Source organism: Brevundimonas nasdae, from assembly GCF_016654005.1.
GTDB lineage: Bacteria > Pseudomonadota > Alphaproteobacteria > Caulobacterales > Caulobacteraceae > Brevundimonas > Brevundimonas nasdae.
In genome coordinates this window covers 505,269-619,000 of record NZ_JAEPWN010000001.1, presented here as the reverse complement: position 1 = coordinate 619,000, position 113,732 = coordinate 505,269, and the positions used below count along the sequence as shown (strand labels likewise).

The 113,732-nt window shown below is 66.2% G+C and carries 105 protein-coding genes (2 of these 105 cut by a window edge); 40 read left to right on the top strand and 65 right to left on the bottom strand.

All coding sequences use genetic code 11. From position 1 onward, the window contains the following. From JKF87_RS02975 to JKF87_RS02965, 3 genes are all read right to left on the bottom strand, one after another. On the bottom strand, positions 1–813 hold the start of the coding sequence (locus JKF87_RS02975) for an autotransporter domain-containing protein (protein WP_201097065.1). The gene continues 993 nt to the left of window position 1, outside the view; the window shows 813 of its 1,806 coding nt (coding positions 1–813); the start codon lies at positions 811–813; the stop codon falls past the left edge of the window. 141 nt (positions 814–954) lie between these two features. Beyond that, positions 955–2,847 carry a phosphoglycerate dehydrogenase gene (gene serA / locus JKF87_RS18450; protein WP_201097064.1) on the bottom strand — a complete coding sequence of 631 codons (1,893 nt, stop codon included), beginning with the start codon at positions 2,845–2,847 and terminating at the stop codon, positions 955–957. 118 nt (positions 2,848–2,965) lie between these two features. After that, on the bottom strand, positions 2,966–4,411 hold the full coding sequence (locus tag JKF87_RS02965) for an SDR family oxidoreductase (protein ID WP_201097063.1): 1,446 nt from the start codon (positions 4,409–4,411) through the stop codon (positions 2,966–2,968). A 185-nt stretch (positions 4,412–4,596) separates the two neighbouring features. On the opposite strand from JKF87_RS02965, the gene JKF87_RS02960 reads away from it, so the two are divergent. Continuing rightward, positions 4,597–5,520 carry an Hsp33 family molecular chaperone gene (locus tag JKF87_RS02960; RefSeq protein ID WP_307417333.1) on the top strand — a complete coding sequence of 308 codons (924 nt, stop codon included), beginning with the start codon at positions 4,597–4,599 and terminating at the stop codon, positions 5,518–5,520. A gap of 33 nt (positions 5,521–5,553) precedes the next feature. Here the strand turns inward: JKF87_RS02960 and JKF87_RS02955 are convergent, their stop codons facing one another. From JKF87_RS02955 to JKF87_RS02925, 7 genes are all read right to left on the bottom strand, one after another. Further along, positions 5,554–6,273: a CPBP family intramembrane glutamic endopeptidase, BDIM_20840 family gene (locus tag JKF87_RS02955; RefSeq protein ID WP_201097061.1), complete on the bottom strand. Its 720-nt coding sequence runs from the start codon at positions 6,271–6,273 to the stop codon at positions 5,554–5,556. Between the two features lie 100 nt (positions 6,274–6,373). Then, positions 6,374–7,066 carry a phosphate regulon transcriptional regulator PhoB gene (gene phoB, locus JKF87_RS02950; protein WP_201097060.1) on the bottom strand — a complete coding sequence of 231 codons (693 nt, stop codon included), beginning with the start codon at positions 7,064–7,066 and terminating at the stop codon, positions 6,374–6,376. A gap of 20 nt (positions 7,067–7,086) precedes the next feature. Beyond that, positions 7,087–7,818 (bottom strand): phosphate signaling complex protein PhoU, encoded by a 732-nt coding sequence (gene phoU / locus JKF87_RS02945; RefSeq protein WP_201097058.1) that lies wholly within the window; start codon positions 7,816–7,818, stop codon positions 7,087–7,089. Continuing rightward, entirely contained in the window at positions 7,818–8,753 is a 936-nt protein-coding gene (pstB, locus tag JKF87_RS02940) for a phosphate ABC transporter ATP-binding protein PstB (protein ID WP_201097057.1), read from the bottom strand. Before pstB ends, phoU begins: the two co-directional genes overlap by 1 nt. A gap of 4 nt (positions 8,754–8,757) precedes the next feature. Next, positions 8,758–10,059 (bottom strand): phosphate ABC transporter permease PstA, encoded by a 1,302-nt coding sequence (gene pstA / locus JKF87_RS02935; protein ID WP_201097056.1) that lies wholly within the window; start codon positions 10,057–10,059, stop codon positions 8,758–8,760. Next, positions 10,052–11,482, bottom strand: a complete 1,431-nt coding sequence (gene pstC, locus JKF87_RS02930; RefSeq protein WP_201097055.1) for a phosphate ABC transporter permease subunit PstC — start codon at positions 11,480–11,482, stop codon at positions 10,052–10,054. Before pstC ends, pstA begins: the two co-directional genes overlap by 8 nt. 149 nt (positions 11,483–11,631) lie before the next feature. Further along, positions 11,632–13,047, bottom strand: a complete 1,416-nt coding sequence (locus JKF87_RS02925; RefSeq protein ID WP_201097054.1) for a sensor histidine kinase — start codon at positions 13,045–13,047, stop codon at positions 11,632–11,634. Between the two features lie 164 nt (positions 13,048–13,211). Between JKF87_RS02925 and JKF87_RS02920 the strand changes: the two genes are divergently transcribed. The 10 genes from JKF87_RS02920 to JKF87_RS02875 all read left to right on the top strand — a co-directional run bounded on the left by JKF87_RS02920 (position 13,212) and on the right by JKF87_RS02875 (position 24,547). Beyond that, entirely contained in the window at positions 13,212–15,500 is a 2,289-nt protein-coding gene (locus tag JKF87_RS02920; RefSeq protein WP_307417294.1) for an ATP-binding protein, read from the top strand. A gap of 137 nt (positions 15,501–15,637) precedes the next feature. Further along, positions 15,638–16,255, top strand: a complete 618-nt coding sequence (locus JKF87_RS02915; protein WP_201097053.1) for a 50S ribosomal protein L25/general stress protein Ctc — start codon at positions 15,638–15,640, stop codon at positions 16,253–16,255. Positions 16,256–16,341: 86 nt separating this feature from the next. Beyond that, on the top strand, positions 16,342–16,950 hold the full coding sequence (pth, locus tag JKF87_RS02910; RefSeq protein WP_201097051.1) for an aminoacyl-tRNA hydrolase: 609 nt from the start codon (positions 16,342–16,344) through the stop codon (positions 16,948–16,950). A 51-nt stretch (positions 16,951–17,001) separates the two neighbouring features. Next, entirely contained in the window at positions 17,002–17,388 is a 387-nt protein-coding gene (locus tag JKF87_RS02905; protein ID WP_201097049.1) for a hypothetical protein, read from the top strand. A gap of 81 nt (positions 17,389–17,469) precedes the next feature. Then, the gene (locus tag JKF87_RS02900; protein WP_201097048.1) at positions 17,470–19,533 is read left to right on the top strand and encodes a TonB-dependent receptor family protein; all 2,064 of its coding nucleotides are present in this window, start codon (positions 17,470–17,472) and stop codon (positions 19,531–19,533) included. Then, positions 19,533–20,882, top strand: coding sequence for a PepSY-associated TM helix domain-containing protein (locus JKF87_RS02895; protein ID WP_201097047.1), 1,350 nt, complete (start codon positions 19,533–19,535; stop codon positions 20,880–20,882). Before JKF87_RS02900 ends, JKF87_RS02895 begins: the two co-directional genes overlap by 1 nt. 14 nt (positions 20,883–20,896) lie before the next feature. After that, positions 20,897–21,388 (top strand): copper chaperone PCu(A)C, encoded by a 492-nt coding sequence (locus JKF87_RS02890; RefSeq protein ID WP_201097046.1) that lies wholly within the window; start codon positions 20,897–20,899, stop codon positions 21,386–21,388. A gap of 70 nt (positions 21,389–21,458) precedes the next feature. Then, positions 21,459–22,553, top strand: coding sequence for a redox-regulated ATPase YchF (ychF, locus tag JKF87_RS02885; RefSeq protein WP_201097045.1), 1,095 nt, complete (start codon positions 21,459–21,461; stop codon positions 22,551–22,553). Positions 22,554–22,838: 285 nt separating this feature from the next. After that, positions 22,839–23,513 (top strand): hypothetical protein, encoded by a 675-nt coding sequence (locus tag JKF87_RS02880; RefSeq protein WP_201097044.1) that lies wholly within the window; start codon positions 22,839–22,841, stop codon positions 23,511–23,513. An 11-nt stretch (positions 23,514–23,524) separates the two neighbouring features. Next, on the top strand, positions 23,525–24,547 hold the full coding sequence (locus tag JKF87_RS02875) for an immunoglobulin domain-containing family protein (protein WP_201097042.1): 1,023 nt from the start codon (positions 23,525–23,527) through the stop codon (positions 24,545–24,547). Here the strand turns inward: JKF87_RS02875 and JKF87_RS02870 are convergent. After that, positions 24,480–25,091 (bottom strand): hypothetical protein, encoded by a 612-nt coding sequence (locus JKF87_RS02870; protein ID WP_201097041.1) that lies wholly within the window; start codon positions 25,089–25,091, stop codon positions 24,480–24,482. The two genes, JKF87_RS02875 and JKF87_RS02870, sit on opposite strands and share 68 nt — an antisense overlap. A 109-nt stretch (positions 25,092–25,200) precedes the next feature. On the opposite strand from JKF87_RS02870, the gene JKF87_RS02865 reads away from it, so the two are divergent. Continuing rightward, entirely contained in the window at positions 25,201–27,408 is a 2,208-nt protein-coding gene (locus JKF87_RS02865; RefSeq protein ID WP_201097040.1) for a TonB-dependent hemoglobin/transferrin/lactoferrin family receptor, read from the top strand. A gap of 5 nt (positions 27,409–27,413) precedes the next feature. Further along, positions 27,414–28,427, top strand: coding sequence for a DUF6607 family protein (locus JKF87_RS02860; RefSeq protein ID WP_236261041.1), 1,014 nt, complete (start codon positions 27,414–27,416; stop codon positions 28,425–28,427). A gap of 185 nt (positions 28,428–28,612) precedes the next feature. Here the strand turns inward: JKF87_RS02860 and JKF87_RS02855 are convergent, their stop codons facing one another. From JKF87_RS02855 to petA, 5 genes are all read right to left on the bottom strand, one after another. Next, complete coding sequence (locus JKF87_RS02855) at positions 28,613–30,262, bottom strand: M28 family peptidase (RefSeq protein WP_201097039.1); 1,650 nt, start codon at positions 30,260–30,262, stop codon at positions 28,613–28,615. Positions 30,263–30,332: 70 nt separating this feature from the next. After that, the gene (locus JKF87_RS02850) at positions 30,333–32,000 is read right to left on the bottom strand and encodes a M28 family metallopeptidase (protein ID WP_201097038.1); all 1,668 of its coding nucleotides are present in this window, start codon (positions 31,998–32,000) and stop codon (positions 30,333–30,335) included. Positions 32,001–32,146: 146 nt separating this feature from the next. Continuing rightward, positions 32,147–33,019: a cytochrome c1 gene (locus tag JKF87_RS02845; protein ID WP_201097037.1), complete on the bottom strand. Its 873-nt coding sequence runs from the start codon at positions 33,017–33,019 to the stop codon at positions 32,147–32,149. A 5-nt stretch (positions 33,020–33,024) separates the two neighbouring features. Continuing rightward, positions 33,025–34,329, bottom strand: a complete 1,305-nt coding sequence (locus tag JKF87_RS02840) for a cytochrome b (RefSeq protein ID WP_201097036.1) — start codon at positions 34,327–34,329, stop codon at positions 33,025–33,027. A 16-nt stretch (positions 34,330–34,345) separates the two neighbouring features. Continuing rightward, a complete protein-coding gene (gene petA / locus JKF87_RS02835) occupies positions 34,346–34,894 on the bottom strand; it encodes a ubiquinol-cytochrome c reductase iron-sulfur subunit (protein WP_201097035.1) in 549 nt (182 codons plus the stop codon). 194 nt (positions 34,895–35,088) lie between these two features. Here petA and JKF87_RS02830 point away from each other — a divergent pair, with 194 nt between their 5' ends. Together JKF87_RS02830 and hemF are read left to right on the top strand one after the other, a co-directional pair. Then, positions 35,089–35,538 carry a tRNA (cytidine(34)-2'-O)-methyltransferase gene (locus tag JKF87_RS02830; protein ID WP_201097033.1) on the top strand — a complete coding sequence of 150 codons (450 nt, stop codon included), beginning with the start codon at positions 35,089–35,091 and terminating at the stop codon, positions 35,536–35,538. Positions 35,539–35,565: 27 nt separating this feature from the next. Next, positions 35,566–36,447, top strand: a complete 882-nt coding sequence (gene hemF / locus JKF87_RS02825) for an oxygen-dependent coproporphyrinogen oxidase (protein ID WP_201097032.1) — start codon at positions 35,566–35,568, stop codon at positions 36,445–36,447. A 234-nt stretch (positions 36,448–36,681) separates the two neighbouring features. Here the strand turns inward: hemF and JKF87_RS02820 are convergent, their stop codons facing one another. Further along, positions 36,682–37,557 (bottom strand): LysR family transcriptional regulator, encoded by an 876-nt coding sequence (locus JKF87_RS02820; protein ID WP_307417287.1) that lies wholly within the window; start codon positions 37,555–37,557, stop codon positions 36,682–36,684. Positions 37,558–37,581: 24 nt separating this feature from the next. Between JKF87_RS02820 and JKF87_RS02815 the strand changes: the two genes are divergently transcribed. Further along, a complete protein-coding gene (locus JKF87_RS02815; protein ID WP_236261040.1) occupies positions 37,582–38,694 on the top strand; it encodes a YeiH family protein in 1,113 nt (370 codons plus the stop codon). On the opposite strand, the gene JKF87_RS02810 is transcribed toward JKF87_RS02815, so the two are convergent. From JKF87_RS02810 to rlmJ, 3 genes are read right to left on the bottom strand one after another with little or no spacing between them, the layout of a single operon-like run. Then, positions 38,660–39,748 carry an FUSC family protein gene (locus JKF87_RS02810; protein ID WP_201097030.1) on the bottom strand — a complete coding sequence of 363 codons (1,089 nt, stop codon included), beginning with the start codon at positions 39,746–39,748 and terminating at the stop codon, positions 38,660–38,662. The genes JKF87_RS02815 and JKF87_RS02810 overlap by 35 nt on opposite strands. Position 39,749: 1 nt before the next feature. Beyond that, entirely contained in the window at positions 39,750–40,481 is a 732-nt protein-coding gene (locus tag JKF87_RS02805) for a type 1 glutamine amidotransferase (RefSeq protein ID WP_201097029.1), read from the bottom strand. A 22-nt stretch (positions 40,482–40,503) separates the two neighbouring features. Further along, positions 40,504–41,319 carry a 23S rRNA (adenine(2030)-N(6))-methyltransferase RlmJ gene (gene rlmJ, locus JKF87_RS02800; protein WP_201097028.1) on the bottom strand — a complete coding sequence of 272 codons (816 nt, stop codon included), beginning with the start codon at positions 41,317–41,319 and terminating at the stop codon, positions 40,504–40,506. A 93-nt stretch (positions 41,320–41,412) separates the two neighbouring features. Between rlmJ and JKF87_RS02795 the strand changes: the two genes are divergently transcribed. Both JKF87_RS02795 and JKF87_RS02790 read left to right on the top strand, forming a co-directional pair. After that, positions 41,413–42,435, top strand: coding sequence for a DNA topoisomerase IB (locus JKF87_RS02795; protein ID WP_201097027.1), 1,023 nt, complete (start codon positions 41,413–41,415; stop codon positions 42,433–42,435). 131 nt (positions 42,436–42,566) lie between these two features. Then, complete coding sequence (locus tag JKF87_RS02790; protein ID WP_236261086.1) at positions 42,567–44,948, top strand: TonB-dependent receptor; 2,382 nt, start codon at positions 42,567–42,569, stop codon at positions 44,946–44,948. Positions 44,949–45,008: 60 nt separating this feature from the next. Here JKF87_RS02790 and tdh read toward each other — a convergent pair whose 3' ends face one another. From tdh to JKF87_RS02745, 9 genes are all read right to left on the bottom strand, one after another. Next, a complete protein-coding gene (gene tdh, locus JKF87_RS02785) occupies positions 45,009–46,061 on the bottom strand; it encodes an L-threonine 3-dehydrogenase (protein WP_219353544.1) in 1,053 nt (350 codons plus the stop codon). Positions 46,062–46,187: 126 nt separating this feature from the next. Then, positions 46,188–47,378: a glycine C-acetyltransferase gene (locus tag JKF87_RS02780; protein ID WP_201097024.1), complete on the bottom strand. Its 1,191-nt coding sequence runs from the start codon at positions 47,376–47,378 to the stop codon at positions 46,188–46,190. Between the two features lie 43 nt (positions 47,379–47,421). Then, positions 47,422–48,345 carry a DUF4232 domain-containing protein gene (locus tag JKF87_RS02775; protein ID WP_201097023.1) on the bottom strand — a complete coding sequence of 308 codons (924 nt, stop codon included), beginning with the start codon at positions 48,343–48,345 and terminating at the stop codon, positions 47,422–47,424. Positions 48,346–48,398: 53 nt separating this feature from the next. Continuing rightward, entirely contained in the window at positions 48,399–48,821 is a 423-nt protein-coding gene (gene mce, locus JKF87_RS02770; RefSeq protein WP_201097022.1) for a methylmalonyl-CoA epimerase, read from the bottom strand. Then, positions 48,818–50,977: a methylmalonyl-CoA mutase gene (gene scpA / locus JKF87_RS02765; protein WP_201097021.1), complete on the bottom strand. Its 2,160-nt coding sequence runs from the start codon at positions 50,975–50,977 to the stop codon at positions 48,818–48,820. The genes mce and scpA overlap by 4 nt, the downstream gene beginning before the upstream one ends. Next, positions 50,974–52,431, bottom strand: coding sequence for a methylmalonyl-CoA mutase family protein (locus tag JKF87_RS02760; protein ID WP_201097020.1), 1,458 nt, complete (start codon positions 52,429–52,431; stop codon positions 50,974–50,976). The genes scpA and JKF87_RS02760 overlap by 4 nt, the downstream gene beginning before the upstream one ends. Further along, on the bottom strand, positions 52,431–54,422 hold the full coding sequence (locus tag JKF87_RS02755) for an acetyl-CoA carboxylase biotin carboxylase subunit (protein ID WP_201097018.1): 1,992 nt from the start codon (positions 54,420–54,422) through the stop codon (positions 52,431–52,433). Before JKF87_RS02755 ends, JKF87_RS02760 begins: the two co-directional genes overlap by 1 nt. Positions 54,423–54,494: 72 nt before the next feature. After that, on the bottom strand, positions 54,495–54,815 hold the full coding sequence (locus tag JKF87_RS02750) for a low molecular weight protein tyrosine phosphatase family protein (RefSeq protein WP_201097017.1): 321 nt from the start codon (positions 54,813–54,815) through the stop codon (positions 54,495–54,497). Between the two features lie 3 nt (positions 54,816–54,818). Next, positions 54,819–56,354 (bottom strand): acyl-CoA carboxylase subunit beta, encoded by a 1,536-nt coding sequence (locus tag JKF87_RS02745; RefSeq protein ID WP_201097016.1) that lies wholly within the window; start codon positions 56,352–56,354, stop codon positions 54,819–54,821. Positions 56,355–56,485: 131 nt separating this feature from the next. Between JKF87_RS02745 and JKF87_RS02740 the strand changes: the two genes are divergently transcribed. The 3 genes from JKF87_RS02740 to JKF87_RS18470 all read left to right on the top strand — a co-directional run bounded on the left by JKF87_RS02740 (position 56,486) and on the right by JKF87_RS18470 (position 60,852). After that, positions 56,486–57,910 carry a helix-turn-helix domain-containing protein gene (locus tag JKF87_RS02740; RefSeq protein WP_201097015.1) on the top strand — a complete coding sequence of 475 codons (1,425 nt, stop codon included), beginning with the start codon at positions 56,486–56,488 and terminating at the stop codon, positions 57,908–57,910. A 49-nt stretch (positions 57,911–57,959) separates the two neighbouring features. Next, entirely contained in the window at positions 57,960–59,003 is a 1,044-nt protein-coding gene (locus JKF87_RS02735; protein WP_201097014.1) for an oxidoreductase, read from the top strand. A 214-nt stretch (positions 59,004–59,217) separates the two neighbouring features. Further along, complete coding sequence (locus tag JKF87_RS18470; RefSeq protein ID WP_307417280.1) at positions 59,218–60,852, top strand: M56 family metallopeptidase; 1,635 nt, start codon at positions 59,218–59,220, stop codon at positions 60,850–60,852. A 30-nt stretch (positions 60,853–60,882) separates the two neighbouring features. Here JKF87_RS18470 and JKF87_RS02725 read toward each other — a convergent pair whose 3' ends face one another. Beyond that, entirely contained in the window at positions 60,883–62,085 is a 1,203-nt protein-coding gene (locus JKF87_RS02725) for a winged helix-turn-helix domain-containing protein (RefSeq protein ID WP_201097013.1), read from the bottom strand. Between the two features lie 199 nt (positions 62,086–62,284). Here JKF87_RS02725 and JKF87_RS02720 point away from each other — a divergent pair, with 199 nt between their 5' ends. Next, positions 62,285–63,718 (top strand): sugar porter family MFS transporter, encoded by a 1,434-nt coding sequence (locus JKF87_RS02720; RefSeq protein WP_201097012.1) that lies wholly within the window; start codon positions 62,285–62,287, stop codon positions 63,716–63,718. A gap of 79 nt (positions 63,719–63,797) precedes the next feature. After that, positions 63,798–64,856: a LacI family DNA-binding transcriptional regulator gene (locus tag JKF87_RS02715; protein WP_236261039.1), complete on the top strand. Its 1,059-nt coding sequence runs from the start codon at positions 63,798–63,800 to the stop codon at positions 64,854–64,856. 84 nt (positions 64,857–64,940) lie between these two features. On the opposite strand, the gene JKF87_RS02710 is transcribed toward JKF87_RS02715, so the two are convergent. The 7 genes from JKF87_RS02710 to JKF87_RS02680 all read right to left on the bottom strand — a co-directional run bounded on the left by JKF87_RS02710 (position 64,941) and on the right by JKF87_RS02680 (position 71,836). After that, on the bottom strand, positions 64,941–66,224 hold the full coding sequence (locus tag JKF87_RS02710; protein ID WP_201097010.1) for a sugar MFS transporter: 1,284 nt from the start codon (positions 66,222–66,224) through the stop codon (positions 64,941–64,943). A gap of 605 nt (positions 66,225–66,829) precedes the next feature. Beyond that, positions 66,830–68,269, bottom strand: a complete 1,440-nt coding sequence (locus tag JKF87_RS02705) for a M28 family peptidase (RefSeq protein ID WP_201097007.1) — start codon at positions 68,267–68,269, stop codon at positions 66,830–66,832. A gap of 90 nt (positions 68,270–68,359) precedes the next feature. Continuing rightward, on the bottom strand, positions 68,360–68,599 hold the full coding sequence (locus JKF87_RS02700; protein ID WP_201097005.1) for a DUF3297 family protein: 240 nt from the start codon (positions 68,597–68,599) through the stop codon (positions 68,360–68,362). A gap of 90 nt (positions 68,600–68,689) precedes the next feature. Then, on the bottom strand, positions 68,690–69,571 hold the full coding sequence (locus JKF87_RS02695) for a MotE family protein (protein ID WP_201097003.1): 882 nt from the start codon (positions 69,569–69,571) through the stop codon (positions 68,690–68,692). A gap of 17 nt (positions 69,572–69,588) precedes the next feature. Continuing rightward, positions 69,589–70,167: a DUF6468 domain-containing protein gene (locus tag JKF87_RS02690; RefSeq protein ID WP_201097001.1), complete on the bottom strand. Its 579-nt coding sequence runs from the start codon at positions 70,165–70,167 to the stop codon at positions 69,589–69,591. Further along, positions 70,167–71,213: a flagellar motor switch protein FliM gene (fliM, locus tag JKF87_RS02685; protein WP_201097000.1), complete on the bottom strand. Its 1,047-nt coding sequence runs from the start codon at positions 71,211–71,213 to the stop codon at positions 70,167–70,169. Before fliM ends, JKF87_RS02690 begins: the two co-directional genes overlap by 1 nt. Positions 71,214–71,215: 2 nt before the next feature. Beyond that, a complete protein-coding gene (locus JKF87_RS02680) occupies positions 71,216–71,836 on the bottom strand; it encodes a flagellar basal body-associated FliL family protein (protein ID WP_201096999.1) in 621 nt (206 codons plus the stop codon). A 182-nt stretch (positions 71,837–72,018) separates the two neighbouring features. Here JKF87_RS02680 and flgF point away from each other — a divergent pair, with 182 nt between their 5' ends. The 8 genes from flgF (at position 72,019) to JKF87_RS02640 (ending at position 78,361) form a co-directional block, all read left to right on the top strand. Next, positions 72,019–72,756, top strand: a complete 738-nt coding sequence (gene flgF, locus JKF87_RS02675; RefSeq protein WP_201096998.1) for a flagellar basal-body rod protein FlgF — start codon at positions 72,019–72,021, stop codon at positions 72,754–72,756. Between the two features lie 14 nt (positions 72,757–72,770). Next, positions 72,771–73,559 carry a flagellar basal-body rod protein FlgG gene (gene flgG, locus JKF87_RS02670; RefSeq protein ID WP_201096996.1) on the top strand — a complete coding sequence of 263 codons (789 nt, stop codon included), beginning with the start codon at positions 72,771–72,773 and terminating at the stop codon, positions 73,557–73,559. A 12-nt stretch (positions 73,560–73,571) separates the two neighbouring features. Continuing rightward, positions 73,572–74,192, top strand: coding sequence for a flagella basal body P-ring formation protein FlgA (locus tag JKF87_RS02665; RefSeq protein ID WP_307417330.1), 621 nt, complete (start codon positions 73,572–73,574; stop codon positions 74,190–74,192). A gap of 23 nt (positions 74,193–74,215) precedes the next feature. Further along, positions 74,216–74,947 carry a flagellar basal body L-ring protein FlgH gene (flgH, locus tag JKF87_RS02660; RefSeq protein WP_201096993.1) on the top strand — a complete coding sequence of 244 codons (732 nt, stop codon included), beginning with the start codon at positions 74,216–74,218 and terminating at the stop codon, positions 74,945–74,947. Between the two features lie 97 nt (positions 74,948–75,044). Further along, complete coding sequence (locus tag JKF87_RS02655; RefSeq protein ID WP_201096992.1) at positions 75,045–75,512, top strand: hypothetical protein; 468 nt, start codon at positions 75,045–75,047, stop codon at positions 75,510–75,512. 51 nt (positions 75,513–75,563) lie between these two features. After that, on the top strand, positions 75,564–75,989 hold the full coding sequence (locus JKF87_RS02650; protein ID WP_201096990.1) for a hypothetical protein: 426 nt from the start codon (positions 75,564–75,566) through the stop codon (positions 75,987–75,989). Positions 75,990–76,072: 83 nt separating this feature from the next. Continuing rightward, positions 76,073–76,504 carry a hypothetical protein gene (locus tag JKF87_RS02645; protein ID WP_236261038.1) on the top strand — a complete coding sequence of 144 codons (432 nt, stop codon included), beginning with the start codon at positions 76,073–76,075 and terminating at the stop codon, positions 76,502–76,504. Between the two features lie 63 nt (positions 76,505–76,567). Then, on the top strand, positions 76,568–78,361 hold the full coding sequence (locus JKF87_RS02640) for a DUF885 domain-containing protein (RefSeq protein ID WP_201096989.1): 1,794 nt from the start codon (positions 76,568–76,570) through the stop codon (positions 78,359–78,361). Between the two features lie 149 nt (positions 78,362–78,510). On the opposite strand, the gene JKF87_RS02635 is transcribed toward JKF87_RS02640, so the two are convergent. Genes JKF87_RS02635 through cysG form a run of 5 tightly spaced genes read right to left on the bottom strand, consistent with a single transcriptional unit; the run spans position 78,511 to position 83,948 of the window. Next, the gene (locus tag JKF87_RS02635; RefSeq protein ID WP_201096988.1) at positions 78,511–79,521 is read right to left on the bottom strand and encodes a cysteine synthase A; all 1,011 of its coding nucleotides are present in this window, start codon (positions 79,519–79,521) and stop codon (positions 78,511–78,513) included. Between the two features lie 39 nt (positions 79,522–79,560). Then, positions 79,561–80,640 (bottom strand): phosphoadenylyl-sulfate reductase, encoded by a 1,080-nt coding sequence (locus JKF87_RS02630; protein WP_201096987.1) that lies wholly within the window; start codon positions 80,638–80,640, stop codon positions 79,561–79,563. Continuing rightward, the gene (locus JKF87_RS02625; protein ID WP_201096986.1) at positions 80,624–82,294 is read right to left on the bottom strand and encodes a nitrite/sulfite reductase; all 1,671 of its coding nucleotides are present in this window, start codon (positions 82,292–82,294) and stop codon (positions 80,624–80,626) included. The genes JKF87_RS02630 and JKF87_RS02625 overlap by 17 nt, the downstream gene beginning before the upstream one ends. Then, positions 82,294–82,569 carry a DUF2849 domain-containing protein gene (locus tag JKF87_RS02620; protein ID WP_201096984.1) on the bottom strand — a complete coding sequence of 92 codons (276 nt, stop codon included), beginning with the start codon at positions 82,567–82,569 and terminating at the stop codon, positions 82,294–82,296. The genes JKF87_RS02625 and JKF87_RS02620 overlap by 1 nt, the downstream gene beginning before the upstream one ends. Continuing rightward, entirely contained in the window at positions 82,566–83,948 is a 1,383-nt protein-coding gene (cysG, locus tag JKF87_RS02615) for a siroheme synthase CysG (RefSeq protein ID WP_201096982.1), read from the bottom strand. Before cysG ends, JKF87_RS02620 begins: the two co-directional genes overlap by 4 nt. Before the next feature lie 135 nt (positions 83,949–84,083). On the opposite strand from cysG, the gene gcvA reads away from it, so the two are divergent. Together gcvA and JKF87_RS02605 are read left to right on the top strand one after the other, a co-directional pair. Next, complete coding sequence (gcvA, locus tag JKF87_RS02610) at positions 84,084–85,013, top strand: transcriptional regulator GcvA (RefSeq protein ID WP_201096981.1); 930 nt, start codon at positions 84,084–84,086, stop codon at positions 85,011–85,013. Between the two features lie 84 nt (positions 85,014–85,097). After that, on the top strand, positions 85,098–85,835 hold the full coding sequence (locus tag JKF87_RS02605) for an NYN domain-containing protein (protein ID WP_201096980.1): 738 nt from the start codon (positions 85,098–85,100) through the stop codon (positions 85,833–85,835). Between the two features lie 55 nt (positions 85,836–85,890). Here the strand turns inward: JKF87_RS02605 and JKF87_RS02600 are convergent, their stop codons facing one another. The 7 genes from JKF87_RS02600 to JKF87_RS02570 form a co-directional block, all read right to left on the bottom strand. Then, positions 85,891–87,699, bottom strand: a complete 1,809-nt coding sequence (locus JKF87_RS02600; RefSeq protein WP_236261037.1) for a flotillin family protein — start codon at positions 87,697–87,699, stop codon at positions 85,891–85,893. Positions 87,700–87,726: 27 nt separating this feature from the next. Then, positions 87,727–88,362, bottom strand: a complete 636-nt coding sequence (locus tag JKF87_RS02595) for a YqiJ family protein (protein WP_201096979.1) — start codon at positions 88,360–88,362, stop codon at positions 87,727–87,729. A gap of 8 nt (positions 88,363–88,370) precedes the next feature. Further along, positions 88,371–89,054, bottom strand: a complete 684-nt coding sequence (locus JKF87_RS02590) for a PspA/IM30 family protein (protein WP_201096978.1) — start codon at positions 89,052–89,054, stop codon at positions 88,371–88,373. Between the two features lie 15 nt (positions 89,055–89,069). Continuing rightward, positions 89,070–89,573, bottom strand: a complete 504-nt coding sequence (locus tag JKF87_RS02585) for a hypothetical protein (RefSeq protein WP_201096977.1) — start codon at positions 89,571–89,573, stop codon at positions 89,070–89,072. A gap of 97 nt (positions 89,574–89,670) precedes the next feature. Continuing rightward, positions 89,671–90,906, bottom strand: a complete 1,236-nt coding sequence (locus JKF87_RS02580; RefSeq protein WP_201096975.1) for an MFS transporter — start codon at positions 90,904–90,906, stop codon at positions 89,671–89,673. Positions 90,907–91,084: 178 nt separating this feature from the next. After that, positions 91,085–92,374, bottom strand: a complete 1,290-nt coding sequence (locus tag JKF87_RS02575; protein WP_201096973.1) for an MFS transporter — start codon at positions 92,372–92,374, stop codon at positions 91,085–91,087. Positions 92,375–92,462: 88 nt separating this feature from the next. Continuing rightward, positions 92,463–93,290, bottom strand: coding sequence for a 2-keto-4-pentenoate hydratase (locus JKF87_RS02570; protein ID WP_201096972.1), 828 nt, complete (start codon positions 93,288–93,290; stop codon positions 92,463–92,465). 154 nt (positions 93,291–93,444) lie between these two features. Here JKF87_RS02570 and JKF87_RS02565 point away from each other — a divergent pair, with 154 nt between their 5' ends. From JKF87_RS02565 to JKF87_RS02550, 4 genes are all read left to right on the top strand, one after another. Then, positions 93,445–94,509 (top strand): LacI family DNA-binding transcriptional regulator, encoded by a 1,065-nt coding sequence (locus JKF87_RS02565; protein ID WP_201097249.1) that lies wholly within the window; start codon positions 93,445–93,447, stop codon positions 94,507–94,509. A gap of 132 nt (positions 94,510–94,641) precedes the next feature. Continuing rightward, entirely contained in the window at positions 94,642–95,487 is an 846-nt protein-coding gene (gene kduI / locus JKF87_RS02560) for a 5-dehydro-4-deoxy-D-glucuronate isomerase (RefSeq protein WP_201096970.1), read from the top strand. Positions 95,488–95,511: 24 nt separating this feature from the next. Continuing rightward, entirely contained in the window at positions 95,512–96,270 is a 759-nt protein-coding gene (kduD, locus tag JKF87_RS02555; RefSeq protein ID WP_201096968.1) for a 2-dehydro-3-deoxy-D-gluconate 5-dehydrogenase KduD, read from the top strand. 20 nt (positions 96,271–96,290) lie between these two features. Next, on the top strand, positions 96,291–97,349 hold the full coding sequence (locus JKF87_RS02550; protein WP_201096966.1) for a sugar kinase: 1,059 nt from the start codon (positions 96,291–96,293) through the stop codon (positions 97,347–97,349). Positions 97,350–97,352: 3 nt separating this feature from the next. Here JKF87_RS02550 and dxs read toward each other — a convergent pair whose 3' ends face one another. The 5 genes from dxs to JKF87_RS02525 are packed head-to-tail and all read right to left on the bottom strand — an operon-like array spanning position 97,353 to position 101,541. Further along, a complete protein-coding gene (gene dxs / locus JKF87_RS02545) occupies positions 97,353–99,266 on the bottom strand; it encodes a 1-deoxy-D-xylulose-5-phosphate synthase (RefSeq protein WP_201097246.1) in 1,914 nt (637 codons plus the stop codon). A gap of 54 nt (positions 99,267–99,320) precedes the next feature. After that, positions 99,321–100,226 (bottom strand): polyprenyl synthetase family protein, encoded by a 906-nt coding sequence (locus JKF87_RS02540; RefSeq protein WP_201097244.1) that lies wholly within the window; start codon positions 100,224–100,226, stop codon positions 99,321–99,323. Positions 100,227–100,231: 5 nt separating this feature from the next. Beyond that, the gene (locus JKF87_RS02535) at positions 100,232–100,582 is read right to left on the bottom strand and encodes a tRNA-binding protein (protein ID WP_201096964.1); all 351 of its coding nucleotides are present in this window, start codon (positions 100,580–100,582) and stop codon (positions 100,232–100,234) included. Next, a complete protein-coding gene (locus JKF87_RS02530) occupies positions 100,579–100,830 on the bottom strand; it encodes an exodeoxyribonuclease VII small subunit (RefSeq protein WP_201096962.1) in 252 nt (83 codons plus the stop codon). The genes JKF87_RS02535 and JKF87_RS02530 overlap by 4 nt, the downstream gene beginning before the upstream one ends. 48 nt (positions 100,831–100,878) lie before the next feature. Continuing rightward, positions 100,879–101,541, bottom strand: coding sequence for a histidine phosphatase family protein (locus tag JKF87_RS02525; protein WP_201096960.1), 663 nt, complete (start codon positions 101,539–101,541; stop codon positions 100,879–100,881). A gap of 215 nt (positions 101,542–101,756) precedes the next feature. On the opposite strand from JKF87_RS02525, the gene JKF87_RS02520 reads away from it, so the two are divergent. Genes JKF87_RS02520 through JKF87_RS02510 form a run of 3 tightly spaced genes read left to right on the top strand, consistent with a single transcriptional unit; the run spans position 101,757 to position 104,028 of the window. After that, positions 101,757–102,284: a GNAT family N-acetyltransferase gene (locus JKF87_RS02520; RefSeq protein WP_201096958.1), complete on the top strand. Its 528-nt coding sequence runs from the start codon at positions 101,757–101,759 to the stop codon at positions 102,282–102,284. Between the two features lie 20 nt (positions 102,285–102,304). Further along, entirely contained in the window at positions 102,305–103,483 is a 1,179-nt protein-coding gene (locus JKF87_RS02515) for a vWA domain-containing protein (protein ID WP_201096956.1), read from the top strand. Between the two features lie 44 nt (positions 103,484–103,527). Then, positions 103,528–104,028 carry a hypothetical protein gene (locus JKF87_RS02510; RefSeq protein WP_201096954.1) on the top strand — a complete coding sequence of 167 codons (501 nt, stop codon included), beginning with the start codon at positions 103,528–103,530 and terminating at the stop codon, positions 104,026–104,028. Positions 104,029–104,088: 60 nt separating this feature from the next. Here the strand turns inward: JKF87_RS02510 and JKF87_RS02505 are convergent, their stop codons facing one another. From JKF87_RS02505 to fliG, 11 genes are all read right to left on the bottom strand, one after another. Continuing rightward, the gene (locus JKF87_RS02505; RefSeq protein WP_201096952.1) at positions 104,089–104,265 is read right to left on the bottom strand and encodes a CsbD family protein; all 177 of its coding nucleotides are present in this window, start codon (positions 104,263–104,265) and stop codon (positions 104,089–104,091) included. A gap of 84 nt (positions 104,266–104,349) precedes the next feature. After that, positions 104,350–104,793: an NUDIX domain-containing protein gene (locus tag JKF87_RS02500; RefSeq protein ID WP_201096950.1), complete on the bottom strand. Its 444-nt coding sequence runs from the start codon at positions 104,791–104,793 to the stop codon at positions 104,350–104,352. Between the two features lie 14 nt (positions 104,794–104,807). After that, positions 104,808–105,848: a histidine kinase dimerization/phosphoacceptor domain -containing protein gene (locus tag JKF87_RS02495; RefSeq protein WP_201096948.1), complete on the bottom strand. Its 1,041-nt coding sequence runs from the start codon at positions 105,846–105,848 to the stop codon at positions 104,808–104,810. After that, the gene (locus tag JKF87_RS02490; RefSeq protein ID WP_244999601.1) at positions 105,845–106,270 is read right to left on the bottom strand and encodes a response regulator; all 426 of its coding nucleotides are present in this window, start codon (positions 106,268–106,270) and stop codon (positions 105,845–105,847) included. The genes JKF87_RS02495 and JKF87_RS02490 overlap by 4 nt, the downstream gene beginning before the upstream one ends. Further along, positions 106,267–107,775, bottom strand: coding sequence for a sensor histidine kinase (locus tag JKF87_RS02485; RefSeq protein WP_236261034.1), 1,509 nt, complete (start codon positions 107,773–107,775; stop codon positions 106,267–106,269). The genes JKF87_RS02490 and JKF87_RS02485 overlap by 4 nt, the downstream gene beginning before the upstream one ends. Before the next feature lie 149 nt (positions 107,776–107,924). Continuing rightward, the gene (flhA, locus tag JKF87_RS02480; RefSeq protein ID WP_370874275.1) at positions 107,925–110,030 is read right to left on the bottom strand and encodes a flagellar biosynthesis protein FlhA; all 2,106 of its coding nucleotides are present in this window, start codon (positions 110,028–110,030) and stop codon (positions 107,925–107,927) included. Continuing rightward, a complete protein-coding gene (gene bla, locus JKF87_RS02475; protein ID WP_201096944.1) occupies positions 110,023–110,919 on the bottom strand; it encodes a class A beta-lactamase in 897 nt (298 codons plus the stop codon). The genes flhA and bla overlap by 8 nt, the downstream gene beginning before the upstream one ends. A gap of 1 nt (position 110,920) precedes the next feature. After that, entirely contained in the window at positions 110,921–112,345 is a 1,425-nt protein-coding gene (gene flbD, locus JKF87_RS02470; RefSeq protein WP_201096942.1) for a sigma-54-dependent transcriptional regulator FlbD, read from the bottom strand. Positions 112,346–112,390: 45 nt separating this feature from the next. Continuing rightward, a complete protein-coding gene (gene fliN / locus JKF87_RS02465) occupies positions 112,391–112,723 on the bottom strand; it encodes a flagellar motor switch protein FliN (RefSeq protein ID WP_201096940.1) in 333 nt (110 codons plus the stop codon). Continuing rightward, positions 112,723–113,379 (bottom strand): FliH/SctL family protein, encoded by a 657-nt coding sequence (locus tag JKF87_RS02460; protein WP_201096938.1) that lies wholly within the window; start codon positions 113,377–113,379, stop codon positions 112,723–112,725. Before JKF87_RS02460 ends, fliN begins: the two co-directional genes overlap by 1 nt. A gap of 1 nt (position 113,380) precedes the next feature. Beyond that, positions 113,381–113,732, bottom strand: partial view of a flagellar motor switch protein FliG gene (fliG, locus tag JKF87_RS02455; protein WP_201096936.1) — the 3' end only. 683 nt of this gene lie beyond the right edge of the window; only the last 352 of its 1,035 coding nucleotides appear in the window; its start codon lies beyond the right edge, outside the window — the gene reads right to left on this strand; its stop codon occupies positions 113,381–113,383.

Sequence of the window (113,732 nt, the reverse complement as noted above, 5' to 3'; positions counted from 1 at the left end):
GTAGCTGGACGGGTCGGCGCAGACGCTGACGCCGTTGAAACAGGCCGCTGTGACATTGCTGACGCCGAACTGGCCTGGATTGGCGGTGATGGTGTCCCCGATCTTGAACAGGTCCATCATGATGATGTTCGACCCCGGCCGCGCGGCGGCGACCGCATTCAGGCCGGTCTGCAGCGCGGTGTTGAAGGTCGTCGCCGAATAGTCTGCCAGGGGCGCGGCGGGCGTGCCCCGGAATTGCGGCGTGATGCTCAGCTTGGGCAGGTTAGACACCAGGATCGTGCCCGCGCCCGCACCCGCCACGCTGTTGACCAGGCTGTTGACGTTGGCCGCAGCCCCGGTCGCCACCGGCGTCATGGCCGCCACCGGGCTGGCCGAAGCGCCCGCCGCCGGCAGGGCCTGGAAGATGTCATTGGCCCCGCCCAACACGGTCACCAGATCGGTCGCGCCGAACTTTCCGCCCGCCGCCGTATAGCGCGCCAACTGGTTCAGCATGCCGAACGGCACGCCAGCCGAGGCGTCGGTGCGCGACCCACCGAACGCATAGTTGATGCTGCCGGTCACCGAGCCGTTGAAGTTGGCGGCGTTGAAGCCCAGCCGTTCCGTCCAGACCTGACCGCTGGAGAACCGGCCTTGATAATATGGCGGCGACGGCGGCTGCGTGCCGCTCGAAATCAGATACAGATTGCCGTTGTCGCTCAGACTGTCGCCGAACACGACCAGGCGGCTGTAGGTCTGGGCTGAGGCGGAACCGGCGAATGCGCAGGCGGCCAGGGCAAGGGCGGCGACGGCGCCGCCTGTGAGAAAGCGCGACATAGATTCCTCCCGCGGCCGTCGTGATTGCGACCGTTCAACAGGAGGATGCGCCAGCCAGCGCCAAGCGCAAGATGCCGTTACGTCAGTATTCGGAAGATATCGACGACTGTGACACCACAACCGCAGCCGTCGTTTCCTCGTTTAATGCAGCGTGCGGAACTTCAGCGTTCCCGGCACCGACTTCAGCTCCCGCAAGGCTTCGGGGTCATAGTCGTGATCCACGTCGGTGATGACATAGCCCGTGCGTTCGTCCGTTTTCAGATGCTGGCCCAGGATGTTAAGGCCCGCCGACGCCAGCGCGCGGTTCAGTTCGGCCAGAACCCCCGGCTGGTTCCTGTGGATGTGCAGGATGCGGTGCGAGGCCGACACCTCGGCCAACTGAACATTGGGCAGGTTGACGCTGAAGGTCGTGTCGCCCCGGTTCAGGTAACCCAGCAGCCGCTCGGCCGCGAACTCGGCGATGGCTTCCTGCGCCTCTTCGGTCGAGCCGCCGATGTGGGGCGTCAGGATCATGTTCTTCAGCCCCTGCAGCGGGCTTTCGAACGGGTCGGCGTTGGTGCGCGGTTCTTCGGGGAAGACGTCCACGGCGGCACCCGCGACCCGACCAGAGCCGATGGCCTGCGACAGGGCGCCGACATCGACGACATGGCCGCGCGACAGGTTTAGGAACAGCGCCCCTTCCTTCATCTTCGAGAACTGGGCGGCGCCGAAGATGGCGCTGTTCTCCTTGCGGCCATCGACGTGCAGGGTCACAACGTCGCTTTCGGCCAGCAGAGCGTCCAGCGAACGCATCCGCCGCGCATTGCCCAGCGCCAGCCGTTCCGACAGGTCATAGAACAGGACCCGCATCCCCAGGTTCTCGGCCAGCACCGACAACTGGCTGCCGATGGCGCCGTATCCGACGATACCCAGCGTCTTGCCGCGCAGTTCCTTGGAGCCCGTCGCAGACTTGTTCCACTGGCCCACATGCATGGCCGCCGACTTGTCCGTCACGTCGCGCATCAGCACGATCATCAGGCCGATGGCCAATTCGACCACCGAACGGGTGTTCGAATAGGGGGCGTTGAACACCGCAACCCCGTGGTCCGAGGCGGCCTCCAGATCGATCTGGTTGGTGCCGATGCAGAAGGCGGCGACGGCCATCAGCCTGTCCGCCTCTTCCAGAACCCGCCGTGACACCGTGGTCTTGGATCGGATGCCCAGCACATGGACGCCCTTGATCGCGGCGATCAGATCATCCTCGTCCAGCGCGCCCTTCTGGGTCTCGACAGAATAGCCCGCCTCCTCCAGCCGCTCGACGGCGGCGGGGTGGATGTTTTCGAGCAGCAGCATCTTCATCCGGCTGCGCGGGAAGGACCAGCGCCCGACCAGTCCCTCGGCGTGAAGCACCTCGTCCAGAGACGCCGCTTCCGCGTCGGCGACCTCGACCACCGGCGCGCGACGCACAACCTCTGTGAAGGCGTAGAAGGCGTCGGCGGCCCCGGCCAGCTTGACCTCAGCATCGTTCCAGCCGTCGCCGATCATGACCACGCGGCCCGACAGGTTCAGATCATGGATGGCCTTGGGCTTTCCGCCCGCCTCGGCCAGAGGATTGGCCTGATCGACGCCGATCACCCGCCCGGTTTCGTCATAGATCAGATCGTTGCACAGCACCCGGTCCGGCGACACGCCCAGATCCTCGGCCACCGGCGCGATCACCTCGCGGAAGCCGCCGGACAGGATGAACACCTTGCCCTTGTTCTGCTGGAAGAAGTTCAGGTTGCGCCGCACCGACGCGGTCAGGTGGTCCGGCGCCTGCTGCGCCAGGGTTGCGACGTGTTCGCGCGTCAGCGGCAGCAGGGCCAGACGCTGGCGCAGCGCCTCGCCAAAACCGATCTGACCGCCCATCGCCTGATCAGTCAGGGCGGCGATCTCGGCCCGCGTCTTGGCCGCATCGGGCGAGTTCGCCAGGGCGATATCGGCCAGGGCTTCAAGGGTCTCGAAATCAACCAGGGTCGAATCGAAGTCGAAGATCAGTGTGGGGCGCGCGCTCATGCGCGGCGTCTTAGCCCCCTTCGCTGGCGCAGCAAAGACAAGTCGTGCTGATGATCGGCGCCAGTTGCGCTTAAACCTTGCCGCCCGCCCCGGTTTTCACAGGACGGGCGGCAAGAATTTAGCGGAAGCGGGCGATGCGGCGCACGTGACTGTCCGGACGGCGGCTTTCCAGAACCGCAGCCCCGATCACCGCCGCCAGGGTTGCGACGGCCAGAAGCGCGCCGCCTTCACGCGGGTGGTCGCGTGCATAATCAACGGCCTCATCGGCATAGTGGCGCGCGGTCTTGCCGTGTTTCTTGGCCGCCTTCCTGGCGTCCTTGCGCGCCGAACGGAACCAGCCGTCGGCCCGGTCGCGCACATCGTCCACGGCGTCATAGGCGCGATCGCGTGCGTCGCGAGAAAACTCGCTGGCCCGGCCGCCGAAATCCTCAGCGCCGTGGCGGAAGGCGTCGACGGCGTCCTCGAACCGATGACGCAGGGCGTCCGTATCAACCCAACCGCGCGGATCGATGCGGGTTTTGATGCGCTGATAACGGGTCGGGCCGCTGCGCTGCGACAGATAGACGGCGGCTGCGGCGCCGATCACGATCAGGGCCAGACTGCCGGCGGTGACGCCGGGATGTTTGCGGACTTCGGCCAGGGCGCTGAAATTACGAACCATAGGATAGTGAACCTCTTCATCGAGGCCGTCGTCCGTCGGGTCATAGAGCCCATCGTCGAACGGCTGATAGGCGGAACGGCGGTCCCGCATCAGCGAAGGAGCGAACCGCGCAAGAAGTGGTTCCGCAATCTCCGGCAAAGCTGCATAAAATGATGCAATCGCGCGCCCTGTCCCGCCAACCGTGATCTCGCGGATCGGGTGGGTGGCGCAGTACAGAATGGTGTCGGCGACCACGTGGGTCGCATAGACCGGCTGCGGATTGTGGACCGCCTGCCCCGTCAGGTTTCGGGCATGGCGGCTGTAGGGGGTGTCGATCGCGCCCGGCTTCACCAGACTGACCGTCACAGGCGCCTTTTCACGCAGCAGTTCGATGCGCAGCGCATTGGTAAACCCCTTCACCGCATGTTTGGACGCCGCATATACGCCCTGAACCGGCAGGGGCAGGTCCGACAGGATCGAACCGACATTGACGATGGCGCCGCCGCTTGGGCGCTCGCGCAGATGTTCCGCCGCCACGACCGATCCGTTGACCACGCCCCAGTAGTTGGTCTCGAACAGCCGTCTCTGGTCCTCCAACGACGTCTCGCGGATGGCGCCGAACAGGCCCACGCCCGCATTGTTGACCCAGGTGTCAAAGCCGCCGAACAGGCGCTGGCACTTTTCAGCCGCCGCTTTCAGCGAGGCGTGGTCGGCGACATCCGCCACGGCCCAGGCGACGCGCGCGCCTTGCGCCTGAAGCTCTTCGCACAGGGCCCGCAGATCCTTTTCGCCACGCGCGATCAGGAAGACCTTGGCACCGGCCCGCGCCGCCCGCCGCGCCGTCGCCAGACCCACGCCGGATGTGGCGCCCGTGACCACGATGGATTGCTGGGCCAGCGGCTTCAGGGTCGGTTTCGCGCTCATGCGGGCCTCATTTAAATCCCTGGAGAATCCAGGGGGCCGATTGTCGATGTTTCTGCAGCCAAGCTTACAGGTTTGTGAAGCCGAGGCGACGCCCCATTTGCGGCCCGTTCATACCCCCTTACCAACCGACGCTCGGGCGCCTACATAGCCCCGATCCCGAAATGACGAACCCCAAGGACACCGCCGTGACCGATCACGCGCCTCACAACGCCGTTTCAGACGACCTGGCCGCCGCCTTCCAGATCGAAGGCTGGCCCGTGCGCGGCCGCCTGGTCCGCCTGGGCGCCGCCATCGACAAGATTCTGGCGGCCCACGCCTATCCCGAGCCGGTCGCCGCCCTGCTGGGCGAAGCCTGCGCGCTGGCGGCCCTGATCGGCTCCAGCCTGAAGTTCGACGGTCGCCTGATGGTTCAGGCCCAGGGCGACGGGCCCGTGCGCTATGTCGTCGCCGACTACGGCACCGACGGGACGCTGCGCGGCTATTGCCGTTATGACGCCGATGAAGTCGCCGAGGTCTCCAAGGGCTTTGCGCGTCCCGGCGCCCAGACCCTGCTGGGCAAGGGCGTCTTCGTCATGACGCTGGACCGCGGCGCCGACTTCGAACGCACCCAGGGCATCACCCCTATCGAGGGCGAATGCCTGTCGCTATGCGCCGAACACTATTTTGAACAGTCCGAACAGGTGCCGACCAAGGTGCGTCTGGCGGTCGGTTCGGTCCAGACCGCTTCGGGCGCCCAATGGCGTGCGGGCGGGGCCATGATCCAGATCATCGCCGGCGACACCACCCGCGGCTCGACCGAAGAGGTCTGGGACCGCACCCGCGCCCTGTTCGGCACCCTGGCTGACGACGAGTTGATCGACCCGACCATCTCGCCGGAAACCCTGCTGTTCCGCCTGTTCCACGAGGATGGCGTGCGGCTGGAAGGCGCCAAGGCCCTGACCGCCGTCTGCCGCTGCTCCAAGGACCGTATCGCCGCCGTCCTGGCCTCGTTCGACCCGGCCGAGCGCGCCGACATGGTCGAGGACGACGGCCAGATCCGCGTCACCTGCGAATACTGCGCCACCGTCTATGAACTGACGCCTGACGAAGTCGTGGCGGAACAGATCTGAGCCGTTCCTGTGCTGGTCTGGCGTGGCGACACGTCAGACCAGCATGAAGATCACATTGCCGAAGTTGTGCATCACGATCGGCAGCAGCAGGCTTCCGGTCTTTTCCTTCAGCCAGACCAGCAGCAGGGCCGACACGCCGGTCGTCGCCATCAGCACCGGCTCGAAGCTGAAGCCCCCGTCCGAATAGCCCAGCGCATGCATCAGGCCGAAGGCCACGGACGACACCACCGCGCCCCAGCCCATCTGCGCCCCCAACACCTGCACCGGCTTGCCGAACGCCTCGTTCAACATCAGCAGCAGCACGCCGCGATAGAACAACTCCTCGTCAAATCCCGGCATGGTCATCTCGAAGGCCAGGCTGTCGATGTCGAAGCCCTCGCCGGGGAAATACAGCGCCAGTCCCAGAAACAGCGCCGCCAACAGCCCCGACAGGATCAACGCGCCCGGCAGTCCTTTGCGGTCCTGTCTCAGCGTCAGGCCCACGCGCTTCCAGCCCAGAACCGGCAGGCTGGCGACGGCCAACGACAGGACGACGGCCAGCGTCTTGCCTTCCCAGTTCCACTTGGACGGCCAGAAGCTCAACGAGATGTGGCCGTATCCGCGCGTCAGCACGGCGTCATAGACGACCATCAGCACCAGGGCGGCGACGAACCAGCCCCAGCCGACCCGCCCTTTTGCCAGAAGCACGCCCGCCAGAGCGACCGCCCCAACAGCGCCGACCCAGGCCAGCGTCGCAATTATCGCATCAGGCATACGCCCTCTCCTCCATGTTCTTCGTCATGGAGGCCCGGACCGCGTCGAGCAGATGCACATTGCTGAAATTTAACGAAAACTCGCGCTGTTCAGCGCCGGATCAGCCTTCCAGATCCAGTGAATAGCCGGCCGAACGCACGGTGCGGATCGGGTTGGCGCTTTCGTCGGCGATGGCCAGAGCCTTGCGAAGACGGCCGACGTGGACGTCCACGGTGCGGGCTTCGACATAGACGTCCGAACCCCAAACGGCGTCCAGCAGTTGCTCACGGCTGAACACCCGGCCCGGATGCTGCATGAAGTGATCCAGCAGGCGGAACTCAGTCGGGCCCAGGTGGACCTCCTTGCCGTCGCGCTTCACCCGGTGCGAGACGCGGTCGATGATGATGTCGCCGTGATTCAGGCGGTCGTCAGCCAGACCCGGACGGATACGGCGCAGCACCGCGCGGATGCGGGCGATCAGTTCAACCATCGAGAAAGGCTTGGTCAGATAGTCGTCGGCGCCGGTGTCCAGGCCACGCACCCGGTCGCTTTCCTCGCCGCGCGCCGTCAGCATGATGATCGGCAGGTTGCGTGTCTCGGCCTTGCCCCGGATGCGGCGGCAGACCTCGATCCCCGACAGCTTGGGCAGCATCCAGTCCAGCAACACCAGATCAGGCTGGCGCTCGTCGATCTGGAGCATCCCCTCTTCGCCATCGGCGGCGACGGTGACGTCGTAGCCTTCCTTCTCGAGATTGTACTGAAGAAGGGTCGCCAGGGCGTCCTCGTCTTCCATCACAAGGATATAGGGCTGCACGTCGTGTCTCCGGTCTCGGCTCAGTGCGTGTGGGTCGAAATATTCGGCGTCGGATCAGAGTCCTCGGCCGTCGGCTGGGCGCGCGGGCGTTCGCCCACAATGTCCTCGCCTGTGATCTCGTAGTGGACGGTCTCGGCGATATTGGTCGCGTGGTCGCCGATCCGCTCCAGGTTCTTGGCCATGAACAGCAGATGGGTGCAGGCGCCGATCGTGCGCGGGTCGCCCATCATGTAGGTCAGCAGTTCGCGGAACAGGGCGTTGTAATGCTCGTCGACCTCATCGTCCGTCTGCCAGACAGCGACCGCGCGATCCAGTTCGGAGGCCGTATAGGCGTCCAGCACGTCACGCAGGCGGGTCGAGACCAGCCGTCCCATCCGTTCGATGGAACGGGTCAGAGGCTGCATCGGCTCGCTGTCGGCCAGGATCAGGGCGCGCTTGGCGATATTCTTGGCCAGGTCGCCGGTGCGTTCCAGATCGGTGGCGATCTTCATGGCCCCCAGGGTGCGGCGCAGGTCGCTGGCGACCGGCTGGCGCAGGGCGATCAGGCGGATGGCCTTCTTCTCGACGTCGCGATGAAGCGCGTCCAGCTTCAGGTCACGCTCAACCACCGCGCGGGCCAGTGCCACATCGCGGCGGGCGACGGAATCGATGGCGTCCGCGACCTGGGCCTCGGCCAGGCCGCCCATGCGGGCGATCTCCGCCGTGATCTGGTTCAGTTCGTCGCCATAAGCCTTGACCGTATGCTGGTTCATTAGCCGAAGCGTCCCGTGATGTAGTCCAGGGTGCGGCGTTCGCGCGGATTCTGGAAGATGTCTTCCGTATCCCCGGTCTCGACCAGTCGGCCCATGTGGAAGAAGGCGGTGCGTTGCGACACCCGTGCGGCCTGGGCCATCGAGTGGGTGACGATGACGATGCAGAACCGCTCGCGCAGTTCGTCGATCAGCTCCTCGATCCGCGCGGTGGCGATGGGGTCCAGCGCCGAGCAGGGTTCGTCCATCAGGATGACTTCCGGGTTCACCGCGATGGCGCGGGCGATGACCAGACGCTGCTGCTGACCGCCCGACAGGCCCATGGCCGACGACTGCAGGCGGTCGGCGACCTCGTCCCACAGGCCGGCGCGCTTCAGGGCGCTTTCGACAACGCCGTCCATCTCGGACTTGGCGCTGACCAGGCCGTGGATTTTCGGGCCGTAGGCGACGTTCTCGTAGATCGACTTCGGGAAGGGGTTTGGACGCTGGAACACCATGCCGACGCGCGCGCGCAGCAGCACCGGGTCGATGGACCGGTCGTTGATGTCCTCGTCGTCCATCGCGATCCGGCCGGTGACCCGGCATCCGGCGATGGTGTCGTTCATGCGGTTCATGGTCCGCAGGAAGGTCGACTTGCCGCAACCCGACGGGCCGATCAGGGCCGTGACGGTCTTGTCCGGGATGTCCAGCGACACGTCGAACAGCGCCTGTTTGTCGCCGTAGAAGACGCCCACATCGCGTGCGGCGATCTTGATCGGCCCGACCGGCGGGCTGTCGACAACGGCCGGACCTGTGACCGGCTCGGCGTCTTCCAGACGGCCTTCGGACACGTCGGCCTTGCCCATTTTGATCTGGGGCAGGATGCGCGGCGTCTCGGCGGCTTCAGCCGGGCCTGCGCCAGTCTGATCTTCGGCGGAGCGGAAAATACGGAATTTCATTCTCTTACCACCGACGCTCGAAGCGCCGCCTCAGGATGATGGCCGCCGCATTCATCACGATCATGAAGGCCAGAAGCACCATGATCGCGGCGGCGGTACGTTCGTGGAACGCCCGCTCCGAGGCGTTCTCCCAGATGTAGATCAGCGACGGCAGCGCCCCGACAGGCTCGTCGATCGCGTGCGGCACGCCCGGCACGAAGCTGACCATGCCGATCAGCAGCAGGGGCGCGGTCTCGCCCAGGGCGTGGGCCATCGAGATGATGGCGCCGGTCATGACGCCGGGCATAGCCAGCGGCAGGACGTGGCTGAACACGGTCTGGGTCCGTGACGCCCCCATGGCCAGCGCGGCCTCGCGGATCGACGGCGGCACCGCTTTCAGCGACGAGCGCGTGGCGATGATCAGGGTCGGCAAAGCCATCAGGGCCAGCACCAGACCGCCGACAATCGGACTGGCCCGCGGCAGGTGCATCCAGTTGATGAACAGAGCCAGACCCAGCAGGCCGTAAACAATCGACGGCACGGCGGCCAGATTGTTGATGTTGACCTCGATGATGTCGGTCCAGCGGTTCTTGGGCGCGAACTCTTCCAGCCAGACGGCGGCCCCGACGCCCAGCGGAATGGCGATCAGGGCGGTGACCAGCAGCATCAGGGCCGAACCGACCACGGCGCCCAGCACGCCCGCCAGCTCGGGCTGGGTCGAGTCGCCATTGGTGAACAGGGCCGTGTTGAAGTGCGAACCGACGACGCCTTCACGCTGCATCCGCTCCAGCCAGTCGATCTGCTGGTTCGACAGGCGGCGTTGATCCTCGGGCGTCTCCTTGGAGATTTCCCCCTTCAGATAAAGGTCGGCGTCATCCGACAGGGGGGCGGCGATGGGCACCGTCTCGCCGATCACGTCAGAGCGTTTGGCCACCAGATCGGCGGCGACGAACTTGAGCTCCGACGAGAACAGACGGCGCATCTGCGCAGCCTTGCTGCCCACCTCGTCGTCCTGAATTCCCCAGCGCGCCAACTGCTGCTCGGCGGCCAGTTGCTCGAAATTCGTTCCCTGCGGATAGGCGCGGTCAACGCGCGCCGGGTCCAGATAGACCGGCACGGTGACGGTGTGGGTGTAGAAGGCCGTGTGCCCCTGCTCGACGATGCGCGCCAGCAGGATCACCAGGAAGACCACGGCCGCGCCGATCGCCAGACGACCGTACAGCTTGAACCGGGTCTCACGGGCGTGGCGGCGCTTCAGGCCTGCGCGCAAGCGTTCCAGCCGGGCGTCAGCGGCCGCGCCGATCTGTTCGGGGGTCGCGTCAGTCATACTGCTCTCGGTAGGTCTGGACGATGCGCTGGGCGATGATGTTCAGCAGCAGGGTGACCAGGAACAGGGTCAGGCCCAGACCAAAGGCCGACAGGGTCTTGGCGCTGTTGAACTCCTGGTCGCCGGTCAGCAGGGTCACGATCTGCACGGTCACCGTCGTCACCGTGTCCAGCGGGTTCAGCGTCAGGTTGGCGGCCAGGCCCGCCGCCATGGTCACGATCATGGTCTCGCCAATGGCGCGCGATACGGCCAGCAGCAGGGCGCCCGCGATGCCAGGCAGGGCGGCGGGCAACAGAACCCGCTTCACGGTTTCCGACTTGGTGGCGCCCATGGCGAATGACCCGTCACGCAGGCTTTGCGGCACGGCGTTCAGGATGTCGTCGGACAGGGAGGAAACGAACGGGATCAGCATGATCCCCATGACGGCGCCGGCGGTCAGAGCCATCTGGTTCTGCACCAGCGCCAGGTATTGGCCCAGGCCGTCCAGAGGCCCGCCCATCAGGAACAGGCCGATCTCGTTGAAGAAGACGCGCAAAGCTGGCCCGACGGTCAGGGCGGCGAAGAAGCCGTAAACCACGGTCGGCACCCCGGCCAGAATCTCCAGCACCGGCTTGATGACCGAACGGGTGTTCCGGCCCGCATACTCCGACAGATAGATGGCCGACATCAGGCCGATGGGCGCCGCCACGCACATGGCGATGATCATGATCAGGAAGGTGCCTGCGAACAGAGGCACAGCCCCGAAGGCGCCCGACGATCCGACCTGATCGGCGCGAATGGCGATCTGCGGGCTCCACTTGGTCCCGAACAGGAAGTCAAAGACCGGCACCTTTTCAAAGAACCGGAAGCTGTCGAAGGCCAGGGAGGCGATGATCCCCACCGTCGTCAGGATGGCGACCACCGAACAGACGAACAGCGCGCCCCAGATCCAGCCCTCGACGCGGTTTCTGGCGCGGGTCTTGGGGCGTATCTGCGTAGAGACGAACAGGCCGCCCAGAATGGCCGCCAGCAGGGCCGCAAGACCCGAGCCCCATTGCAGGGTGCGCTCGATGCTGACCATGCGGCGCGCCTCGATCGGCAGCTGCTCGGCCAGCGGACGCTCCCAGATCTGCAGGGCGGGCTGGCCGTGGCCGACGCGCTGGGCGTCTGCGAAGAAGGCCTGGCGGCGGAAGGGCTCCAGCGCGGTGACGGAATCGGGCGTGTCCACCGCGATCAGCTGACGCTCCAACGGCCCTGAGAAGACACCGGACAGGATGACCACCACCAGAGCCGGAACCGCCACCCAGATCAGGGCGTAGGCGCCATGCTGGCCGGGGCGCGAATGCGGACGGGCGCCGACTGCGCGACGGCGCGCAAGTTCACGGCCGCCCACATAGGCGCCCGCGCCAAGCGCGAAGATGACGAGCAGATAGATCCAGATCATTCGGTGTCCGAAAGGAGCGAAGGCGAATCGGCACAGCGGCCCGCAACAGCAGGAGCGATGCGGCGCGAGTTCTGCCCGTTAATGGTCAGCGGATTACGACGGGTCCGTGACAGTTCCATTACAGCGACGGCCCGCCGCGAAATGAAGTCTCAGTCGGCGAGCGGCGTCGTGCGAACGTCCCGACGTTCCACCACCATCGGGAACCAAGCCGTGAAGGCCGCCCCCATGCCGGGCGCGCTTTCGACCAGCAGGCCGCCCTGGTGACGATTGACGATGTGTTTGACGATAGCCAGGCCCAGCCCCGTGCCCAGGCGTTCGCCGCTCTTCTGGCCCTCGACGCGATAGAAACGCTCGGTCAGACGCGGCAGATGCTCTCGCGCCATGCCCGGCCCATGATCGCGCACAGTGACCGCCGCATAGAAGACGCCTGACGCCCGATCTGGCGACACCAGCGGCAGGCGCGTGGCCCCCGCCATCCGGGCCGCGCCCGCCTCGTCGAACCCCAGGTCCGAAACGACGGTGATCTCGACCACGCCACCCGGCGACGAATATTTGACGGCGTTGTCGAGCAAGTTCTGAACCACCTGGACGATTTCGTCGCGGTCGCCGTTGATGGAGGCCCTCGCCTCCCCCTGATCCAGAACGACCGAGATGGCCTTTTCCTTGACCAGAACACTGACCGCATCGACGACGTCGGCGGCGGCCCGGTCCAGATCGACCCGCCCCGACGGCGGGATGTGCTCGTTCAGTTCGATGCGGCTAAGCGACAGCAGGTCCGCCACCAGCCGCGTCATCCGGTCCGCCTGGGCGGCCATGATGTCCAGGAACCGGTCGCGCGCCACGGCGTCATCGCGCGCATGGCCTTTCAGCGTCTCGATGAAGCCGCTCAGCGACGCCAGCGGGGTGCGCAGTTCGTGGCTGGCGTTGGCCAGAAAATCGACGCGCATCATCTCGGTGCGCCGCGCATCCGTCTCGTCACGCAGGATCACCAGCGCCAGCGGATCGGCTCCCGGCGCCTGCTCCAGCGGACGTGTCCAGGCCCGCCAGCGCCGGTCGCGCTGACCGCCGGTCGTATAGTCCGTGGTGCGCGACACCCCGCCGAACAGGGCCTCATCCACCGCCTCCAGCACGCCGGGTTCGCGGATCACCTGAACCAGAAGCGCCCCCTGACGCTGAATCCGCATCAGTTCGCGCGCGGCGTGATTGGCCATGATGATGCGCCGCCCGGCGATGTCATCCGGCTCGCCGCCGCTGACGATCAGAACCGGATCATCCAGCGCTTCGAACACCCGGTCCAGCAGATCGCCGCCGATCAGGCTGGGTTGAAGATCGACCTGCCCGCCTTCCAGCACCGGCTCGGTCGGTTCGGGCGCCGACGGCATGTTCAGCAACCAGGCCGATACAGCAATCAGCACCGCTCCGCCGATCAGCCAGACCGCCAGTTCGGGATGAACAAAGGCCAGTCCGATCATCACCACCAGCGAAATCGCCACACTGGTTCCCACCGTCCACAGGCGGGACGTGAAGGTCGGCGCGACCGGAGACGGAGAGATTTCGTAGGGCATGTCGAGGCAATCTGCGGCGGAAGCCGTGCGAATCCTATCCTTGCACGGATTCTGTGACGGCGTGCCGACAGTGGGCCGATGCAAATGACACTCTGACGCGAAATACGCTTCACCCACGGTTTCTTTAGAAGTTGCCGTCAAGCTGCGCTTCAAAGGGGAGTGTCGTGGACCGGTTATTCAACTGCATCGTTCATGCCCATGACTGGCGGATCACCATCCTGGCCGCCGTCATCTGCGTGGTCGGCATCAGCGGCGCCATTCGCCTGATCGAAAGGGCGCGCATCGCCGATGGCCCCCGCCGGATGCGTCTGGCCATAGCTTCGGGCCTGACCGCCGCCCTGTCCGCCTGGGCCACTCATTTCGTCGCCATGCAGGGGTTCATTGCAGGCGTCCCCCTGACCTACGACACCATGTTGACGGTCGTGTCGCTTGGCGTCGCCGTGGTCACGGTCACTTTTGCAGCCTGTATCCTGATTGCCGGGTTCAGCCGCCTGTGGCGCACCATGGGTGTGCTGATCGCCATCTCCGGCATCGGGGCCATGCATTACACCGGCATGGCCGCCCTGAAGGTTGCGGCCCATATCAGCTGGGAGCCCTGGCTGGTCGCCGCCTCCATCGGATGCAGCCTGCTGATCGCCGGACTGTCCGGTTTCTTCTACAAGCGCGCAGGGCTAGTCCGGCTGATCATCGCCGGCGTCGGCGGGGCGCTGGCGATCATCGTGCTGCATTTCTTCGGCATGGCGGCGCTCAACATCACGCCCGACCCGACCTACACCGTGCATGGAGGCCTGTCGCCCGTCACCATGCAGGCCGTGGCCACCGCCATCGCCGCCACCGTCGGCGGCATCGCCGCCAGCCTGGCCTATATGGCCTATTCGTCGCGCGCCGGAGCCCTGCGCCGCATCCGCGAGGCGGTGGACGCCATGCCGGATGGGCTGAGCTTCTTCGACCTCAACGACCGGCTGGTGCTTTGGAACGCCCGCTATGCCGAGGTGAACCCGGAAATGGGGCCCTATCTTCAGGTCGGAACGCCCTATCGCGACCTGTTGATGGTCGGCATCAACGAGGGGCGCTACCTCGACGCGGTGGGCCGTGAGGAGGCCTGGATCACTGAACGCCTGACCGCGCGCCGCCAGCTGTCCAGCAGCAGCGAGGAGCAGACCTCGAACGGCCGCTGGCTGCGGATTCAGGACCGCCGCACCTCAGAGGGCGGCATCGTCACCGTCTGCAACGACATCACTATTCTGAAACGCGACGCCCAGGCCCTGGCCGAGGCCCGCGACGCCGCCGAAGAGGCCAATGTCGCCAAGAGCCATTTCCTGGCCAACATGAGCCACGAGATTCGCACCCCCCTGAACGGTGTGATCGGCCTGGCCCAGGCCCTGGCCAAGACTGAACTGACGCCGACCCAGCGCGAGATGCTGGATCTGATGCAGTCGTCGGGCCAGACGCTGCAGACCCTGCTGGGCGACATCCTGGATCTGGCGCGGGTCGAATCAGGCAAGCTGGAGCTGACTGAAGACGCCTTCCACCTGGCCGCCGCCGCGCGTGAAGCCGCCCAACTCTATGCCGAGATCGCCCGTGAAAAGGCCCTGAGCTTCCACGTCGACATCGACATCGAAGAGGGGCTTTGGGTGCGTGGCGACGCCGTGCGCCTGAAGCAGGTGCTGACCAACCTGATCTCCAACGCCGTCAAGTTCACGACCGAGGGCTTCGTCAGCCTGACGGTGCAGTACGGGCCGGACCATAATAACCTGCCGTCCATCCGCTTCACGGTGGAGGACACGGGCATCGGCTTCGACGCGGCGACCCGCACACGCCTGTTCCAGCGATTCGAACAGGCGGACGGCGCCATCACGCGGCGCTTCGGCGGATCGGGCCTGGGCCTGTCCATCTGCCGCCATCTGGCCGAAATGATGGGCGGCGCGCTGGATTGCGAAAGCGAACCCGGCGGCGGATCGGCCTTCATCCTGACCATGCCCCTGATCCAATGCGACGCGCCCGCTCACAAAGAGCCCAAGCCTGTCCCGTCGTCCAAGGACGCAGACGGGCTTCGCCGACGGGTGCTGGTGGCGGACGACCACCCGGTCAACCGCCGCGTCATCGAACTGATTCTGACCCAGGCCGATGTCGAGACCATCATGGCCGAAAACGGGGTTGAGGCGCTGGACGCCTTCCGCGCCGGACATTTCGACCTTGTGCTGATGGACATGCAGATGCCCGTCATGGACGGCCTGACCGCCACACAGGAGATTCGCCTGCTGGAGCTGACCGAGGGCCGCGCCCGCACGCCGATCATCATGTTGACGGCCAACGCCATGCCGGAGCATGTCGCGGCAGGACGCGCGGCTGGCGTGGATCACCATCTGGCCAAGCCTTTCAACGCGGCGGAACTGCTGGCCTTGACGGCTGATCCCTCCGTCCTGCTCAAGGATCAGGTCGCCGCAGCCTGAAAGTCGAGCCTTAATGCGGTTGCGCCCCGTGCCTGATGCGTGTAATAGCCCGCGCTCTTGAATTCGAGGGTTCATGACCCCCGCCGCGCGGGCCCTTTCGTCAGCGCGGCGTTTCCGTTGTTTGTTGAGGCAGCCAGATGGCCGAGATCATTCTGAACGTTGACGTTCGTCAAGGCACCGGCACCGGCGGCGCGCGCGCCGTTCGTCGTGCAGGCGCCGTGCCGGGCATCCTGTACGGCGGCGAGCAAGCCCCCGTCGCTATTTCGGTGAACGAGAAGGACTTCAAGAAGTCGCTCTACACCGGCAAGCTGCTGGGCCACCTGGTCACGCTGAAGTACGGCGAAGAGACCCAGCCGGTCATCGCCAAGGACATCCAGTTCGACCCCGTGTCGGACCGTCCCGTCCACTTCGACCTGATGCGCGTCGACGCCAAGGGCGAGATCAAGATCTCGGTTCCGGTTCACTTCAAGAACGCTGACGAAGCGCCGTTCTCGCGTCAGGGCGGTTCGCTTGAAGTCGTTCGCCACGAAGTTGAAATCGCCGTTCGCGCCGACAAGATCCCGGAAGAACTGGTTGTCGACCTGACCGCTTCGCAAATCGGCGACACCATCCGCATGTCGGACATCAAGCTGCCCAAGGGCGCTTCGGCTACGATCACCGACCGCGATTTCGTGATCGCCACGATCAAGGTCTCGTCGGCCGCCCAATCGGAAGCCGCTGATGAAGCAGCCGCCGCCGCTGAGGCTGAAGGCTAAGCCTTCGCGTCATCGACAGGATTTGGCCCCGCCCGGTTCGCCTGGCGGGGCTTTTCTTTGCTCGCCGCAACCGGCATGAGGACGCCATGATCATCATCGCGGGGCTCGGCAATCCGGGCGGAAAATACGAAAAGAACCGTCACAACATCGGCTTCATGGCCGCAGACGAGATCGCGCGCCGCTGGCGCTTCGGCCCCCAGCGCGCCAAGTTCCAGTCGATCATCTCCGAGGGCGAGGTCGACGGGACCAAGGTCCTGCTGATGAAGCCCCAGACCTATATGAACGAAAGCGGTCGCGCCGTCGGCGAGGCGGCGCGCTTCTACAAGATCAAGCCCAGCGAAATCATCATCTTCCATGACGAGATCGATCTGGCGCCGGGCCGTTTCCGCATGAAGACCGGCGGCGGGGCGGCGGGCCAGAACGGCATCCGTTCGCTGATCAGCCACCTGGGCGCCGACTTCCGTCGCGGGCGCATGGGCATCGGCCATCCGGGCGAAAAGGAACTGGTCATGCCGCACGTCCTGGGCGACTTCCACAAGGCGGAGCAGCCATGGCTGGACGCCCTGCTCCAGGCCTGCGCCGACGCCCTGCCCTTCGCCGTCGCCGGCGACGACGAACGCTATCAGGGCGAGGTCATGCGTCTGGCCCCCGCACCCAAGTTCAGCCCCCGCCAGGCCGCGCGCGGCGAACTGTAGGACTATCCGCCCCACTAGGCGTTGCCGTCAAAACGCCCTAGAGGCCAAGGCGTGACCCGTTCCCAGGCCGACAATTGGTCGCTTGCCAAATCCCTCGCCTTCCTGGCGGCGGTGTTTGCGCTGGCGCTCGGCACGCTGTTGCCGTTCGCGGCGCTGGCGGCGGTCCAGCCCGGCCATGCCATCGTCATCTGTTCGGCCGAGGGGCCGCAGACGATCCAGAGCGGCGGCGTGGACGGCCCGGCCAGCAAGCACGTAGGGGCCAAATGCGCCGCCTGCGTCATGCCCCTGGCCTCGGCCCTGCCCTGCCCGCCAGTCCCTGAGCCTGCGCGGATCATCCGCAAGATAGAGACGATCCGCTACACGCCCGTCAGCGTCAGCCCGCCGCCTCCGGCGCGCGCCCCGCCGCGTCCGCCGTCAACCGCCCCGCCCATCGCCTGAAACCAGACCATCCCGCAGTCGGCCCGCAAGGCTTCGGCCTGACCGGCTGCGTCCGATTCTTCTGATTTCAGGACCCTATTCATGTCTCTCAACACTGCTGCGGCGCCGTGCGCCCTGCTGCTGGCCGCTGTCGCCAGCCCCGCCTTCGCCTATGCCGCCCCTGCGGAAGCTGACCCTGTCGTTCTGGACAGCGTGATCGTCACCGGACGGCGCAACCCCGAAGACCCCGCCGTCGTCGCCGACGCCCGCGCCCTGCTCAGCCGCACCCCCGGCGCTGTCGCCGTCGTCTCATCCGAAAGCTATGAGAACCGCTTCGCCCAGGGCTTTTCCGACACCCTGCGCAACGTGCCGGGCGTTCTGGCCCAGAAGCGGTTCGGCGAGGAAAGCCGCCTCTCGATCCGCGGTTCGGGCATCGCCCAGAGCTTTCACCAGCGCGGTGTGCTGTTCGCGCAGGACGGCGTGCCCTTCGCCGATGCGGACGGTTTCTCCGACTTCCAGGGCATAGATGCGCTCAGCGCCCGCTACATCGAGGTCTATAAGGGCGCCAACACCCTGCGCTTCGGCGGCGCCCAGTTGGGCGGGGCGATCAACCTGGCCACCACGAACGGCCGCACCGCCGCCTTCGAAAATCTTTATCAGCTGGAGGGCGGTTCGTTCGGCGCCATCCGGGGCCATGTCGAACTGGCGCGCCAATACGGCGACTGGGACGCCTTCGTCGCCGTCACCGGCCTGAAAAGCGACGGCTATCGCCAGCAGAGCGACCAGAGCCAGGGCCGCCTGACCCTGAACCTGGGCCGGTCGTTCGGCGAAGACCGTGAAGTGCGGCTGATCGTCCAGGCCGCCGACATCCAGCAGTCGGTCCCCAGCGCCCTGTCCCTGAAGGACGCACTGGAAAACCCGCGCCTGACCTCGGCCAGCAGCATCACCAATGACAACGCCCGAGACCAGACGCTGAAGCGCATCACGCTGCAGACCCGCTGGCGCTTCAACGAGTCCACCCTGTTCGAAGGCGCGATCTGGGGCTGGGAGAAGTCGCTGTATCACCCGATCTTCCAGGTCGTGGATCAGGAGAGCCAGACACGCGGCGCCTTTGGCCGCATCGACTGGAATGGTTCGGCATGGGGTCTCAAGGCCGACGCCTTCTATGGCTTCAGCTATCGCGACGGGGATCTGGACGCCCTGCGCTATGTCAATGTGCGCGGCTATCGCGGCGACCTGACCGCCAACGGCCGTCAGCAGGCCACGGCGCTGGACGTTTTCACTGAGGGACGGCTGTGGGTGCAGGACCATCTGGCCGTGGTGGCGGGCGGTTCCTATGGCCGGGCGACGCGCGACTATCAGGATCGTCTGAACGGCGCCAATGACGCGGACCGCACCTATGACTGGTTCTCGCCACGTCTGAGCCTGTTGTGGCAGGCGGATGATGGCGCGCAGGTCTATGCCAATGTCACCCGCTCGGTCGAACCGCCGACCTATGGGGCGCTGGTGCAGGCCCCGCTGACCGGCTTCACCCCCGTGAAGGTTCAGGACGCCTGGACCGGCGAAATCGGCGCACGCGGGCGGCGCGGTCCCCTGGCCTGGGACATCGCCGCCTATCGCAGCGCCATCAAGGGCGAGATGCTGAACTTCATCACCGGCCCTGACATCCCCGCCGCCACCTTCAACGCCGACCAGACCATTCATCAAGGAATAGAGGCGGGGTTGGACTGGCGCCTGCCGTTCGAACTGGCGGACGGCGGCCTGCTGCTGCGCCAGACCTACGCCTGGAGCGATTTCCGTTTCGACGGCGACGCGCGTTGGGGCGACAACCGCCTGCCGGTCGTGCCTGAGCACGCCTATCGGGCCGAACTGACGTGGCGGCATCCGTCGGGCGCCTTCCTGACCCCGTCCGTCGAATGGCGCATCAGCGCGCCTTACGTCGACTACGCCAACACACTGAAATCGCCTGACTACGCCGTCTTCGGGCTGAATGCCGGATGGGAGGTCGCCCGGGGCCTGACGGTATTCGCCGATGCGCGCAACCTGACCGACAAACACTATGTGGGCGAGTTCTCGGCCATCACCGACGCCCGCCTCGCCTCCACCGCCGTCTTCTACCCCGGCGAGGGGCGCGCCCTCTTCGTCGGCCTGAGAATGGCCTACTGATGGTGACGCAGTCTTCTCCCGCTCCGCTGTCCGGGGCCTATCGCGCAGTCTGGCGCTGGCACTTCTACGCGGGCGTGCTGGTCATGCCCTTCCTGATGCTGCTGGCCCTGACCGGGGGTCTTTATCTGTTCAAGGACGAGATCGATCAGGCCGTCTATCGCCCATTGATCCAGGTCGCGGATGGTCCCGGTCAGGCCCCGCCCGACGCCTGGCTGACGGCGGCGGCCGGGGCGGGTGAAGGCCGTGCAGCCAATGTCCTGGTCCCCCTTCGCGGGGATCAGGCGGTTCGCGTCCGCGTCGATCGTCCTGACGGCTCGCAGAAAACCGTCTTCGTCGATCCCCATACGGCCCGTGTCACCGGCGTCACCGCCTATGGCGGGGTGATGGAGACGATCAAGGGCCTGCATTCCCTCAACCTGTTCGGACGGGCCATGAACATCCTGGTCGAGATCGTCGCGGGCTGGACCATCATCCTGTTCGCCACGGGGATCTATCTGTGGTGGCCGCGCGGGCTGGCGGTCGCGGTGCTGAAGCCCACGACCGTTGATGTGCAGCGCCGCCCGTTCTGGCGCGACCTGCACGCCCTGACCGGCTTCTATGTAGGCGGGGTGGTGTTGTTTCTGGCGGTGACGGGAATGCCCTGGTCCGCCGTCTGGGGCGACCGCTTCATGGGTGTGGTGCGCGAGACAGGTCTGGGCCGCCCGCCTGCCCCCGCCGCCGCCAATCCGTGGAGCCACGCCAAGCACAACGAGGCGCCCGTCGGCGTCGGCTGGACCCTGCAGAACGCCGTCCTGCACGGCCATGCCGCCCATGATCCCAGTCTGGCGCGCGTCATGGCGACGGCCGAGTCGCAGAAACTGGCGCGTCCCTATGTCGTCAACATTCCCTCCACGCCCGATCTGGCCTGGACCGTGGCGCGTCAGACGCGAAAGGCCGAGGACGCCCGCAGTCTGTATGTGGACGGCCAGACCGGCGCCGTCCTGGCCGACGTCCGCTGGAGCCAGTTCGGCCTCGGTGCCAAGGCCTTTGAATGGGGCATCGCCGTCCATCAGGGGATGCAGTATGGCCAGGTGAACCGCATCAGCATGCTGGCGGGCTGCATCGGCGTCTGGGTGCTGGCGATCAGCGGTCTGGTCATGTGGTGGAAACGCCGTCCGCCCGGACTGAAGCCCGCACGACTGGGCGCGCCGACCGCTCCGCTTGGCGCCCGCGTCCGCACCGCCGTTCTGGGGATCGTCATTCCCCTTTCCATCCTCTATCCCCTGACGGGACTGAGCCTCCTGGCCGCCCTGCTGCTCGACTGGATCGTGCGCAGGCTGGCTGCTGCGGCCCGGCCCGCGACTTTCTGAAAGGACCTTCCGACATGAAACGCATCGCAATCCTCAGCGCCCTGCCCGCCCTGCTGCTGATCAGCGCCTGCAGCCAGGAGCCCGCCCGCTCGACCGCCGACGAGGCCAAGCCCGTCGCAGAGGTCACCGTCTCGAACGCCTGGTGCCGCCCCTCGCCGAACGGCGCGCAGGCGGGCGCCTGCTACGTCACCCTGATTTCGGAAGCCAATGACAAGCTGATGGGCGGCAAGACCCCGCGCGCCAGCGAACTTCAGGTCCACGAGATGAAGACCGAAAACGGCGTCATGAAGATGAACCAGATCATGACCGGCATGGATCTGAAACAGGGTCAGGCGGTCATGCTGGCGCCCGGCGGCGCCCACCTGATGCTGATCGGCCTGACGGCGCCTCTGGTCGCCGGCGAGACGGTTCCCCTGACGCTGGAGTTCGCCGCCGCCCCCGCCGTGACGGTCGAGGCGACCGTGGGTCAGCGCCCCTCCATCAACGACGGACACGGCGCTCATTAAGCCGTATTGAAGCGCGAGCCTGACAAACCGGTTCGAACCGGGTAAAGGCTCGCGCCTCAAGAGGATACCCATGGCCCTTAAAGTCGCGATCGTCGGCCTGCCCAATGTCGGCAAGTCCACCCTGTTCAACGCCCTGACCAAGACGGCGGCGGCCCAGGCCGCCAACTATCCGTTCTGCACCATCGAGCCGAATACCGGCGACGTGGCCGTGCCGGAGGCGCGTCTGAACGCCCTGGCCGAGATTGCAGGGTCCAAGGAAATCATTCCCGCCCGCATCACCTTCGTCGATGTCGCCGGCCTGGTGCGCGGCGCGTCCAAGGGCGAGGGTCTGGGCAACCAGTTCCTGGCCAACATCCGCGACTGCGACGCCGTGGCCTTCGTGGCCCGCTGCTTCGTCGACGACGACATCACCCACGTCGAAAACCGCATCGACCCCATCGCTGATCTGGAGATCATCGAGACGGAGCTGATGCTGGCCGACATGGAAAGCCTGGAGCGCCGCCGCCCGCAGCTGGAGAAGCGCGCCAAGACCGGCGACAAAGATTCCGGCCTGACGCTGAAGCTGGTCGATCTGGCTCTGGCCCAACTGCACGCGGGCAAGCCCGCCCGCACCGCCGAGGTGTCCAAGGAGGACAAGAAGGCCTGGGACATGCTGCAGCTGCTGACGGCCCTGCCCGCCCTCTATGTCTCCAACGTCGAGGAAGGCAACGCCGACAAGGGCAATGAGCTGTCCGACAAGGTCGCCGCCCGCGCCGCCCAGGACAACGCCAACTCGGTCGTCATCTCGGCCCAGATCGAATCCGAGATCGCCGTGCTGGATGACGAGGAGCAGAAAGAGTTCCTGGAGACTCTCGGCCTCGAAGAGCCCGGCCTGAACCGCCTGATCCGCGAGGCCTACAAGCTGCTGGGTCTGCAGACCTATTTCACCGTCGGTCCGAAAGAAGCCCGCGCCTGGACCATCCCCGTCGGCGCCACCGGCCCCCAGGCCGCAGGTGTGATCCACACCGACTTCGAAAAGGGCTTCATCCGCGCCGAAACCATCGCCTACGAGGACTTTGTCGCCCTGCGCGGCGAAGCCAAGGCGCGTGAAGCCGGCAAGCTGCGCGCCGAGGGCAAGTCCTATGTCGTCAAGGACGGCGACGTGATGAACTTCCTGTTCAGCTGACCTTCTCAAGGCGTCGTCCGGGAAGGGACGACGCCTCAAGCTCCCACTTGACCCTGCACGCAATAGGCGACAAGCGTGCATCGTGCGATCTGCACGGGGGTGAAATCGGGCATGTCATCTTTGCGAATTCTGAGCGCTGCAATCGCGGTGCTCTTCGTCTTGCCGAACGCGGCGTCCGCCCAGACTCAGCGGCGTGAATCCACCCCCTTCATAATCCATGACGCGATTACAGCCGGTCCGGGGATCGGCGTCGAAGCGACTGCGCCTCGTGGGCAGGCCTTGATCGTGCAACATGCCACCTCGATCCGCGCGGCCCGGCTGGATGCGGACACCCCCTCCCTCGCCGGTTTCCGCAAGACCAAGACCTTTGCGGCAGGATCGTCGATGTTCGGCGTCTATTCGGCGACGGGCTGGGCCTATTGCGCCGTCGCTGAAACGACGGCGGCATGGTGGGCGGGCGATGAGTTCGTCTGCTACGAAGATGCCGACAATGACGGTCAATTCGAAACCGCCATGCACTCCGGCGCACCGTTCCTGGGCGTCCCGTTGTTTGTCTTCCAGTTGGGCCGCAAACAGCCGCTGCCCCAACCGGCCCCCTACACGATCCTAGCGCCAGAAGATGGCCCGGCGGTGGATTATGTCATCACAGCCGCGGTTCAGCGTCCCCGGACACGCGACGCCTCGCTGCCCGCTGTCACGGCCGTCACCCTGAAGGGCGGCTTTCGACAGGACATCAATTCCGTGCCGACCTCCATCGGCGGCTGGAGCCAGAGCGCGCAGTTCGAGCCTGGCAAAACCGCTCTCATCAATCTGATGGGCGCCGAGATCGAGATTCTCGACGTGAGTGAAGACAACACCATCCGCTTCCGGGTCCTCAAGCCCACGCCCGCCCAGGTGCAGCGCATCACCATGGGCGTCACGACCCGCACCACCGTCGTGCCGATTTTCATTCCAGGTTGATCATGTCGTTGATGTTTTTCACGGCCCTCGCCGCTGCGCTCAGCCTGCAGGCCGCCGCGCCGCCTTCCGCCCCTGCCGAGGTGCCTGAACCCGCCGAGCAAGACGCCGCCCAAGACGTCGCCCCGTCCGAAGTGCGCAGCATCGGCGCGCGCCTCTGGGCCGGTTTATCGGATGAAGCCAAGGCCCAGGTTGACGAAATCCTCAGCAAGCCCGCCCCGCAGGCGGTTCTGACCATTGAAGCGCCCGCGCCTGCCGACACTGACTTCCGCCTCCTGGATCATGGCGACGTCCTCAGCCGACAGGTCGCGCGGCCTGCCGCCTTTGCGACCATCGAAACGCCCGCCCGCAACATACGCAAATACGGACCGGCAGGCGCCGTTCTATGGGCCGGGATCAATGGCGACGGCGACTGGTGGTGCTGGCGCAATGGCGATCGCTATCCGAACTGGACGACGCCGTCAGACATCTACTGCTACCGCGACACCGACAACGATGGTCGTTTCGATGTCGCCAAAAGGAACGATACGCCAGAGGACAGCCTGGGTCTCAGCCGGTTTCAGTTCACCGATCTTGGCCGCGACGAACGCCTTACGGACACGATCTCCTATCGGCTTGGCGGACACGAGGATTTCGCGGAAAAGGTCGTGATCCGCTACGACGGTCCTGGAAGCGCGCGGATCGGCTCAGACGGCCAGTTGGTGGACGGTGTGGTCGAGTTCCAGTTGTTGACCGGCCCCGGCGTCATGCGCCCCGCTCCGACCGGCAATATTCTCGTCCAGCCCGCTCAGACCGAACCCAGCGACGGCTTGGACATCGTCGCGCCCTTGATGGTCCAACTGGATAAGGAAGGTCGCGGTCGCTACTCGGACGCGCGCGGGATCATTATCGAAGTCGACCGTGTCGGCATTGACGGAAAGGCCCTCGCGAAACTGGTTTCCGCCCTTCCCGCCGGTCGCACCCTGTTGCTCACTCCCCCGACGCGGGAGGAGTTCCTGACCCTGATGATGGCGATGCAGTTGCGGAGGCCCCGCTAGGCTCTGTCGGCGAGGCGGACGGCGGCGTTTCGGTGTCGCCACCGCCCTTGAGCATCTTCTCCAGCGGATTTCCCGGATCGGGCGCGCGCGGCGAACCGGGACAACGGACCAGCTTCACCGTCGCCATGTCCTGCTCCACATAGGTCAGGTTCATCACATCGCCGGTCGCGGCCATATGCACCCGTTCGGTGCGCGGCTGGCCGTTCGCGATGCACGACAGGCTGGCGGCATAGCCGCTTCCGGTCTCGCGGATCGAAGCGATCTCACAGCTGTGGTCATGGCCGTCGAACCGCAGCGGCGTGATGGTGTAAGGGCTGTTGGCCCCCTGCGGCTGGTCGCACCAGCGTAGATTGGCGGCCCAGATTCCCACGAAGCTTCTCGGTCCTCGCGACGCCAGCGACGAGGGTCCCTTGGGCTGCACAGGCTGCATCGCCTCAGGCGTCCGCAGCGGCTCGGCCGGTTCCGTCGGCGGATTAACGTCGCCATTGCCGCAGGCCGTCAAAAAAGCGGCGGCGGCAAGTAGCGGGAAAATTGAAGTTTTCATCCTGGCTGAACGCCAAGGCCCAGCTTGGGTTCAAACCCATGCGCTAAGTGCGGTTGATTCTGATAATCGTTCGCACTAACAACCGCGCAAATCACCCATCGGGGCCATAATGCGTAACCTCCTCCTCCTCACCACCGCCGCAACCGCCTTCAGCGCCGTCCTGGCCGCCCAGCCCGCCTTTGCCGACGACACGCCCCAGGTCGCCGCGACCGACGTCGATCCGATCATTGTCCTGGGCACCCGTTCGGCGCGCCTGGCGTCCCAGACACCCGGCACCGTCAGCGTCATCACCAGCGACCAGATCGAGGCCAATCTGGCCACGGACATCAAGGACCTGATCCGGTTCGAGCCAGGCGTCAGCGTTCCCACCTCGCCTTCCCGCTTCAGCCTGGCCCTGTCGGGCGCCGGCCGTGACGGCAACTCCGGCTTCACCATTCGCGGCATGGGCGGCGATCGTGTGCTGATCATCAACGACGGCGTGCGTCTGCCCAGCGGCTTCAGCTTCGGCGCCCAGGCGGTCGGGCGCGGCGGCTATAACGATCTGGACCTGATCAAGTCGGTCGAAATCCTGCGCGGTCCGGCGTCGGCCCTGTACGGCTCGGACGGCATCGCCGGAGCCGTGGCCTTCACCTCCAAGGACCCGTCCGACTTCTTGTCCAGCGGTCAAAACTTCGGCGCACGCGCCCGTGTGGCCTATGGGTCCGCGGATGAGGGCTGGACCGAGGGCGTCGCCTTCGCTGGGCGCACCGGCTCGGTCTCGGGCCTGCTGGCCTACACGCGCCGCGATTACCAGGAGACCGAAAACAAGGCCAATGTCGGCGGCGTCGGCGCCACGCGCACCGAGCCCAATCCTCAGGACTTCTCGTCGAACGCCATCCTGGGCAAGGTCGTTTGGGACGTGGCGCCGGGCCACACCCTGCGCCTGACCTATGATCACCTCGACTCGGAAATGGACGGCGACGCGCTGAGCAGCCGCTCAGCCACGGTTCTGGCCGTCACCGCACACGATGAGACCCAGCGCGACCGCGTCAGCGGCGAATGGCGCTTCTCGGACTTCGCTGGCTTCGCTGACGGTTCGATCAGCGCCTACTGGCAGGACTCGACCACTCGCCAGTACACCTTTGAAGACCGCATCCCCGCCGTGGACCGCAGCCGCGACGTCACCTTCGACAACACCGTCTATGGCGTCGCCGCCCAGGCGGCCCGCGTCTTTGACGCCGGCAGCGCGATGCAGCACCGCGTCACCCTCGGCGCCGACTGGTCCAAAACCACTCAGGAAGGCGTGCGCGACGGCGTGACCCCGCCCGTGGGCGAAAGCTTCCCCACCCGCGCCTTCCCCAAGACCGACTACCAACTGGCGGGCGTTTTTGTTCAGGACGAAATCGAAATGCTGGGCGGCGCGCTCAGCATCATCCCCGCCGTCCGCTATGACTGGTACGACCTGTCGCCGGAAGTCGACGCCCTGTTCCCCGCGGCGGCGACGGGCCAGAGCGATGACCACATCTCGCCCAAGCTGGGGGTCGTCTATTGGGCAGGCAAGCATCTGGGCGTCTTCGCCAACTACGGCCTGGGCTTCCGCGCCCCGTCGCCGATGCAGGTGAACAACTTCTTCGAAAACCCGGTCTTCGGCTATGAGTCGATCCCCAATCCGAACCTGAAGCCGGAAACCAGCGAAAGCTTCGAGGCCGGCTTCCGGCTGCGCGACATCGATTTCGCGGGCGGACAGCTTCGCCTGAACACGACCGCCTTCGCCACCCATTATGACAACTTCATCGACCAGGTCGTCGTCAGCGGCACGGGCGTCCCCGGCGTCGATCCGCTGATCTATCAGTACGTCAACCTAACCGAGGTCGACATCAAGGGTCTGGAAGCCCGCGCCGACATCTATTGGGACAACGGCTTCAGCCTGATCGGCTCGGCCGCCTATGCCGAGGGTGAACAGACCACCGACGGCCGTCGCACCGACCTGGGCAGCGTCGATCCGCTCAAGATCGTTGCGGGCCTGAACTATGCTGCTCCGTCAGGCGTCTGGGGCGGTTCGGCCACGGTCACCTGGTCGGGCAAGAAGGACGCGGGAACCTACAACCTGTCGTGCGGAACGGCCTGCTATCTGGGTGAGAGCTTCACCCTTCTGGACGTCACCGCCTACTGGAACCTGACCGAGCGCGCCACGCTGCGGGCCGGCGCCTTCAACGTCTTTGACGAGACCTATGGCTGGTGGAGCGATGTGCGCGGTCTGGGCGCGGCCTCGACCGTCAAGGACGCTTACACCCAGCCGGGCCGCAACTTCGGCCTGTCCCTGACCCTGCGCCTGTGATCCTCATGGCCGCCAACACACCCAAGAAGGTCCGCCCCATGCGCGCCATCCTGATCGCCGCCGCCCTGCTGACCACGACGGCGCCCGCCGCCCTGGCCCAGCAGGCTGTGGTTCCCGCCGCCGCAACCGCCGCCCCTGCACCCGCCAACGCCTTCGAACGGGATCGCCAGTCGATCCTGGCCCAGGCGGGCCAGTACCGCGTCCACTTCGACATGCGCGAGAATGTCAGCTTCAACGCCGACTATGATCCGCTGGAGGAGAAGCTGTCAGGCGGCAGCGAGATCGTGCGCGTGGTGTACGACCACGGTGACCGCATCAGCCTGCAGCACATCCTGGTCATGGAGCATGAAGGCCAGTCGATCGTCGTCAAACACTGGCGTCAGGACTGGGTCTATCAGCCCCAGACCGTGCTGACCTACGCCGGGCCGAACCAGTGGACCCTGACGCCCGTTCCTGCCGACCAACGCACCGGCGCATGGTCCCAGACGGTGTGGCAGACGGACGATTCACCCCGTTACGGCGGCGTGGGTCACTGGACCTATGACAACGGCCTGTCGGTCTGGACCTCGAATGCGACGTGGCGGCCGCTGGCCCGCCGCGACGCAGTGCGCAACCCCATCTATGACCGCTATCTGGGCACGAACCGCCACGCCCTGACGCCCGCAGGCTGGGTCCACATCCAGGACAATGTGAAGATGTCGGGCCGGAACGGCGGCGAACCCGTCGCCATCGTGCAGGAAGACGTCATCAACACCTATGACCGGTCGACCAACTTCTCGACCAAGGCAGGCGACGACTACTGGACCAAGACGCAAGGCTTCTGGGCCGCGATCCGCGATGCCTGGGACGCCGCCATCGCCGCCGGCAACGGCGTTCATGTGGCCGAGGTCGGGGACACCGGCTCGGTCACCGGCATCCCGCTGATGACCCTGGCGGACAAGGTGTCGAGTGGCGAACTGACCGAGGCCGCCGCCATCGCCCAGGGCCGCGCGGTCATCGCCCAGGCCACGGCTCGATAGGCTCCGGCTTTCGGTTGCCCGACCTATCGCCTCGTCATTCCGGGGCTGAGCGGAGCGAAGAACCCGGAACCCAGGGCCACGGTCGCGCCGCTGAACGCAGTCGATGCCGGATGCGAGCCTCCTGGGTTCCGGGTTCGTCCTTCGGACGCCCCGGAAAGACGGGTCTAAATTGAATATCGATTGATTCAGCGCCTTTGGTCAGCCGTGGCGTTGCGGATGGTGTTGAACTCGGCCGTCGGCTTCCATGCGGGCCAGTCCGTGCTGTCCGCCACCGTCAGGCCCAGCCGATACAGCAGGTCCAGGTTCTGCAAGGCCGCTGTGAAGTCATAGTCAGCGCGCCATTCGTCCGACAGCTGGTGATAATACCGCGCCATCTGCCCCTCGTAGTAGGGCTTGCCCTCCGCGATCCCGCCCTTGATGAAATCGCGGCCCGTCCAGGGCATCAGGGCCGGAACCCCGCCCGCCGCAAAGTTGAAGTGGTCGGAACGGTAATAGAACCCCTCTTCCGGGTATCCGTCGCCGGTGACCATCCGTCCCTGCACGGCGGCGAAGCGTCCCAGAATATCCTCCAGCTCTGACTTGCCGACGCCGAACACAGCCACGTCCCGCGTCGCAGGGGTGAAGGGCAGCATGTCGATGTTGATGTTCGCCGCCGTCTTGGCCAGCGGATAAACCGGATCGGCGGCATAGGCCTCTGAACCCAGCAGGCCCTGCTCTTCCGCCGTCACATGCAGGAAGACCACGGTGCGTTCCGGCGCCGGGCCGTTTTTGAAGACGCGGGCCATCTCGATCAGGCCAGCCGTGCCCGACGCATTGTCCCAGGCGCCGTTGTAGATGTCGTCTCCGTTCGCATCCGGCTGGGACGCCTTGCCGACGTGGTCCCAGTGGGCGGAATAGATGACGTATTCGTCGGGCCGCTGCGTGCCGGGGATCTTGGCCAGCAGGTTGTTGGAATGGATCACCTCGGTCGTCTCGGCGATGTCGACGCTGAGACGGGCGTTCATGTCGAAGGCTCCGCCCAGCCCCGCCGTCTGCGCCCGCGCCAGAACATCGGCGAAACCGGCGCCCGCGATGGCCGTCGCCGTCTGTATGTTGATCGCGCCAGTGAAGCGCGTGTCCTTGGCGCCCTTGATCGTCATCTGCGCGCGAGTTGCACCGCCCACAGAACGCCGCCAGCGACCGTCATCGGTCTGCAAGGTGATCACGCCGACCGCCCCGCGCTCCAGCGCCTCCTGGGTCTTGTGCGTGGACGAACCGTAGAAGTTCGGGTCTTCCCCCATCACGGCGGGCTGGCCGCGCAGCACCACCACGACCTTTCCGGTCAGGTCCGTCGAACCATAGTCATCCCAGCCCCGCTCGGGCGCCACGACGCCGTATCCGGCAAAGACCAGCGGCGCATCGGCGATCTTGAGCACAGGATCGGCAGGCCCCGCGCGCAACGTGATGTCTTCACCCGACACCAGGGGGTGGGTGACGCCGTTCGCCCCTGTCCAGGTCGCCGTCGGCGCCCGCTCGGGGCGGAACCGCACCAGATCAACCGGCTGCAGCCAGGATCCGTCCCGGCCGCCTGGCTCCAGCCCCAGGGTCTCATACTGGCGTTGCAGATAGGCCAGGGTCAGACGTTCGCCGATCAGGCCAGGGAACCGCCCCTCCAACTCATCCGACGCCAGATATTTGATGTGGTCCGACAGGTTCTGCGCGCTGAACTGCGGACGGGCCGCTGACGCCGTCGCAAAGGCGTCGGTGTGGGCGACTGGCGCAACCGCCGGGGCAGACGCACAGGCGGCCAGCACCAGCGCGGCGATGGCGATAAGGGGCGAACGACGAAGGGTCATGAAGCGGGCTCGAAAAGCAGGATGGAAAAAGGGGCCGGATCGGACCCGGCCCCTTCATTTGGCGGCGGCGTCAGCGACGCTGGGCGTCGGTTTCCGAACGCACAGGCCCGAACTCGGAACCCGTCTTCCACTTCGGCCATTCGCGGTCGTTCGCCAGGGCGCGACCGACACTATAGAAGACCTGCAGGTCCTCGATCATGCCGCTGTAGTCCCAATCCGGCGACCATTCGTCCGCCGCCTGGTGATAGCGTTTGGCGCCATATTCAGCGCGCGCCGCTTCACGCTGGGCGATGGGTTCATCACGGAAGTCCCCTCGGCTGCCGGCATAGGCCATCGGCACGCCGCGCTTTGCCAACGGGAAGTGGTCGGAGCGGTAGTATGTGCCCGCCGCATTCTCATAGTCAGGCATCAGGGTGCGGCCCTGCGGCTGGATCGCCGCCGCCAGACGCTCGTCGAAGTCCGACTGGCCATAGCCGGTGACGCCCAGGCCCGTGACCCGGCCATAGACGTTCATCGAGTCCATGTTGAAGCCGCCGACGGTCTTGGCCAGCGGATAGACCGGATTGGCGGCGTAGTATTCCGAGCCCAGCAGGCCGCTTTCCTCGCCGGTGAAGCTGATCATGACGACCGAGCGTTCGGTGGGCGGCGAGGCGCCGAACATCCGCGCCAGTTCCAGCAGACCCGCTGTACCGGATGCATTGTCGACGGCGCCGTTGAAGATGCGGTCGCCGGTCGCGTCAGGCTCGCCCATGCCGATGTGGTCCCAGTGGGCGGTGTAGAGAACCGTCTCGTCCGGGTGGGTCGTGCCGGGCAGGCGGGCGATGACGTTGTGCGAGGTGATGCGGTCGGTCTTGACGTCGAACTCGGTCGAGAAGCTGGCGCCCGGCAGGGCCACAGGCTGGAAGTCACGACTGCGCGCCTGAACCTTCAGCGCTTCGAAATCCAGACCGGCGCGGCGGAACAGGTCGACCGCCACGTCGCGCTGAACCCAGCCTTCCATCGGCACGCGCTCGGCGGCGGCGTTCTGGCGCAGGATGTCGAACTGCGGCACGCCCCACGAGTTGGCCACTGTCTGCCAGCCGTATGATGCAGGCGCGGTTTCGTGGACGATCAGCACCCCCGCCGCGCCCTGACGCGCAGCCTCTTCGTATTTGTAGGTCCAGCGCCCGTAATAGGTCATGGCCTTGCCGCCGAAGGTGTTCAGCGACGGGTCTTCGAAGTCGGCGTCATTGACCAGCACCACCAGAATCTTGCCGCGCAGATCCTGGCCCTTGAAGTCGTCCCAGTTCCGCTCGGGCGCCTTGATACCGTAACCGACGAAGACCAGCGGCGCATCCTTCAGGCTGACGTGCTCAGCCGGGCGGCGGGTCGAGATCGCCACCTCGCGGCCCTGCGTCAGCGGCAGGGTCCAGTCGCCCAGTTTCAGAGAGGCGTGGATGTTGGACTGGACGAAGCGGTTCAGGATCACATCCTGGGTCCACTGACCGTTCGGCCCGCCCGGCTGCAGGCCTGCAGCCTCGTACTGCTGGCTCAGATAGGCGATGACCTTGGCTTCGGCCGGGGTGGCGATGCCACGCCCTTCGAAACTGTCGTCGGACAGGACACGAATGTCCTCCGAGATGCGCGCGGCATCAAAGGCGGCCTGGCGATGCACCGCCGCGGGATTGGGCGACGTGGCGCAGGCGGACAAGGCCGCGCCCGCCATCAGGACGACAGCAAGAGAAGTGGCGATACGCATAAAGACAGGCCCCACAGCCATGAACGAGGCGTGAACCCTAGGGGGCCTGCCCCCCGCTGTCGATTCCGCAGCGCAGCTTTCGACGTAAACAAAAACCCGCCGGAGCGAACTCCGACGGGTTTGAGCATTTCGTCTGTCAGCGGACCTTAGTGGGCCACGCCTTTCCAGATGCGGCGGTAGCTGGCGTAGGTGATGCCCGCAAAGATCAGCAGGAAGATGATAACGCCGAAACCGGCCTGCTTGCGCTCGACCATCTTCGGCTCGGACGTCCAGGCGATGAAGGCCGCGACATCCTTGGCGTACTGGTCGACCGTCTGGGGCGAACCATCGTCATAGGTCACCTGGCCGTTCTGCAGCGGCGGCGGCATGGCGATGAAGCCGCCGGGCGGAACATGCTTGGGGTCGCCCGTCCAGAACGGCGTCAGATCGCCGGCCATGTAGGGGTTGTAGTGCTGGCCGTCGCGGATGGTCACGCCCGCAGGCGCATCCTTGTAGCCCGACAGCAGCGAGTAGATGTAGTCGGCGCCGCCGTGGCGGGCCTTGGCCATCACCGACAGGTCGGGCGGCGCGGCGCCGCCGTTGCCCGCCGCCGCCGCCGTGGCGTTCGGATACGGGTTGCGGAACTTGTCGGCAGGCGTGCCGTCGCGCTGGATGGCTTCACCCGTCTCACTGTCGATGTCAGCGATCTGGATTTCCTTGGCCAGAGCCTTCACGACGGGGTTGTCGTTCGGGTTCGGGTATTTGGGGTTCCAGAACGGACCATGAGCATCGCCCAGGTTCCGATAGTGCATGAGGTTCATGCTGTGACAGGCGGCGCAGACCTCGTGATAGACCTTATAGCCGCGTTGCAGCTGGCCTTGGTCATAGGTTCCGAACGGCCCGTCGAAGCTGAACCCGCCCGAGCGCGGATGGGCGGCGCCCCCCGAAGCCAGGGCCGGAGCCGCAGCCATCAGGCCGACAGCAACGGCGGCCGAGGCGATGATGGTCTTGATCGACACGGTCTTCATTCCAATCGTCATGACGCTCAGCCCTTCTGCTCGGCGGCGTCCGCACCGGTCAGCACCGGCTCGGAGATCGTCGCGGGGATGGGCAGCGGCGTTTCCTTCAGACCCACCAGAGGCATGATGATGAAGAAGAACGCGAAGTAGTAGGCCGTGAACAGACGCGTCAGCCACAGGTACGAGTTCAGGTCGCCGTCAAACAGCGTGAAGGTCTTGAACGAACCGATGACAGGCGAATCCGGCAGTTGACCACCGCACCAGCCCAGACCCACGCCCACCACCAGGAAGATGATGAAGAAGGTCCGCATCGTCGGACGGTAGCGCATCGAGCGCACCTTGGACGTATCCAGCCAGGGCAGGACAAACAGCACGCCGATCGCGGCGAACATGGCCACCACGCCGCCGAACTTGTCGGGGATGGCGCGCAGGATCGCGTAGAAGGGCAGCATGTACCACTCGGGCACGATGTGCGCGGGCGTCTGCAGCGGGTTAGCCGGGATGTAGTTGTCGGCATGGCCCAGTGCGTTCGGCTGATAGAAGACGAAGATCGCGAACAGGATCAGGAACAGGATGATCGCAAACCCGTCCTTGACCGTGAAGTACGGGTGGAAGGGCAGCAGGTCTTTCTTGGCGCGGTCCTTCGGGATCAGGATGCCGACCGGGTTGTTCTGACCCGCAGCGTGCAGCGCCCACAGGTGCAGCACGACGCAGCCGAGAATGGCGAACGGCAGCAGATAGTGCAGCGAGAAGAAACGGTTCAGCGTCGCATTGTCGATCGCCGGGCCGCCACGCAGCCAGATCAGGATCGGCTCGCCGACGCCGGGAATGGCGCCGATCAGGTTGGTGATGACCTCAGCGCCCCAGAAGGACATCTGGCCCCAGGGCAGGACGTAGCCCAGGAAGGCGGTGGCGATCATCAGGAAGAAGATCACGCAGCCGATGATCCAGATCATCTCGCGCGGCGCCTTGTAGGAGCCGTAGTACAGGCCCCGCAGCATGTGCAGGTACACCGCGATGAAGAACATCGACGCGCCGTTGGCGTGAACATAACGGATCAGCCAGCCGCCGTTCACGTCGCGCATGATGCGCTCGACCGAGGCGAAGGCCAGGTCGACGTGCGGCGTATAGTGCATGGCCAGAACGATGCCGGTGATGATCTGCGTCATCAGGCAGATCGCCAGGATGCCGCCGAAGGTCCACCAGTAGTTCAGGTTGCGCGGCGTCGGCAGCGACATGTAGTCGGCGCCGAAGCGGATGATGGGCAGACGGGTGTCCAGCCACTTTTCAACGCCCGTTTTAGGGACGTAGGTGCTCTCGTGATCGCTCATGATCCTCCCCTGGCCCTCAACCGATCTTTACGCGGGTGTCGGACAAATAATCGTAGTTCGGCACGACCAGGTTCAGGGGCGCGGGCCCCTTCCGGATCCGGCCGGACGCATCGTAGTGCGAGCCGTGGCAGGGGCAGAACCAGCCGCCGTAGTCGCCCGCGCCGAAGGTCGGAACGCAGCCCAGGTGGGTGCAGGAACCGACGACCACCAGATATTTCTCGTGCCCCGGCTTGGTGCGCTCGGCGTCCGTCTGGGGTTCCTTCAGGTCGGGCGCATGGTCATCGGCGATGACGCGTTGCAGCTCGGCCGGGGTGCGATAACGCACGAACACCGGCTTGCCCTGCCATTTGATGACGACCTGCTGGCCTTCCTGAACCTTGGTCAGATCGAATTCGATCGACGCCAGGGCCAGGGTGTCGGCGGCCGGGTTCATCTGGTTGATCAACGGCCAGGCGATCATCGCGCCAGCGCCCACCGCAGCGGCGCCCGCAGCGATGTGGATAAAGTCACGGCGGTTAGGATCGCCGCCTTCTGGGCTTTCAGTATGCACGACCGATTCGGCCACGTTTCACCTCTCGAACGCCGCTGAACAGACCTGGGGGCCCACCCTCGCCACGGCACGAACAAAGAACGAAGCCGGGAATTCCCTACGGCTGTTCGACCCACGCCCCCTCGGCGCAAGCTGCTGACGTTTCTTGCGAAACGCTCGCAAAACAGACCGCGACAAACCCCCTGGCCGCGCGTATGTCAGGCCTTAGAATGCGTCTCGCCCTTTTTCAACCTGACATTCCTCAGAACGTCGGAGCCTGCATCCGATTGTCGGCCTGTTTCGGCGTCGATCTGCACGTGATCGAGCCGACGGGTTTCCGTTTCGACGACCGCGCCATGAAGCGGGCGGCCCTGGACTATGGTCCGTTGTCGCACATGACGCGCCATGCGGACTGGGAGGCCTTCCAGCAGAATCGCGCGCCCGGACGGCTGGTGCTGTTCACGACAAAGGGCGCCACGCCCCTGCCGGACTTCGTCTTCCGGCCAGACGATGTTCTGTTGTTCGGCAAGGAGACGGCGGGCGCGCCCGACTATGTCCACGCCGCCGCCGACGCCCGTGTCGTGATCCCCCTGCGACCCGAGGCACGCTCGCTCAATCTGTCAGTCACCGCCGGAATCGCCCTGTGGGAAGGCCTCAGGCAGACCGGGCAGGTTGGCTGAACGCCCCAGCCGGTCTAGGAGCGCGTCATGAGCGACGCTTCCTTCTCCGATCCGCTGGACCTGAAAAAGGTCGAGACCCGCGCCTGGTTCGAACATCTGCGTGACCAGATCCACGCCGCTTTCGAGGCGCTGGAGGACGCAGCCCCCGCCGACCTGTTCCCCGGCGAGCCCGGCCGTTTCGTCCGCACCGCATGGGATCGTCCTGAGGGCGGCGGCGGCGTCATGGGCATGATGCATGGCCGCCTGTTCGAAAAAGTAGGGGTCCATGTTTCGACCGTTCACGGAACCTTCCCCGCCGACTACGCCAAGTCGGTGCCAGGCGCCGACGAAGACCCGCGCTTTTTCGCCACAGGCATAAGTCTGATCTGCCACCCGGTCAGCCCGCGCGTTCCGGCTGTTCACATGAACACCCGCTTCATCGCCACGACCAAGGCCTGGTTCGGCGGCGGCGGCGATCTGACGCCGGTGCTGGATGCGGATCGGCGTCAGGACCACCCCGACACCCTGGCCTTTCACGCCGCCATGAAGTCCGCCTGTGACGTGCACGACCCCGATTGGCACGCCAAGTACAAGGCCTGGTGCGACGACTACTTCTATCTGCCGCATCGCAAGGAGGCGCGCGGCACCGGGGGCATCTTCTATGACCACCACGACAGCGGCGACTACGACAAGGACTTCGCCTTCACCCGCGACGTGGGCCTGGCCTTCCTAGACATCTATCCCAAGATCGTCGCCGGACGGATGGGCGAGGGCTGGACGCCGCAGGAGCGCGAGGAGCAGTTGGTCCGTCGCGGCCGCTATGTGGAGTTCAACCTGCTTTACGACCGTGGCACCATGTTCGGGCTGAAGACCGGCGGAAACGTGGAGTCGATCCTCAGTTCCATGCCCCCCGTGGTGAAGTGGCCGTAACAAGGTCTCCGCTCTCCATACCTCACAAGCTCCAACCAGAGTTCGGCTAGTCGACTTCTTACTTCGTCATTCCGGGGCTGAGCGCAGCGAAGAACCCGGAACCCAGGGCCACGACTGCGCTGTGAGACGTATTCCAAGCAAGGTGGGATATGCAGGATGCGGCCCTCCTGGGTTCCGGGTTCGTCCTTCGGACGCCCCGGAAAGACGGTTCTGAGCTCAATGCCGAGTGACTAGCTACCCCACCGCCTCCACGAACGCATCGCCCGCCTTGCTGCGATAACGCTCGCTGTGCCGCAGCAGGCGGAAGGGCCGCTCCGGCAGGGTGAAGTCCGCCATCACCAGCCGTCCCGCCGCCACGGAGGCATAGGCCACGCTCTCGGACAGGGCCGTCGCCCCTGCCCCCGCCTCCGCCGCCGCCAGCACCGCCTCGTTCGACGGCAGGGTCATGGCGATGGACAGGGCCTCAGGGTCGACGCCCGCCCGCCGTAGTGCGGCCTCCAGCGTCGAGCGGGTGCCTGATCCGGCTTCACGCAGCACCCAGGCCTGGGTCGCCAGCGTCGCCGCGTTCAGCCGCCGCACGCCCGCCCACGGATGATCCGGCGTCACCAGCACCGCCAGCCGGTCCGATCCCACCACCGTCTGATCCAGCATCGGCTGGTCGATCTCGCCCTCGACCAACCCCAGTTCCGCCGCCCCGCTCAGCACCGCCTGCGCCGCCTCGCGCGTATTGCCGATGGCCACGTCCAGTTCGACGCCCGGATAGGCCGCATGAAAGGCCGCTAATCGGCGCGGCAGCCAGGCGCTGGCGATGGTCTGGCTGGCGAATATGGTCAGGCGCCCGCGCCGCAGGGCGCTCATGTCCGCCAGCGCCGCCTCAGCCGCCGCCGCGCGGGCCAGCACCGCCTTGGCTTCCGGCAAGAAGGCGCGGCCCGTCTGGTTCAGCACCACGCCCCGTCCGACCCGGTCGAACAGATGCACGTCATGTTCGGTCTCCAGCGCGGCGATGGCGTTCGACACCGCCGACTGCGTCAGGTTCAGCGCCCGCGCCGCCGCCGTGACATGCTCACGCTCAGCCACCGCGACAAAGATCCGCAGGCGTTCCAGGGTCACGATTGATCTCCAAATCGGATTGAAATGACCATAACTATCCGTTGGACCGTTGTCGATGCGGGGCGCATCAGCATGGAGATGAAGTCCGCCGCCCTGCCCACGCCTGAATCCACGCCGCGTTTCGAGTCTGCGATGGCGTTCGCGCGGTCGATCCGACCCGGCCTGCTGCTGTGCCTGCTGCTGACGCTGGCTGCGATCGGTCTGACCAGCATCGAGCGCGACCTGATCGGTCATGTCTGGCTGGAGCCTCTGGTGCTGGCCATCCTGCTGGGCGCGGCGGTCCGCACGGCCTGGACGCCGGACGCGCGCTTCAAGGCCGGCGTCGATTTCAGCGCCAAGACCCTGCTGGAGATCGCGGTCGTCCTGCTGGGCGCCTCGGTCAGCGCGGCGACCCTGTCGGCGCTGGGCCTGCCGTTCGTCTTCGGCATCTTCGCCCTGGTGGCGTTGGCCATCATCGTCGGGTTCGGCGTCGGGCGCTTGCTGGGCCTGAACCCGCGCATGGCCCTGCTTGTCGCGTGCGGCAACGCCATCTGCGGCAACTCGGCCATCGCCGCCGTCGCCCCCGTCATCAACGCTGATGGCGAAGAGGTCGCCGCCTCCATCGCCTTCACCGCCGTTCTGGGCGTGATCGTGGTCCTGGCCCTGCCGCTGCTGGGCGGCCTGATCCACATGAGCGAACTTCAGTACGGCGCGCTGGCGGGCCTGACCGTCTATGCCGTGCCGCAGGTGCTGGCCGCCGCCGCCCCCTTCGGCGCCGCCGCCACCCAAACCGGCACCGTGGTCAAACTGGTGCGGGTGCTGATGCTGGGCCCGGTCATTTTGGCCCTGTCGCTGATTGCAGGCCGCAAGGCGCCGGATGCGAAAGGCCCCGGCCTGCACCGCCTGCTGCCGTGGTTCATCATCGGCTTCCTGGCGATGATCGGCCTGCGGTCGTTCGACCTGATCCCGCAGGCGGCGCTGCCGCCCATGTCGGCGGCGTCTGGTCTGCTGACCGTCGTGGCCATGGCGGCGCTGGGCCTGCAGACCGACATTCGCGCCGTGGCCCGCGCGGGCGGGAAGGTCATCGCCGCCGTCATCCTGTCGCTGGGCGCGCTGGTTCTGCTCAGCCTGGGACTGATCCGGCTGCTGGGGCTCTGACCGGCGGGACGACCGGCGGGTTCTCGCCGACCCGGTCTTCCTGCACCCCGTTCAGCCTGCCTCGGTGCGGGGCGATCCGCGCCACGACCAGCGCCGTCAGCCCGCCGATGACGGTCGCGATCAGCCGGTGCTCGGCATTGGCCAGCACCCCGCCGTAACCCAGCGACACCAGCAGAACCACCGTGGCGGTAATGGCCGCCGTCAGGGTGGCGAAATGCGCCTGCTGCAGGGCGAACGAGGCGAAGGCCGTCACCGCCGCCGCAGCGATCAGCCACGGATGGGCCGATCCGACCTGGATCGCGAACACGGTGGCGGCGGCGCAGCCCAGCAGCGTCCCCAGCACCCGTTGGGCGCCGCGCGTCTGGGTCTCCATCAGACCGGGCTTCAGCACGATCATGGCCGTCATCGGCGCCCAAGCCCAGTTCTGCAGATCCACCGCCCAGGCCACGCCCATGCTGATGCCGACGGCGGCGGCGGCACGCGCCATGTGGCTGATCAACAGCTTGTTTCCGGGCGGCGGGGGCGCTGGCATGCTGGGCAGGCGCGCTGCCGCCTTGGGGAATATCCACGCCAGCAAGACGACCAGACCGATCTGCGCCGCACTGCCGACCAGCACCCCGACCCCGCGCAACAGGGCCTGATCCAGCGGACCGGCGTAGTAGCCCGCAATCAGCATGGCGGTGACGCCCTGCAGCACCACCCACCAGACGTCTTCCTCAAACAGGGCGATGGCCGCACAGACCGCCGCCCCGATACAGCCCAGCGTCAGCAGCAGCCACGGAACCTGACCCGCCAGCGTCCCAACCAGGGCTGCGATCATCAGGCCCAGCGCCGTACCGATCATCGCGCCCCAACGGCGCCCAACCAGATCGCGTGACGCCGCCAGCCCCACGACCAGCGCCGCCCCCGCCGCAATGGCCCCCTGGGTCGGCAGACCCAGCAACACGCCGCCCGCCAGCAGGATCGGCATGGCGGGCATGCACAGGGCCGCCTCGCGCCAATAGAAGGGACGCCAGTGACGCAAGGTCCGCTTGGCGACAGCCGAAATCCGCATGTCAGATGCCGCTGCCCTGATCCTCGACCGGCGGCGGGGTCAGAAGCAGAAAAGCCCGGATCCACGCCGTCAGCACAGCCCGGTCGTTGGGCCGTTTCAGACTGTCGATCGCCTCGTCCGCGATGGGATGCGGGATGCGTTCGCCGCGCCGTCCCTCGATCAGGGCGGCGGCGTATTCGGGCTGGAACTCGGGATGGCACTGGAACGAGATCGCGTCCTCGCCCCAGGCCAGTCCGGCGTAGGGGGTGAAGGCGCTGGAGGCCAGAACCCGTGCATCGGGCGACACCGCCACCACCTGATCCTGATGCGAGACAGGAATGGCGATGGTGCGCGCGCGTGGGTGCATCCAAGGCTCCGTCGCCTGCACGTCGTAGCGATGCAGGCCCACGCCCCAACCCTTGTGCGATTTCTCGACCACCCCGCCGAAGGCATGGGCCAAAACCTGATGGCCGAAGCAGATGCCCACCAGACGGGTCTGTCCCCGCGCCGCCTTCAGCCAGTCCACCAACTGCGGAATCCACGGCAGATCGTCATAGACCCCCGCCGCCGATCCGGTGACGATGGCTCCCTGAAACGCGGACGGATCATCCGGCAAATGACCCGCCTGAACATTGAACCGCGTCGTCGGCACCCCCTCGCCCAGCAGGGCGCGGAAACGTGCGGGATAGTCGTCGAAATCATCCTTGAGGTGTTCCGGCGGATGGCCGGTTTCCAGGATCGCGATACGGGTCATGCCCTCACCCTAATGCGCCGCATCAGAAGGTCCAGACCTCAGACCGCCCGCCCGTGTCGCCCAACGCATTCGCCACCCAGCCGCAGATTTCATCCGCCGCCGCCTCGGCGCCCGCTGGCGGATTGACCACCACCATGGCGCAGCCGTTCATCTTCATCGGATTGGTCAGGGGCCTTAGCCGCGCCTCGGCCACCAGCGTCGGTCCCGCCTTGCCCTGAAGCCTGCGGATGAAGGCGTCGAAGGTCTCCAGATCCTTCAGCGGCGTCCAGATCGCCACCGTCGCCGACGGGTCGCGCCGCACGATGGCGACCGCCGCCTGGGCGGAGCGGATATAGTCGTCGGGCTTTTCGAACGGCGGGTCGATCAGGACCAGCGGCCCGCGCACCCTGGCCGCCTCAGCCGTCACGGCCTCATAGCCGTCGCCCTCACGCGCCTGGGCGTTCGCGCGCCCCGTCAGCGCCTCGGCCAGCATCTCGCGCACCGGGGGGTTCAGCTCGAACCCGACATAGCGTCCGCCCTCGCTCAGGGCGTCTGCGATCAGCAGGGGCGATCCCGGATAGAAGCGCACGCCGCCATCCGGGTTCAGTTTCTCCACCTCCGCCGCCAGCGCATCCATCAATGGGGTACGCCCCTCGGCCGTCATCAGTTTGGCGACCCCGGCTTCGGCCTCCCTGGACCGCGCCCCGTCGCCCGACAGGTCATACAGACCCGCCCCGGCATGGGTGTCGAACACCGTGACCGGCCCCGCCTTCTGGCGCGTCTTCAGCAGCCACAGCACCAGGGCGTGCTTGACCAGATCGGCAAAGTTTCCGGCGTGAAAGCTGTGGCGATAGTTCATGCCGCCTCGTCCCCCGCCCGGCCCGCCCGGTCAAGGGGAACTCGTCGCCGACACGCCGCGTTCGTCGCTGGTCTGGGCATAAGGAGGGTTTCGATGGGCGACGGATCACAGAGGTTCGATGTCGCCGTCGAGGTTCCGCCCGGCCTCAGCTGGTGCAGCGACGACAACCCCGGTCTCAGCCGTCGTCGCGCGGGCAAGGGCTGGTCCTATCGCGACGCCAAGGGTCAGGTCGTGAGCGACGCCCGCGTCCTGGCGCGCATCCGCGCCCTGGCCATCCCGCCCGCCTGGACCGACGTGTGGATCTGCCCCAGGGCAAACGGCCATATCCAGGCGACGGGCCGCGACGTGAAGGGCCGCAAACAGTACCGTTATCACGCCGACTGGAGCACGGCCCGGTCCGAAAACAAGTTCGACCGCCTGCCCGCCTTCTGCCGCGCCCTGCCCAAACTCCATGCCCAGATCGAGCACGACCTGTCCCTGCGCGGCGTCTGTAAGCCCAAGGTGCTGGCCACCGCGGTCCGCCTGCTGGAGATCACCCTGATCCGCGTCGGCAACGCTGAATACGCCCGCCAGAACCGCAGCTATGGCCTGACTACCCTGCACAAGCGCCATCTGGATGTGGACGGCGCCGCCCTGACCTTCGAGTTTCGCGGCAAGAGCGGCAAGGACCATTGCGTCAGCGTCAAGGACCGTCGCCTGGCCCGGATCGTGCGCGCGCTGGAGGAGTTGCCCGGCCAGCAGCTGTTCAAATACCGCACGGCGGACGGCGACCTGTGCCCCATCACCTCCGACGATGTGAACGCCTATATCCACGCCGCCATGGGCGAACAGTTCTCGGCCAAGGACTTCCGCACCTGGGCCGGGACGGTCTCCGCCGCCAGGGCGCTGCGTGTCGAGGCGCCCCCGACCTCGCCCACCGACGCCCGGCGCACCATCACCCGCTGCATAAAGGCGGTCTCCGGCCTTCTGGGAAACACCCCCGCCGTCTGCCGCAGTTCATACATCCATCCGCGCGTGTTCGATCTGTTTGAAGCGGGGCTATTGGCTGAGCAGTTGCCCGGTCCGGACGCACAAGCCTTTGAACGCACTCTGGTCAGGGTTCTATCCCGGCCCTGAGACAGATCAATTCTCGCTTCAGTTGCAGCGTTTCTATCAACAAAACGCAGAAAAACCCATTTGAGCGATAGGCATTAATCCCCCCATCTCACAGCGCGCCGTTTCGCGCTGGAGGGGATCCATTGACCATCATGCCCACGCCGACAGTACGCCGCCTCTTATCCGCCACCGCCATCGCGGCCTGCATCGCCACGCCGACCTTCGCCCATGCCGAGGACGACCCGCAATCCCAGTCCTCACGCTCAAACGCCACGCAGGGCGTGGCCAGCGTCGGCGACATCGTCGTCACCGCCCGCCGCCGCGACGAACGCGCCCAGGACGTGCCCATCGCCCTGACCGTCGTGAACGAGGAGCTTCTGGACCGCACCGGCGCCTATAATGTCGGTCAGATCACCCAACTGGCGCCCAGCGTGCAGTTGCTCAGCTCAAACCCCCGCAACACCGCCATCACCATCCGGGGACTGGGCGCCAGCTATGGTCTGGCCAATGACGGTCTGGAACAGGGGGTCGGCATCTATGTCGATCAGGTCTATTACGGCCGCCCCGCCACCGCGACGCTGGACTTCGTCGATCTGGACCGCATCGAGATCCTGCGCGGGCCGCAAGGCACTCTGTTCGGCAAGAACACCACCGCCGGGGCCCTGAACATCACCACCCGGACGCCGTCCTTCACGCCAGAGGGTCAGGCGGAACTCAGCTTCGGCGACTATGGCTTCCTGCAGGCAAAGGCCACCTTCTCCGGCCCCATCATCGACGACAAGCTGGCGGCCCGTTTCTCGGTCGTCTCAACCCGTCGCGACGGTTTGCTGGACAATGTGACCGTCGGCAGGAAGCAGAACTCCCAGGACGCAATCAGCCTGCGCGGCCAGTTGCTGTTCCAGCCGAACGAACAATTGCGGGTTCGGTTGTTCGCGGACTACGCCGATCTGACGCCCGACTGCTGCACCCAGGTCTATGTCACCGTCGGCCAGACGCTGAAGCCTGCGGCCCAACAGTTTCCTGCTCTGGCCGCCGGTCGCGGCTACACGCCCGCCAGCACCAATCCCTATGCCCGCATCGCCGACGTCGACAGCGCCATTCAGGCCGACCAGATCCATCGCGGCGTCTCGGCCATCGTCGACTATGATTTCGGCTGGGCGACCCTGACCTCCGTCTCGGCCTGGCGGGCCTGGGACTGGGGACCAAAGAACGACCGCGACTACACCGCGCTGGACATCACCCGCCAGTCGGCCAATCCGTCGTGGCAGGATCAGTGGAGCCAGGAACTGCGCCTGTCATCGAACGGTTCGAACCGCATCGACTGGACCGTGGGCCTGTACGCCTTCCATCAGGCCGTCGAGACGCACGGCGTCACCGAGTACGGCAAGGACGCGGTCTATTGGCTGATCGGCCCCAATCTGCCGAACGTGCCCGACGCCCTTCTGGACGGATACAAGGTGTTCAACGACAGCCGGATCGAGACGGATTCCTACGCCGTCTTCGGCCAGCTGACCTGGAACATCACCGACCGCCTGCACCTGACGCCGGGCCTGCGTTACACCAAGGAGGACAAGTCCGGCTGGTATCAGGCCACGACGGCCGGGGGTCTGGTCACCACTGACCCCGCCCTGATCACCCGCCGCCTGGGCATCGCCCGGCCCCAGGCCTATGACGCCAGCCTGTCGGATGACGACCTGTCCGGTCAGGTGTCCCTGGCCTATGACGTCACCGACGATGTCCTGACCTACGCCAGCGTCGCGCGGGGCTACAAATCAGGCGGCATCAACATGGCGGGCATCCCGAACCTGCCCAACGGCCAGCCGTCCCTGACCAACGCCGTGGTCAAGCCTGAGGTGGTCACCACCTATGAACTGGGCCTGAAGACCCAGTTGTTCGACCGGCGCGTCACCGCCAACCTGGCCGCCTACCGCACCGACGTGAAGGACTATCAGGCCAATGTCGTCGACAGCGGCCCCGGCGCCCTGCGCGGCTATCTGGCCAATGCCGATCAGGTGGTCATTCAGGGCGTCGAGCTGGACGCCTTCGCCCGTCCGAACCGGAATCTCGACCTCTACGCCAACGCGGCGTGGACGGACGCCAAATATGATTCCTTCACCAACGGCCCCTGCCCGCTGGAGCTGATCGGCGCCTCCACCGTGGCCTGCGACCTGTCAGGAAAGAAGCTGCCCGGCGTCTCGCCCTGGGCGGCCTCGGTCGGGGCGGAAGTGCACGGCAAGGGCGGCTTTCTGGGTCAGCCGGGCGAACTCTATGGCGGCGTCGACGCCAGCTATCGCTCGTCCTACAACTCCGACGCCTCGGTGTCGCGCTACACCCAGATCGACAGCTATACGATCCTGAACCTGCGCGCCGGTTTCCGCGCCGAGAACGGGTGGGAGGCCTTCATCTGGGTCAAGAATGCGCTGGACGAGAACTATCTCCAGTTCGTCAGCGTCCAATCGGGCAACTCGGGCCTGGTCATCGGCAACCCCGGCGATCCGCGCACCGTGGGGATCACTCTGCGGGCGCGGTACTGAACCGCCAAACAAAAAGGGCGGCCCTTCGGCCGCCCTTTTCCAATCCATGGCTGATAGGGCTCAGGCCGCCCTGTCCCAATCCAGAACCACCTTGCCTGACTGACCCGACTTCATGGCCTCGAAGCCTTCGCGATAGTCGGCATAGCCCAGTCGGTGGGTGATCAGCGGGCTGAGGTCCAGACCGGCCTTCAGCAGGCCCAGCATCTTGCGCCAGGTGGTGAACATCTCACGCCCATAGACGCCCTTGATCGTCAGGGCCTTCAGGATGATCGCGCCCCAGTCGGTCTCCATCGGCTTACCGGGAATGCCCAGCATGGCCATGCCGCCGCCCATGATCAGGGTGTCGACACACTGTTTGAAGGCCACGGGCGAGCCCGACATCTCCAGCGCCACGTCGAAACCGACCTTCAGGCCCAGTTCCTTCATGACATCGTGGATGTCTTCCTTGGTCGTGTTCACGGTGCGGACGCCCGGCGCCACCTTCTGCGCCAGGTCCAGGCGGAAATCGTTGATGTCGGTCAGCACCACCGTCCGCGCACCGGCATGACGCGCCACGGCGGCCGCCATCATGCCGATGGGACCAGCCCCCGTGACCAGCACGTCCTCGCCCAGCAGGTCGAACTGCTGCGCGGTGTGAACCGCATTGCCGAACGGGTCCAAGATCGAGCCGATCTCATAGGGCACGTCGTCAGGCAGTTCGATCACGTTGAAGGCCGGGGCCACCACGAACTCGGCGAAGGCGCCCTGACGGTTCACCCCGATCCCGCGCGTATGCGGGTCCAGGTGGAAATGCCCGGCGCGGGCGGCTTCGGAGTTCAGGTCGATGACATGACCTTCGGCCGAGACGCGCTGGCCGATCTTCAGCGGGCGATCCACGTCCTTGCCGATGGCGACGATCTCGCCTGCGAACTCGTGGCCGGTGATCATCGGGGTCGGGACATTCTTCTGGGACCACTCATCCCAGTTCCAGATGTGGATGTCGGTGCCGCACACGGCGGTGCGGTGCACGCGGATCAGCACATCCTCCGGCCCCGCCTCGGGGATCGGCGCGTCAATCAGCTCAAGGCCGATGCCGGGCGCAGTCTTGGCCAGGGCTTTCATCGTATCGGTCATCAGATCACTCCTCGTGGCAGAGGCCCCACGCCGCTCGCCAGAAAAAACTCCCGTCGCTGTAATCCGGCCATCGCGCGACGGAACGATGACCCTCGAGCCAGGCCCGAGGGTGACGTCCAATGACGGCTAGATGACGCCCAACTCGCGACCGGCCTTGGTGAAGGCCGCGACCGTCTGGTCGATCTGGTCAAACGTATGCGCCGCCGACATCTGGGTGCGGATGCGGGCCTGGCCGCGCGGCACCACGGGGAAGGAAAACCCGATCACATAGACGCCCAGCTCCAGCGCCCGCGCCGCGAAATCCTGCGCCAGCTTGGCGTCGCCCAGCATGACCGGAATGATCGGATGTTCGCCGTCCAGCAGGGTGAAGCCCGCATCCGCCATCGCGCCACGATAGCGGTGGGCGTTGGCCGACAGGCGGGTGCGCAGGGCGTCGCCCTCAGACCCTTGCGCGATGCGGATGGCCTCAAGGCTGGAGCCGCAGACGGCGGGCGAAAGCGCGTTGGAGAACAGATAGGGTCGCGCGCGCTGCTTCAGCAGTTCGACCACCGACTTCCGGGCGCAGATGAAGCCGCCCATGGCCCCGCCCAGCGCCTTGCCGAAGGTGCCGGTGACGAAGTCCACCTCGACCCCGTGATGGGCGAACGATCCGCGCCCCTTCGGCCCCAGGAAGCCTGTCGCATGGCAGTCGTCCACCATGATCAAAGCATTATATTTGTCCGCCAAGACACGGATTTCGTTCAGCTTGGCGATATATCCGTCCATCGAGAAGGCGCCGTCGGTGGCGATGATGATCTCGCGCGCGCCAGCCTCGCGGGCCTCCTTCAGGCGGCTCTCCAGTTCGTCCATGTCGGAGTTGGCGAACCGATAGCGTTTGGCCTTGCACAGGCGCACGCCGTCAATGATTGATGCGTGGTTCAGACTGTCCGAAACAATGGCGTCGTTCTCACCGAACAGAGGCTCGAAGATGCCGCCGTTGGCGTCGAACGCGGCGGCGAACAGGATCGCGTCCTCAAACCCCAGATAGCCCGCGATGGCCGCTTCCAGTTCCTTGTGAATCTCCAGTGTACCGCAGATGAAGCGCACGGAAGCGGTGCCCGCCCCCCACTTCTGCTGCGCCGCGATCCCGGCTTGCGAGACTCGTTCGTCGCCCGCCAGCCCCAGATAGTTGTTGGCGCAGAAGTTCAGCACGTCGCGCCCGGCGACCTGGATCACCGGCCCCTGCCGCGAGGCGATCACCCGTTCAGGCTTGGTCAAGCCCTGGGTGTCGATGTCATTCAATTCACCGGCGACGCGGTCATAGAAGGATTGGGTCATGACGTCCGCCCTACGCCCAAATCACGCACGTTTCCACCTTCAATCAGGTCGCAGGCTGAACGGCTGACGCACTGCGGATCGGACTGACGCGAATCTTGCCGCCGCAGGGCTGGAAGGCGAAGGCCAGGCTGATCGCGGCAGTGTCGCCCGGCGCCGTTGCGCGCAGGGTCGCAACCTCGGGACAGGTCTTCTGACCCGCCGCCTCGTTCGGCACCACGTTCCACGCCACCTCGAAATAGGCCCTGGCCTGGGGCGCCAGATCGACCGGCGTCGGCGCCTGGCCCTGACGGAAATAGCTGCCGGGGCTCTGGTCCGCCTGCACCGAAGTCACCGCCTGTCCACGTCCATCCAGGAGGGTCACCCCCGGATAACCGGTCAGGGTGCAGGCGCTGGCGCCCACGTTCTGCAGGCTGAAGTTCCGCACCCGGTTCCCCGCCCCCGCATCACCGTCTTCCGCCGCCATCTTCAACTGCGGCCCCTTGCAGGGCGCGGATGCAGGCAGCACCCCGCCCTGAGCCGGAACGGGCGTCGGTTGAGGCATCGGCTGCGGCGGCGTGATCCCGCTGGTCAGATCAGGCGCGGTCAGGGGCCGCGCGCACTGCTCCAGCACCGACACGGCGACCTCTTCATTGGGCGACAGCAGGCTCAAAGTCGCGACCTCGCGCCCGTCGCGGCCGGTGGTCCACCATTCCACGCCGGATCCGATGTAGCGCGCCCCGCTGGCCGCCTGGACGTTGCGCAGCACATAGTCCTGGCCCTTGTAAGTCATCTGGGCCGAGGCCTTGTCGGGATAGCGCGCCTCGATGGTCACACCGCTGTCGCAGGCATAGTTGACGGCCAAAGCTTCGGACGGCGCCTGCGCCTGCCCGTCATCGGGCGCCGTGGGCTGGTCCGGCGCTGCCTGCTGACAGGCGCTGACGCCGATCAGGGCGGTAACGGCGACGAAGGCGGTCAGTCGATGCAGCATGGTCAGGCTCTCCCCTTTGGCCCTTAACGACGTCGCCGCCGAAAGGCTCCGCTTCAGTGATCGCCGGTCGGCGTCTCCATCAGTTCGATCAACACCCCGCCCATGTCGCGCGGATGCAGGAAGACCACCGGCGTCCCGTGCGCCCCGATGCGCGGCTCGCCCGTGCCCAGGATCGTCACCCCCTTGGCGCGCATTCCGGTGATGGCGGCGTGGATGTCGGCGACCTCGAAACAGACGTGATGCTGGCCGCCCTTGGGATTCTTGGCCAGGAAACCCGTGATCGGGCTGGTGTCGTCATAGGGTTCGATCAGTTCGATCTGAGCCGTCGGGGTGTCGACGAAACAGACCTTCACCCCCTGCGCCGGCAGGTCGAATGGCTCGCCGATCCGGGTCGCGCCCAGCACATCGCGGTACAGCCGGATCGAGTCGGCGATGGACGGCGTCGCCACGCCGACATGGTTCAGTGCGCCGATCATGACTTGTCCTTGTTGGGCGCGGGCTGGGCGTAACCCAGACGCTGGTTCAGCTTCTCGATCAGGTCCACGGCGGTGTCGGCAATGGCCGAGCCGGGCGGATAGACGGCGGCGGCCCCCATATTCAACAGGGGCTGCACGTCCGACGGCGGGATCACCCCGCCGACCACGATCATGATGTCCGGCCGACCCAACCGCTCCAGTTCGGCCTTCAGTTCCGGCACCAGCGTCAGATGCCCCGCCGCCAGAGACGATGCGCCGACCGCATGAACGCCCTTCTCAACCGCATCGCGCGCGGCTTCCGACGGTGTCTGGAACAGGCTGCCCGCCGTGACGTCGAAGCCCAGGTCGCCGTATCCGGTGGCGACCACCTTCTGGCCCCGGTCGTGCCCGTCCTGGCCCAGCTTGGCGATCAGGATGCGCGGCGGCCCGCCGTCGTTCTCCACGAACGTCGCCACCATGTCGCGCGCGCGGGCGAAGCGCGGATCCTTGCCCGCTTCCTTGGCGTAAACCTCCGACACCGTCTGGACCGTGGCCACATGACGTCCGAAGGCAGCCTCCAACGCGTCCGAAATCTCGCCCACCGTCGCCTTGGCGCGGGCGGCCTGCACGGCCAGCTCCAGCAGGTTCGCATCGCCCCGCGCGCCGTTGGTCAGCGCGTCCAGCGCCGCGTCGGTCGCCGTCTGATCCCGCTCGGCCCGCAGGCGCTTCAGCTTGTCGATCTGCGCGGCCAGAACCGCCGCATTGTCGACCTTCAGCATCGGAATATCGTCGACGACGGGGTTCAGATATTTGTTCACCCCCACCACCGTCTGTTGGCCGGTGTCGATCCGGGCCTGGGTCTTGGCGGCGGATTCCTCGATCCGCAGCTTGGGAATGCCCGCCTCGATGGCCTTGGCCATGCCGCCCAACGCCTCGACCTCGGCCATGTGGGCGCGCGCGCGTTCGGCCAGTTCGTGGGTCAGACGTTCAACGTAGTAACTGCCGCCCCACGGGTCGATCACCCGCGTCAGCCCCGTCTCCTGCTGCAATAGGATCTGGGTGTTACGTGCGATCCGGGCCGAGAAGTCGGTGGGCAGGGCCAGGGCCTCGTCCAGGGCGTTGGTGTGCAGGCTCTGCGTCTGGCCGCCCGCCGCCGCCATGGCCTCGACCATGGTGCGCGACACGTTATTGAACACGTCCTGCGCGGCGAGGCTCCACCCGGAAGTCTGGCAGTGCGCGCGCAATGACAACGACTTGGGATCGACCCCGCCTTCCTTGCGCACCGCCTCGGCCCACAGCAGGCGGCCGGCCCGCATCTTGGCCACCTCCATGAAATAATTCATGCCAATGGCCCAGAAGAAGCTGAGGCGCGGCGCGAACCGGTCGATCGGCATCCCTGCCGCCACCCCCGCCCGCAGATATTCGATCCCGTCCGCCAGGGTGTAGGCCAGCTCAATATCCGCCGACGCCCCCGCCTCCTGCATGTGATAGCCGGAGATCGAGATCGAGTTGAACTTGGGCGTCTCCTGCGCCGTCCAGGCGAAGATGTCGGCGATGATCCGCATCGAGGGTTCGGGGGGATAGATGTAGGTGTTGCGGACCATGAACTCCTTCAGAATGTCGTTCTGAATGGTCCCGGTCAGCTTGGCGTGCGGCACGCCCTGCTCTTCCGCAGCGACGACATAAAGCGCCAGGATCGGCAGCACCGCCCCGTTCATCGTCATCGACACCGACATCTGGTCCAGCGGAATGCCGTCGAACAGGGTGCGCATGTCATAGATGCTGTCGATGGCCACGCCCGCCATGCCGACGTCGCCCTTCACCCGCGGATGGTCCGAGTCATAGCCGCGGTGCGTCGCCAGATCGAAGGCGATGGACAGGCCCTTCTGGCCCGCCGCCAGGTTACGGCGATAGAAGGCGTTGGATTCCTCGGCGGTCGAGAAGCCCGCATACTGGCGGATCGTCCACGGATTGCCCGCATACATGGTCGGATACGGCCCGCGCATGAAGGGCGCGAACCCCGGCAGGCCGGGCAACTGATCCAGCCCGTCCAGCGCCCGTGCGTCATAAGCCGTCTCGACCGTCAGCCCCTCCGGCGTCAGCCACGGATCACGCGTCGGCCCCTGCCCTGTCACATTTAGGTCCAGGGCGATCTTGCTGAAATTGGGGAAACTCATTGCCCGGCCTCCTCGAAGGCTGCGGCGAAGCGGATCGGCGTCAGCGGCTCCACCCGATCCGTCATTTCGGGGCTAGGCGCAGCGGAGAACCCGGAACCCAGGGGGTCGAAATGCTGTCCTGGGTTCCGGGTTCGCTCTCCCAGCACCCCGGAAGGGCGATCAGATTCAACCGGCGCCTGACGCGGTTCGGGATCGACAAACTTCGTCACGCCGATGATCTGGGCCGCGCCGTTCTTCAGCGCCGCTTCACGCACGGCGCGCGCACGGGCGATGCGGGGCTGGATCACCCCGCCCTTCAGCGCCTCGATGATCCCGCCCTCGGCTTCGATGGTCTGGAACTCGGTCCAGCCCGCCTGCGCCAGATCATGGGTCCGCGCATCCAGATACCAGCTGCCCGCCGCCGGATCATCGACGCGGCCCAGGTTCGCCTCCTCCATAAGCACCAGTTGGGTGTTGCGCGCCTGTCGGCGTGCAAAGGCGTCGGGCCGCCCGGTCGCACGGGTGAAGCCGTCCAGCACCACCACGTCCGCGCCCCCCACCGCGCCCGCAAACCCCGCCGCCGTCAGACGCAGCAGATTGGGCCACGGGTCGCGCGCCGACAGCATGCGCCGTGACGACCGCGCCTCGATGATTGCCTGCGTCTCCACGCCGAATGCACGCGACAGGTTCGCCCAGATCAGCCGCATGGCGCGAACCTTGGCCAGGGCGTCGAAATATTCCTGATCGACCGACACGCCGACGACCACGCCCTTCAGCGCCGCCTCAACCGACAAACCCGCCGCGACCACCGCCTTCACATAGGCGACCGCGCTGGATGCCGCGAAGGCCAGTTCCTGCGCCGCCGATCCGCCCGCCTCATGCGCCACGCGCCCGCTGGCCAGGAACAGGCTGGCGTCGGGATAGACCCCCGCATGGCGCAGGGCCGCCTTAGCCGCCGCGTTCAGATCATCGTCAATCCCACACGGCGATCCGCCCGCCTGAGCGAAGGCCGAGATCGGATCCAGATGGAAGCGCAGCATGGCGCGGGGCGAGCCCTTGGCCACCGCCGCCAGTGCGTCTGCCGCATCGACGCCTGCAAACCCGGCGTCCAGCGCGACCGGAGCCAGCTCCAGCGCCACGCCGTCCAACGCCCGCTCCAGCGTCGCGGCGTCCGCCAGCACGCCGCCGCTGAGCAGCACCGAGGCCGCACCTTCCTGCAGATCGGTCAGTATGGCGTCGTTCACCGCTTCCGCGTCGTCGCCTTCGACCTGCGTCCGCAGATCCCACGCCCGGCCTTCTGCGTCCGATGGGCGGGGCGCGAACACCGGATGCACGCCGGTCGCCCCGGCATACAGCGGCCGCGTCACCAACTGGTCGGCATCCAGATGCAGCAGCGATTCAATCGGCCGCTCCTTCAGCGCCTTCTGGGCCGCCTCGCGCCATTCAAGCGGCGTGGGCGTGGCGAAGGATGACATCAACCGAACTCCACCAGCACGTCGTCCGCCGCCACAGGGTCGCCGTCCTTGGCGCCGACAGCCTTCACCACGCCGTCGCGCTCGGCCTTCAGGATGTTCTGCATCTTCATGGCCTCGATGATCGCCACCGTCTCGCCGGTCTTGACCTCCTGACCCACCACGACGGGGATCGAAACCACCAGACCCGGCATCGGCGACAGCACCAGTTTCGACGTATCCGCCGCCGCCTTCTCCGGCAGGCGCGCATACAGTTCGGCGACGTGCGGCCTCAGCACCCGCACCCGCGCCCTGGCCGCGCGGTGGCGGATATCGAAGCCGTCGGCGACGCGCTTGACCTCAGCCGTGAAGGCCTCGCCGTCCAGATCGGCCTTGAACTGGGCCAGACCGGGCCGCCAGTCGATATCCGACAGGCGGATGTCGCCGCCGCCCGTCAGGGTCAGGATCATCTCCTCGTCCTCGTCATAGGACAGGCCCACGCCGTGCGGAGTCTTGTCGATCATCACGATCCAGTCGGTGCGCTCCGACGGGTCGCCGTCCTGTTCGGCGATCACCTCATGCATCGCCAGAGCCGAGGCGATCAGGATGCGCTCCTGCGTCTTCGTGGGCCGCAGGCCGTGGAAGCCGTCCGGAAACTCGTCCTTGATATAGCTGGTCGACAGGTTCCCCGACTTGAACCGGTCCTGATCCATCACCGCCGCCAGGAAGGGCACATTGTGGCCCAGGCCCGACAGGTGCGTGTCCTCCAGCGCGCGGGCCATGCCCTCGACCGCGTCGGCCCGCGTTTCACCCCAGGCGCACAGCTTGGCGATCATGGGGTCGTAGAACATGCTGATCTCGTCGCCCTCGCGGACACCGGAATCGTTGCGGACGATATAGCTGCCGTCGGAGCCGAAGTGCTCGCCCTCCTCCGGCTGCTCGTAGCGGACCAGGCGTCCGATCGAAGGCAGGAAGCCGCGATAGGGGTCTTCGGCGTAGATGCGGCTCTCGATGGCCCAGCCGTTGATCGATAGATCCTTTTGCTCGAAGGCCAGTTTCTCGCCCCAGGCCGAGCGGATCATCTGTTCGACCAGATCGACGCCGGTGATCAACTCCGTCACCGGATGCTCGACCTGCAGACGGGTGTTCATCTCCAGGAAGTAGAAGCTCTTGTCCTGACCGGCGACGAACTCGACCGTGCCGGCTGAATCATAGTTCACCGCCTGGGCCAGGGCGACGGCCTGCGCCCCCATGGCGGCGCGGGTGGCTTCGTCCAGCAGGGGCGAAGGCGCCTCCTCGATGACCTTCTGATTGCGGCGCTGGATCGAGCATTCGCGCTCGAACAGATGGACCACATGGCCGTGCTTGTCGCCCAGCACCTGGATCTCGATGTGGCGCGGGTCGACGATGAACTTCTCCAGGAAGACCCGGTCGTCGCCAAAGGCGTTCAGCGCCTCGGCCTTCACCGCCGCAAAGCCCTCGGCCATGTCGGCGTCCGAATGGGCGACGCGGATGCCCTTGCCCCCGCCCCCGGCGCTGGCCTTGATCATCACGGGATAGCCGATCTCGCGCGCGATCTTCACCGCCTCGTCCGGCGTCTCGATCAGGCCCATATGACCCGGCACCGTCGAGACGCCCGCCTCGGCCGCCAGCTTCTTGGAGCTGATCTTGTCGCCCATGGCGTCGATGGCCTCGGGGTTCGGGCCGATGAAGGCGATGCCCTCGTCGCGCAGACGCCGCGCGAAGCCCGCGTTCTCCGACAGGAAGCCGAAGCCGGGATGCACGGCCTGCGCCCCCGTCTGGCGCACCGCCTCGACGATCTTGTCCGCCAGCAAATACGACTGCGCCGCCGGCGCCGGGCCGATCAGCACCGCCTCGTCAGCCATCTCGACCGCCAGCGACCCGGCGTCAGCCTCCGAATAGACCTGAACCGTCTGTATGCCCATCTTGCGGCAGGTCTTGATGATCCGAACCGCGATCTCGCCCCGGTTGGCGATGAGGATTTTTTTGAACATTTCAGTCCCTGCAACCTTCGCCAGAACCCTGCGGTTCCGGCTGCGCCCATCGGGCGCTTTTATGAAATCCACTCATAGAAACGGCGTCACCTTCGTCTTCAGCAAGGCCACGAGTTCGGGCTGCATGAAGGCGTAGTCATCGGGAATATCGAGACAGACGACGCGGGCGTGTTTGAGTTGCGGCTTGAACCGCCGCGCCAGCTTCGCCCGATGCTGCTTCTCCATCACGAAGATGAGATCAGCGTCCTCGACCATCTCACCCGTCAGCAACTCCTCAGCATCCGCCGCCAGGCCCGCAGAAGCCACTTCGACATTCGGCCAGTTGGCGAACACCTGTTCCGCTGTGGGGCTGCGCAGACGATTGCGCGAGCAGATGAAGAGGATGTGTTTCATCACCTACAGCGGAATATTGTCGTGCTTCTTCCAGGGGTTCTCCTGGACCTTGTTCTTCAGCGTCCGCAGCGCCTTCACCAGCCGCCGCCGAGTCCCGTGCGGCATGATGACATCGTCGATGTAGCCCAGGCCCGCCGCGACGAAGGGGTTGGCGAACCGTTCCTTGTACTCGGCCTCGCGCGCGGCCAGAGCCGCGGGATCGGCGGCCTCCTTGCGGAAGATGATCTCGACCGCGCCCTTGGCGCCCATGACCGCGATCTCGGCGGTGGGCCAGGCGTAGTTGACGTCGCCGCGCAGGTGTTTCGAACTCATCACGTCATAGGCGCCGCCATAGGCCTTGCGCGTGATCAGGGTCAGCTTCGGCACCGTCGCCTCGGCATAGGCGAACAGCAGCTTGGCCCCGTGCTTGATCAGGGCGCCGTACTCCTGCTTCGTGCCCGGCATGAAGCCCGGCACGTCCACCAGGGTCACCAGCGGAATGTCAAAGGCGTCGCAGAAGCGCACGAAACGCGCGGCCTTGCGGCTTGAATCGATGTCCAGAACGCCCGCCAGCACCTGGGGCTGGTTGGCGACCACGCCGACCGTCTGGCCGTCCAACCGCCCGAAGCCGGTGATGATGTTCTTGGCGAAATCGGCGCCGATCTCGAAGAAATCGGCCTCATCGACCACCTTCAGGATCAGCTCCTTCATGTCATACGGCTGGTTCGGATTGGCCGGGATCAGGGTGTCCAGCGACGGCTCGTCGCGATCCGGCTCGTCATAGCTCTCGCGCACCGGCGGCTTTTCGCGGTTGGACAGGGGCAGGAAGCCGATCAGGCGGCGCACCTCCGACAGGGCCTCCAGGTCGTTCTCGAACGCCCCGTCCGCCACGCCCGACCTGCCCGCATGGACCCGCGCGCCGCCCAGGTCCTCGTGGCTGACGACCTCGTTGGTGACCGTCTTCACCACGTCCGGGCCGGTCACATACATGTAGCTCGTGTCCTTCACCATGAAGATGAAGTCGGTGATGGCGGGCGAATAGACATCGCCGCCCGCGCACGGCCCCATGATCACGCTGATCTGGGGAATGACGCCGCTGGCCAATGTGTTCTGCAGGAAGATGTCGGCGTATCCGGCCAGGCTCTCGACGCCCTCCTGAATCCGCGCCCCGCCTGCGTCGAACAGACCGATGATCGGCGCGCCTGTCGTCAGAGCCATCTTCTGCAGCTTGACGATCTTGGCCGCATGGGCGCCCGACAGCGACCCGCCGAACACCGTGAAGTCCTTGGAGAAGACATAGACCAGACGCCCGCCGATCGTCCCCCGCCCCGTCACCACGCCGTCGCCGGGGATGCGCTGATCGTGCATTCCAAAGTCGTGGCTGCGGTGCTCGACGAACATATCGGTCTCTTCGAAAGAGCCCTCGTCCAGCAGAACGTCGATGCGTTCACGCGCCGTCAGCTTGCCCTTGGCGTGCTGTGCGGCGATACGCTTTTCGCCGCCGCCCTGTTTCGCGGCGGCGCGACGACGCTCCAGTTCTTCAAGGATGGCTTGAGTCATGATGGATTTACGCCTCTTGTTCGTGGAGGAAGGAGTGGCGGCTTCATCGCAAATACGCAAACGCAACTTTGCAAAAAGTGTGGAACTGCGCGGACTTGCAAAGGACGTCTTGATGATCTGCAAAGTTGCAAATGGCTGAGAAGCTTTTCCTTGGCGCCAAGCTGCGAAAACTGCGCGAGGCGCGCGGCTGGACTCTGGAGGCCTGCGCCGAACGTCTGGGTCTGTCGCCGTCCTATCTGTCGCAGATCGAAACTAACCAGCGTCCCGCCACCGCGCGGGTGCTGATCGCCCTGACGCGTGCCTTCCATGTGGACGCCAGCCTGTTTGATCTGGAGGGCGACGCCCGCCTGATCGCCGACCTGCGCGAAGCCACCACCGACATAGCCGGGCAGGCCGAGCCGCCCACCGCCGCCGAGCTGAAACAGGCCGTCGCCAACACCCCGCGACTGGCGCGGCAGTTCCTGGCCCTTCACCAGACGTTTCGCCGTCTGGACGAGCGGGTGAAGGCGCTGGATGACACCCTAGGCCGTGACGAACACGGCGCCAGCGTGGCCCTGCTGCCCTATGAAGAGGTGCGCGACTTCTTCCACTACCGCGACAACTACATCGACGCGCTGGACACGGCGGCCGAGGCGCTTTCCGCGACCCTGCCGCAGGAGGGGCAGGTCGAACGGGCGCTGGAGACGGCCCTGTCCGACATCCATGGCGTGCGCGTCGTCTATATGGCGGGCCAGAAGGCCCTGCGCCGCTATGATCCGGCCAGTCGCGTCCTGACGCTGGACGCCTGGCTGCCGGGCGCCACCCGGTCGTTCCAGCTGGCGCACCAGCTGTCCCTGCTGTCCTTCCGCGACACGATTGAGAGCGAGCTGGATCAGGCCGCCTTCCGAACCGAGGCGGCGCGCGACGTGGCGCGCGTGGGTCTGGCCAACTATGCAGCGGGCGCGCTTCTGTTGCCCTACCGCGCCTTCCTTGAGGCGGCGCGTGAAGAGAAGCATGACATCGACCGGCTGCTGACCCGTTTCCAGGTCAGTTTCGAACAGGTCTGCCACCGGCTCTCGACCCTGCAGAAGCCGGGCTGGCGCGGCGTGCCCTTCTATTTCGCGCGCGTGGACATGGCCGGCAACATCACCAAACGCCACAGCGCGACGCGGTTCCAGTTCGCCCGCTTCGGGGGTGCCTGCCCCCTGTGGAACGTGCACGAGGCCTTCGCAGCGCCCGATCGGATCGGGGTGCAGTTGGCCGAGATGCCGGACGGATCGCGCTACATCTCCATCGCCCGCAGCGTGTCCAAGCCCAGCGGCTCATACCTCGCCAACGACCGACGCTACGCCCTGTCGCTGGGGTGCGAGGTCGAGCACGCCTCGGCCCTGGTCTATGCGGCGGGTCTGGACCTGAACGGCCCCGCCACCCGCATCGGCGTCAGCTGCCGCATCTGCGAGCGCACCGACTGCACCCAGCGCGCCTTCCCTCCCATCGACCGCGCCCTGCACGTGCCGGAAAACGAGCGCGGCGTGGTGCCCTACACATTGGATGGCCCGCGCACGGATCGTTACTGACCCGCGATGCGGCCTCGACAAGCCGGGCGGGCGGCGGGAAAATCGCGTCATGACCTCTCCCTCCTCCGATCCGATCGGCGTCGCCGTCGTGGGCTATGGCCTGGCGGGCCAGACCTTTCACGCTCCCCTGATTTCCGCGACGCCGGGCCTGGCTTTGCGCGCCGTTGTTTCGTCCCGCCCCGAAGCCGTGCACGCCGACTGGCCCCAGGTCGAGGTCCTGCCCGATCTGGACGCCGCCCTGTCGCGCGACGACATCGGCCTGATCGTCATCGCCACGCCCGACGCCCTGCACGCCGAACAGGCCATCGCGGCGCTTGAGGCGGGCCGCGACGTGGTCGTCGACAAACCCTTCGCCCAGACGCTGGAGCAGGCCGAACGGGTCGCCGCCGTCGCCGCCCGGTCGCGGGGCGTCATCAGCGTGTTCCAGAACCGGCGCTGGGATGCGGATTTCCTGACGCTGAAGCGGCTGATCGCCGACGGCGAACTGGGCGAGATCGCCGTGTTCGAAAGCCACTATGACCGCTTCCGCCCCCAGGTGACCGACCGGTGGAAGGACCGGCGCGACGGCGGCGTCTGGGCCGACCTCGGCCCACACCTGATCGATCAGGCGGTTCAGTTGTTCGGCGCGCCGCAGTCGGTTCTGGCCGACATGGCCCGTCAGCGCCCCGGCGCCCACGCCACCGACTGGTTCCACGTCGTGCTGCAGTATGAGCGGCTGCGCGTCCTTGTTCAGGCAGGACATGTCGCCGCCGACGCTTCCCTGCGCTACGCCGTTCACGGCACGGGCGGCAGCTTCATCAAGCGCGGACTGGATGCTCAGGAAGGCCAGTCCAAGGCAGGGCTGCGCCCCGACGACGCCGACTGGGGCGTCGATCCCAACCCCGGCGAACTGATCCGCCAGATCGACGGCGAAACCACGCGCCAGACCGTGACGCCCGAGCGCGGCGACTATGTCCGCTTCTACGCCGGCGTCCGCGACGCCATCACCACCGGCGCCCCGCCGCCGGTGACGCTGGATCAGGCCCTGACCGTCATGCGCATCATCGACGTGGGTGAGCGCAGCGCGGCCGAGGGACGGCGGATCGAGGTCTAACCGCCTCTTCTTTCGTCATTCAGGCGAAGCGAGCCGGCCACCCTACCGCGAGTTCATGTCTTCGCCTCATTCGCGCCTCAATCCGCTACACATGTAGCGCTACAAATGTAGCGAACATGGAGAAGGTCGTGATCGAGTCCCTGCCCCGACGAGAACGCGAAGTCTTCGAGACCCTGCCTGTTCGCACCTGCTGACCCGCCGTCCGGCCGAACGCGTGGACATTCTTCGCGCCACGATCTGCCTGCTGCTGGCCTTGCCGGTCATCACCGCCCTGTTCCCGGCGTTGAATCTGGCGGTCCTGCCGCCTGTCGCGCCGACAACCAATCTGCCGCTGCCCATGTGGCAAGGCGAGGTCACGCCCCTGCCCGGCGTCGAGGTGTCCGGCAGTCTGCCCTGGCCCTCGCCCTTGCATCTGGCCGCCGCCGTCTGGCTGCTGGGCGTGGTGCTGATCGCGGGACGGCTGGCGCTGGGCGTGCTGACGCTGGACCGCTGGACCCGCCAGGGCCGCGCCGTCCAATGCCCCACCTGGCTCAGCCATCTGGATCGCCTGACGCGCGGCGCAAGACCGAAGCTGGTCTCGACCGACCACGCCGCCAGTCCGCTTAGCTGGGGCGCCGCGCCCGGCGTCATCCTGATCGACCCAGCCAGCCTGGCAGAGCGGCAGGCCGCGCCCGCAATCCTGGCCCACGAACTGGCGCACCTGCGGCGGCACGACTGGGTGTTTCTGGTCCTGTCGCGCCTGACCCTGGCCCTGTTCTGGTTCAACCCGCTGGTCTGGCGTCTGCACGCCGACCTGTCGGCCCGGTCGGAAGAGGCCGCAGACGCCGCCGCCCTTCAGACCGTCGATCGCCATCTCTACGCCAAGGCCCTGGTTCGCCTGGCCGCCCACCCTTCGCCCCGCGCCACGACCGCTCAGGCTTCAACAGCCATAGCGGCGGACGCCAAATCCCTGAAAAAGAGGATCGCCTGCATCATGTCCGATACGTCCGCTCGCCGCCGCCCGATGACCGTCGCCCTGACAGTCGCCGCCCTCGCCGTCGTCGCCACGCCTCTGGCGGCGCTGGAGATCAGTCGTCAGACCTGGGTTGAGGCTGCACCGCCCGCGCCTCCCGCTCCCCCAGTTCCGCCTGCGCCGCAGACGCCCCCCGCCCCGCCCGCTCATCTGACACTTGCCGCCCTGGCGCCGTCAGCGCCCGTACCGCCCGCGCCGCCTGCGCCCCCGCCCGCACCGATGACATGGGCCGCTCTGCCCGCCCCGCCTGCGCCGCCCACAGCGCCTGTTCCCCCGGCGCCGCCTGCCCCTCCGCCCCCCGGCGCGCCCGGCTACAGCTACAGGTACGTCTATAACGCGACGATCGACGAGCCTTCAGAGACCCGCGCAAAGGCCCGCCGTGAGGCCGAACAGGCCCGTCGTGACGCCGACGCCGCCCGGGCGGAGGCTCAGGTCCAGCGCATCGAAGCACAGGCCCGCCGTGAAGACGCCGCCCGGGCCCGCACCGATGCCACCCGCCAACACAGTCTCGCCACCGCCGCACGCATCACGGCGACGCAGGCGGCGGCCATGGGCGAACGCGCCCGCGTCGAGGCTGAACGCCACATGGTCCAGGCCCGCGTCGAAATGCGCAACGGCGCGGTTCAGATGCGAATCGGCGCCGCCGAAATGCGTCGCGAGGCGGTGCGCCTGCAAAACCCGGCCTATCGCGCAGAGAAGATCGCCGACAACCGCGCACGCGGAAACACCGTCACCGACGCCCAGTTGATCGAACTGTCCCGGACCCTGCCCGCCCGCGCCGCCGAGATGGAGCGCAACGCCGACACGATGGAGCAGCGCGGCCGCACCCCGGCCTGACCGTGACGCGCCGGACCTGAAACACGCGGATCAGGCCCGGCGCAGTTCGGCTTCCAGCGCCTCGGCCAGATCACCGCGTCCGGCGACCGTCACCCCGCCCGGCAGACCCAGCCATCCGGCCATCCGTTTCAGCTCATGCGCCAGCCGCGCTGGAGTGTCGGCGTCCGCCTCCGGCTCGCGCCACGCCGCCTGCACCCGCAGTTCGCCCGCCTGCCGATCCGACTTCAGATCGACCCGCGCCGTCAGGATCTCGTCCTGCAGGAAGGGCAGCACATAATAGCCGTGCAGCCGCTTGTGCGCAGGCGTGTAGATCTCAAGCCGCACCTTCAGACCGAACAGCCGCTCCGTCCGGTCACGGTGCCAGATCAGATTGTCAAACGGCGACAACAGGGCCTGGGTCGTGATCCTGCGTGGCCTGCGGGCGTCCGGCACGAGATAGGCCTGATGTCGCCATTCCCTGATCGTCACCGGGGTCAGTTCGCCCGCCTCGACCAATTCCCCAAGCCGCGCTCGCGCGTCATCGGCAGGCAGGCGGAAATAGTCGCGCAGATCCGCCAGCGTCGCCACGCCCATCGCCCGCGCGCCGATCATCATCAGTCGCCGCTGCGCCTCGTCGTGATCCGGGGTCGGCGCATTGACCACGGCGTCCGGCAGCGCCCGCTGCATCAGATCATAGACCCGCTCGAAATTGCGCCGTGTCTTCGTCGTGATGAAGCCGGACCAGAACAGCCATTCCAGCGCCCGCTTGCCGTCCGACCAGGACCACCAGCCGGGTGCGCCGCGCGGCCCTTCAGCGAAGTCACCGCCTGTCACGGGCCCGCGCCGCTCGATCTCGGCCAGCACCTGTTCGATATAGTCGCGTCGCTCGCGCCCGAACCGGGCCAGACCCGTCCACAACTCGCCGTCACGCGCCCGCGCCATCCGCCAGCGCAACAGCGGCTGGGTCTCCATCGGCATCAGCGACGCCTCATGACCCCAGTATTCGAACAGCGACCGTTTCGCCCCCCATGCCTCCGCCTCCAGGTGCTCGCGCGGATAGTCGCCCAGCCGCGAGAACAGCGGCAGATAGTGGGTGCGGCTGACCACATTGACGCTGTCGATCTGGATCACGCCCAGCCGCCCCGCCAGATCCCTGACCTGCCGACGTCCCGCCGTCGCCGGATGCGGCCTTCCGAACCCCTGCGCCGCCAGGGCGATGCGGCGCGCCGCGTTGGCGCTGAGGGTTTCGGTCATGGACGCTCCGTCAGGAATCTCGGCTCGGGCCGCGAGCGTCACACTTGGGCATCCGCCCGCAGCGGGCAAGGCCACAGCCCCGCCCAACAACCTGCGCACGTTTGATTACAGCCTGTCGAAAATTGGTGCAGACTGCTTCTTGATGGGGCTTTGTGAACGTTCACTCTCGCGCTAGACGAGAATCGGAGGGAATAATCAAATGGCAGGACCAACGGGGGACTCCGGTCCCGGCATCGCGGGCGACGACCGCGTCAACTTCGCCTTCATCGCCCTGATCGTGGCGGTCGCGACCATCGGCGGCTTCATGTTCGGCTATGATTCCGGCGTAATCAACGGCACGCAGGACGGGCTGGAACAGGCCTTCAACCTGTCGGCGCTGGGCACAGGCCTCAACGTCGGCGCCATTCTGCTGGGCTGCGCCTTCGGTGCCTTCATCGCCGGACGTCTGGCGGACGCCATCGGCCGTCGCACCGTGATGCAGATCGCCGCCGTCATGTTCATCATCTCGGCCATCTGGGCGGGCGCCGCCGACAGTTCGGCTCACTTCATCATCGCCCGCTTCATCGGCGGTCTGGGCGTCGGCGCGGCCTCGGTCCTGTCGCCCGCCTATATTTCCGAAGTCACCCCCGCCTCGATCCGCGGCCGCCTGACCTCGGTCCAGCAGATCATGATCATCATCGGCCTGACCGGCGCCTTCGTCGCCAACTATGCGCTGGCCCGCACGGCGGGCGGATCGACGGCCGAGTTCTGGATGGGCTTCCCCGCCTGGCGCTGGATGTTCTGGCTGCAGGTCATTCCCGCCGCCATCTATCTGATCGCCCTGCTGGTCATCCCTGAAAGCCCGCGCTTCCTGGTGGTCAAGAAGAAGGACGCCCAGGCCGAGGCCGTTCTGACCAAGCTGTTCGGCGCCCACGCCGGCGCGCGCAAGGTCACCGAGATCCGCGCCTCGCTGGCTGCAGACCACAAGCCCAAATTCTCGGACCTGCTGGACCCGGTGACCCGCAACATCCGCCCCATCGTCTGGGCCGGTCTGATCATCGCCGTCTTCCAGCAACTGGTCGGCATCAACATCGTCTTCTACTACGGCGCGGTGCTGTGGCAGACGGTCGGATTCTCTGAAAACGACGCGCTGAAGATCAACATCTTGTCCGGCGTCCTGTCGATCGCAGCCTGTCTGGCGGCCATCTCGGTCATCGACAAGATTGGCCGCAAACCCCTGCTTCTGGTCGGTTCAGGCGGCATGTTCGTGACCCTGGCCACCGTCGCCTGGTGCTTCTCCAAGGCGACCCTGGTCAACGGCTCGCTGCATCTGGACGACCAGACCGGCCTGACCGCCCTGATTGCGGCCAACGCCTATGTGGTCTTCTTCAACGCCAGCTGGGGACCGGTCATGTGGGTCATGCTGGGCGAGATGTTCCCCAACCAGATGCGCGGCTCGGCCCTGGCCGTCGCCGGGTTCGCCCAGTGGATCGCCAACTTCGCCATCTCGGTCAGCTTCCCCTGGATGGCGGCGAACCTGGGCCTGGTCGCGACCTACGGCTTCTACGCTGTCAACGCCCTGATCTCCTTCTTCCTGGTCCAGGCCTGGATCAAGGAAACGCGCGGGCGCGAACTGGAAGACATGACGAACTGAGCCTGCGGGCGCCAAGGGGCGGCGTTTCATCGCCGCCCCGCACTTACGCTTGCCCCCAGACGAGGCTAAGGCTCGCCACATGAATGACAGACTGCAGCGCAGGCCGGCCCGACGCAAAGGGGCCGCCAGCACAATCGGCGACGTCGCCCGCCACGCAGGCGTTTCCGCCATGACCGTCTCACGGGTCATCAACGACGGCCCCAATGTGCGCGACGCGACGCGCCAGCGCGTGATCGAGGCGATCCGCGTCCTGGACTACGCCCCCAATCAGGCCGCCCGCAGTCTGGCCAGCGCCCAGTCATTGAAGATCGGCCTGCTCTACAACAACCCGTCCGCCGCCTATCTGAGCGAGGTGCTGCTGGGCGGTCTGGATCAGTCCAGCAAGGCCGGCGCCCAGCTGGTGGTCGAGAAGTGCGAACCGGACGCCGAGGCCGAGGCGCTCGACCGCCTGCTGTCCAGCGGCGTCGACGGCGTGCTTCTGCCCGCCCCCCTGTGTGATTCAGCCGCCATCCTGCAATGGCTGGACGAAGCCGGTCTGCCGGGTGTGGCCATCGCTTCCAGCCAGCCGGACGACAGCCTGTCGGCCATCGGCATCGACGACGCCGCCGCCGCCCGCGCCATGACCCTGCATCTGCTGGACCTGGGCCACCGCCGCATCGGCTTCGTGCAGGGACCGTTTGACCACGCCTCCGCCGCCCTGCGCCGCCAGGGCTGGCTGCAGGCCCTGTCCGAGCGCGGCATCGCCACGGACGACAGCCTGATCGTTCAGGGCAGCTACACCTATCATTCCGGGCTTGATGCAGCGGATCAGCTTCTGTCGCTGCCCCTGCCCCCCACCGCCATCTTCGCCAGCAACGACGACATGGCCGCCGCCGCCATCGCCGTGGCCCACAGGCGCGGCCTGGACGTGCCGCGCGACCTGACCGTCGTGGGCTTTGACGACACGGCCCTGGCCACCACCGTCTGGCCGCCCCTGACCACGATCCGCCAGCCGGTGTCGGACATGTCGCGTCAGGCCGTCTCGATCCTCATCGACTTGATCCGCCGCCGCTCGGACGAGCCGTCGCCTGGCGCGCGTGAACTGCTGGACTTCACCCTGATCCAGCGCCAGTCGGACGGCCCGCCGCCTGTCGTCTGACAGGCCCACGGCTTTCACACCCCTGAAACGACTGAAGGCGGGGTTTCCCCCGCCTTCATGAAGCTTGCCGTTGTTGCAGCCCGATCAGTGGCCTGCAGCAGTCCCAGGCGCATCCGCGTTCAGGGCGCGGGTGCGGGCGCAGGCCAGGGCGAAGGCCACCAGCACCAGATAACCGACCACCGGCACGAAGAAGGCCGGGCTGACAGCCCCCGCCTTGTCGGCGATGAAACCGGCGATCGGAGGCAGGATGGCGCCGCCGATGATGCCGAAGACCAGCAGACCCGAAGTGGCCGAAGGCGAGGCGCTGGACCGCTCCAGCGTCAGGCTGAAGATGGTCGGGAACATGATCGAGTTGAAGAAGCCGATGCCCAGGGCGGCGTAGGCGGCGGTCGCGCCTTCCGTCTGGGTGACGACGACGGCCAGGGATGCGGCGACGATGGTGCAGATCGACAGCAGGACGCCCGCACGGACGCGCGTCAGCAGCGCGCTGCCCACAAAGCGGCCGACCATGGCGGCGCCCCAGTAGTACCAACCGACCATATGACCGGCTTCATGCTCGGCCAGTCCCAGACCTTCGGCCGAATGCAGGAAGGGGATTAGCAGGGTGCCGATGGTCACTTCTGCGCCGACGTAGAAGAAGATGGCCACGGCGCCGAACACAGCCCAGCGCGATTTGAAGGCGGTGAAAGGCGAAACGACGCCCGTGGACTGTTTGCTCTCGACAGCGGCGTCGATGCGCTTGCGGGCGGTCCAGATGAAGATGGCGACCAGGGCGAAGAAGGCGCCCACGGCCAGGAAGGCGAAGTCGATCGACCGCAGGGATTCCCCACGCGTCGAGGCCGTCACCACCGCATCAGCGGCGAAGACGCCGCCCGTCAGCAGGATGGTCGAACCGATGACCGGACCCAGGGTCGCGCCCAGAGAGTTGAAGGCCTGCGAGAAGGTCAGACGCAGGTGCGCCGTCTTGGGCGCGCCCAGCGAGGCCGACAGCGGGTTGGCCGCAACCTGCAGCAGAGTCACGCCCGAAGCGATGATGAACAGCGACAGCAGCACCAGTGGATAGACGTCGACGATGGTCGCCACCGGCACCAGCAAACAACCCAGAACCATGGTCCCCAGGGCCGCGATGATGGCGCGGCTGTAGCCCAGCTTGGACAGCAGCCAGGCCGCGGGCAGCGAGGCCAGGCCATAGGCGATGAACCAGGCCGAGGCCGTCAGCATGGCTTCCGCCAGGCTCAGGTCGAACACGCGACGCACGGCGGCGATCAGCGGATCGATCAGCGAAGTGACGAAGCCCCAGGCGAAGAAAAGGCTGGTGACATAGGCGAACGCAAGGCCGTTGCCCTTGCCGCCGACGGATGTATTCATGATGGTCCCCCTACGAACTGCATCGTGACGCGCAGTTTCATTGCGCCGGCGCATAGCCACGGCGACTTCATTGAACATAAATTATCCATAGAGACAACGCAGCGGCAGCGCTGTTTTAAACGCTGTAGCAAACCGTGATGTTAGCGGTCACGACTTGCGCCATTACATCAGCCGAATTTGGTATTGTGGTGCGGGCGGCCGGAATCGAACCGGCACGGGCGTACGCCCGACGGATTTTCATACCACTTCGGCTTTCGCCGCCGCCCATGGGACGTTCGTGGTCTGGACTATCCCTTCGCCATGGCCCGAAGGCTTTAGGCGCCGCCCGTCTAGTCTCTACACCTTCCCGTCACAGGGACGGGCTTGGCTCGGGATCGCCATTTTACAGGGTTCCCCGAATTTGAGCGGTTCTACGTCCGGGATTTCCCCCGGCGCACTCAATCCTTCAGCTTAAGTCCGTTGCGTCTACCAGTTCCGCCACGCCCGCAGGCCGAACCGGCTCTATAGCGGCCCCTGCGCGGAGAGCCAATGCCAAGCATGGCCGACAACCACAGCGAAGGCTGAAATCACGCCATCCCGCAACCGTCGGCTTTGCTTTCGACCGGTCAGCGGGCGCTGGGCGCCGCCGCGGCGGCCTGAGGCAGCGCCCGGAAATCAACGTCCGAATCGGCGATCAGCCAGACCAGTCCCGCCCAGGCGGCGACGTTCTGGCTCAGTTGCGCCGGATCGATCTTGTCCAGGGTGTCGTTGGCCGTGTGGTGCAGGTCGAAATAACGCGTCCCGTCCTGCGCCAGCCCGAAGAAGGGCACGCCCAGCGGCCCTAGAGGCCCGACGTCGACGCCGCCCTCCGTCTCCACCTGCGACGAGGACAGGACGCCGATCGGATAGAGGACCCGGTTCGCGGCCTTCTGGAAGTCCGAACCCTGCGCGCCCGCAGGCAGGCGCAGGGCATAGACGCGGTCGGCGCCGAAATCGCTTTCGCCGGCGATCACGTGTTTCTCGACCGCCGCGCCCTGATTGCGGGCGTAAACCCCGCCGCCGTTGCCGGTCTCACGCGTCGGCTGGGCCACCTCTTCCGACCCGTACAGGACGACGCGGATCGTGCGGGCGGCGCGCTGGCCGCTGGCGGCGATGGCCTTGGCGGCGGCGATGGTGATGGCCCCGCCCGCCGCGTCGTCGATGGCGCCCGTGCCCTGATCCCAGCTGTCCATGTGCGAGCCTAGGACGATGATCTCATCCGGCCGCGTCGCCCCAGGCAGGTCGCCGATCACATTCTGGCTGTGGGTCTGATAGGTGCGGGCGGTGGACGACAACCGCAGACGCACCGGCTCCCCCAACGCGATCAGTCGGCTGACCTGATCCGCGTCCGGCGCCGACAGGGCGAAGGACGGCACGGTGGCCTTGCCGTCCACATACTGGGTCGTGCCGGTGTGCGGCAGACGGTTCTCGTCGGACCCGACCGAGCGCAGGATGAAGGCCGCCGCCCCCTTGGCCGCCGCAACCCCCGGCCCGGCGCCGCGCACCCGCGTCTGCGGGCCATAGCCGGAGCCGTCCTGCATCGGATGCATCTGGCCCAGGTCGACATAGACGATCTTGCCGCGCACCGAGGCGTCAGGTGCGGCGCGCAAGTCGTCCAGAGTGGTGAACCGGACCACATCGGCCTCGATCCCGCCGCGCGGCGTGGCGGGCGAATGGCCCAGCGCGGCCAGGACCAACGGCTGGGGATGGGCGCCGATGATCGCGCCGGAATCCTCCCCCCGCTCCCACCCAACCAGCGGGAATTCTTCGATGCGGACGTTCTGGAAACCCTGTGCGCGCAGATAGTCAGCGGCCCAGGCGGCGGCCTGCTGCTCCGACCGTGAACCGGCCGGGCGCGGCCCGAACCGCGTGGTGATCTGGGTGACGTAGTCCAGCGCCACATTGGACTTCAGCGCCGCGTCGCGGATGACTGCGGCCTGGGCCTCTGTTCGGGCGTCCTGGGCGACGGCTGGCGCGGCGACAAGGCCAAGCGCCAGCGCGCTGACGGTCAACAGACGAATGGACATCAGCAGCTCCGGAATCAGACCCGTTTCAAAACCGGCCTGACCCTAGTCCCGCCTCACCGTCCCCGGAAAGTCAGTTATGAGGCCGGCAGATCAGTTATTCTGAAAATAGGGCTCGACCACGCCCTGCAGCTTGACGGTCAGGGCCTTGCCCTTGCGGTCCACGCGGTTGCCCAGCGCCAGACGGACCCAACCTTCGGAAACGCAGTATTCCTCGACGTTGGTCTTTTCTTCGCCCTTGAAGCGGATGCCGACGCCGCGCTGCAGCACGTCTGCATCGTGGTGCGGGCTGGACGGATCAACCGAAAGGCGGTCGGGGGGCGTGTCGGACATGAGGCGGCTCGGATCTTGGAAAGGCGCGGTGATAGCCTCACCCGCGCCATCTGCCAACCGCCGCGACGGATTGGCGCCGCTCCTTAGCCGTTACTGCACCGTCTGGCGGGGCGTCGCAGCAGGAACCGGAGCGGGCTGCGGGGCGGGTGCGGCAGGGCGCGCCGCCGGACGGCGCACGGGCGCGCGCGTCGCCGGGCGCGGCGCCTCGGACGTGGCTTCAGGCTTGGCCTCTGCGGCTGCGGGCGTCGAGGCAGGACGGGCGACGGGCCGAGCGACGGGGGCGGGTTGAACCGCCGACGTCGGCGCGGGCGCAGGCGTGGCGGCTTCGGCGGCGACGGCGCGGGCGGCCATCTGCTGCGCCTGGAAGCGCGCGGCCAGTTTCTCGGTCAGCTCCTTGGCCTGGGCGGGGGTCATCTGAGCCATGACGGCGGCCAGGGTGCGCGGGCGCATGGCGGCGGCGACGGGCAGGCGCACCCGGTCCTCCAACGACGCCATGACCGGGGCGGCGTCCTTGGGACGCATGGCGGAATAGACCTGGACCAGACGGTCGGTTTCTTCCTTCTCGCGCTCGCCCACCTGCCCCACCAACTGGCGCATCTCGGTCTTCAGGGCTTCCATGGCCTGGATCTTGGCGTCCAGCTTCTGTTCGGCGGCGACCATCAGCGGCAGGGTTGTGGCGAAGTCCTGATCACGCGCGTCCAGCTGGGTGCGACGTTGCGACAGGGACTGGATGATCTTCAACTCGGCGGGAGAAATCCCCGCCTGCTGGGCCAGTTGTTCAGGTGACAGGGCGCAGGCGCCGGACAGCGCCGGCTTGCCCGCGACACTGGCCACCGAGGCGGCAGGCATGGAATCCTCAGCCCAGGCCTTGGCCCCCTGGAAAAGCTCCGGCGCAGCCCCGACGGCGCGCACGGCCACCACCCCGCCGATGGCGACGGCGATGAGGGGCAGAAGGCGAGGTATGCGGGCCATTCAGCAGGTTCCGGAAATCAGGCGGCGAACAGGTCGTCGTCGAGATTACGACGCGCAGCATTGAGGCTTTGTTTGGCGGCTTGGTTAGCGGACTTGCCCGCGCTCAGGGCCTGGACGATGGCGGCGACATTGTCACGCCCCGCAGACGGCGCCGGGCGTCGCGTGGCGGACGGGGCCGCAATCCCTTGAATACGCTCAGCCAATGCGGCCATTCGACGGGCGCGGGCTTCGTCCTCGGTCGGCTCGGCGACCGGCGGCGCGACCTGACGAAGGGTTAGCGGCTCGACGTGGTGGGGCGCTTCTTCACGTTTCGGCACGCCGACGGGCGCGCGTGCGATCAGGGATTCCAGTTGCGCCTTCACTTCGCGGGCCTTGATGATGCGGTCGTGCAGCAGATCCGTCTCCTGCCCCGAGGCCCGCAACGTCGCCAGCGCCGTCTCTGCACGGCCTGCGGCGGAGTTCAGTTCGCTGACGGCGTTGGCGAAGGCCAGCTGTCCCGCACGCAGGGCCGTCAGCTTGCGCTCTAGCTTGACGCCATAGCCGATCGCCGCGACCAGCAGCAGCATAAGCACCGCGTCCATGATCATGCCGGCCATCAGCGTGGTCCTTTCATGCGGGCGGCGACCTCTGGGTTCACCGGCGCCTCGATACGAATGGCGATATGCTGGCCCTTACGGCCCATGCGGCCGGTGGTCAGCGGGATGGAGCCCGCGCGAATCGAAACCTCCGAGTCAGGCGTAGCATTAAGCATCATGGTGTCGCCGACCTTCAGGTCCAACACTTTCGACAGGGGCAGCTGCTGTTCGTCCAGAACCGCCCTGACTTCGGTGTCGGTGGTCCAGATTTCGGTGGCCAGGTGGCCTTCCCAGATATTGTCGCGCCCGAACTTCTCGCCCATGAACTGCTGCAACAGCATCTTGCGGATCGGCTCCAGCGTCGCATAGGGCAGCAGCAGCTCGATCCGCCCGCCGCGATCCTCCATGTCGATCCGCAGCTTGATCAGGATGGCGGCGTTGGCCGTGCGCGCGATGGCGGCGAAGCGGGGGTTGGTCTCCAGCCGGTCCAGGTTGAAATGCACGGGCGTCAGCGGCTCGAACGCCTGGCGCGCATCGTTCAGCACCACCTCGACCATCCGCTGCACCAGCGCCCGTTCGATAGTGGTGTAGGGCCGCCCCTCGATCCGCAGCGCCGCCGTGCCGCGACGACCGCCCAGCAGCACGTCGACGATCGAATAGATCAGGTTGGAATCGACCGTCAGCAGGCCGTAGTTGTCCAGCTCCTCAGCGCGAAACACAGCCAGGATCGCCGGCAGCGGGATCGAGTTCAGATAATCGCCGAACCGGATCGACGAAATGTTGTCCAGCGACACTTCGACGTTGTCCGAGGTGAAGTTGCGCAGGGACGTCGTCATCAACCGCACAAGGCGGTCGAACACGATCTCCAGCATCGGCAGCCGCTCATAGCTGACCAAAGCAGAGTTGATGATGGCGCGGATGCCCGACCGCTCAGAGCCGTCGTCGTCGCCCATGTCAAAGCCCAGCAGGCTGTCGATCTCATCCTGATTCAGGACGCGTTCGGACAGGGGCTCTTCGATGCCGCCGCTCAGATCGCCGAAAGGATTGGCCGCCGTAGTGTCGGTCATGCCTACTGCACCAGCATTTCTTCGATCAGCACGGCGTCCACCTTGCCGGGCGCGGCGATCAGGTTGACGCGGCGCAGGATCTCGGCGCGCAGCTGATAGGTTCCCGCCGACCCGCTCAGGTCTTCGGGACGCAGTTCGCGCATGAAGCTGGTGAACATGTCCTGCAGGCGGGGCATTTCAGACTGCAGGCGGGTGGCGACGCGGGCGTCCTTCATCTCCAGCGTCAGCTTCAGCTTCAGGAAGGTCGGACGACCATCCGCCGACTGGATGTTCATGACCATGTCCGGCAGGGTGTAGAAGGTCACCCCGTCAGGCCCGGCGGCGACCTTGCCCAGCGCCGGATCAATCTCGCCGCCCTTCTTGTCGGATTTGCCATGGCCGCCTTCACCCGGCGCTGCGGGCGCTTCGCCATGCGCCTCGGCGGATTTGGGCTTCATCATGAGGAAGGCGGCGGCCCCGCCGCCGCCCAGCACCACGAGCGCCGCCGGAATGATGATCAGCAGCAGGGGCGGCTTCTTTTTCTTGGGCGCGGCGTCGCCTTCAACGCCCTCGCCTTCCGCGACCGCAGGCAGATTGGCGGCGTCCCCGGCGGCGTCGCCCTTCTTCTTGCCCAGCTTGAACATGCGGTTGATCGCCCCGACGAATATGGCGGTCAGGATCAGCCCGGTTTGGTTAACGCCGCGTTTACAATGGGCAGGTTTTGCCGGGCGCCTATCTCCGCAACGCCGCTGAAACCCCCATGCCGCCTGGATTAACCCTGTTGGCATGCCTGTTGCGAGGGTGAGAGCGAAGGAGCTCGCCCACCGTGGAAAACGCCGCCTATATCGGACTGTCCCGCCAGATGACGCTGCGCCGCGAGCTCGACCTCGTGGCCAACAACATCGCCAATGCGGATACGACCGGCTTCAAGGTCGAACAGCTTCTGGTCGGCGCCGAGATCGGCCAGCGCGCCCGCAACGACTCGATCCGCCCCAGCGCCAGCTTCGTCCTGGACAATGGGGTGGGCCGCGATTTCGGCCAGGGCTCGATCAAGACCACCGGCCGCCCGCTGGACTTCGCGCTGGACGGCGAAGGCGCCTTCTTCGTGGTTCAGGACGCCAACGGTCAGGCCTACACCCGCGACGGCGCCTTCACGATGGATCCGGAAGGCCGCCTGACCACCAAACAGGGCCTGCCGGTTCTGGGCGGCGGGGCCGAAATCGTGCTCGACCCGGAGCTGGGCCCGCCCAGCATCGGCCCCGACGGCAGCATCACGCAGAACGGACGGATCACCGGCCAGATGTCCTCGGTCCGGTTCGACGCCCTGGGCGTGCTGGAAAAGGGCGGCGACGGCCTTTACCGCAACCGCTCCAACGTCCAGCCGACCGAAACCACGGACGTGCCGATCCTGCAGGGAATGCTGGAGTCCTCCAACGTCAATCCGCTGGTCGAGATCACCAATCTCGTCGAAATCAGCCGCGCCTACGAAAGCGTCAGCCGGATGGTCGAAAACACCAATGACCTCAGCCGTCGCGCCGTCGAGCGCCTCGGCAAGGCCGCTTAAGGGAGCCCCGGAACATGCGCGCTCTTCGCACCGCAGCCTCGGGCATGGCCGCCCAGCAGCTGAACGTGGAAGTCATTTCCAACAACATCGCCAACATGAACACGGTGGGCTTCAAGAAGCAGCGCGCCGAGTTTCAGGACCTGCTCTACCACAACGTCGAACGCATGGGCGCGCAGTCGTCGGCACAGGGCACCGTGGTCCCCACCGGCATCCAGATCGGTGCGGGCGTCAAGGCGGGCGCCGTCTATCGCATGACCGAACAGGGCACGCCCCAGGCCACCGGCAATCCGTACGACATGGCCATCGACGGCAAGGGCTATTTCCAGATCACCCTACCCTCGGGTGAGATCGGCTATACCCGCGCGGGCAATCTTCAGGTCAGCCCGGAAGGCCAGATCGTCACCGACGACGGCTATCTGCTGGAACCGGCCATCACCATCCCGCAGGACACGCTGAAGGTCTCCATCTCCAAGAGCGGCCTGGTCCAGGTGACCCAGGACGGCCAGGCGGCGCCAACGACCGTAGGCCAGATCGAACTGGCCAACTTCTTCAACGAGGCAGGTCTGGAAGCCATCGGCGACAATCTGCTGCTGGAGACCGCCGCCTCCGGCCCGCCCATCGTCGGCACGCCCGCTTCGGTCGGCTTCGGCCAGATCATGCAGTTCTACACCGAGGCCTCGAACGTCGACGCCGTCACCGAGATCAGCGCCCTGATCGTGGCCCAGCGCGCCTATGAGATGAACTCCAAGGTCATCAGCGCCGCCGACGAGATGCTGTCCGTCGCCGCCCAGGTGAAGAGCTAGATCATGACCCTGATCCGCACCTTCCTGATCGCCGCCGCCGTCAGCGCCCTGTCCGCAGGCGCCGCCATGGCCGGTCCTGTCACCCTCAAGGCCAATCCCGTCAACGCGGATGGCCGCGTCACCCTGGGCGACATCTTCGACGGAGCAGGCGTGGCCGCCAATGTCGTCGTGGCCCAGCGTTCCGGCCCCTCGATCGTGATGGAAGCCAGCCAGCTCCAGGCCATCGCCGCGCGTTCCGGCCTGACCTGGGACAACCCGACCGGCCTGCGTCGCGTCGCCATCCGACGCGATGACGGCGCCGCCGCGCCTGCCGCCGTCATCGCCGCAGCCCCCGGCGCCACGCCCGCACAGCCGGGCTTCACCCCGCCCGCCCGCGCCGCCTATCGCCCGTCCGCGGCCCAGCAGGTCATCGACCGCAACGACATGGTGCGCGTCACCTATCAGGTCGGCGGCGTGAACCTGAGCATCATGGGCAAGGCCATGCGCAACGCCGCCGTGGGCGAGCCGGTCGCCATCCTGAACACAGCCTCCAACCGGGTCATCGACGCCGTCGCCACCGGCCCCGGTCAGGCCATCGCCGGTCCCGCCGCCGATCAGGCCCGCGCCAACCCGCAACAGTTCGCAGCCCGCTAAGTCCCGCTGAGGAAATGACAGTCATGCGTAAGATTCTGATCATCGCCGCCGCCTTCGCCCCCCTGGCCGCCTGCTCCACCGTTGCAGAAACCGTTCGCGGGCCAGAGTTGGCGCCCATCGGCTATCCCGCCGCCCTGGTTCCGGTGCAGCAGGCCTATATGCCAGCCCCTGGCGGACGCGACGCCACGCCCGCCAGCGCCAACAGCCTGTGGCGCGTCGGCGCCCGCACCTTCTTCGGCGACCAGCGCGCCCGCCACGTTGGTGACATTCTGACGGTCCAGATCTCCATTGACGATCAGGCCCAGACCCGCAACTCGACCCAGCGCGCCCGCACCAACAGCGCCTCTGGCGGCGTCACACACTTCTTCGGTCTGGAGAACAGCCTGGGCCGCGCCTTCCCCGGCGGCTTCGACCCCGCCAACATGGTCGGCACCGAAGGCGCCGCCAACTCGGCAGGCAGCGGCAGCGTCAACCGCTCGGAAAAGGTCAATCTGACCATCGCGGCCGTCGTCACCGACGTCCTGTCCAACGGCAATCTGGTCATTCAGGGTCGGCAGGAAGTGCGCACCAACCGCGAGGTGCGCGAACTGACCGTCGCCGGGATCGTGCGCCCGGAAGATATTTCCTCGGCCAACGCCATCAACCACACCCAGATCGCCGAAGCCCGCATCTCCTACGGCGGTCGCGGCGACATCAGCCGGATGCAGACCACGCCCGCCGCCCAGTCGCTGGTCGAGCGTTTCAGCCCCTTCTGACGGCTGAGGCTGAACGGCAACAGTTCACGGCCTGCGTCACCGGGGCCGTGAACCCCTGACGGATACCCGCGTTTGTCGATCAGACGCGAGTATCCGCATGTTCAAGGCTCTGATCCCCGCCGCCGCCGCCATCGCCCTGGTCGCATTCGCCGCCCGGCCGCAGACGCTTGACGCCTCGATCCATGATGTCCCGACAATGACCTGGCGCCTCAACTATGAGGACCAGACGGCCAAACTGACCTATGGCGTGGACAACTCCGACCAGCTGGCCCTGATGATCACCTGCCAGCCGGGCGAGCCCATGGCGGTGGTCTATGGCTATGTCCAGCCGGACAGCCCGCGCCTGACGCCCGCGACCCTGGGGCCGACGCCCATTGATCCCCTCAGCGGGGGCGACGCCTCTGAATCTTTCATTGCGTTGAATGATCCGACCCTGGCGGCCCTGGCCAGAGACGGTGCCCTGCGCGTGGTCGGAGAGGCTGGATCGTCCGTCATTCCGGCCTCTGTGCAGGAACGGCGTCTGGCCGCGGACTTTCTTGCCTATTGCGGTTCTGCGCGCGTCTGACGACAGTGCAGCCCGGCGCGGCGTTGCGCGTCGTCAGTTGAGTCCCGCCCCATGAGCCTTGTCCTGTCGGCTGTCCTGGCCCTGGCGCTGCAGAATCCGCCGCCCGCCGCCTGGACCTGGACCCTGTATGGCAATGAGGCCCCGCTGGTCCTGGCCGAAGAGGTGCCGGACACCGACCGCCTGCGCACCACCCTGTCGTGCCAGCCCGGCTCAGGCACGGTGACGCTGGACCTGTACGAGACGCCCGCCGCCACCGGTTTCGCCCGCATCACCGCCGGAGACGCCGCCGCGACCAGCGAGGCGCGCGCCGCCCGTGGCCGCATGGAGACGACCGTGCGCGTCGATCACCCCGTCTTCGCCGCCTTCGTCACCACCGGACGCATCACCGTGACGATCGGCGACAGCCAGACCGTCGTCACCGTCCAACCCGCACACCTCGCCAAGCTGCGCCGCTTCACTGACCGCTGCGCCGGATAAGGAGCCTGACCCTGCGCCCGCTCAAACTAATCCCGTCCCTGCTGGCCCTGTCCGTTCTGGCCGCCTGCGCCGCCAACACGCCGATGGCGTCGCTGTCGCCTGGCGCCCCCGCGTCGGCCCCGCTGCCGGTCGCCAACCATGACTGGTTCTTCGACCGCGACCGTCAGGAGCTGACCCTGGCCTACGGCATCGCCAACAGTGATGATCTGAAGCTGCAGCTTGTCTGCCAGTCCGGCTCGGGCGCGCTGGAGCTGGCCGCCGTCTTCGACCGACCTTCGCGCGTCTTGCTGCTGGAATCCGGCGGCGACACCGAACGCTATCCCGCCCGCTCCGAACCGGCGGGCATCCATGAAGGCCAGTATGTCACGGCCAACGCCAAGACCAAGGACCCGGTGTTTCAGCGTTTCCGCAGCTTGGGCTGGATCGCCCTGTGGGAAGGCGAAAACCGCGAGCCGCTGGTCGCACACCCCGCCAGCCAGACCAACATCGAACGCTTCTTCGCCGCCTGCGGCTGACCATCACGGCTTGACGCGCCCGCCGGGCTTCGATTGCCTGTGCAGAAAATCGCGGAGGGCGTCATGAAGATTTCCAACCTGGCCATCTTGGCCGTGCTGGCGGCTGCGTCGCCGGTCGTCGTCATGGCCCAGACGCCGCCCACCGCCGTCGCGCCTGCGGCTGCACCGGGCGACGCCGCCCTGGACGCCGTGGTCGCCGACTATGAAACCTATCTGAAGTCCGTCGATCCCTTCTCGGCCTCCAGCGAGGGCGATGTCGAGGCGATGGCGCGCGTGCCGGACCTGTCGCGCGCATTCGAACTGGCCCAGCGCGCGCCGTTGACGAACCTGTTGAACCGGGTTCAGGCCATCGACCCGGCAAGTCTTTCCCACGGCGCGGGGATCAACCACGCCTTCCTGCTGTTCATCCTGAGCCGCGCCATCGAAGGTCTGGACTATGACTCCGGCGCCCTGGCCTTTGACAGCGAGGGCGGGCCCGGCACATGGGCCCTCTACATCGGCGGGTCGACCCGTCTGAACTCAGTTGCGGAGGCCGAGGCCTATATCCAGCGCATCCGCGCCTTCGGGACCCTCTACGCCCAGACGACCGACAATGCGCGACGGGGCCTGTCGACCGGCCTAATCCAGGCCCGGTCCGTCACCGAAAGCGCTATCCAGCTGGCGCGCAACGACGTCGCGATCAGGCCGGACGCCGAGCCGCTGCTGGCGCCCTTCGCCACCCTGCCCGCCAATGTGCCGCAGGCTGAGAAGGCCCGGCTTCAGGCCGCGGGCGCCGCCGCCGTCGCCTCGGCCATCGTTCCCGCCCGCCGCGCCTGGCTGGGTTTCCTCGAAACCGACTATCTGCCCAAGACGCCGACCACGCCCGGCATCGGCAATCGTCCGGGCGGCAAGGCCCTGTACGCCTATCTGGTGCGTCAGCACACCACCACCGAACTGACCCCCGATCAGGTCCACCAGATCGGCCTGGACGAGGTCGCCCGCATCCGCGCCCGCATGGAGGTCGAGATGCGCGCGGCGGGCTGGACTGGCGATTTCGCGGGCTTCCTGAACTTCCTGCGCACCGATCCGCAGTTCTACGCCAAGACCCGCGAAGAGTTGCTGGAGAAGGCGTCGGAAATGGCAAAGCGGGCCGATGGCGGCCTGCCGCCCCTGTTCGCCACCCTGCCCCGCCTGCCCTATGACGTGCAGCCGGTCCCGGCCCAGATCGAGGAGAACTACACCACCGGCCGCTACAACCCCGGTTCGATGCAGAACGGCGTACCCGGCCACTACATCGTCAATACGTCCAAGCTGGACCAGCGCCCGCTGTACGAACTGCCCGCCCTGACCCTGCACGAGGCCGTTCCCGGCCACCACCTGCAGATCGCGCTGCAGCAGGAAGGCGGGGGCCAGCCCTATTTCCGGCGTCAGGCCAATGTCACCGCCTTCACCGAGGGTTGGGGCCTGTATTCCGAATATCTGGGCGAGGAGATGGGCTTCTACCGCACGCCCTATGAGCGGTTCGGCCGCCTGTCTTATGAGATGTGGCGCGCCTGCCGTCTGGTCGCCGACACCGGCCTGCACTGGCTGGGCTGGTCAGAGGAACAGGCCCGCGCCTGTTTCCGCGACAACTCCGCGCTCGCCCCGCACAATATCGAGACCGAGCTTCAGCGCTATATCGGCTGGCCAGGTCAGGCCACGGCCTACAAGATCGGCGAAATCCGCCTGCGCGAGATCCGCGAACGGGCCGAGCGCGAACTGGGTCCCAAGTTCAACATCCGCACCTTCCACGACGCCCTGCTGGTCGAAGGCCCCCTGCCGCTGGCCCTGCTTGACCACCGCATGGACGCCTGGATCGCCGAGCAGAAAGCGAAGTGAAATCTTTCCCTTCTCCCTTTGGGAGAAGGTGGCCCGCAGGGCCGGATGAGGGTTCTGCTAGACCGTGGCGCCATAGCCCCTCACCCTTTCGCGCTAGAACGACGGCTGCGCCGTCGTGCGCTCAAGCCCTCTCCCGACGGGAGAGGGTGTCAGTTCGCGACTTTCACCCACTCCGGCGTCGGCAATCCCTTGGACCGCAGGAATTCCGGATTGAACAACTTGGTCGCATAGCGCGAGCCGGGGTCGCACAGGCAGGTCACAATCGTCTTGCCCGGCCCGATCTCGCGCGCCAACCGCACCGCCCCGGCGATATTCACCCCCGCCGATCCGCCCAGCGACAGGCCTTCATATTTCACCAGATCGAACAGGATCGGCAGGAACTCCGCATCCTCGATCCGGTAAGCGTGATCCGGTGTGAAGCCTTCCAGATTGCCGGTGATCCGCGCCACCCCGATACCCTCCGTGATGGACGAACCTTCACCCGTCATCTGGTTCTTCGTGAACCAGTTGAACATGGCCGCGCCCGCCGGATCGGCCAGGGCGATGGTCACATCCGGCTTCTGTTCGCGCAGATAGGCCGAGACGCCGGCGATCGTACCGCCAGACCCGACCGCCGAGACGAAGGCGTCCACGCGCCCCTCTGTCTGGTTCCAGATTTCCGGGCCGGTCGTCTGATAGTGGGCGTCACGATTGGCGGTGTTGTCGAACTGGTTGGACCAGACGGCGCCGTCCGGTTCGCTTTCGTTCAGTTCCTCGGCCAGACGCCCGGAATAGTGGACGAAATGGTTCGGGCTGGAGAAGGGGGCAGCGTCCACCTCAACCAGACGCGCGCCCAACGACCGGATCGCCGCCTTCTTTTCCTCGGACTGGGTGCGCGGAATGACGATGACGACCGGATGACCCAGCGCCGCCCCGACCAGAGCCAGACCGATGCCGGTGTTGCCCGCCGTGCCTTCCACAATCGTACCGCCCGGCCGCAGGGCGCCGGACGCCCGCGCCGCCTGCACGATGGACAGGGCCGCGCGATCCTTGATCGACTGGCCAGGGTTCATGAACTCGGCCTTGCCCAGAATCTCGCACCCCGTCTCGTCGGACAGGCGGTTCAGGCGCACCAGCGGCGTATTGCCGATCAGGTCGATGACAGAGGGCGTGACAGACACGTTGCAGCTTTCAGGCAGGGTCGAACGAGAGAAAGGGTGTCAGGCCGCAGCTTGACGTTTGCCTAAGTGGATGCCGCACTCGACCTTGTCCATGCCTGACCAGCGTCCGGCGCGCGCATCTTCGCCATCTTCGACGGCGCGGGTGCAGGGCCAACAGCCGATGGACAGGTAGCCCTGCTCCACCAGCGGGTGACGCGGCAGGTCGTGCTCGACCAGCCAGGCTTCGACATCCTCACTGTCCCAATCGGCCAACGGATTGATCCGCAGTACCCCGTCCAGCACCTCGAACGGCTTCAGCGCCGCCCGCGTCGAGGCCTGATAGCGTTTGCGTCCGGTGATGATGGCGTTGAACCCGGCGGTCGCCCGCGCCAGAGGCCGAACCTTTCTCAGGTCGCAGCAGGCGTCGGCGTCGGTCTTCCACAAGTCGTCGCGCACATCCAGCGTCGCCTTCTCACCCGCATCCGGCGTCACCAGCCGCACATCGCTCAGCCCCAGCGCCTTGGTCAGTTGGGTGCGATACGACAGGGTCTGCAGAAAATGCTGCCCCGTCTCCAGGAACACCACCGGTGTCTCGGACCGTTCCTTGGCGATGATGTGCAGCAGGGCCGCCGATTCCGCGCCGAACGACGAGATCGTTCCCACCCGCAGGCCCAGCGCCGGGTCCAGCGCCGCCCTGACGATTTCGGGTGCCGACTTGCCCTCGACCTCACGGTTCAGCCGTTCGGCCAGCGCCTCCAGATCCCGGTCGTTCGACGCCGCGCGCCGACGCTGCCAGATGGTCGGCGCGGCCTCCGTAGCGGGCTGATAGGCCGCGCTGAACGCCTGATCCATCCGCGCCCATGCGGCGGCGTCCGCACCCGGCTGCAACTCCACTGCATCGAAGCCCGACCGGCGCAGATGCCGCGCCTGGTCCGGCAAGACCTTGCCCGCCGCGATCAGCCGCCCGGCGTATCCGCGCTCGCGCAGCACAGACGCAAGCGAGAAGCCGCGCCCGTCGCGGAACGCCTCGAACTCCAGCACCAGCACGTCCTCGCTCGCAGCGGCCGCCTCGACTTCCTCCAGCGGCGTCGTCACCGACAGACGCAGACCGTTCTGGATCCCTTCAAGCGTTTGCAGCATCGAGTGTCTCATAGATGGCGTCGCGGAAGGGATCGGGGCCGACGCGGCGCACCGTGTCGATGAATCGTTCGCCGTCGGTGCGGATTTCCAGATACCGGTCCAGCGTCCGCTGGATGGCGGGTGCCACTTCTTCGGACGGCAGGCTCTTGCCGACGATGTCGCCCAGCGCGGCCTGTTCGTCAGGCGAGCCGCCAACGGTGATCTGATAGTATTCCTCGCCCTTCCGATCCACGCCCAGCACGCCGATATGGCCGACGTGGTGATGGCCGCAAGCGTTGATGCAGCCGCTCATATTGATGCGGACCGGCCCTAGCTTCTCCTGATAATCCAGATCGGCCAGACGCGTGGACAAGGCCTGCGCCACCGGGATCGACCGTGCATTGGCCAGGCTGCAATAATCCAGCCCCGGACAGGCGATCACATCCGTCACCAGATCGGCATTGGCCGTCGCCAGCCCCGCCTCGTGCAGGGCGCGCCACAGCGCCGGAACATCATCCAGCTTCACATGCGGCAGGACCAAATTCTGCTCATAGGCGGCGCGGATTTCGTCGAACGAATAGCGCTCGGCCAGGTCGGCGGCGACATCCATCTGGTCCGCCGTGATATCCCCCGGCACCCCGCCGATGGGCTTCAGCGAGATCACGACAGAGGCGTAACCCGCCTGCCTATGCCGACGCACATTGTTGCGCGCGAACCGGGCGAAGTCCGGGTCCGCCAGCAGGGCGCGGTCGAACGGGGCGCTGGCCTTGGGCAGGTCCTCGAACGGCGGCGGGGCGAAATAGGCCTGGATGCGCACCAATTCGTCGGCGGGGATTTTCAGGTCTTCGCGGCGCAGGGTGGCGTAATGTCTGTCGACCTCCTCGCGGAAGGCGTCGATGCCGATGGAGGCGACCAGGATCTTGATCCGCGCCTTATGGATGTTGTCGCGCCGCCCCAGCAGGTTCCACGCCCGCAGGATCGCCGTCAGATAGGCCAGCAGGTCCGCCGCCGGAACCGCAGCCGCGATCTCCTGCGCGATATGGGGAAGGCGCCCCTGCCCGCCCCCGACGAAGACGCGAAACGCCGTGCCGCCATCAGCCGCCCGCACGATCTGCAAGCCCACATCATGGGTGCGGATCGCCGCCCGGTCCTTTTCGGCGCCGACCACCGCGATCTTGAACTTGCGCGGCAGGAAGCTGAATTCGGGATGGATGGTCGACCACTGGCGGATGATCTCGCACCAGGGACGCGGGTCTTCAATCTCGTCGTCGGCGGCGCCCGCGAACACGTCGGTCGTGGTGTTGCGGATGCAGTTGCCGCTGGTCTGGATGGCGTGCATCTCGACCTCGGCCAGATCACGCAGGATCGCCGGCAGGTCGGTCAGGGCGGGCCAGTTGTACTGGATGTTCGTGCGCGTGGTGAAATGGCCGTAGCCCTTGTCATAGGTGCGCGCGATATGACCCAGCTTACGCATCTGGCGGCTGCTCATGGTTCCATAAGGCACCGCGACCCGCAGCATATAGGCGTGAAGCTGCAGATAGACCCCGTTCATCAGCCGCAACGGCTTGAACTCGTCCTCCGTCAAGGCGCCGGACGCACGGCGCGCCACCTGATCGGAAAACTCCTCGACCCGTTCGCGCACCAGCGCATGGTCGAACTCGTCGTAGCGGTACATTACGCCTTCTCCCACAGCAGGCTGTTGCCCACCGTCGGCCCGGCGGAGCGGATGCGCTCCTTCAGGCGGTCACGGCCCGAGGGCGTGCGGTCGCTGACCTCGAACAGATAGGGGTTCACAAAGACATCGGGCCGACCAGCGACCTCGGCCAGCACGATCTCCGCCGCCGTGTCGTCCAGCACCGACGCCTGTTCGATGCTGTCGACCGGCTGGTTGTCCACGCCCGCATAGATGACGCGACCGTCCGACAGGCGGTTTGCGGTCACGATCTTCATGCCGCCGCCTCCGACATATCCGCCTGCGCCGCCGAAAAAGCCGCCGTCTCGCCGACGAACAACAGGACCGGTCCCGCCAGATTGGCCCCGCGCACCAGCGCGCCCAGCCCGTTCAGCCGCCCGGTCAGAACCCGTTCGTCCGGTCGGCTGCCGTTCTCGACCACCGCCACCGGCGTCGAGCCCGCGCGCCCCGCGGCGATCAGCCTGCTTGCCGTCTCTTCCGCCCGGTCCGCGCCCATATAGATGGCCAGGGTGTGATTGGGCGCCGCCAGCCGCGTCCAGTCGGCGTCGACGCCGCCCGGCTTGGCCTGGGCGGTCACAAAGGTCACCGCCTGGGCGTGGTCCCGGTGCGTCAGCGGAACGCCAGCAGAGGCCGCACAGGCCAGGGCCGCCGTCACGCCCGGCACGACGAAGACCGGCACGCCCGCCGCCCGCATGGCCTCCAACTCCTCGCCGCCGCGCCCGAAGACGAAGGGGTCGCCCCCCTTCAGCCGCACGACCCGATGACCCGCACGGGCCTCTGCGATCATCAGGGCTTCGATCTGGTCCTGCGGCACGGAATGGTCGCCGCGCGACTTGCCGACATACAGGCGTTTGGCGTCGCGCCGCGCCCGCTCCAGAACGGCCTCCGGCACCAGCCGGTCATGGATGATGACATCGGCGTCCTGCAGCACCCGCAGCGCCTTCAGCGTCAGAAGCTCGGGGTCGCCCGGCCCTGCGCCGACGATATGAACCACGCCCAGTTCCGGCGCCGCCACATTCAGCAGCCGCAGCATCTCGCGCCGCGCCTCCGCCGTCCGTCCCGCCGCCGCCAGATCGGCCGCCGGTCCCCGGAACGCCTTCTCCCAGAGCCGCCGCCGCGCCATGAAGTCCGGCACGCTGGCCTTGACCGTGTCACGCAGTTCGCGCGCCAGCCGCGCCACATTGGCCAGACCGGCAGGCAGCACATTCTCGATGGCCGTGCGCACGTCCCGCGCCAGGATCGGCGCCGATCCGCCCGTCGCCACGCCCACGACCACCTCGTCCCGGTCGATCAGGGCCGGGGTCTGGAAATCGCTCAGGTGCGGCTGGTCCACCACATTGACCTGCGCGCCCGCCGCCCTGGCCAAGCCAGCCAGCCCCTGAACCTGATCCAGATCACCCAGGGCGATGAACACCAGACGCGCCCCTGCCAGATCATCCGCATCCGGCGACCGCAGCAATGGCGTCGGCGCGCCCAACGGCGTCTCGATGGCCTCAGGCGCGCCATCGGGCGCAAACCACAGCACCTGCGCCGGTGAGTTCAGGAACAGACGCAGCTTCGCCAGCGCCGGTTCCCCGCCGCCGATGATCACGATTTTCGCGGCCTCCAGCGGAATGGAGGCAAGAAAGACACGCATCGTCTGGCTTTCCGGGGCGGTCAGGGAGGAAAAGCGCCAGATTCAGGCGCAAACTCAGGCTTCGGACCTTCGACTTCATCGTCCAGAGCCGCAAACCAGATTGCCTTTGTCTCGCTGATAGGATTTCTATCGGCGATGGTTCGATCCCTGCTCCCGCTCAACGCCCTGCGCGCCTTCGAGGCCGCCGCGCGTCATCTGAACTTCTCACGCGCCGCCGATGAGCTGGCCGTGACGCCGGGCGCGGTCAGCCAACAGATTCGCCTGTTGGAAGACATTGTCGGCGGCCCCCTGTTCGTGCGCGAGGCGCGCGGCCTGCAGCTTACCGACTTGGGGCGGTCCTCCGTGCCGCTGCTGCGCGAAGGGTTCGAACGCCTGATGGACGCCTCCGCCCTGCTGCGCGAACCGCCGCGCAGGAAACAGGTGTCGATCAGCGTGGCGCCCGGCTTCGCCTCCAAATGGCTGATGCCGCGCATGGACGACTTCCACACCGCCCATCCCGAGATCGAACTATGGATCTCCGCCGACATGGAGCCCGCCGACCTGACCGAGGGCAAGGTCGATCTGGCCATCCGCTATGGCCCTGGCGACTATCCCGGCCTGACCGTGGACCGGCTGATGACCGAGACGGTCCTGCCCGTCTGCGCCCCCTCGCTGATGGATGGAGAACACCCGATCCGCAAACCCGCTGATCTGATCCGCCACACCCTGCTGCATGACATGTCCAATGACGGCGACCCCAGCCGCCCTGACTGGGCCATGTGGCTGAAGGCGCGCGGCGTCCGCCATCCCGATCCGCGCCGCGGCTCGCGCTTCAACCAGTCGGGCCTGCTGATCGAGGCGGCCATCGCCGGGCGCGGCGTGGCGCTGGCCAAGCGCACCCTGGCTCAGGCCGATCTGGCGTCCGGCCGTCTGATCGCGCCCTTCCCGGACGGATCAGAGGCCGTGGGCTTCGCCTATTACGTCGTCCAGCCCCGCGACCGCCCGCCCTCGCCCAGCACCACCGCCTTCGTCGGCTGGCTGAAGAAACAGGCCGTCGATCACGACAACACAATGGGGCAACTCTAGACCGCGATCAGTTGATGACGAATCGCTTCAAGATTGCATCAACGTCGTGAATCAGGCTCCAGATCACGCACCAGGATACTGATCATGGCTGAAGGCAAGGCGCCGCGACTGGCGGTTCTGATCGATGCGGAAAACGCATCGTCGCGGATCGCCGACCTGTTGTTCACCGAGATCGCAACCCTGGGCGAAGCCTCCGCCCGCCGGGTCTATGGCGACTTCTCCAGCCCCCAGATCGCCGGATGGACCAAGGTGCTGGCCCAGTTCGCCATTCAGCCCCAGCAGAATTTCGCCAACACCAAGGGCAAGAACTCCGGCGACATCGCCCTGGTGATCGACGCGATGGACCTGCTGCACTCGGGCCGTTTCGACGGTTTCTGCCTAGTGTCGTCCGACTCTGACTTCACCCGTCTGGCCGCCCGTATCCGCGAGGAAGGCGTCGACGTCTATGGCTTCGGCGAGCGCAAGACACCGGAAAGCTTCCGCCAGGCCTGCACCCGCTTCATCTATACCGAGAACCTCAGCGCACCGCCGGAATCCGACAATGGCACCGCCAAGCCTGCACCCGCCGTCGAAACCCCGGCCAAGCGCAAACCCGCAGAAGCCGGACGCCTGATCGCCTCGCTGATCCCCGACATGGACGAAGACGGCGACGGCTGGGTTCAGGTCGGCGCCATCGGCAACCGGCTTCGCAACGCCTACCCCGACTTCGACCAGCGGACCTACGGCTTCGCCAAACTGTCGGACCTGATCCGCGCGACCGGGCGTTTCGATGTCCAGACCGCCAGCGGCGCAATGCAGATCCGCTTGCAGCCCAAAAAGTAAAAGGCCGGTCGCACGATGGCGACCGGCCCTCAACATCCGTCAAAACAGATCAGGTTCAGGCTTCGGCTTCAGCCTCAGGCGCTGCAGGCTCAACCGCTGCGGCGATGACGGGCGCGTCGTTCGCGACCGACTGCTCCACCGGTGCGCGCAGAGCGCCGGTCAGGCCGTTCAGGTCGGCGCCCGACAGGCCGACTTCCGCCAGAAGTTGATCGACCAGCGGGGCCTGCGCACGGTAACGCAGGGCGCTGTTGACCACCTGATCCGACAGGTTGCCGCCGCCCGAGCCGTTGGCGCCGCCGACACCGCCGGCTGCCGCGCCGCCGTTCAGACCCTCGACCTGCACGATCTTGATCGAGTCGATGTTCTCCAGCGGCTTGACGGATTCGGCGATGATCCGATCCAGGTTCTCCAGCAGCTTTAGCTTGATCTGCAGCGCCACCTGTTCGGGCGACAGCAGGTTGGCCGCCGTGTTCAGGGCGTTCTGACCTGCAGCCTCGACTTCATAGTGAACGCGAGAGGCCTCTGCCGCGACGCGTACGGCCTGGGCTTGGGCTTCCGCTTCGATTGTCGTCTTGTCGGCCTGACCGCGCGCCTGTTCCCGCATGGCTTCGGCGTGGTCGGCGGCGGCGGTCTTTTCAGCCTCGGCGGCGACGCGGATGGCGATGGCTTCGCGCTCGGCCTCCTTGGACGCCTCGATCAGCTCGATGATCTTCTGACGGTCGGCGGCCTCGCGGTCGCGCACGGTCTTGACCTGTTCCTCGGCCTGCACGGCCAGGGCCAGCGCCTTGTCAGCTTCTGCTTTCGCTTCAGACTGGGCTCGCGACTTCTCGGCGACCGCGATGTCACGGTCCTGTTCGGACAGTTCGATGGCCTTGGCCTTTTCAATGTCCTGCGTCTCAACGGCGCGAGCCTTGGAGATTTCGCGCTCGGCGACTTCCTGCTCCATGGCGATGCGTTGCTGGGCCACCAGACGCTCGGCTTCGATGCGGGCCTGATCGATCTGCTGTTGCGAGGTGATCTTGGCGCCCTCAGCCTCGCGCAGCTTTTCAGCCTCCTGACGCGCCACGTCGGCGGACTGTTCGGCGCGGCGGTTTGCGATCTCGCGCTCCTGCTCCAGCTGGGCGTATTCCTCGTCGCGCGCGATCTCCAGATTGCGGCGCTGGGCCTCCAGATTCTTGGTGCGGATCTGGACCTGGGTGTCCTGCTCGATGTCGTTGCGCAGCTTCTTGCGCAGTTCGATCTCCTGCGTCAGCCGGGTCAGACCCTCGGCGTCAAAGGCGTTCGACGGGTTGAAATGCTCCATCGCCGTCTGGTCCAGGCCCGTCAGAGACACGGTTTCCAGCTCCAGACCATTCTTCAGCAGGTCTTCCGACGACACCTGCTGCACCTTCTGGACGAAATGGGTGCGCTGCTCGTGCAGTTCGGTCATGGTCAGTTCCGCCGCGACCGAGCGCAGGGCGTCGACGAACTTGCCTTCGACCAGTTCCTTCAACTCAACCGGGTTCATCGTCCGCAGACCCAGCGTCTGGGCGGCGGAGGCGATGGCGTCGGCGCTGGGCTGCACCCGCACATAGAACTCGGCCAGCACATCGACGCGCATCCGGTCCTTGGTGATCAGGGCCTGCTCGTTGGACCGCTGAACCGCAAGGCGCAGGGTGTTCATATTGACCGAGATGGTTTCGTGCAGCACCGGCAGCACCAGTGCGCCGCCGTTCATCACCACCTTCTCGCCCCCAAAACCGGTGCGCACGAAAGCGGTTTCCTTGGACGCGCGCTTGTACAGACGCGCAAAGATCAGCCCCAGGATCAGCAGGGCGACCAGCCCCACGCCTGCAATGATGGCGATCTCGATTAGCGAGTTCATTTAACAGCCCCTGTTGAGAAAAGTCGTTCAGACCGTTGCGTCGCGAAGCGAGGCGCTGGTGTTGTGAATGGCGAAGTATTTTGCGCCCGCGTACCGGACCAGCAGCACGCTGGTCCCTTGAGCGAACAGGTCGGCCAGATTGTCAGGCTCGACCATGACGTAGTGGACCTGTCCGTGCTGGTCGCGGACCCGCGCCTGCGCCGCGTTCCCCTGGCTGGCGTCGCCGGTGACGATGACAGCAACCCGTCCGACCAGACTGTCACGCGACACCGCCGTCGTCTCATCGCGCGGCATGATCCGGGCGACGACACGGCCGAAGACCCGCGTGACCGGCATGGCTACGGCGAAAGCCGCTGGCGCCATCAGGAACCAGGGCCCCGGTCGACCCAGCACCGCCTCGACGACCTGCTGCCCGACCAGTCCCGTCAGCCCGAAGGCGAACAGGAAGACCACGATCAGCATCAGCAACGGCAACCGCCCGACATTAATCCAGGACAGCAGGGACGGCGTCTCGACATTCAGGTCCCCATCCGGCGCATCCAGCCCCTCGCCCAGCGCCAGACCGCCGCCCAGTCCCACAGCCTCGGCCGCGCCGATCAGCAGCATCAGGACCAGGGCCGCAACGAAAGGGACGTTGTCGTGCGCAAGCAGGAAGCTCCACATCGCCGCGGTCAGCCCTGATCGCCGGTGCGCGCCTTCACGGCGGCCAGACGTTCCTCAACCCTGTTGCGACGCGCCAGATTATCCAGTTCAGCCAGCTTGGCGCCCTGTTCACGATCCACGCCGCCCAGTCCCGGCGCACCTTCGCGCGCCATCAGACGATCGAAGGCGCCGGTCGCATTCTCGACCCGACGCGTGACGCTGGTGCCGCCTTCCGGGGTGGAGGCGGCGCCCGCTTCCTGTGCGCTGCGGGCGCGGGCCAGCAACATGGACTGGAACGCCTCTTCCATCTCACGGCGCTTGGCCTGCAGGGCCGCGACATAGCCTTCCAGCTCGATCTCACGTTTGACGGCGTCGGCGACCGTCGCCTCCAGCACCGGGATCTGCGCCTCAACGTCCAACTGATGTTCAACAGCAGCGCGGGCCAGATCCTCGCGGCCTTCGCGCAGAGCCAGTTCGGTCTGACCGGACAGTTCCTCATGGCGGCTGCTCTGCTCGGTCAGCCGCTTGTTGGCCAGATGTTTGCTGGCGATGGTGCGACCCAGTTCGGCGCGGACGTCGTCCACCGCCTTGTCGATTTCGCGCAGGGTCTGTTGGATGACTGCATCCGGCATCGTGCCTTCGATCGCGTCGATCAACGCATGCGCGCTGCCAGAGACGATGCGGCCGACGCGTGCGCCCAGGGTGTCCGCCATGATCCTATCCTTCCGTTAGCGCGCGGCCTGAGCCGCTGAAACAATCCGCATCAGATCCGACAGGCCCGCCAGCCTGCGCGTGATCACAGCGGGGTCATAGGCTGGCGCTGTCGGCGTCACCGCCCAGCGCAGCAGTTGTTCGGTCATCCGCGCGGCGCAGTCGACCAGACGCGCCTCATGCCGCGACAGATCGCTGGTCGCCGCGCCCGGACGGGGCGTCGCCAGCGCCAGGGCCAGAAACTCTTCCGCTGTCGTCATCAGCCCGACCGCCACCTCCGAGTGACAATCCAGATCCTGCTCGATGACCCGGACAGACCGCACCGCCGCCGCCAGATGTTCGTGGCTGATCGCCAAGGCGACGGGGAAAGAATCAACCGGTTCGGCGCGGTGCCGGGCCTGACGGATCAGACCACGAATCTTGTCGCTGGCCGTGACAGCGCCTTCGATCTCCAGCTCTGCCAGAAAGCTGGTGTCGTCTTCCGACAATCGAACGCTGAGGGGCGTAGTGAGAGAAGCCATGGACACAGACGTAGCACAACGTAATACGTTCGTAAACAAAGAACAGCGATCTGCATCCACCGTGCGACGCACGGCCGCAACCGTCAATCGACCTTAATCACCTGACGCGCCGGATCGCCGCCAGAGCCAGGGTGGCGCAGGCGAAACAGACGACGGCGGCGAAGAACAGGCTGCGGAAGCCGAAGCCGAAACCTTCCAGCAGAACCAGAGCCGCCAGGGGCGCCGTGGCCTGCGGCAGGGTCACGGCCAGATTGATCAGGCCCAGATCCTTGCCTCGGTCCTCGGCGGACGGCAGCACATCGGTCATCAACGCCATCTCGATGGAGCCGAACGCCCCCTGCCCCATGCCGTAGAAAACGAAGGCGACGACGACCAGCATCCAGTCCGGCGTGACGCCGAGGAGCAGCGTCGCCCCCGACAGCAACACCCCGCCGCCGATGCCCAACAGCTTGCGCCGCTTGATGCGCGATCCGGCCAGGGCCACCAGAAAGCTGACGCCCAGCACCCCGATCAACGACACCGTCATCACCAGCGAATGCCCCGCCTCCGCCGTCTGACCGGGATAGAGGTCTGCATAACCAATGGCGTCGGCGATGTAATAGAGCAGGTAGAACGCCACCAACGAATAGCCCGTCGCGATCAGGAACCGCACTGCCCAGGCCAGACTGAAATCACGATTGGCGAAGGGCTTGAACAGGCTGCGGGGCGATAGGCCTGAAGACAGCGCCCGCACCTCGCCCGGCGGCGGGGCGTCTTCGCGCGAGAGCAGGGCGAAGGGTATCGTCGCCAGCAGCACGATGCCGCCAAGCGTGGCGAACCGCGCCGTCTCGCTCTGCGGGCCCCAGGCCATGATAACCGAGCCCATGGTCACCGCCAGCGGATAGGCCATGCCCAAGACCGCCGACATGACGCCCCTGCGATTGTCCGGCACCCGATCCGCGAACAGGGCGATCAGCGGCGCCAACAGGACATTGAACGCCAATTGGAAACAGACCAGCCCCACCACCATCATGAAGGGCGTCCTGGACCACAGCAGCACCGCATAGCTGGCCACCGTCAGCACAGCCCCGACGATGATCCATGGCCTGCGCCGTCCGTGACGCGAGCGTGTCCGATCGCTGATCGCCCCGCCCAATATGTTGCCGAACCCGGCCGCGACGCAGCCGTAGAAGATGGCCTGGCTGAAGATGGCGGCCTTGGCGGCGGGGTCGATGGCCGCCGCATGGACCGGCGCCAGAATCTGCAGCAGGGGTGCCACTCCCAGGAAGGCGCCGATATAGGCGATGGCATAGCCGATCAGGAACGCGGGCCCGACCGGGCGGCGCTCTGACATCGACGGGTTCGCCGCATTCGCGGTCGTAGATCCCTGGTGTTCCCTCACCCGCCGATGATGGCAGGTCTCGCGCAAAAAAGAAGCGGCGCCGGGAGGGAATCCCGACGCCGCTCGCGCGGCACATGGTCCGCGTCAGAGGGAGGCTTGCGGCGACCAGACCAGCCGGTCGCCAGTTTCGTCAGATTTTTGCGGCCTCATACTTGGGCGACAGCAGGTGGACCGCCAGAAGGGCGATCAAATAGGCCGAGGCCGCTACGATGAAGATGGGTGTATAGGTGCCGATCTGATCCAGGATGTAGCCCGCGTATTTGGCCATCGCCATGCCGCCGATGGCGCCCAGCATTCCGCCGATTCCCACCACCGAGCCGACTGCCGAGCGCGGGAAGACGTCGCCGGGGAAGGCGTACAGATTGGCCGAGAAGCCCTGGTGCGCCGCCGTGGCCAGACCGATGATCCCGACCGCCACCCACAGGTTCGAAGCCAGGGCCGCAAACGCCACAGGAACGGCGCACAGGGCGCAGATCAACATGGTCAGCTTGCGCGCATTGTTGATGCTCATGCCGCGATGCATGAAGCGCGAGGACAACCAACCGCCGCCGACAGAACCGACGTCTGACAGCAGATAGATGGCCACGATCGGCGGACCGAAGGTCTTCAGATCCAGCCCATAGGTCTTGCCCAGAAAGTCCGGCAGCCAGAACAGGAACATCCACCAGATCGGGTCGATCAGAAACTTGCCCAAGGCATAGGCCCAGGTCTCGCGCACAGTCAGTAGTTTGGTCCATTTGACCTTCTCGACCGTGTCCGCCGGGTCCTGTTCGATATAAGCCAGTTCGGTGGCGGACAGCTTCTTCTGTTCGCGCGGGCGACGATACATCAGCAGCCAGATTGGCAGCCAGATCAGACCCAGCGCACCGGTGATGACAAACGCCATCTGCCAGCCGAAGGCCAGAACCAGGCCTGGCACGATCAGAGGCGTGACGATGGCGCCTATATTGGTGCCCGCATTGAACAAGCCGGTGGCCAGCGCGCGTTCCTTCTTGGGGAACCACTCGGCGACCGCCTTGATGCTGCCGGGGAATCCGCCCGCTTCACCCGCGCCCAGAACCACGCGCGCCATGATGAAGTGCGACAGGTCCCGCGCACCGCCATGCAGGATATGGCCGATCTGCCAGATGCCGAAGGCGACGCCCAGGCCCCAACGGGCGCCGATCTTGTCCATGATCCGGCCCCACAACAGGTAGGCCACCGCGTAGGACGCCTGGAACCAGAAGACGATGTCCGCATAGTCCGTCTCGGACCAGCCGAACTCCGCAGACAGGGTCGGCTTCAGGAAGCCGATCATCTGCCGGTCGACATAGTTGATGACCATGGCCGCAAACAGCAGCCACATGATCACCCACCGGTACTTGCCCGGTGACGGCGCCTTGATCTTGATCGGCGCCGCCGCGCTCGAAGCGTCAGTCATGGTACTCTACCCGTTCCTGTATTTCCTCGGCGCGTCCCGTTTCTGTTGGCCGTCTTTGCGGCGGGCGGGTTCGCGTCTGATGATGTCTTTAGCTCTGCTCCGCCCTCACGACTGAGCAGTGGATTTCAGCGATGCCCTTGAAGACGCAGACCGCCTCGTCGCCGGCATGGACGCGGTGAACCCCGGTCACGGCGCCGGTCGAGACCAATGTTCCGGCCTTCAGCGGACGCCCCCAGCGCGCGCAGTGTTCCAACAGGAACCGCACGGATTCCAACGCCCCGCCCGCCAGCGACCGGGCGCCGCCTGTACCGACGCTGGTGCCATTGACCACGGTCTCGACCTCGATCTGATCCATCCGCTCGCGCCAGTTCTCCAGCTCGGGTCCGACAATCAGGCCGCCATTGTTGCCGAAGTCGGAGGCCACGACCGCCGAGCCCAGATCATTGATGGTGGCCAGCGGACTGCCCGCCAGTTCGACGCCGATGAAGATCTTGTCGACAGCCTCAGCGGCCTCTTCGATGGTCCAGTCGATCTTGGCCGGATCGGCGTCCGCGCCGATGCGGGCGATGAACTCTGATTCGACCGCAGCGAACCCGCCTTCGATCTCGGGCAGGGGAACGACCGTATCGCCGGCCGTGGGCCAGACGTTGCGGGCGAAAATGGCTCCGGCCACCCGGTGCGCACCCAGCTTGTCCTGCTGCGCGGCCGGCACGCCGCCGACCTTCCAGCCTACGACCTCGTCGGGAAACAGGCCGATGGCGATGTCTTGAATCACGTAGGACTGCGCCAAGGTTTCTGGAATTTGTCCCGGATATTCAGGCGTGTGACGCACCTCCAGACGCGCGGAGACGAACTGCTGCGCAATGGCCGAGGCCTCGGCGGGAACGTCGGAATCTTTGGCGGCCGTCACGCTCATAGGACGCGGCTTGCGAGAGAGGAAATCAAGATCAAGGGGGAACGCCTCGTGAATGGACGCCGATATGAACGGCGAAGGAAACCGGTGTCAATGCCGTTTCAAACCTTCTGTTGGCGTCGTCCGCCCGTCCCGGCTATTCCTCTTGTTCGACAAAATGGGAGGAGCCGCCTTGGCTCATGACGATCCGCGCCCTGTTAAGCCGGGCAAACGGGCTACGATCAACGACGTCGCGCGGATTGCGGAAGTCTCCAAGAAGACCGTCTCGCGCGTCATCAACCAGTCGCCGTTCGTGCGTGAGGACACGCGCGAACGCGTCAACGCCGTCATCAAGGAACTGGGCTTTATCCCCGATCCGCAGGCGCGAGGACTGGCTTTCCGCCGGTCCTTCCTGGTCGGCATGATCTACGACAACCCCAGCCCGACCTATGTCGTGAACATGCAGCAGGGGGTTCTGGATGCACTGAAAGGTTCGGGCCTCGAACTGGTCGTGCACCCGTGCCAGCGCACCTCGCCGACCCTGTTGGAGGACATCCGGGGCTTCGTCGAGCGCCAGCGCCTGTTCGGCGTCATCATGCCGCCGTCCATGTCCGAAGACGAAAACGTCATCGCCCTGCTCAAGGAACTGGACACCCCTTACGTCCGCATCGCTTCGGTGGCGCTGGACGAACCCCAGGCCATGGTCGTCACCAATGACTGGATCGGCGCCGCAGAGGCCGCCTATCACCTGGCTGATCTGGGCCACCGCAGGATCGCCCTGGTGCGCGGCCTGGACCTGTTCCGGTCATCCCAGACACGCGGCAAGGGGTTCAGCGACGCCCTGGCCGAACGCGGCATCCCCCTGCCCCCGGAATACGACATATACGGCGCCTACACTTTCGAATCAGGCATCGAGGCGGGTCACCAACTGCTGTCCCTGCCCGAACCGCCGACCGCCATCTTCACCCTGAACGACGACATGGCCATCGGCGTGATGCAGGCGGCGCGTGATCGCGGGCTGGAGCTGCCGCGAGACCTGTCCATCGTCGGTTTTGACGACCTGCCCATGGCGGCGCGGGTCTGGCCCAACCTGACCTCAGTTCGCCTGCCGATCCGCGACATGGGCCGGATGGCGGCCGAGAAGCTGCTGGCCCCGATGCGCGGCATTGATCCGGCCCAGTTGAAGCAGCCGACGATCCGCCCCGCCCTGATCGTGCGCAAGTCCGCCCTGCCCGCAGCCTGATCATCGACTTCGGCCAAAGAAGTCTCGACGGCGCTTGTCACCGACTCTGACACCGGTTACCTAGTCGCTCATCAGGAGGTCGAAAACGGTCGCCTCAAGACAAGACGCACAGCGCAAGCCAGGGAAAACGGCATGTACGACAAGGTTTATCAGGCCACCCATCCGGACATGATGGACGGCGCCTCCAACCAGCAGCTGCGCGACCGCTATCTGGTCGACGGCCTGTTCGTTCCGGGCGCGGTCAGCCTGAACTACACGCACAATGAGCGCATGGTCATCGGCGGCGCAGCGCCCGTCGACGGCGCCCTGGCCCTGCCCAGCCATTCCGAGCCGCCGTCCCTGGCTGGAAAGCCCTTCCTGCACGCCCGCGAACTGGGCGTCGTCAACATCGGCGGCGCAGGCGCGGTCACCGTGGACGGCCAAACCATCGACCTGGACTTCCAGGACGGCCTCTATGTGCCGATGGGCTCGACCGAGGTCAGCTTCACGTCCAAGAACCCGGCTGAACCGGCCCGTTTCTACCTGATCTCGACCCCGGCTCACGCCCGCTATGAACTGACCAAGATCTCGATCAGCGAAGCCGTGCCGCTGGAGATGGGTTCGCTGGAGACCTCCAACGAGCGCACCATCTATCAATACATCGTCCCGGCCAAGGTGAAGTCCTGCCAACTGCTGCTGGGCGTGACGGTGCTGAAGCCCGGCTCGGTCTGGAACACCATGCCGCCGCACCTGCATGACCGCCGCTCCGAGGTCTATCTGTATTTCGGACTGGGTGAGAACGACCGCGTCTTCCACTTCATGGGCGAGCCGGACAAAGCGCGCCACATCGTCATGGCCGACGGCGAAGCCGTCATCAGCCCCCCGTGGTCGATCCACATGGGCTCGGGCACGTCCAACTACACCTTCATCTGGGGCATGGGCGGCGAGAACCTCGACTACACCGACATGTGCAAGCTCGACATCTGTCAGCTCAAGTAACTGAAGAAACGGGGAGAAAACATCATGAGCAATCCGTTTGACCTGACCGGCAAGGTCGCGCTGGTCACTGGCGGCAATGTGGGCCTGGGCCAGGGCATCGCCCTGGCTCTGGCCGAGGCGGGCGCCGACATCGTCTCGGTCGCCCTGTCGGATTCCGACGACACGGTCGCCCAGGTTCAGGCCATGGGTCGCCGCGCCGCCGCCATCAGCGCCGACCTGACCTCGATCGAGCCGGTCGAGCGCGTGGTTCAGGAGGCCTTGGCCGCCATGGGCCGGATCGACATCCTGGTGAACAACGCCGGTCTGATCCGCCGCGCCGACGCGGTCGACTTCTCCGAAGCCGACTGGGATCTGGTGATGAACATCAACCTGAAGACGGTCTTCTTCATGAGCCAGGCGGTCGCCCGCCACTTCATCAAACAGGGCGACGGCGGCAAGATCATCAACATCGCCTCCATGCTGTCCTTCCAGGGCGGCATCCGCGTGCCGTCCTATACGGCGTCCAAGTCGGGCGTCGCCGGCCTGACCAAGCTGATGGCCAACGAATGGGCGCCGCACGGCATCACCGCCAACGCCATCGCCCCCGGCTATTTCGCCACGGCCAACACCCAGGCCCTGCGCGAAGACCCGGTGCGTTCGGCCGAGATCCTGGGCCGCATCCCCGCCGGTCGCTGGGGTCAGCCTTCGGATCTGGGCGGCGCCGCCGTCTTCCTGGCCAGCCGGGCCTCCGACTATGTCCAGGGCGCCATCCTGCCGGTCGACGGCGGCTGGCAGGCGCGTTGATACCAGACTAGCGTTCCGACATGACCAACACCGCCTCGGGTTCCTCGGCTGCCGCCGGTGCGATTCTCTGCTTCGGCGAGATGCTGCTGCGGCTTTCGCCGAACCAGAACGAACTGCTGCTGCAGTCCCCTGCCCTGACCGTCCGTCCGGGCGGGGCCGAGGCGAATGTCGCTGTGTCCCTGGCCCGCTTCGGCGCGCCGACCCGCATGGCGACGGTCCTGCCCGACAATGCTCTGGGCCACGCCGCCCGCGACGAGGTGCGCAAACACGGCGTCGACACCAGCCCCATTGTCTTCACGCCTGGACGGATGGGCCTGTATTTCCTGACGCCGGGCGCCGTGCGCCGTCCGTCAGAAGTTCTCTACGACCGCGCGGGTTCAGCCTTCGTCGAGCATGTGGATACCGCCTTCGACTGGGACCGGCTGCTGGACGGCGTCGAATGGCTGCACGCCTCGGGCGTCACGCCCGCGACCGGGCCCAACGGCTCGGCCGCCGCTGTCGCCATCATCGAGGCCGCCGTCCGCAAGGGCGTGAAGGTCAGCTATGACGGCAATTTCCGCGGCAAGCTGTGGGAGCAGTGGGACGGCGATCCGCCCGCGACGCTTGGCCGGATGCTGGCGGGCGCCACCGTCGCCTTCGCCGACGACCGCGACTTCGCCCTGGTGCTGAAGACCAGGTTCGACAACCCCGATCCAGCCGAGCGCCGCCGTCAGGCCGCCGCGGCCGCCTTCGCCGCCTTTCCACGCCTTGAGCGCATCGCCTGCACCCTGCGGGTTCAGGACAGCGTCGCCGACCAGGCCCTGTCCGCCGTCATGCTGACGCGCGGAACCGACGGCGTGATCGAAACCCAGATCGAGGCCATCCACCTGACCGGCGTCATCGACCGCGTCGGCGGCGGCGACGCCTTCGCCTCGGGGGTTCTGTTCGGCCTGTGGAGCGGCTGGCTTGATCATCAGGCGCTGGAATTCGGCTTGGCCGCCGCCGGCCTGAAACACTCGGTCCCCGGCGACTTCAACCTGTTCTCCGCCGCCGATGTTCAGGCCGCGATGGGCGGCGGCGGGTTCGACATTCGGCGCTAGGCGTCAGGCCCGCGCCGCCCGCGTTGCATCGACACCCAGGGCCGTCAGGGAAGCCGCGGCGATATGCTCGGCGTTCAGACCCGCCTGTGCGTACATGGCCACAGGCGAATCCTGATCCTGGAAGATGTCGGGCAGATTCAGCGTGCGCACCTTCAGGCCGCGATCCAGCGCGCCCTTCTCGGCCAGAAGCTGCAGCACGAAGGCGCCGAAGCCGCCCATGGCGCCCTCTTCCACCGTGATCAGGCACTCGTGTTCGCGCGCCAGACGCAGGATCAGATCGGCGTCCAGCGGCTTGGCGAAGCGGGCGTCGGCGACGGTGGCCGACACGCCCTTGGCCGCCAGAAGATCCGCGGCCTTCAACGATTCCTGCAGACGCGTGCCCAGCGACAGGATGGCGACGGACGTGCCTTCGCGGACGATGCGGCCCTTGCCGATCTCCAGCGGGGCGGCCAGTTCGGGAATCTCGACGCCCACGCCGTCGCCGCGCGGATAGCGGAAGGCGCTGGGGCGGTCGTCGATGGCCAGAGAGGTCGAAATCATCGCCGCCAGTTCGGCCTCATCCGCCGCCGCCATCAGCACCATGCCGGGCAAGGCGCCCATGAAGCCGATGTCGAACGATCCCGCATGGGTCGAACCATCCGCACCGACCAGACCGGCCCGGTCCATGGCGAACCGCACCGGCAGGGACTGGATGGCCACGTCGTGGACCACCTGGTCATAACCGCGCTGCAGGAAGGTGGAGTAGATGGCGCAGACCGGCTTCATCCCGTCCGCCGCCAGACCGGCCGCGAAGGTGACCGCGTGCTGTTCGGCGATGCCGACGTCATAGGTCCGCTCGGGGAAGGCCTGACCGAACAGGTCCAGCCCGGTGCCGCTTGGCATGGCCGCCGTGATCGCCACCACCGACGGGTCGATCCGGGCGTGTTTGATCAGTTCCGTGCCGAACACCTTGGTGTAGCTGGGCGTGTTCGAGATCGGCTTGGCCTGTTTGCCCGACACCACGTCGAACTTGACCACCGCATGCAGCTTGTCGGCGCTGGATTCAGCGGGCGCATAGCCCTTGCCCTTCTGCGTCACGACGTGGACCAGAACGGGCCGGTCCTCGATGGCCGCCGCCTTCTTCAGGATCGGCACCAGATTATCCATGTCGTGCCCGTCGATAGGGCCGACATAATAGAAGCCCAACTCCTCGAAGAAGGTGCCGCCGGTCACCATGCCGCGCGCATATTCCTCGGCCTTCTTGGCCGCCTTGCGGAAGGGGCGCGGCAGGTGCTGCGCGACCGATTTGCCCAGCCGCCGCACGTTCTGATAGGCGCCGCCCGACACCAGACCGGCCAGATAGGCGCTCATTCCGCCGACGGGAGGCGCAATCGACATGTCGTTGTCGTTCAGAATGACCATCAGCTGGCCGCTGGTGGCCTCGGCGGCATTGTTCATCGCCTCATAGGCCATGCCCGCCGACATCGAGCCGTCGCCGATCACGGCCACAACCCGGTTCTTCTCGCCCTTCTGGTCGCGCGCGGCGGCGAAGCCCAGAGCGGCGCTGATCGAGGTCGAGGCATGGGCCGCGCCGAACGGATCGTATTCGCTCTCGCTGCGCTTGGTGAAGCCGGACAGGCCCCCGCCCTGGCGCAGGGTGCGGATGCGGTCGCGCCGCCCGGTCAGGATCTTGTGCGGATAGCACTGATGCCCGACATCCCAGATCAGGATGTCCTTGGGCGTCTCGAACACATGATGCAGCGCCGTGGTCAGCTCGACCACGCCCAGACCCGCGCCCAGGTGCCCGCCCGTCACCGACACGGCGTCGATCGTCTCGATCCGCACCTCGTTCGCCAGCTGCTTAAGCTGGGCGATATCGAAGCTCCGCATGTCAGCGGGAATCTTGACGGTGTCGAGCAGGGGGGTGTCAGGCATCAGCGGAACCTTGAAGGTCTTCTTGTCGTAACCCGCGTCCACGGGTCAGGTTTCCTATCAGGACCGACGCTTTAATACAAAGTCCACGCTCGCCTTGAGGGTTTCGGCGTCCTGGCCAAATGGCTCCAGGTGCGACCGCGCCTGATCGGCCAGATGCGCGACCCGTTGTCGCGCCGCCTCGACGCCCAGCAGGGTGACGAAGTTGGTCTTGCCCAGGGCTGCGTCCTTGCCGCCCGCCGCCTTGCCCATTTCCTCGGCCGAACCTTCAACGTCCAGCAGGTCGTCGACGATCTGATAGGCCAGCCCCACATCGTGCGAGAAGCTGATCAGGGCGTGCTGATGCTGGGCCGAGGCGTCGGCGATGATCAGGGGAATCTCGAACGCATAGGCGAACAGGGCGCCGGTCTTCAGGCGCTGCATACGCGCCACCCCGCCCAGATCGTCACGCACGCCCAGCAGATCGATCATCTGACCGCCCGCCATGCCCCGCGCACCCGAAGCCAGCGACAGCCGCGCCGCCAGTTCACAGCGGATGGCCGCATCCTCGTGCGTGTCTTCGTGCAGGATGATGTCGAAGGCCGCCGTCTGCAGCGCATCCCCCGCCAGCACCGCCGTCGCCTCGTCATAGGCGCGGTGGACGGTCGGCCTGCCTCGGCGGATATCGTCGTCATCCATGCACGGCAGGTCGTCGTGGACCAGACTATAGGCATGCACGCATTCCAGCGCGCAGGCGGCGCGCAGCACCGAGCGTTCGTCGATGTCGAACAGACGCGCGGCCTCCAGCGCAAAGAACGGACGAAGCCGCTTGCCCGGCCCCAGCGCCGCATAACGCATGGCCTCGGTCAGACGCGATTCCGGCCCCTCGGCCCGAGGCAGCAGTTCGTCCAGCGCCACGGTCACCAGATCGGCGACTTCTGCGACCCGGTCGATCACAGCCTGCTCGGGCGAGTTTGCAGCGATCACATAGGTCAAAACAGCCGCCCGCCCAGAGGAAGTTCACGATCTACCCCGACCAGCACGACCTCGCCGTCTGCATCGGGAAAGCCCAGGGTCAGGACTTCGGATTTCACCGGCCCGATCTGGCGCGGCGGAAAGTTGACGACAGCGGCGACCTTGCGGCCTTCCAACTGCTCGATGGTGTAGTGATGGGTGATCTGGGCCGAGGATTTCCTGATCCCGATCTCGGGGCCGAAATCGATCTGCAGCTTGAACGCCGGCTTGCGCGCCTCGGGGAAGGGTTCAGCCTTGACGATCCGGCCCACGCGGATGTCGACCTTCAGAAAGTCGTCAAAGCCGATGATTTCGGCGAGGCCGCTCATTCGAACGACGCCGGCTCGACGCCCCTGGCCTGGCCGTCGGGGCCGACCACGATCTTTTCGACACGCAGTTGCGCCGCCTTCAGGCGCGCCTCGCAGTGCGCCTTCAGCTTTGCGCCCTCCTCATAGAGGGCGATCGACTCTTCCAGCGGCGCCTGGCCTGATTCCAGGCGCGAGACGATGGTTTCCAGACGCTGCAGGGCGTCTTCGAAGCTGAGATCGGCGGGGATGGCGGCGGCGGTGTCGGTCATGGCGGCGGACCCTAAAGGGGGTCGTCGGCCGCATCAATCTCCGATGCGTTATCGCTTCTCGTATCGGCGTTGCGACCAGTATTTGAAGCCCTGGTTCTGAACCAGCTTCCAGCCGCCGACCTTCAATCGGGCGCCGACCATGTGGTTGAAATAGCCGTGGGCGAAAACCAGCACGTCTTCGCCGCTTTCGGCGCGTGCGATCAGCTTCTGCGCCGCCTGTTCGGCCCGCGCCTCGGCCTCGACGCGGGTTTCCTGGCCGCCGTGATTGTTGAAGGCATGCCACCAGAAGCGCGACACCACGCCCCACCAGCGCGGCGACAGCTTGAACCAGTTCGGGAACGGCGGCGGCGGCAGAGGCGCCTCGATGAACATGACGTCCGTCACCACCTCGCGCCCTGCGGCGACCGCGGCGGCCGTCTCCTGCGCGCGCAGACGGGTCGAGGCGTAGATGACCCCCGCCCCCTGCGCCGTCGCCATCAGGGCGTCAGGCGGGGTCTGACCGGCCAGCAGCCCGCCGATCTCGTACCGGGCCCACCAGTCGCCATACTCGCGCGCCGTGATCATGCATTTGCGCGACAGGGCCGGTTCCCCGTGACGGGTCAGGATGATGGCGCCCGGCCGCACGGCCGCCTGCACGCCGGGCGACGCGGTCGTCTTCGGGTGCGACACGGACGGTTCGGTCGAATCGAGGGACAGGGCGGGAACAGACATGACGAGCGGACGAACCTTTATTCTCAAGGCTTTAGGCGTCCTCAGTCCTCCCCCAGCGTGGCAATATGCGCGGCCGCAATACGACCTTATCCGCTAAGGTGGTAACCGCCCTCGCGCCCCGACACAACCTCGCCTTAACACCGGCATTGCACAGCCGTGTGAACAGATCACCGGCAAGGTCGCATTGAGCGCCTTCCAAGGCTAAGGGGCGGGTCATGACCGAGCCTGTGATCCGCCCCGCCCGCCTCGATGACGCCGCCGCCCTTGGGGCGCTGGGCCGCCAGACCTTCATCGACACCTTCGTCACCGGCTTCGGCATCCCCTACCCGAAGGCGGATCTAGAGGCGTTTCTGGACACCAACTTCGATCTGGCGCCGATGCAGAAGAAACTGGTCGAGCCGGGCTGCGCCTGGTGGGTCGCGGATCGGGATGGCGAACTGCTGGCCTTCGTCAACGCCGGCCCAAACGGCCTGCCTCATCCCGACGCGCAACCCACTCATATGGAACTGCGCCGCCTCTATGTCGCCAAGACCGCCCAAGGCCTGGGCCTCGGCACTAAACTGCTGACCCTGGCGCTGGAATGGATGCAGTCCAACACCGACGGCCCGCTGTGGATCGGCGTCTGGAGCGGCAACATGAAGGCCCGGAAACTGTACGGCGCCTATGGCTTCGAGAAGGCCGGGGAATACCGCTACCCCGTGGGCGACTGGTTCGATGACGAGGTCATCTTGCGGCGCAACTGATCAGGGTTCACTCTCAGCCCATGCTCCTGCCCTTCTTCTCCGCCCTGCGTGACGCCAAGGTTCCGGTGTCGATGAAGGAATGGCTCCATCTGATGGAGGCCATGGACCGCGATGTCGCCGGGCGCGAGGTCGAGGCGTTTTACCACCTGTCGCGCGCCGTTCTGGTCAAGGATGAGAAACACTACGACCGGTTCGATCAGGTGTTCGGCACGGCGTTCAAGGGCGTCGAGACAGTCGGCGCGGGCGAGGATCTGACCACCGACATTCCCGAGGACTGGCTGCGGCTGCTGAACGAAAAATACCTGTCCGATGAGGAAAAGGCCCAGATCGAGGCTCTGGGTGGGTTCGACAAGCTGATGGAGACCCTCAAGGAGCGGCTGGAAGAGCAGAAGGAACGCCATTCAGGCGGTTCAAAATGGATCGGCACAGGCGGCACCAGCCCCTTCGGCCACGGCGGCTATAACCCCGAGGGCGTGCGCATCGGCGGGCCGGGTCGGCATGGCCGCGCGGTCAAGGTCTGGGAAAAGCGCGAGTTCAAGAACCTGGACGACACGGTCGAACTGGGCACCCGCAACATCAAGGTGGCCTTGCGTCGTCTGCGCCGTTTCGCAAGGCAAGGTGCGGCTGACGAACTGGACATCGACGGCACCATCGACGGAACCGCGCGCCAGGGCTGGCTGGACATCCAGATGCGGCCCGAGCGGCGCAATACGATCAAGGTGCTGCTGTTCCTGGACATCGGCGGCTCGATGGACGGCCATATCAAGATGGTCGAAGAGCTGTTCTCTGCGGCCAAGACCGAGTTCAAGAACCTGGAGTTCTTCTACTTCCACAACTGCCTGTACGAGGGCGTCTGGAAGGACAACCGGCGTCGCCACACCGAGCGCATCCCAACGTGGGACGTCTTGAACAAATACCCCGGCGACTGGCGCGCCATCTTCGTCGGCGACGCCACCATGTCCCCCTATGAAATCACCATGCCTGGCGGCTCGGTCGAGCACTGGAACGAGGAGGCCGGGGCCGTCTGGATGAAGCGCGCCCGCCAGCAGTGGGACAAGTCGGTCTGGCTGAACCCCGTCGCCGAACGCTACTGGAACTACACCGCCTCGGTCGGCCTGCTGAACGAGGTGATGGATCACCGCATGTATCCGCTGACGCTGGAAGGCCTCGACAAGGCCATGCGCGCTCTGACAAGGTGACGCCCGGAGCCGGGGGGCTTGCTGTCACCAGAGGGGATTGCCCGATGATCGCCGCCGCTGTCGCCACGCTGTTTCTGATGCAGCAACCCGCCCCGACCATCGTGTGGGAAACGCCAGCACCGGAAGTCCCCGCAGAGGCGCCTGCACCCGCGCCGCACAATGTGCCCGACTGGGGCGTCGCTGATCCCTTTGGATTCGAGCGCGCCCGCTGCAACCCCGTCATTCGCGGCGACAAGCCACTTGATGTTTGTCAGGCTGAGGTGCGGACCCAACTGGCTCTGGCTCTCGGCGACAAACTGCCCGACGCCCTGCGTCCCGTCGGCATGGCGGATAACTGTCAGATGCGCAGGAATGAGGCGGACGGCTCAGCCTACGCCGTTCTGTGCGCGCCCCCGCCCCGCTCGACCATCACCTCTTCCGTGCCGCAGGAAATGGACTGCCGCAGCCGCCCGGACCGCAATGGCGGCGGCTTCACCTCCGAGTGTCGCCCCGTCGGCGGCGCAGAGGAAAAAGGCGCCTCGATCAAACTCTGGGGCAACGACTGATCGGACGCACAAACGCCGCCCGCTTTCGCGGACGGCGTTTCGACTGCTCAGGAATGGCGCCTATTTGCCGCGAAGCGCGTCCTTGGCTCCGCCTACGGCGTTCTGCACCTTGCCGGCGACCTGATCGGCCTTGCCTTCGGCTTCCAGCTTGTGATCGCCCGTGACCTTGCCGGCCGCTTCCTTGATCTTGCCGCCGATGTTCTTGGCGGCGCCTTCGATACGATCGTGATCAGCCATCAGAAATCTCCTGCTTCAGGCGCCGTCGGAATGACGCCGCGTTCGGGAAGAAAACGAGATCAGGCTCGGGCCGTTCCGTAAGGCTCAGCTTGCGCGGCGCAGCCACACCGCCACCGCCCAGGCATGGGAATCGTGTCGCAGCCGCGACAGGGCGAAGGTCGGGTCCAGCCAGACCAGGGTGTGATCCTCTTCGCACCGGGCGTCCGGGTCTTCACCCGTCACCTTCACGGTCCAGAAACCGCCGACGCTCTTGATCGGTTCGTTGGTCGAGCGGCGGAAATACTGGGCCGCCTCGGTGATGCGGTTCTCCGGCGCAATGCTCAGCCCGGTTTCCTCGGTGAACTCGCGCACCAGGGCCTGGACCTCGCTCTCCTCCACATCCACCCCGCCGCCCGGCAGGTCGAAATAGGCACCGTCAGGCCGCTCAACCCGCACGCAGGCGATCAGACCGTCGCGCTCGGCTATGCCGAACGCCGTGGCCCGATGACGGTATTCAAGAACAGGGTTACGAACGCCGAACTGCAACATGAACCGACTGGACCTTAGAGGTCGAACACCAACTGGGCGCGAACGCCCTTGTGGGCGCCATCATATTCGACGCCCGAACGCAGGCCAGACGCCATGGCGGAAATGATCTTGCCGCCCAGCCCCGTGCCCTTCGGCTTGCCCAGTCCCAGACCCGGCCCGTCGTCTTCGACCGTTAGAATGGCCCGCCCGTCATCGCTGGGTTTCATCTGGATGCGGATCTCACCGCCCTGCCCCGGCGCATAGGCGTATTTGACGGCGTTGGTCACCAGCTCCGTCACGATCACGCCCAGCGACACCGCCTGGTCGGTCGACACCGACAGGGGCGACGCCTCCAGGATCAGGCGAGGCGAACCGTCGTCCGGCCCGATGGACTTGGACAGTTCGTCCATCAGCCCACGCAGATATTCGTCCATGGCCACGCGCGACATGTCGCCGGACGTGTAGAGGCGCCGGTGCACATGGGCGACGGCCTCGATCCGCGCCTGGGATTCCCGCAGCGCATCCTTGGCGCCCTGGTCGGACACGTGACGCATCTGCAGCGACATGAAGCTGGACACCAACTGCAGCGAATTGCCGACGCGGTGGTTCACTTCCCGCAGCATGGCCTCGGCCCGGTCGCGCGCCAGTCGGATTTCCTCCTGCGCCCTGTCGTTGTCGCGCTGCAGACGACGGCGCACGACCGCATCCTCCAGCGCCGAGCGCAGCAGGGAGGTGAAGTCCTCCGACACATCCTTGATCACATAGTCCGCCGCCCCGGCCCGCAGGGCCGCCACCGCCAGACGGCCTTCCTGCGCGCCCGTCACATAGACAACCGGCGGCGGGGCGTTCAGCGCCATGATCTCAGGCAGCACGTCCATGCCGTCACGGGTGGGCATATAGTGGTCCAGCGCGCAGACGTCATATTCGAACTGCTTGAGCAGGCTCAAACCTTCGTCTCCATCGGAGGCGCAGGTGACCACATATCCTTTACGGCTCAGTTCCTTCTCGACCAGCCGGGACAGGCCCCGGTCGTCGTCGATGTAGAGCAGGCGGATGGCGCCGGTGTTTTCGCTCACTCGATCTCCGGGGCCTGGATCACCGACAGGAACAGGCCCAGCTGGCGGATCGCGCCTGCGAAGGACTCATAATCCACCGGCTTGGTGATGTAGACGTTGCAGCCTAGATCGTAGCAACGCTGAATTTCGACCTTATCGTCTGTGGTGGTCAGAACAACTACAGGTGCGCGGCGCAGACGTTCATTGCCTTTCACCTTCTCCAGAATGTCGGTGCCAGACATATCGGGAAGGTTCAGGTCCAGAAGGATGAGCAACGGCCCATTCGTCAGCACCTCTTCACTGAAGAGATATTCGATTGCTGCGCCGCCTTCATCGAAATGCTTGATTTCGTTGTTGATATTTGCGCGACGAATATTCTTTTCGATCAGCTTGGCATGACCGTGGTCATCTTCGACCATGACGATTTTAACAGGATGCGTCACAGCGCGGCTCCAGGTTCTGACAGATTCAATCGTTTGGGGAATTTCAGCAGGAAAGTCGAGCCCTTGCCGAGCTCGGACTCAACATCAATCGTGCCGCCGATACGGCGAACACTATTACGGACAAAGGCCAGCCCTAGCCCCTCTCCGGTGCGATCTTGTTTGCCTGACCGTCTGAACAGCTCGAATATGCGTTCATGGTCGCGCGGAGCGATCCCACGACCGTTATCGGCGATGCGATAGACGATGAAATTGCCCGGCGCCTCTTCGCCAGAGACCACGATCTCGCCGGGGCGCTCGGAATCCAGATATTTAACGGCGTTATCAATCAAATTGCCGACAATCTGTTCCATCGAGAGTCGGTCGCTTTCGATGGTTGGCATCTTCTGGACCGTGATCTTGGCGCCAGAGGCTTCGGTCTGGTGATGCACGCTGTTGGCGATCCCCTGCGCCATGGCCGTCATGTCCAGCGTCTCGGGCTGCAGGTTGCGCCGCCCTTCACGCGACAGTTTGAGGATGGCGTTGATCAGCCGGTCCATCTTCTCGGTGGAGGCGCGGATGAAGCCGATGGCCTCGGGCATGTCCTCACGGACGGCCACGACGACCTCCTTGTCGACCTCGCGCTCCTTTTCAGCCTCGGCTATGGCCTTCTCGACGATCTTGCCCGCCTGCTCCAGTTCGGAGGTGTAACCCATGACGTTGACCAGGGGCGCGCGCAGGTCGTGACTGACGATATAGGCGAAGCGCTGGATTTCCTCATTGGCGCGCATCAGATCGCCGGTCCGTTCCAGAACCGTCGCCTCCAGCCCCACGTTCAGAGCGTCCACCTGCTCGCGCGCCGCCTGGATTTCCGCCACGTATCGCCGGACCATCCAGGCCGACAGGATCGCCAGGATCACCACCAGAATCGCCGCCAGCGCATCCATGATGACCGTCAACATCCCAGACTGCTGGGACGACCGCGTGCGCTCGGCGATGCGGTTGGACTTGGCCTCGTCGAATTGATCCACAGTTGCGCGCATGTCATCCATGAAGCGCTTGCCTTCGCCCGAGCGCACCGACTGGATGGCCTCCCCGATCCGCCCCTCGCGCGCCATGGCCAGCGTCGCATCCATCTCGGCGAACTTGCTGTCCGCCAGGCTGTGCATCCGTTTCACATAGGTGTCGAGCTCGGGATCCTTGGCCGCCGTCTCCTCCAGGAAGACCAGCGCAGGCTCCATGTCGTGCCGGGCCTCTTCGAACGGCTGCAGGAATTCGCTGCGCCCCGTCAGCAGAAAGCCGCGCTGAGCCGTTTCGGCGTCCAGCATCGCGATCATCACCGTGCGCGACGCCCGCCGCATCAGTTGGGCGTGCTCAATCGTGGCGTTCACCTTGGCCGTTCGCTGAATCATCACGAAGGTGCCGACGTTGACCAGCAGCAGCAGCGCAAACGCCAGCACCAGCAAGGCCGTAATCGACCGCACCAGCGACGGCGTCCGCAGAAAATCGCTGAATCGCGACAAGCTCAAGCTTGGTCTCGTTGTCATGAGCGAAGCATTAGCGTTGCTTTGTCGAAGGTCAAACAAGGGTTGTGCACGGCAGGCCTCTCCACCCAGTCAAAAGCATGGGGGTTAAGGTTTGTTGATGGCTCGCCCAACTATGGCCGCGCGTCGCCTGTTCAGACCTGCCCCAGGGTCCTCAAGCGCGCCTTGGGATGGATCTCGTTCTGGCTCATCACCACGGTCTGGCCGCGGAAGCGTTCGATGATGGAACGGACATAGGGGCGGGTCTGCGGTCCGGTCAGCAGCACGGGATTTTCGCCCATCATCGCCACCCGCTCAAAGGTGTCGCGCACCGAGCGGATGAAGTCCTGCAGCCGTGAGGGCGCCATCGCCAGTTGCTTGTCTTCTCCGCCGCCGATCAGGCTCTCGGCGAAGGCGGCCTCCCATTCCGGCGACAGGGTCACGATGGGCAGGGCGCCGTCGCCGCCCTGATGCTGCCAGCACAGCTGACGCGCCAGACGGGCTCGGACGTGTTCGACCAGGGTGGTGACGCTGCTGGAGTGCGGTGCGGCCTCGGCCAGGCCTTCCAGAATGGCGGGCAAGTCGCGGATCGACACCTTCTCGCGCAACAGCACCTGCAGGACGCGCTGCAGCGTGGTGACCGTGACCACGCTGGGCACCAGTTCCTCGACCAGCTTCTTCTCTTCGGGCCCCAGTTCCTTCAGCAGCTTCTGCACTTCGCCATAGGACAGCAGGTCCGCCATATTCTCCTTCAGGATCTCGGTCAGGTGCGTGGTCAGAACCGTGGACGGATCAACCAGCGTATAGCCGTGGAAGGTCGCCTCTTCGCGCAGGCTTTCATCGATCCAGGTCGCAGGCAGGCCGAAGGTCGGCTCCTTCATATGTTCGCCCGGCAGCTCGACCTGGCGTCCAGCCGGGTCCATGGCCATCAGGTGGCCCAGACGCACCTCGCCCGCGCCCGCGTCCATCTCCTTGATGCGGATGGCGTAGCCCTGGGTCGGCAGGCGCATATTGTCCAGAATGCGCACCTGCGGCATCACGAAGCCGTACTCCTGCGCCAGCGACCGACGCAGCGCCTTGATCTGATCGGTCAGGCGACGCCCCTCCAGATCATTGATCAGGCTCAGAAGTGAATAACCCAGCTCGATCTTGACCTCGTCGATGGTCAGGACGTTGGAGATCGGCTCGTCGACCTCGGGCTGCGGCTTGGCGGCCTCGATCTCCGCCTCGGTCGGTTTGGGCTTCAGGCGCTCGCGCCCCAGCCGCCACGCCATATAGCCAGAGCCCAGCGCCAGGGCCGCAAATGGGATCAGCGGCATGCCGGGGATCAGGCCGATCAGGCCCGCCGCGCCCGACACCACGCCCAACGACACCGGGTTGGTGGCCAGTTGCGTCACCATGGCCTTGTCGGCCGTGCCTTCGACGCCAGCCTTCGACACCAGGAAGCCTGCGGCGATCGAGATGATGATGGCCGGAACCTGGGTCACCAGGCCGTCGCCAACCGTCAGCTGCACATAGGTGCTGGCGGCCTGGGCGGCGGGCATCCCGTGTTGCAGGGTGCCGATCAGCATCCCGCCGATCACATTGATGAAGGTGATGATCAGGCCCGCGACCGCGTCGCCGCGCACGAACTTGGACGCGCCGTCCATGGCGCCGAAGAAGGTGGATTCCTGCTCCAGCTCCTTGCGGCGCAGCTTGGCGCCCTCTTCGGTGATCAGGCCGGATGACAGATCGGCGTCGATGGCCATCTGCTTGCCGGGCATCGAGTCCAGGGTGAATCGGGCCGACACTTCGGCGATCCGGGTCGAACCCTTGGTGATGACGACGAAGTTCACCACCAGGATGATGGCGAAGATGATCACCCCGATGATGAAATTGCCCCCCATCATCAACTGACCAAAGGCGTTGATGACCTGACCCGCCGCGTCGTGACCTTCCTGACCGTGCGTCAGGATCAGGCGCGTCGAGGCCAGGTTCAGGCCCAGGCGGAACAGGGTCGAAACCAGCAGCACCGTGGGGAAGATGGCGAAATCCAGCGGCCGCTTCATCATCACGGCGGTCATCAGGATCAGCACGCTAGACACCAGCGAGATCGCCAGCAGCAGGTCCAGAAGCATCTTCGGGACCGGCAGGATCAGCAGCATGATCACGCCGATCACGCCGACCGCCATCAGGACTTCGCCGCGGTTCAGCCAGCCCAGAACATCACGCCCGGTCGGACGGGCCATGCCGTCCTTCATCATGATCGGGGCGTCAGCCACGGCCCAGCGCCTTCAGGGCGCGGCGGGCGGCGTCGGCGATGACGGCGTCGCGTTGATCATCGGTCGCCTCGACGGCGCCGCTGAAATAGGCGGCCATGATGATCGGCGCGCCGGTCGGCGGCGTCAGCATTCCGATGTCGTTGGTCGCGCCGTTCGATCCCGTCCCGGTCTTGTGCGCGATGGTCCAGCCCGCAGGCGTCGCCGCCTTCAGCCGGCCCGGCCCGGTCGGCGAAGCGATCAGCCAACTCTTCAGCAGGGCGTCATGCTCGGGCGTCAGCCGCGTGCTGGACGCCATCAGCTGGATATTGGCCAGGGTCTGTTCCGGCAGACAGGTGTCGCGCGGGTCGTTGGGCAGGGCGGTGTTCAGGTCCGGCTCCAGGCGCGAAATCAGGGTGGTGGTGTCGCCGAACGTCGGCCACCACGAACGCCATACGGCGATTCCGCCCATTTCCCGGATCAGGATGTTGGCGGCCGGATTATCGCTGACCTCGACCGCCGCCTGCATCAACTGGCGAATGGTCAGGGTGCGCCCGACGGCTTTTTCAGTGACGGGCGCGTGGGGGATCATGTCGGCAGCGGTGATCCGCACCGTGCGGTCCAGATCTTCCTCGTCGCGCTGGATACGCTCGAAGGTCGCCACCGCCAGAAAGGCTTTGAACGTCGAGCAGAAGGCGAAACGCTCCTGCGACCGCCACAACAGCCGGCGTCCGCTGCCCATGTCCAGGGCGGCGAAGCCCAGCCGCCCGCCGTGCCGCGCCTCCAGATCGGACAGGAAGAAGTCCTGCGTCTGCTCGTCGGCCTGCGGCTTCTTGCGCTTCGGATAGCAGGCCGCCAGCGTCAGCGCGCCTGCGCCGACGATCAACGACCTGCGATCGAAGCCATAGGCCATGTCAGGCCGCGTAGCCTGAGGCCGACACGCCGCTCTGGGGCGCCGGGATGGCCGTACCCTCGTCAGCGTATTCGTTCAGCTTGTTGCGCAGTGTGCGGATGGAGATGCCCAGGATGTTGGCCGCATGGGTGCGATTGCCCAGGCAGTGATTCAGGGTGTCCAGAATAAGCGTCTTTTCCATCGCCGCCACGGTCTGACCGACAAAGTTGCGCGTCACCGCATCCGCCGCCTGGGCCGCGCGCGCCGCGACGCCGCCGCCGTAGGCGCTGTCGTGTCCGACCAGCGCCGCATGGCCGGTCATGCCCGACGAAGAGGGGTTCAGCGGCTGACCATCCGGCAGGCGGATGGCGTCCACGTCGATCTCTGCGCCGGTCGCCAGCAGCACCGCGCGGTGCATGGCGTTCTCCAACTCGCGGACGTTGCCGGGCCAGCGGTGCGCGGCGATGGCCTCACGCGCCTTGGCCGAGATCGGACGCACCGGCACGCCGTTGGCGGCGGCGTATTTCTTGACGAAATGTTCGGCCAGCACGCCGATGTCGCCGGGACGCTCACGCAGGGACGGCAGGCGCAGGTTCACCACGTTCAGCCGGTACAGCAGGTCCTCGCGGAACACGCCCTCCGCCACAGCCTTGGACAGGTCGCGGTTCGAGGTGGCGATGATGCGGATATTGACCGGCACGGGCTTGGAGCCGCCGACGCGGTCGATGACCCGCTCCTGAATGGCGCGCAGCAGCTTGGCCTGCAGCCGGGCGTCCATCTCGCTGATTTCGTCCAGCAGCAGGGTGCCGCCGTCGGCCTCTTCGAACTTGCCGATCCGGCGCGCCACGGCCCCGGTGAAGGCGCCCTTCTCATGGCCGAACAGTTCGGATTCCAGCAGATTGTCGGGAATGGCGGCGCAGTTGACGCTGATGAAGGGGCGTTCCTTGCGGCGTGAATTCTCGTGCAGGTAACGGGCCATCACCTCCTTGCCGACGCCGCTTTCGCCGGTGACCAGGATCGAGGCTTCCGAGCGCGCGACCTGATCGGCCAGCTGCAGCACGGCCTTCATCGACGGATCGGCCGAGATCATCGGCTTTTCGTCGTCCGCCACCGCCGACAGGACGGCGGCGATCAGGTCCGCATCAGGCGGCAGGGGGATGAACTCCTTGGCCCCGGCGCGGATGGCGGCGGCGGCTTCGCGCGCATCCGCGTCGACCCCGAAGGCCACCACCGGCACGGTGATGCGCTCAGCTTCGTTGGCCGCAATCAGGGCGGCGATGTCGAGCTGATAGTCCACCATCAGGAGGTCAGCGCCCTGCCCCCGACGCAACTGCTCGGTCGCCTGATCCGCACGTTCGACGTGATTGACCTTGGCGCCGTGCGCCATGGCCATCTTAACCGCCGAAGCCAGTTGTCCGCTCAGTCTGCCAACCACCAGAAGACGCATTGTTCTTCTCCTCTAATCCTGTTTCGAACGCGTCGCCCCGATCACTCAGGCGCCGCCGTCCTCCGCCTTGACGATTTCCGTCATTGTGACGCCCAGCCGGTCCTCGACGACGACGACCTCGCCGCGCGCGACCAGACGATTGTTGACGAAGATGTCGATCGCCTCGCCGACCTTGCGGTCCAGCTCCAGCACCGAGCCCCTGTTCAGCTTCAGCAGTTGGGCCACCGACATGTGCGACTTGCCCAGCACCGCCGAGATGTTGACCGGCACGTCGAACACGGTGGCCAGGTCAGCGGCGGTCTTGTCCCCGCCCTCGTCCAGGGTGGTCAGTTCGGTGGAGGCGGCGAACTCCTCAAGAGCCAGGTCTTCGGACGCCATCAGAATTCGCTCCGGTCGGCTGAAAGGGTTTCGCCATGGCCAGCTTCAGCGGCCAGGGCGGCGGTCAGGGCTTCGGCGACGCGATCGGCGGAGCCTTGAGGATCGTGTTCGGCGCGGCCGTCCGCCCATTCCAGCTGGAAGGCCGAAGGCGCCATGCCCGGCTCGTCGCGGAAGGCCACCACGCCGGTGAAGCCGCTGTCGGCGCAGGCCTGCTCGATCTGGGCGCGCGCCGTCTCATCCAGACCCGAACCGCGCATCACCAGACGCGGCGATGCGTCGATTTCCTGCGCCAGCATCTCCAGCGCCGCCCTCAGCGGGGCGTTTGGGAACCTGGCCAGCGCCGCGCCGCCGATGGCCCGCGCCGCCGCCATGGCCAGATCAGCCGACTGTTCGCGGTGCGCCTGGGCGACGCTCTTCAGCATGGTCATGGCCTGGGCGGTGGACTGGGCGATGTGGCTCAGGGCCATGGCGCGGACGTGCTCGACCTCGCTCAGCGCCTGTTCGCGGGCCTCCAGCCGCGCCTGCGCCACCAGGGCGTCGACCTCGGCGGGCAGGAAGCTGCGCTTGGGCGCCTTCCACGCGCCAGGATGCACGACGCCACCGTCGGCGTCGAACTCGGTGTCGAAGATGAAGGGACGAGGTTGGGAGTGGGCCATGTCAGTAAATCAACTCGTCGTCGGCGCCCTGGCCGGCCAGCATGATCTCGCCGCGCGCCGCCAGATCCTTGGCCACCTGCACCATGGCCATCTGGGCCGCATCCACGTCCTTCAGACGCACAGGCCCCATGGATTCCATGTCTTCGCGCATGATCTTGGACGCGCGCTCGGACATATTGGAGAAGAACATCTCGCGAAGGGTTTCCGATGAGCCCTTCAGCGCCAGCCCCAGCTGATCCTTCTCGACGCCGCGCAGCAGGGTCTGCACTCCGCCGGGGTCCAGCCGCGACAGGTCCTCGAACACGAACATCAGGGCGCGGATGCGCTCGGCGGATTCGCGGCTGCGCTCCTCC

What these genes read in the sequence shown, in the direction of transcription:
- JKF87_RS02795 (WP_201097027.1), top strand. Translation starts at nt 41,413, where the DNA reads ATGGGCGACGGATCACAGAGGTTCGATGTCGCCGTCGAGGTTCCGCCC.
- JKF87_RS02590 (WP_201096978.1), bottom strand. Translation starts at nt 89,054, where the DNA reads ATGGCGGACACCCTGGGCGCACGCGTCGGCCGCATCGTCTCTGGCAGC.
- JKF87_RS02865 (WP_201097040.1), top strand. Translation starts at nt 25,201, where the DNA reads ATGCGTAACCTCCTCCTCCTCACCACCGCCGCAACCGCCTTCAGCGCC.
- pstA (WP_201097056.1), bottom strand. Translation starts at nt 10,059, where the DNA reads ATGACTGACGCGACCCCCGAACAGATCGGCGCGGCCGCTGACGCCCGG.
- JKF87_RS02840 (WP_201097036.1), bottom strand. Translation starts at nt 34,329, where the DNA reads ATGAGCGATCACGAGAGCACCTACGTCCCTAAAACGGGCGTTGAAAAG.
- ychF (WP_201097045.1), top strand. Translation starts at nt 21,459, where the DNA reads ATGGCCCTTAAAGTCGCGATCGTCGGCCTGCCCAATGTCGGCAAGTCC.
- JKF87_RS02925 (WP_201097054.1), bottom strand. Translation starts at nt 13,047, where the DNA reads ATGCCCTACGAAATCTCTCCGTCTCCGGTCGCGCCGACCTTCACGTCC.
- JKF87_RS02580 (WP_201096975.1), bottom strand. Translation starts at nt 90,906, where the DNA reads ATGTCAGAGCGCCGCCCGGTCGGGCCCGCGTTCCTGATCGGCTATGCC.
- JKF87_RS02460 (WP_201096938.1), bottom strand. Translation starts at nt 113,379, where the DNA reads ATGGCCCACTCCCAACCTCGTCCCTTCATCTTCGACACCGAGTTCGAC.
- JKF87_RS02755 (WP_201097018.1), bottom strand. Translation starts at nt 54,422, where the DNA reads ATGTTCAAAAAAATCCTCATCGCCAACCGGGGCGAGATCGCGGTTCGG.
- JKF87_RS02895 (WP_201097047.1), top strand. Translation starts at nt 19,533, where the DNA reads ATGGTGACGCAGTCTTCTCCCGCTCCGCTGTCCGGGGCCTATCGCGCA.
- JKF87_RS02805 (WP_201097029.1), bottom strand. Translation starts at nt 40,481, where the DNA reads ATGACCCGTATCGCGATCCTGGAAACCGGCCATCCGCCGGAACACCTC.
- JKF87_RS02850 (WP_201097038.1), bottom strand. Translation starts at nt 32,000, where the DNA reads ATGCGTATCGCCACTTCTCTTGCTGTCGTCCTGATGGCGGGCGCGGCC.
- JKF87_RS02780 (WP_201097024.1), bottom strand. Translation starts at nt 47,378, where the DNA reads ATGACCCAATCCTTCTATGACCGCGTCGCCGGTGAATTGAATGACATC.
- JKF87_RS02750 (WP_201097017.1), bottom strand. Translation starts at nt 54,815, where the DNA reads ATGAAACACATCCTCTTCATCTGCTCGCGCAATCGTCTGCGCAGCCCC.
- JKF87_RS02640 (WP_201096989.1), top strand. Translation starts at nt 76,568, where the DNA reads ATGAAGATTTCCAACCTGGCCATCTTGGCCGTGCTGGCGGCTGCGTCG.
- JKF87_RS02570 (WP_201096972.1), bottom strand. Translation starts at nt 93,290, where the DNA reads ATGAGCGTGACGGCCGCCAAAGATTCCGACGTTCCCGCCGAGGCCTCG.
- cysG (WP_201096982.1), bottom strand. Translation starts at nt 83,948, where the DNA reads ATGCGTGTCTTTCTTGCCTCCATTCCGCTGGAGGCCGCGAAAATCGTG.
- JKF87_RS02680 (WP_201096999.1), bottom strand. Translation starts at nt 71,836, where the DNA reads ATGTTCAAGCTGGGCAAGAAGAAGGGCGACGCCGCCGGGGACGCCGCC.
- JKF87_RS02890 (WP_201097046.1), top strand. Translation starts at nt 20,897, where the DNA reads ATGAAACGCATCGCAATCCTCAGCGCCCTGCCCGCCCTGCTGCTGATC.
- kduI (WP_201096970.1), top strand. Translation starts at nt 94,642, where the DNA reads ATGTACGACAAGGTTTATCAGGCCACCCATCCGGACATGATGGACGGC.
- JKF87_RS02510 (WP_201096954.1), top strand. Translation starts at nt 103,528, where the DNA reads ATGATCGCCGCCGCTGTCGCCACGCTGTTTCTGATGCAGCAACCCGCC.
- JKF87_RS02645 (WP_236261038.1), top strand. Translation starts at nt 76,073, where the DNA reads ATGGCGTCGCTGTCGCCTGGCGCCCCCGCGTCGGCCCCGCTGCCGGTC.
- flgH (WP_201096993.1), top strand. Translation starts at nt 74,216, where the DNA reads ATGCGTAAGATTCTGATCATCGCCGCCGCCTTCGCCCCCCTGGCCGCC.
- scpA (WP_201097021.1), bottom strand. Translation starts at nt 50,977, where the DNA reads ATGAGTTTCCCCAATTTCAGCAAGATCGCCCTGGACCTAAATGTGACA.
- JKF87_RS02710 (WP_201097010.1), bottom strand. Translation starts at nt 66,224, where the DNA reads ATGAATACATCCGTCGGCGGCAAGGGCAACGGCCTTGCGTTCGCCTAT.
- JKF87_RS02760 (WP_201097020.1), bottom strand. Translation starts at nt 52,431, where the DNA reads ATGTCATCCTTCGCCACGCCCACGCCGCTTGAATGGCGCGAGGCGGCC.
- mce (WP_201097022.1), bottom strand. Translation starts at nt 48,821, where the DNA reads ATGATCGGCGCACTGAACCATGTCGGCGTGGCGACGCCGTCCATCGCC.
- JKF87_RS02655 (WP_201096992.1), top strand. Translation starts at nt 75,045, where the DNA reads ATGTTCAAGGCTCTGATCCCCGCCGCCGCCGCCATCGCCCTGGTCGCA.
- pth (WP_201097051.1), top strand. Translation starts at nt 16,342, where the DNA reads ATGATCATCATCGCGGGGCTCGGCAATCCGGGCGGAAAATACGAAAAG.
- JKF87_RS02600 (WP_236261037.1), bottom strand. Translation starts at nt 87,699, where the DNA reads ATGAACTCGCTAATCGAGATCGCCATCATTGCAGGCGTGGGGCTGGTC.
- JKF87_RS02505 (WP_201096952.1), bottom strand. Translation starts at nt 104,265, where the DNA reads ATGGCTGATCACGATCGTATCGAAGGCGCCGCCAAGAACATCGGCGGC.
- fliN (WP_201096940.1), bottom strand. Translation starts at nt 112,723, where the DNA reads ATGGCGTCCGAAGACCTGGCTCTTGAGGAGTTCGCCGCCTCCACCGAA.
- JKF87_RS02620 (WP_201096984.1), bottom strand. Translation starts at nt 82,569, where the DNA reads ATGAAGATCGTGACCGCAAACCGCCTGTCGGACGGTCGCGTCATCTAT.
- tdh (WP_219353544.1), bottom strand. Translation starts at nt 46,061, where the DNA reads ATGACCGATACGATGAAAGCCCTGGCCAAGACTGCGCCCGGCATCGGC.
- JKF87_RS02830 (WP_201097033.1), top strand. Translation starts at nt 35,089, where the DNA reads ATGCGTCTCGCCCTTTTTCAACCTGACATTCCTCAGAACGTCGGAGCC.
- JKF87_RS02575 (WP_201096973.1), bottom strand. Translation starts at nt 92,374, where the DNA reads ATGACTGACGCTTCGAGCGCGGCGGCGCCGATCAAGATCAAGGCGCCG.
- flgG (WP_201096996.1), top strand. Translation starts at nt 72,771, where the DNA reads ATGCGCGCTCTTCGCACCGCAGCCTCGGGCATGGCCGCCCAGCAGCTG.
- JKF87_RS02565 (WP_201097249.1), top strand. Translation starts at nt 93,445, where the DNA reads ATGGGAGGAGCCGCCTTGGCTCATGACGATCCGCGCCCTGTTAAGCCG.
- JKF87_RS02630 (WP_201096987.1), bottom strand. Translation starts at nt 80,640, where the DNA reads ATGCTGCAAACGCTTGAAGGGATCCAGAACGGTCTGCGTCTGTCGGTG.
- JKF87_RS02860 (WP_236261041.1), top strand. Translation starts at nt 27,414, where the DNA reads ATGGCCGCCAACACACCCAAGAAGGTCCGCCCCATGCGCGCCATCCTG.
- JKF87_RS02810 (WP_201097030.1), bottom strand. Translation starts at nt 39,748, where the DNA reads ATGCGGATTTCGGCTGTCGCCAAGCGGACCTTGCGTCACTGGCGTCCC.
- JKF87_RS02530 (WP_201096962.1), bottom strand. Translation starts at nt 100,830, where the DNA reads ATGACCGACACCGCCGCCGCCATCCCCGCCGATCTCAGCTTCGAAGAC.
- JKF87_RS02965 (WP_201097063.1), bottom strand. Translation starts at nt 4,411, where the DNA reads ATGAGCGCGAAACCGACCCTGAAGCCGCTGGCCCAGCAATCCATCGTG.
- pstC (WP_201097055.1), bottom strand. Translation starts at nt 11,482, where the DNA reads ATGATCTGGATCTATCTGCTCGTCATCTTCGCGCTTGGCGCGGGCGCC.
- fliM (WP_201097000.1), bottom strand. Translation starts at nt 71,213, where the DNA reads ATGACCGACACTACGGCGGCCAATCCTTTCGGCGATCTGAGCGGCGGC.
- JKF87_RS02625 (WP_201096986.1), bottom strand. Translation starts at nt 82,294, where the DNA reads ATGTACCGCTACGACGAGTTCGACCATGCGCTGGTGCGCGAACGGGTC.
- JKF87_RS02725 (WP_201097013.1), bottom strand. Translation starts at nt 62,085, where the DNA reads ATGACCGAAACCCTCAGCGCCAACGCGGCGCGCCGCATCGCCCTGGCG.
- JKF87_RS02900 (WP_201097048.1), top strand. Translation starts at nt 17,470, where the DNA reads ATGTCTCTCAACACTGCTGCGGCGCCGTGCGCCCTGCTGCTGGCCGCT.
- JKF87_RS02700 (WP_201097005.1), bottom strand. Translation starts at nt 68,599, where the DNA reads ATGTCCGACACGCCCCCCGACCGCCTTTCGGTTGATCCGTCCAGCCCG.
- flbD (WP_201096942.1), bottom strand. Translation starts at nt 112,345, where the DNA reads ATGCGTCTTCTGGTGGTTGGCAGACTGAGCGGACAACTGGCTTCGGCG.
- JKF87_RS02875 (WP_201097042.1), top strand. Translation starts at nt 23,525, where the DNA reads ATGTTTTTCACGGCCCTCGCCGCTGCGCTCAGCCTGCAGGCCGCCGCG.
- kduD (WP_201096968.1), top strand. Translation starts at nt 95,512, where the DNA reads ATGAGCAATCCGTTTGACCTGACCGGCAAGGTCGCGCTGGTCACTGGC.
- JKF87_RS02690 (WP_201097001.1), bottom strand. Translation starts at nt 70,167, where the DNA reads ATGGCCGGCATGATCATGGACGCGGTGCTTATGCTGCTGCTGGTCGCG.
- JKF87_RS02720 (WP_201097012.1), top strand. Translation starts at nt 62,285, where the DNA reads ATGGCAGGACCAACGGGGGACTCCGGTCCCGGCATCGCGGGCGACGAC.
- JKF87_RS02740 (WP_201097015.1), top strand. Translation starts at nt 56,486, where the DNA reads ATGGCTGAGAAGCTTTTCCTTGGCGCCAAGCTGCGAAAACTGCGCGAG.
- JKF87_RS02870 (WP_201097041.1), bottom strand. Translation starts at nt 25,091, where the DNA reads ATGAAAACTTCAATTTTCCCGCTACTTGCCGCCGCCGCTTTTTTGACG.
- JKF87_RS02605 (WP_201096980.1), top strand. Translation starts at nt 85,098, where the DNA reads ATGGCTGAAGGCAAGGCGCCGCGACTGGCGGTTCTGATCGATGCGGAA.
- serA (WP_201097064.1), bottom strand. Translation starts at nt 2,847, where the DNA reads ATGAGCGCGCGCCCCACACTGATCTTCGACTTCGATTCGACCCTGGTT.
- JKF87_RS02520 (WP_201096958.1), top strand. Translation starts at nt 101,757, where the DNA reads ATGACCGAGCCTGTGATCCGCCCCGCCCGCCTCGATGACGCCGCCGCC.
- JKF87_RS02815 (WP_236261040.1), top strand. Translation starts at nt 37,582, where the DNA reads ATGACCATAACTATCCGTTGGACCGTTGTCGATGCGGGGCGCATCAGC.
- JKF87_RS02500 (WP_201096950.1), bottom strand. Translation starts at nt 104,793, where the DNA reads ATGTTGCAGTTCGGCGTTCGTAACCCTGTTCTTGAATACCGTCATCGG.
- JKF87_RS02535 (WP_201096964.1), bottom strand. Translation starts at nt 100,582, where the DNA reads ATGAGCGGCCTCGCCGAAATCATCGGCTTTGACGACTTTCTGAAGGTC.
- pstB (WP_201097057.1), bottom strand. Translation starts at nt 8,753, where the DNA reads ATGAAATTCCGTATTTTCCGCTCCGCCGAAGATCAGACTGGCGCAGGC.
- bla (WP_201096944.1), bottom strand. Translation starts at nt 110,919, where the DNA reads ATGGCCTATGGCTTCGATCGCAGGTCGTTGATCGTCGGCGCAGGCGCG.
- gcvA (WP_201096981.1), top strand. Translation starts at nt 84,084, where the DNA reads ATGGTTCGATCCCTGCTCCCGCTCAACGCCCTGCGCGCCTTCGAGGCC.
- JKF87_RS02525 (WP_201096960.1), bottom strand. Translation starts at nt 101,541, where the DNA reads ATGTCTGTTCCCGCCCTGTCCCTCGATTCGACCGAACCGTCCGTGTCG.
- hemF (WP_201097032.1), top strand. Translation starts at nt 35,566, where the DNA reads ATGAGCGACGCTTCCTTCTCCGATCCGCTGGACCTGAAAAAGGTCGAG.
- JKF87_RS02705 (WP_201097007.1), bottom strand. Translation starts at nt 68,269, where the DNA reads ATGTCCATTCGTCTGTTGACCGTCAGCGCGCTGGCGCTTGGCCTTGTC.
- JKF87_RS02775 (WP_201097023.1), bottom strand. Translation starts at nt 48,345, where the DNA reads ATGCTGCATCGACTGACCGCCTTCGTCGCCGTTACCGCCCTGATCGGC.
- JKF87_RS02855 (WP_201097039.1), bottom strand. Translation starts at nt 30,262, where the DNA reads ATGACCCTTCGTCGTTCGCCCCTTATCGCCATCGCCGCGCTGGTGCTG.
- JKF87_RS02915 (WP_201097053.1), top strand. Translation starts at nt 15,638, where the DNA reads ATGGCCGAGATCATTCTGAACGTTGACGTTCGTCAAGGCACCGGCACC.
- JKF87_RS02715 (WP_236261039.1), top strand. Translation starts at nt 63,798, where the DNA reads ATGAATGACAGACTGCAGCGCAGGCCGGCCCGACGCAAAGGGGCCGCC.
- JKF87_RS02650 (WP_201096990.1), top strand. Translation starts at nt 75,564, where the DNA reads ATGAGCCTTGTCCTGTCGGCTGTCCTGGCCCTGGCGCTGCAGAATCCG.
- JKF87_RS02735 (WP_201097014.1), top strand. Translation starts at nt 57,960, where the DNA reads ATGACCTCTCCCTCCTCCGATCCGATCGGCGTCGCCGTCGTGGGCTAT.
- JKF87_RS02955 (WP_201097061.1), bottom strand. Translation starts at nt 6,273, where the DNA reads ATGCCTGATGCGATAATTGCGACGCTGGCCTGGGTCGGCGCTGTTGGG.
- JKF87_RS02515 (WP_201096956.1), top strand. Translation starts at nt 102,305, where the DNA reads ATGCTCCTGCCCTTCTTCTCCGCCCTGCGTGACGCCAAGGTTCCGGTG.
- JKF87_RS02745 (WP_201097016.1), bottom strand. Translation starts at nt 56,354, where the DNA reads ATGACTCAAGCCATCCTTGAAGAACTGGAGCGTCGTCGCGCCGCCGCG.
- JKF87_RS02845 (WP_201097037.1), bottom strand. Translation starts at nt 33,019, where the DNA reads ATGACGATTGGAATGAAGACCGTGTCGATCAAGACCATCATCGCCTCG.
- JKF87_RS02790 (WP_236261086.1), top strand. Translation starts at nt 42,567, where the DNA reads ATGCCCACGCCGACAGTACGCCGCCTCTTATCCGCCACCGCCATCGCG.
- JKF87_RS02595 (WP_201096979.1), bottom strand. Translation starts at nt 88,362, where the DNA reads ATGTGGAGCTTCCTGCTTGCGCACGACAACGTCCCTTTCGTTGCGGCC.
- JKF87_RS02550 (WP_201096966.1), top strand. Translation starts at nt 96,291, where the DNA reads ATGACCAACACCGCCTCGGGTTCCTCGGCTGCCGCCGGTGCGATTCTC.
- JKF87_RS02585 (WP_201096977.1), bottom strand. Translation starts at nt 89,573, where the DNA reads ATGGCTTCTCTCACTACGCCCCTCAGCGTTCGATTGTCGGAAGACGAC.
- rlmJ (WP_201097028.1), bottom strand. Translation starts at nt 41,319, where the DNA reads ATGAACTATCGCCACAGCTTTCACGCCGGAAACTTTGCCGATCTGGTC.
- phoU (WP_201097058.1), bottom strand. Translation starts at nt 7,818, where the DNA reads ATGAACCAGCATACGGTCAAGGCTTATGGCGACGAACTGAACCAGATC.
- JKF87_RS02695 (WP_201097003.1), bottom strand. Translation starts at nt 69,571, where the DNA reads ATGGCCCGCATACCTCGCCTTCTGCCCCTCATCGCCGTCGCCATCGGC.